The sequence below is a fragment of the Actinophytocola xinjiangensis genome (genome assembly GCF_001921215.1).
Classification (GTDB): domain Bacteria; phylum Actinomycetota; class Actinomycetes; order Mycobacteriales; family Pseudonocardiaceae; genus Actinophytocola; species Actinophytocola xinjiangensis.
Genome location: NZ_MSIF01000031.1, coordinates 1 through 89,854, shown reverse-complemented (window position 1 = coordinate 89,854; position 89,854 = coordinate 1). Strand labels below are relative to the sequence as shown.

The window sequence follows — 89,854 nt, the reverse complement described above, 5'->3', positions numbered from 1 at the left end:
CCGCCGCTCGCCGCTGGCCCGCGCCCGCCGGCGCAGACCCCGGGCGGCGAGCACCGCCAGCCGGACGGTGAACGCGGCCAGCGCCGCCAGGCCGAGCAGCCCGGCGACCTCCTCGACGCCGGGCGGGGAGCCGTGCCGCAGCGCCGACCAGCAGCGGTGCAGGGCGGTCAGCAGGCTCGCGCCCGGCTCGTGACCGGGGTTGAGCAGCAGCGCGACGCTGGTCGCCGCCGCCAGCAGGACCCCGACCGAGGACATCAGCCAGGTGGCGATCACCGGCAGCGGGTCGCGCCGGCGCAGGTCAAGGCGCTCCATGCGGCGGGGGACCAGCCAGCTCGCGGCGGCCGCGCCGAGCAGCAGCGCGACGGCGAAGGTCATCGGCGCCGGATCCGCTTGCGGCGCAGCGCCGCGCGCATCAGGTCGGTCTCCTCGTCGGAGACGTTCTCGACGAAGTGCAGCAGCACGGCCCGCGGGTCGCCGGAGGCGTCCAGCACCTCGCGCAGTGCCCGCGCCGCCGCCTCCTCGCGGCGCAGCGCCGGCCGGTACACGTAGGCCTTGCCCTGGAGCTCGCGGTCGACCCAGCGCTTGCGGTGCAGGTTGTCGAGCACGGTCATCACGGTGGTGTAGGCCAGTTTCCGGCCGGTGTCCAGCCGGTCGAGAACCTCCCGGACGCGCACCGGCTCCTCGGCGCGCCACAGGACGTCCATCACCGCGGCTTCGAGGTCTCCCAGACCGTGCACGGACCACACCTCCCGAACTCCCAGGGCGGATCGTAGGTGATGGGACCGGCGGTTACGCTGGCGCCGTGTCCGGCCGGGGAAGCACACGCACCGGGCGAGCGCGCCTCGTCGGGTTCCTGGCGCTGCTCGTCGGCATCCTCCTGCTGCAGACCACGCTGTGCGACGGTCCGGTCGCCGACGCGGCGCCGTGTGTCGAGTCCTGCGAGCGGGTCCTGGCCGCCGCGCCGCACACCGACGCCCCCGCACCGGTTCCGGCTGATCACCAGGGCCTCATCGAGCTGTGCCTGACCGTGCTGATCGCGGTCCTCGTGGGTGTGGTCGTGGCGCGCCGGCCGGGGGGTTCGGTCGGCGCGGCGCCGGTCGCCGTGCCCTGGTCGCCGTCCGTCGCGCCCAGGCGTGCCGGCCGCCCCCGCGTGCTCAGACTGTGACAGTTCAGGGTTCCCTCAACTGATCTTCCCTCCACAGCACACGCGCGGGTGTCGCGCGGGCCCATGTCGTGTCCACTGTGGACTGGGTGACCCCACCGCGCGTTTCTTCACGAGGTGAAATCGTTGTCTTCCAACACGAAGGTGTCGTTGGTGATCGTCGGCGTGGTGCTCGCCGTGGTCGGGGCGATCGTCCTGTTCAACCAGATCGGCCAGCCGGACGCCCCGGCCGAGGTCGCTGACGGCGCACCGGTCGCCGCTCCCGCCGAGATCCTGGTCCGCCCCGACAGCCACCTGCTGTCCCCGGCGGGGGGAAAGGTGACCGTCGTGGAGTTCCTCGACCTGGAATGCGAGGCCTGCGGCGCCGCCCACCCCGACGTCGAGCGACTGCGAGCCGAGTACGGCGACCGGGTGACGTTCGTCCTGCGCTACTTCCCGGTGCCCAGCCACCAGAACGCCGAACTCGCCGCCCGCGCCGTCGAGGCCGCCGGCCAGCAGGGACAACTGGAGGCCATGTACCGCACGATGTTCGACACCCAACCCCGGTGGGGCGACCAACAGGTGTCCCACCGTGAGACCTTCGTCGGCTTCGCCCGCGACCTCGGCCTCGACCTCCCGGCGTTCGAGGCCGCGCTCGACGACCCGGCCACCGCCGAACGGGTACTACGGGACCGTCAGGACGGCCTCGACCTCGGTGTCCTCGGCACACCGACCTTCTTCGTCAACGGCATCAAGTTCAACCAACCGGCCACCTATGACGGCCTGCGCTCGGCCATCGACAAGGAGCTGGCACAGTGAGGCCCCCGACCTCCGCACCACCCGAACGTACCGGTGGTGGTGTGGTGGGCCCCGCGCCCTTCTCGTCCGCGAAGTTCTCGGTCGTGGTGTCTCGGGATCTGTGGGCGGTGGGGGTTAGGCCCTTGGTCTTCGTGCCTCGGGAACCGTCGGCGGCGGAGGTGAGGCCCGCGCCCTTCGCGTCCTTGGAGCCCCCGATCTCCACGCGCCCGGAACTGTCGGTGGCGATCGGTAACCTGAAAAGAGGGGTCCCCCAGGGCCGGCGCGATGCGGGTCGGCGGTGGGATTCGCGTTCGCGAATCTCGGGGGGTTGGTGATGCGGGCCACCGCCTGGGTGTTGGCGGCCGGTGGGGTTGTCGGGCTGCTGGCCGCGTTCGTTCTGACGGTCGAGAAGATCGCTCTGCTGCGGGACACCGACTACGTTCCGACGTGCAGCCTCAATCCGGTACTGAGCTGCGGCTCGATCATGCGCACCCCGCAGGCCGAGGTGTTCGGCTTCCCCAACCCGCTGCTGGGCATCGCCGGGTTCGCCGTGGTCACCACGGTCGGCGTGGTGTTGCTGGCGGGCGTGTCGCTGCCGGGCTGGTTCTGGCTCGGCCTGCAGGCGGGGACGACGCTCGGGGTGCTGTTCACCCACTGGCTCATGGTGCAGAGCCTCTACGAGATCGGCGCGCTCTGCCCGTACTGCATGGTCGTGTGGGCGGTGATGATCCCCGTCTTCTGGTACACGACCCTGCACAACCTCCAGCAGCGCCGGCTGCCGCTGCCGGCCGGCGCGGTCGCGCTGCTCTCCCGCTACCACGGGGTGGTCGTGACGGTCTGGTATCTGGTGGTCGCGTTGCTGGTGCTGGAGGCGTTCTGGACCTACTGGATGACTCTGCTCTAGCCAGCGATCCGTCGGGCGCCCATCAGGTGGCCGTCGCCCTCGATGTCTCTGACGTCGACGACCTGGCCCTCGGTCGGCGCGTCGACCATGCGGCCGTCGCCGACGTACAGGGCGACGTGGTGGATGGTGGCCGGGTCGCCGGTGCCGTCGTCGTAGAACAGCAGGTCGCCGGGTTGGAGGGCGTCGAGGGAGACGGCGCGGACGGCGGTGAACTGCTGGCGGCTGGTGCGCGGGATGGTGATGCCGGCGCGGGCGTAGGCCCACGACGTCAGGCCGGAGCAGTCGAACTCGTCCGGGCCGGTGGCGCCCCACTGGTAGGGCGTGCCGCGTTTGGCCAGCGCCGCCTGCATGGCGTCGTTGGCCGCGCCGGGCGGGCCGAGATAGACCCCGTCGTCCCGCACGGTGCCCAGCGCGGTGCGGTCGTCGTCGCTGAGCGCGCCCAACGCGGCGCGGACCTCGGCGATCTGGTCGTCGAGGTCCGCGCGGCGCTCGCGCAGGGTGGCGACCGCGCGTTCGGCGGCGGTGGTGGCCCGGTGGGCGTCGCGGCGGGCGGTGCTGGCGGCGGCGAGTGCCCGGTCGGCGTCGGTGGTGACGGTGCTCAGCCGGTCGAGGGTGTCGGCCTGGCCGGCGGCGACCAGGTCGAGCGCGGACATCCGGTCGAGGAAGTCGCTGGCCGAGCCGCTGGTGAACACCGCCGACCACCTGACCACGCGGCCGTTGCGCAGCGACGCCGAGGCGAACTCGTCGATCTCGCCCTGGAAACGCCGCTGGGCCTGCTGGGCGCGGGAAAGCGCTTGCTGGGCGGTGAGGTGGGCGGCCGTCGCCCGTTCGCGCGCGGTGCGTCTGGCGGCGAGGTCGCGTTCGGCCTCGGAGAAGTCCTCCTCGGTCCGGGCGGCCCTGGCGCCGAGCCGCTCGTAGCGCTCCATCGGGTCGGTCGGGTCGTCGCCCGGCTGGGCGGACACCGTCGCCTGCGGCACGGCGACGAACAGGGTCACGGCGAGCAGCGCGCCGCTGGCGGTGGTTCGAGGACGGGACACGCCGGTCACCGTAGGGTAACGGCGACCGGCGTGTCTACTATTTGTCTTAGTAGGTCAGTTCCAGATCGACTTCGCCCACTCCGGGTGGTCGACGAAGGGGTTGCGGTTGTGCTGGATCTGGTCGTAGATAACCTGGTTGCGACGCTCCTCGAAGGCGTCCGGCGGGTCGGCGTCGTTCCACTGGAGCAGCACCGACATCCGGCCCATGTTCGGGGCGGAGCCGTTGTTGACCGAATCGTTGAGTTCCAGATCCGCGAAGCCGTCGCCGCCCTCGTAGCGGACGGCCATGTAGAAGATCATCCGGGCCACGTCGCCCTTGACCGCGTCGCGAGGCTCCCACGAGTCGCTGTCGGTGCGGCAGTCGGGAGCCTCGTCGACGGGCTCGCCGCCGTTGTCGAAGTCCTTGTTGCCCCGGGTGCTGTTGACCGTGGTGTCGGTCGGGCGCAGGTGGTGGACGTCGGTGCCCGGCCCGACCCGGGTGCCGAAGTCACCGTGGGACTTGGCCCAGACGTGCTCGCGGTTCCAGTCGTTGGCGTCCCCGCCGTGGGCGCTCTTGGCCTGTGACCGGCCGGAGTACAGCAGGATCACGTTGTTGGCGTTGGCCGGGTCCTCGTCGGTGAGCTGGAGGGCGTCCCAGACCTCGTCGTAGGACACCGTGTCGTTGGTGCTGATGATCTTGTGCAGCTCGTCCTTGAGCGCGGGACCGGTCAGGCCGATCGCGGTCTTGTAGTACGTGCTGTCGTAGTCGTCGTCCGGTTCGCCCGGCTCCTCCGGTTCTTCCGGTTCCTCCGGCGGGGTGCCGTCGGCCGGGGCGAACGCGGTCGGCGACTTGATCCCGGCGTGGCTGAAGTACGCCTGGAGCGAGCCGGTGACGTCGAGCCGGTCGCCCATCAGGCCCGGGTTCGACGCGAGACCGTAGTCCGCGCGGAACGCCGACGGCACCTGGACGTAGATCATGTCCGAGGTGCTGGTCGTGCTCGGCGAGTCCGCGAGGGCGATCGCGTAGTCGTTCGGAAACCCTGTTGTGACAACGGTGTTGGTGGCGACCGGCTGGCCGACGACGTAGCCCCGGACGGTCTGGGACGCGCCGCTCTGCTGGCTCACGGCCTGCGCGACGGTCAACGGCTCGGCCGCGGTCGCGGACGGTGACAACGCGCTGGCGACAACCAGTCCCACGCCCACCACGGACGCGAGCAACGGCCATCGCCTCATGCGGGATGTGCGCACGAGTGACTCCTTTTCCCCGAACTTTGAGGCTCAGAGTCGCATGAAATTTTCCACCAAGAAGCGCCCGAATGGAGCAGTCAACAACGCTTCGCAGACGGGAACCCGTTCGTCGTTTGACTACGTCAACGACCTGTCAACGACCTGGACACATGCCGTTCACCGGGCCGGACAGGCCGGTGTAGACGTAGGCGTCGCTGACCCAGGTGCCGTCGGCGAGCCGGTTCCACAGGCTCGTCGCGCCCCACCGGCCGGTGTGACTGGTGCCGCCGGCCGAACAGGCGACGTCGACGGTCCCGCCGTCACTCACCGTGCCGACCACCGGGTAGCCGGTCCCCGGACCGGACCGCCGGTTCACCGAGGCGTCGCCGAAGGCGTCCACGATGCCCTGGGTGCGGCCGAGCGCGCCGTAGTTGTACAGCTGGCCGCCGACCGGAACCGAACGGCTGCCGTGCAGCGCGGATCCGCCGTACTGCGCGGAACCGTTGCGGAACAGCCACTTGCCGATGATGTGGTGGGCGATGCCGACGAAGTTCCCGTCGTGCATCAGGGAGAAGTGCACGTGCCGGGCGCTGGCCGCGCCGCCGCAGCCGGTCTCGGTCCCGGTGTCGCCGAGGTGGGTGCCGGCCGACACCGGTTGCCCGTCGGCCCACAGGTGGTTCCACAGGTGGTAGTAGCGGCTGGCGTACCCGTCGGGGTGCAGCACGCGGACCATGCCGACGCACGGCGTGTAGGCCAGCCCGTCGCGCACGGCCAGCACCCGCTGGTCCCCACCGGCGAGGTCGACCGAACTCCACGGTCCGCTGCCGGCGTCGTAGGCGTGCGGCCCACCGAGCACCGACCACGACTGGCCGACCGCCCAGGGCAAGCGCATTCCCGTGCGGTAGTCACCGTCCACCGCCGCCCCAGCGCCGCCCCCGTGCGCCGCGAGGACCGTCCGCTCCGCCCCCGAGAGCACTCCCGACCGCCCCGCGGCCTCCGCGAAGCCCGGTTGCCCGTCGAGCCGCACCGACCAGCCCCCGCCCGGGGTGCGTTCGGCGACGAACAGCCAGTCCCGGGGCAGCGCGCCGGCCTCCCGGGGCGCGACCAGCACGACGGTCCCGTACGCCTGCCGGTCGGTCGAGTCCAGCACCCGCACCTCGGCGTCCGGCCAGCGGCTGGCGGGCTGTCCCGCCACCCGCTCCCGGGCGACCTGGGTCACCTGGTCGACCAGGGTCGTGGGTTCGGCGGTCGCCGCCGGTGTCGTCGAGCCGGCCACCACGATCGCGAACGCGGCCAGATATCGGGTCATCCTGCCCATGCCGTCACCTCCGTCCACCCGAAACTACGACGACTCCCGTCGACCGAAGCGAGTTGTTGCCCAAGAAATCCCGGCACGCAATTTCCCGAATTCGATTGACGCCGGCCACCCGCCTGGGTAATGATGAACGCACACACGCCAACCACGGAGGAAGTCATGACCACCAGGCGAGAGCGCGAAGGCCGGCGACTCCGGTCCTGCCTGGAAGAACTTCCCCGCTGGGCGCCCTGGTGACGTGAGCCGTCACCAGGAGCCGCCCGCCGAATTCGGTCCGGGCGGCTTTTTCTTGCGTCCAAAAACAATCGGGGCCGATGCGACTGCTGGCTAGGTCGTCGCCCTTTCAAGGCGAAGGACCGGGATCGATACCCGGATCGGCTGTTCCGCCCCCGTAGCTCATCAGGACAGAGCGCCGCGCTACGAACGCGGAGGTACCAGGTTCGATTCCTGGCGGGGGTGCGGAGGTCATTGTTTCAGCGCGTTGGTCCAGTGGAACGGATACCGGCCTCTCAAGTCGGTGACGCGGGTTCGATCCCCGTACGCGCTACGTGCACCACCGGTGATGGTGTGCGGGCCCTCGTAGCTCATCGGGACAGAGCGCCGCGCTTCGAACGCGGAGGTACCAGGTTCGAACCCTGGCGGGGGTGCGGTTCGGTCCTACGGCGTGCGCGGGTTCCACCCCCGCGCACGTCACGCGCGCCACCGCGGTGGCGCGCACGCCCTCGTAGCCCAACGGGAGAGGCAACGCGCTCAGAACGCGTTCAGTCCAGGTTCGAATCCTGGCGGGGGCACCACCTACACTCACCGTCCATGGCAGTCGATGTGGAACTGGTGGACGCCGCGATCTCCCTGGTGCGCAACAGGTTCGGCTCGGAGGACGGGGCGGGCGCGGCCGCGATGCGGTTGGCCGACGGGACGGTGCTGACCAGTGTCGGGCCCACCGCGCCGAACTCCGCTGTCGAGCTGTGCCACGAGGTCGGGGCGATCTGTGAGGCCTACAAGCTCGGTGTCCCCGTCGTGGCCTCGGTGTGTGTGATCAACGCCCCGGACGGGCACTGGGTCCTGGCCCCCTGCGGCGTGTGCCAGGAACGGCTGTTCGCCTACGGACCCGAGGTCGAGGTGGGTGTGCCGAACCTCGCCGATCCGCGCACCTGGCGGACCCTGCGCCTGCGTGACCTGCAACCGCACTGGTTCGGGCGGGTGTTCCCGGACGAGGACGCCTGGCCGGTCTGAGTCAGCTCGCCAGTCCGTGGCGGTAGGCGTGCACGACGGCCTGGACACGGTCGCGCAGACCCAGCTTGGTGAGGATGCGTGACACGTAGGTCTTCACCGTCTCGTGGCTCAGCACCAGGGTCTCGGCGATCTCGCTGTTGGACAGGCCGTCGGCGATCAGTCGCAGCACCTCCAGCTCGCGCGGCGCCAGGGGGATCTCGCCGGGCGGGCGGTCGCTGGGGCGGATGCGGGCGGCGTAGCGGCCGATGAGCTGACGGGTCACCTCCGGGGCCAGCAGCGCCGCCCCGGACGCCACGGTCCGGATGCCGGCCAGGAGTTGGGCCGGCGGGGTGTCCTTGAGCAGGAAACCGCTTGCCCCGGCACGGAGCGCCTCGTAGACGTACTCGTCCAGGTTGAACGTGGTCACCACCAGCACCCGTGTCGGGTGTTCGACGCCGGCACCGGCCAACCGCCGGGTCGCCTCGATGCCGTCGAGGACCGGCATGCGGACGTCCATCACCACCACGTCGGGCCGTAGCCGGGTGGCGTGGTCGACGCCCGCGCGCCCGTCGGCGCACTCGCCGACGACCGTCAGGTCCGGTTGGGCGTTGATGATCGTCACGAAGCCCGTGCGGATCAGCGCCTGGTCGTCGCAGACCAGCACCCGCAGCGGCGTGCTCACCGACGCCCTCCCGCCGGGATGCGGGCCCGGACGACGAAGCCGCCGCCGTCGCGGTGCTCGGAGCTGAACTCCCCACCCAGCACGTCGACCCGTTCGCGCAGGCCGGACAGGCCACGGCCGCTGCCGCCCGGCACCGAGGCGGCGGTCGGCGGGCCGTCGGTGCCGACCTCGACGGTGATGTCCCGCTCGCCGTGTCGCACGTGGACGGTGGTGCTGTTGCCGTGGGCGTACTTCAACGCGTTGGTCAGTGCCTCCTGCACGACCCGGTAGGCGGTGACCCCGGCCGCCTCGCCGGTGTCGGTCGGCGCGCCGACCTCGGTGAACCGCACCGGCTGCCCGGCGAGCCGGGTCCGGTCGACCAGGGTGGGCAGCGCGTCCAGCGCCGGCGCCGGCCCCGGGTCGAGCAGGTCCAGCAGCTGGCGCAGGTCGGTGATCGCCAGCCGGCCGGTCTCGGCGACCGAGGTCAGGGTCTGGTCCAGACGGTCGGCGTCCAGATAGCGCGCGGCCTCGGCCTGCAACACCATCGCCGTCACGTGGTGGGTCACCACGTCGTGCAGCTCGCGGGCGATGCGGGTGCGTTCGGCGGTCCTGGTCGTCTCGGCGAGCTGGCGGCGGCGGACCTGTTCGGCCGCCCGGGACAGCCGCAGCCACGACCCGATGCCCCACGCGAGGCACAGCCCGAGGTAGAAGGTGACGTATCCGGCGATGCCCTCGGTGCCGCCGCGCAGGTCAAGGCCGACCGCCAGCAGCAGGTAGCCGACGGTGCCCGCGACCAGGGTGGTGCGCCGCAGTCGTTCCAGGTGCGCGCCCGCGCTGAGCACCGCGATCGCCAGGGCGGTGCCGGCGAGCGTGTGGTACCCGCACAGCTGGTCGACGGCGAAACCGGCCGCCACCAGCGGCAGGCCCGCGGCAGGCCAGCGTCGTCGCACGGCCAGCGGCAGGCACTGGAGCAGGATCGCGACGACCGCGACGGCGTCCATCGGCCGGTGCGGCAGCCCGCCGACCTGGGTTCCGTAGGTGTCGAGGTCCGCCCCCAGCGACACGGCGGCGAACACCAGAGCGAACGGGGTGTCCCGGGCCGTGACGTCCAACCGCCGCCACACGTTCGTGACCCGTCGGAGATCGAACACGGACAGAGCGTAGCGGCGACTGGTGTCGTCGACGGAGTGTCCCCCGAGCGAGCTACACGAAGCTGTCCACTGAATGGTGACGACGTGGCCCCGATCGGGTCCCTAGCGTTCCCGGCGCCTGTTCGTTCGATGTTGGGGGAGAACCTCGTGCCGTACCGCACCACCGTCGTGAGCTGCGTCATCGCCGGCTTCCTGCTGACCGCCTGTGACGAGGCGCCGGAGGCCGCCGCACCGCCCGGCTCCACCGCCGCCCCGTCGAGTTCGGCCGCCGCCGCGTCGAGTTCGGCCGCCGCCGCGGCCCCGTCGACGGTCGAGGTGGACGGGCAGTCGGTGGCCGTGTCGTGTTCCGGTGAGCCGGTCGACGGGCGGCCGGTCGTGCTGCTGCTGTCCGGGCTCGGCGACGACCTGACGATGCTGGCCGACCTCCAGGGCACGCTCGGCGAGTCCGGGCGGGCGTGCTCCTACGACCGTCTCGGGCAGGGGGCGAGCGACCAGCCGTCGGACAAGCAGACCATGGAGGACGCCGGCACCGTGCTGACCTCGGTGATCGACGAGGTCGCCGGCGACGGTCCGGTGGTGCTGGCCGGTCACTCGCTCGGCGGGCTGATCGCCGCCCGGTACGCGCCCGACCACCAGGACCGGGTGGCCGGTCTGGTGCTGTTGGACGCCACCACACCCACGACCGTCGCGGACGCGACGAGCACCATCCCCGAGTCGGCGACCGGGGTCGGGGCGCAGATCCGCGCGGAGACGATCGGCGTGTACGGCGGTGAGAACCCCGAGCGGCTGGTGATCGCCGACGGCCCGGTGCGGCCGGCGGGGGACATTCCGGTGGAGGTCATCCAGCACGGGCAGCAGTACCTGGCGGAGGTTCCCGAGTACGGGCCGGAACTGGAGCGGGCGTGGGCGGCGGGGCAGCGGGCGTGGGTGGCGGTGTCGACGCGCGGGAACCTGAGTATCGCTACGGACAGTGCTCACCACATCTACAAGGACCAGCCCGAGCTGGTGGTGCGGGCGGTGCAGCGGGTGGTGACGGAGGCCGTTGACTAGGCCTTACTCCCACTTGTTATAGTTGTTCCATAACAAGTGGGGAGGTTGCGATGCGTAGAGCTTTGCTGGTCGGTGGTGCGCAGGTGCTGGCGGTGGTGCCGGCCTCGGTGTTGATGGTGGCGGCGTGGGACCGGCTGCCCGAGGAACTGGCGACCCGGTTCGCGTTCGACGGGTCGGTCAGCGACCGGATGAGCCGCCCGGTGATGCTGGTCGCCATGCTCGGACTGGGGCTCGTGCTCGCCCTCGCCCTGGGGATACTCAACAGCCCACTGTGGGGAGTTCGAGTGTCCACATGGGACATGCCACGTGTTCATGTGGCGTTCTCCCTCGCCCTGGCGGGTTTCCTGGGAGTCATCCTGTTCGGAGTGGTCGCCAGCAACCTCGACGGGCAGGCGACGTCGATCTCCCTGACCTACCTGCTGTCCGCCGTGGGGGCCGCCGTCGTGCTCGGCGGCCTGGCGGCACTGCTTGTCCGCGCGAGCGCGACGGCGCCACCGGCCGAACAGGGACCGGTGATGCCGATCGCGGCCGGCGAGCAGGTGAGCTGGTCACGGCCGGTCAGTGCGCCGTGGATGACCGGGCTGGGGCTGGTGTTGCTGGTCGCCGGGCCGCTGGTCGGCTGGGGGTTCGGCTGGGTCGCCGGTGGGTCGGTGATCCTCGCCGGGGTCGCGGTGGCGTTGCTGTCCAGGGCGTCGGTGATCGTCGACCGGCGAGGCGTGACGGTGACGTTCACCGCGTTGCGGTGGCCCCGGAAGGTCATCGGACTCGCGGAGATCGAGACGGCCTCGGCCGAAACGGTGGCGCCGAGCGAGTTCGGCGGCTGGGGCTACCGGATCGTTCCCGGAGCCAGCGGACTCGTGCTGCGACGCGGGGCGGCGCTGGTACTGACCCGGCCATCAGGGCGACGGTTCGTGGTGACCGTGGACGACGCCCAGACCGCCGCTTCGGTGGTCAACGGACTTCGAGCGCGGTGAACCGTGCTGTTCCGGGTGGATCCGTCGAAGGACGTTCCGTTGAGTGGGCAGATCGCGGCGTGCGTGCGGCGCGCCGTGGCGGAGTCGGAGGTCGGGGCGGGTGATCGGTTGCCGCCGGCGCGGGAGCTGGCGGGGTCGTTGGGGGTGAGTATCCATACGGTGTTGGCCGGGTACCAGCAGTTGCGGGACGAGGGGTTGATCGATCTGCGGCGGAGTCGGGGGGCGGTGGTGCGGGGGGACGTGTCGGCCGATCGGGCGGGGTTGGCGGTGTTGATCCGGGAGCTGGTGGAGCGTGCTGACCGGATGTCGGTGAGCGACGAGGAGCTCGTGGGGATGATTCGGGCCGCTCGGGTTCGTTGAGGTTGTCGCGTCAGAGGGTGGGAGCTGCCTCGATCAGGGACGAGCGTGGGCCGGGGGTGATGTGGGTGAGGGTGAAGCCCGACGTCGTCAGCAGGGACGTCCAGTCTGATGTGGAGCGTTCGCGGCCGCCCAGCAGAATCAGCATGTTCAGGTCCAGGAGTCTGCCCGGGTGGGGCTGGGTGGTGGTGTCGGGCAGTACCTGGTCGAGGATCAGGAGGCGGGCGTTGGGGCGCATGGCTTCTCGGATGTTGGACAGGATTCGCCCCGCGGCCTCGTCCGGCCAGTCGTGGAGGATCTGGGAGATCAGGTAGCGGTCCTGGGCCGGGGGGAGGGGCGAGGTGAAGAAGTCGCCGGGTACCGCTGTGCAGCGGGGGGCCGTGTCGGGAGGGAACGCGGCTTGCGCCACTACCTGGGGTTGGTCGAACAGGGTGCCCTGGAGGTGGGGGTTGGCCCTGAGCAGGGCGGTGATCAGGGTGCCGTTGCCACCGCCGATGTCCACCACCGTGTTGACGTCGGACCAGTCGCGGGACAGCAGAGCGTGGGCGCGTTGCGTGACCAGGGCGGCCTGGGTGGTGTTGAACGCTTCGGACTCGGCCGGGCGGTTGGCCAGCCAGCCGAACCACGAGTCGCCGAAGACCTCGTCGAAGGCGGGTTTTCCTGTTCTCAGGGAGTGGCTGGCGGCCGACCAGGCCCGGTAGACCTCGTCCGAGAGGTTGGTCGCCAGGTGGTGCAGGGAGCCGTCGGAGGCCAGGAGGGTGCCCAGGTCGGTCAGGGCGAACACTCCGTCCCGGTCCTCGGTGAGCAGCCCTTCGGTGGCCAGTAGGCGCAGGAAGCGGGCCAGGGCGTCGGCGTCGGTGCCGGTGCGGGCGGCCAGGGAATGGGCGGTGGCCGGGGCGGCGCGCAGCGCTTCCACCACACCCAGTTTCGTGACGGCGAAGATGGCCTGGGAGACGATGAAGCCCATGATCTTGGGGCGGAGCACGGCGTCCAGCTCGGGCGGGGAACACAGGGCGGGGTGATGGGTTCGTAGCGCCGAGGTCACGGCTGTGCCCGCGCCGTGGGACCTGAGGCGGACGGGGGCCCAGCCGCGTTCCCGGATCAGGAGCGCCAGGTCGTGCGCCACCGTGTCCGCGGGCAGCGGCGGGATGGCGAACGACAGGGTGCGGCCCTGGGGGAGTTCCAGGACCAACGGGCCGTCGGAGGTCTCGTCGTAGGTGTAGACGGTGCCGTTGAGGCGGATGCGGGACACCGACAGGTCCGCCTCGAAGGCCAGGGCCAGCGCCAGGGAGTCCTCGTAGATCTGGTAGCGGTGGATCAGTCCGTTGTGGACTGTGAAGCGCATGGTGAAGTCGCTTTCCACCTGGCGACCGGTCGTCAGGATCGTGTAGGCGAACCAGCCGTGGATCAGTGCCTCGGGGCCGTGCTCCACGGGAGGCTCCGAGCGGAAGCCCTGGGAGCGGAAAGCGGAGGGGAAACAGTTGATCCACTCCCGGATCCGGTCGGGACCGCACAGCAGACCGGTGCTCGGCACCGCCGCCGCGCCGTCCACCTGCCACACCGCGTCCTCGGCCACCAGCGCCACGGCGCCGTCCACGTCCCGCCTCGCGAAGGCGGCCAGGAACGCGGTCGCCACCGCCGCCGGTGAGCTCGCCATCTCAGATCCTGTCCGGGGCGAAGGACAGGCCGGCCAGACGGTGGCCGGCCACCTGCGCGGCCAGGCCGTCGAGGGCGGTCTGTTCGGGCGCGGTGAGGGTGAGCGACGCCGCCGCCACGTTCTCGGCCAGGCGGGACCGGCGGCGGGTACCGGGGATCGGGACCACCGGTAGGCCGTGCGCGGCCGCGCGGCCGTGAACCCAGGCCAGGGCCACCTGACCTGGCGTGATCCCGCGCGTGGCGGCGATCTGGTGCAGTGGTTGGAGCAGGTGCGCGTTGTGCGTGGCGTTGCTCCCCGTGAAGCGGGGCATGTGGCGACGGAAGTCATCGGCCGACAGCTCGTCGGCGGTGGTGAACGCGCCGGTCAGGAAACCGCGCCCCAGCGGGCAGAACGGCATCAGCGCCACCCCCAGCTCGGCGGCGACCCCCACCACGTCGGCCTCCACCTCGCGGGAGAACAGGGACCACTCCGACTGCACGGCCGCGATCGGGTGCACCGCGTGTGCCGCCCGCAGCTGCTCACCGGACACCTCGCACAGTCCCAGGTGGCGGACCTTCCCCTCGGTCACCAGCCCGGCCATCGCGCCGACGGTGTCCTCGATGGGCACCCCGGGGTCGATCCGGTGCGCGAAGTGGACGTCGACCGCCTCGGTTCCCAGGCGGCGCAGGCTGCCCTCGACCGACGCGCGCAGGTGCGCCACCGAGTTGTCGATCCCCCGGTAGTGCGGGTCGTCCTCCCGTCGCACCAGGCCGAACTTCGTGGACACCAGCACCCGGTCCCGGTTGGCCCGCGCGAACGGGCCCAGCAGCCGCTCGTTGTGGCCGTGGCCGTAGTTGTCCGCCGTGTCGAACAGGGTCACCCCCAGCTCCGCCGCCCGGTCCAGGGTGGCCCGGCAGTCGGCCTCGTCGCTCGGGCCGTAGAACTCGCTCATCCCCATGCAGCCCAGGCCCTGCGTGCCGACCAGCGGGCCGGTCGCGCCGAGTGTGGTCACCGGTAATGCCGTCTCGGTGTTCGTCACGTCGCAGTCCAATCCTTTTACCGAGGGTCATTTCGCCTGCTGAGACCCTGCTGCAGGAATTCGGTCCGTTCAATAAGGAATGCGGGAGACCGCACGCAGAAAGAACCGTCCAGGGTGGAGCCCCGACCTGGGGAGGCAGCACGTTGAGAGAACGGTCCCTCCGACACTGCGTGCCAGACTGTCCCGAACCAACGCAGCCGCAGGAGATTCCGGGGGCTCAGCAATGCCGAACACCGACTCCGACCCGCTCTTAACCGACGGTTGGTCAATTGCCGACCCGTCGGTTTCTGGTCACAAGTTCGCGCGCCAGGCGGCGCTCGCCTCAGCCGGTTTTCCGATTCCCCGGCTGGTCTGCGTCCCGGTGTCACTGTTCGACCAGGTAGTGGCCCCGCTGGTATCCGATGACACCACCGAGAACGGCCCGGCGCCGCAGCGCGCGCAGCTGCTGCGGGACCGGATCCGCGAAGCCGGCGTGCCCGACTCGCTGCGCCGAACCCTCGCCGAACGGTTCGACGAGATCGCCGGCCCGTCGGGGCTGGTCGCCGTCCGCGCCTGTGTGGTGCCCAACGGTTCCGGCGAGTCCGGAGAGGACTCCGCGCAGGACCCGTTCGCCGGCCTGAGCGACAGTTTCCTCTACGTCCGCCGCGAGGAGGTCGCCGACCGGGTCGCCGACTGCTGGGCGTCGGGCTTCAACGCCGAGGCCGTGCTCTACCGCGAACACCGGGGCCTGGACCCGTTCGCCGCGCGGGTGGCCGTCGGCGTGCAGCGGATGGTGCCCGCCACCAGGTCCTTCGTGGCGTTCACCCGGGACCCGCGCGACGGGTCGGACCGCTGCGTGATCGCCGCCGCCTACGGCATCGGCGAGGGCATCGTGGCCGAGAAGGCCGACATCGACCACTTCTTCGTCGACCACGCCACCGGCGCGATCGAGGCCCGCGTCGAGGTCAAGACCCGTGCGCTGGGTCGTGATCCGGACCGCCCGGCGGCCGGACCGGTCCGTGTCCCGGTCGACCCGGCGCTCGCCGACCGGCCGGCGCTGTCCGACCGGGAGGTCCGCGAGATCGCCGCGCTCACCGCCCGCGTCGAGGACCACTTCGGCGGCCCGCAGGACATCGAGGGCGCCATCGACCCCGACGGCACCGTCCACCTGGTACAGGCGCGGCCGATCGTCGCCGCCCCGCCCGAGGCGCCGGTTCACCTGTGGGACAACAACAACATCACCGAGAGCTTCCCCGGGGTGAGCTGTGCGCTGACCTACTCGCTCGGTCGGGAGCTGTTCGAGGTCGGCTTCACCGACCTCTACCGCCGGATGGGTGTACCGGCCAGCCAGATCCGGCGCAACCGCGAACGTTTGCGCCGCATGGTCGGCTACCTCGACGGCCACATCTACTACGCCATCGACAACTGGTACCACCTGCACGGCCTGATGCGCTGCTTCCGTCCACTGTGGTCGACGTGGGAGGAGGCGCTGGGCGTCGCCGGCCGTGAACGCAAGCCCGTCGGCCGGCTCGCCCGGGTCGTGCACCTCACCGAGATCGCCGGCCGGGCGCTGGCCCACCCCCGCCGCGTGCGTGACTTCCTGCGCTGGTGGGACGAGTTCCACGCCACCACCGACGTCAGCGCCGCCGGCCCGGCCGAGGTGGTCGCCACCTACCGTGCACTGTGGACTGAAGTCGGCCGCCGCTGGGGGCTCACCCTCGCCAACGGCGTGTTCCTGTTCACCGCGACCTGGGCGGTCGGCGCGCTGCTGCGCCGCTGGGCGCCCGGCGCCGACCGCAGCGTGCTCAACGGGATGCTCAGCGGCGGACGCCCCAACCGTTCGGCGCTGGCCCTGCACTCGGCGGTCGACCTCGCCACGCTCGCCGGCCGGTCCCCGGCGCTGCGCGCGGCCATCCTGTCCGACACCGACCCGCGTCTGCTGTGGGCCGAGCTGACCGCCGGCCGGCACGGCACCGCGTTCGCCGACGCGCTGCGCGAACACCTGCGCCGCTACGGCGACCGGGGCCTGGCCGACCTCAAGCTGGAGGCGCTCACCCCGCGCGAGGAACCGTGGACGGTCCTGCACGCCGTGCGCGCCTACCTGCGCCAGGGCCAGACCGTCGCCGACATCACCGCCACCGGCGACCGGGTCAACCGCGACGCCCGGCGCGAACTGCGCCGCCACGTGCGCCAGCCGCCGCGCCGCGCGGTGCTGCGGGTGCTGTTCACCGCGATGCGCACCCTGCTGCGGGTGCGGGAGGACACCCGCTTCTGCCGCAGCCAGCTGTTCGGCGACCTGCGGGCCATGCTGCTGCGCCTGGGCGAGCACCTGGTCGCCGCCGGGCGGCTGGACCACCCGAGGGACGTGCTCGACCTGACCGTCGAGGAGGTCCTCGGCGCGTTCGACGGCACCGTCGCCGGCGCGGACCTGCGGTCGCTGGCGGCCGTGCGGGGCGCGGAGCGGGCCGGCTGGATCGAGGCCGACCGCACGTTCCCGCCGCGCATCGCCACCGGCGGCGACCAGCCGCTGACCGTGGCACTGGAGACCGCGGTCCCCGAGCCGGCCACGGCCGGCGGCGGGCAGGGGCCGGCCGAACTGGTCGGGTTGGCCTCGTGCGCGGGGACCGTGCGCGGGCGGGCGATGGTCGTGCTCGAACCGACGGTCACCGCCGACGAGACCAGGGACAGGATCCTGGTCGCCCGCGCCACCGACCCGGGCTGGCTGTTCCTGATGATGTCGGCCAAGGCGCTCGTGGTCGAGCGGGGAACGTTGCTCTCCCACACCGCGATCACCGGCCGGCTGCTCGGCATCCCGACGGTCGTCGCGCTGCCGGAGGCGACCACCCGCATCCCCGACGGGGCCGTGGTCGAGGTCGACGGTGCCGCCGGCACCGTCCGCATCCTGGATGGTGACTCATGATCCGCAGATGGGCCGGCTACGTGCGCCTCGCCTACCGGCCGGCGATCCAGCTGCCGTACACGATCTCCTGGGCGTTGGGCCTGACCGCGCTGTTCGCCAGCGTCACCGGCACGGTGACCGCGTGGCGCCCGGACACCGAACTGGTGATCACGGTCGTCACCGTGGTGCTGGCGATGCTGCTGATGCGCGGCCTCGACGACATCCGCGACCTGGACTACGACCGCGAGCACAACCCGGGCCGCCCGCTGCCGGCCGGCCTGGTCAGCGAACGTGACCTGCTGACCATGGTCGTCCTGGGCAGCGTGGCGCTGCTGGCGCTCAACTCCTGGCGCGGGACCGCGCTGGTGATGCTGGCCGTGCAGATGGCCTACACCGGCGCGGTGATCGCCATCGACCGGTTCGCCGGCTGGCCGCACCCCGACCGCCTCGGACTTCAGGTGGCGGTGAACCTGCCGATCCAGACCCTGCTGAGCCTCTACGTGTATTCGGGTTTCCTGCGCGCGGAGGGCCTCGGGCCCAGCGCCCCCGGCATCGTCGCGGTGCTGGCGGTGACCGTCGGCGCGATGTGCCTGGAGTTCGGCCGCAAGGCGACCCGCCGCCCGAAGCCGGGGGAGCGGACCTACGTCACCGTGCTCGGACCGTCCGGCACGTCGCTGGCCGCGCTGGCCGCCGCGGTCGCCGCCACGACCGTCGTGCTGGTGGTGATCGAGCCGTGGCGGCCGGGCCTGGGCTGGGGCTGGCTGGTGCTGGTGCCGCTGGTGCTGCCGGCGGTGTCGGTCGCCCGGTTCGCCCGGGGCGCGATCCGCTGGCCGCTGATGCCGACGCTGGCCTACATCCCCGCCATGTACACGAGTTTCCTCGCCGTCGGCCTGCTCACGAAGGGAGCGTTCGGATGACCCCGTTCTGGACGTTGCTCGGGCCGGACTTCGCCGGCAAGTCCTCGGCGCTGGCCGGGTTGCGCGCCGCCGGGGTGACGGTGGTGTCCCACGACGACGAGTTCCTCGGCGAACGCGCGCTGGTGTCGAAGGTGCGCGGCCTGTGGATTCCCGACGCGCTGCCCTTCGCCGGCACCCGCTACACCCACGAGCTGGTGCTCTCGGTGATGCACCCGGTGATCCTGCACCAGCGTGACGCGCTGGCCAGGCAGGCCGGCCCAGGGCCGGTCGTCATCGACTCCTACTACTACAAGCCGATGGCCGCGTGTGCGCTGCGGGGCGTGACCCACGAGCCGACCTTCGACCACTGGCGCTCGTTCCCCCGCCCGGAGGGCGTGGTGTACCTGGACGTGCCGCCGGCGGTGACCTGGGCGCGGGCCGGCGACGGCGCGCTGGCCAGCGTGTTCGAGCACTACGGCGCCGAGGCCACCGAGGAGTCGTTCACCCGCTTCCAGCACGATCTCCGGGAACGGATGTTCGCCGAGATCGGTGACCTCCCGGTGACCGTCGTGGACGGCACCGAGCCGCCGGAGGCGGTGCTGGCGAAGGTCGTCGCCGCGGTGGGAGCGGTGTCGTGACCAGGGCGCTGCTGACCGGGCTGCTGGCCGAGCGCGCCGAGTGGGTGACCGGCCGCCCGGACGCCGAACCCGACCGTGACGCGGTGGAGAGCACGGTGCTGGTGCTGCTGCGCTCGCCCGACGTCGCCGGGCTGGTGCGCGGGGCGTGCGCGTTCGCCGCCTCCCTGGACGAGCAGGAGGCCGGGGCCTGGCGGCGGTCGTGGACCAGGACCCGGTTCCTGTTCGGCGATCCGGCCAACCTGCCGGAACGCAACCGGCCCCGGTTCGTCGCGCCAGGGGGGAGCACCGCGTGGCTGGGGCCCTATCCGTCCGGGCGGCTGCCGGGGTTGAGCCGGCTGCTCAAGCCGGTCACCGGCGACCTGCCGGCCGAGCGGGACGTGCCGGGCACCGGCGCCCCGTACCTGCTGCGGGTCGCGGTCGCGGGGCTGACGCTGGCCGACTACCTGGTGCACGTGCACCACACGCTGGCCGAGGCCGTGCTGCTGGGCCGGCTGCCGCCCTACGCCAGGGTGCGGGTGCGCCACGAGCCGACCATCGCCTCGGTGCGCCAGCCCGTGCACGCCAGGGTCCTGCCCGGCCCCGGCCCCGGCGCCGATGCCGACCCCTACCCCTACACCTGGCTGACCGCCGCCTGATCGAGGAAGGACCAGCACGTGGACCCGACGAGCTTCTCCGGCGCCGACCTGGCCCGACTGTCCATGTCGGAGCGTCTGCGCGACCTGTCCGAGGCGTTGCGGGTGGCGGTCGCCGCCGAGGACGAGGGGTTGGCGCGGCGCCTGTGGGCGCTGCTGAACACCGAGATCCCGGCGGTGCGGGAGTCGATCGTCGCGCACGTGCGGGAACGCGGCGGTTCGTGGGACGAGGTCGGCGCGGTCACCGGTCTGGGAGCCGACGACGCCCGCGAGCGGTTCGGCGCGGTGGAGCCGGCGCGCACGCCCGACCCGGTGGCCTCGGCCGCCGCGCTCGACGAGTGGTACACCCGCCACGCCGGCCTGGAGCCGCTGACCGCGTTCCGGGACCCGTTCAGCCGCCTGCTGGAGGCGTTCACGCCCAGCGAGCCGCACTGCCACATCTGCGTCAAGTACGAGGGCACGACGCTGCCCGCACACGCCGGCTACCCCACCCCGCCCGGCGGGCACCTGCTCGACGACGGCGTGTGGCGGGTGGGCCACGGGCCGACGCCGTTCTGGCCGGCGGGGACGCTGCTCATCGAGTCGCACCGGCACTTCCTGGACTGGTCCGACCTCGACGACGAGGAGTCGCGCTCGATCGGCCGGCTGATCCGCCGGTTCGTCGGGCCGGTGCGCGAGGCGACCGGCGCGCCGAGGGTGCACGTGTTCTCCTGCATGGAGGGCGCGCCGCACTTCCACGTCTGGCTGGTGCCCAGGATCGGTGAGGTCCCGAGTGGACGGACGTTCATCGGGAATCCGGGCTATTGCAGTGTTTCCGAGGCGGAGTCGGTCGTCGCGAAGATCCGGGCGGCGCTGGAGCTGGCGGAGGAGGGGCGGTGAGCCGGCCGAGGGTGCTGCTGGCCCCGGTGACCGTCAGCCCGACCAAACCACTGACCCCCTCGCACCTGAAGGTGCTGCTGCCGATGGACATGCTGCACCGGGCGACCGCGACCTTCGCCGAGGTCACCCACGTGTACACGCCGCTGGCGCACGCCGGCAGCCGCCAGGTCGCCGGGTTCTGGGAGTACCTCGACCGGGTCCACCCCGGCCTGGACGCCCCGGCGTGCTCGGAGGAGCGGATCGGCGAGCTGTACACCGAGTTCCAGCGGGGCGAGCCGGTGTCCAACGCGGCGCTGGCCCCGGTGGTGGCGCGGGCGGCGGAGGGCTGGGCGCACCCGGTCAGCGTCCGGCTGCTGGACCTGTGGGCCCGCCACTACCGCACGCTGGGGATGCGTGACCCGTCCTTCGGTCGCACCGGTCCGGCGCCGATGGCGGTCGACGACCTGGTCGACGAGCTGGCGGTGCGGCACCTGGCGATCGACGGCCGGTCCTTCGGCGCGCCGGTGTACCTGGACGCCACCTCGGCCGGCCTGCCGCTGCGGATGGTCGTGGGCGCCGACGGGCACGCCAACTACCTGGTGACCACGCTGTGCGAGCTGGTGCCGCTGCTGGCCGGCCACGACCACGTGGTGCTGGCGCACGACCCGGAGCTGCGGGCCGACTACCGCACGGTGGCGCACGTGCTCGGCGCGTTCGGCGTGGGGGTGTCGCGGCTGGAGTTCGCGCGGGTGCCGCTCAATGGCAGCGTCCGCTCGGCGCGCCACGGCGACTGGCGCGGCTACACGGTCGGCGCGCTCGCGCACGGATTCGCCGACGAGTACGGCGAGGCGGCGTTCGCGCTGGGCTACCGGCTCTACCTGCTGGCCGGACTGGGGCGGACGGCCGGCGCGTCGTTCACCCATGACCGGTTCCGGCGGTGGGTGCGCCGCGCGGCCGGGCTCCTCGACCAGGCCCGTCCCGGCGAGCGGGTGTCGCTGGCCCCGCTGGCCGGCCGATCGTCCTATGTGGACCCGTTCCGGCTGGCGGCCACCGTGCTCGGCCGGGACACCGACCCCGACCTGCTGGCCACCCTGCTCGACGTGCTGGCCGGCCCGACCGGACGCGTGTCGCTCGACACCGCCGCGTGAGGTGATCGCATGTCCACGATGGCCCACGGCCTGCCGGAGCTGACCTACACCGCGACCGTCGACCACGCCCTGATCCACCGGCGGCACACCAGCGAGGCGTTCCTGACCGACGCCGTGCGCACCGGCCCGGCCACCTTCGTCGCCGCCGCGCTGCTGCCGGCCTGGCACCAGCACTACGGCGCGCACACCGGGCCCAGCCGCCACCGCGACCCGCTGCTGCTGCTGGAGTGCGTCCGCCAGGCCGAGACGTTCGCCGCACACACCATGTTCGGCGCCGAGTCGGACGCGCACTTCGTGCTGCGGCACTGGAACGCGGAGTTCGGCCGGTTCCCGCACGGCTACGGCGAGGCCGAGCTGCTGCTGACCGCGACCACCGCCAACCGCCGGGCCGTGCGCGACCGGCTGCGCGGCCTGGACCTGGACGTGGAGCTGTGGTCCGATGGCCAGCGCGTGGGCCACGTGGCGATGTCGGTGGGCTACCTCAGCGCCGCCGCGTTCCGGGTGGTGCGCGCCCGCGCCAACGACGGCCCCCCGGTGTCCACGCAGGACCTGCCGCCCACCGCCGGGACACCGGTCCGGCCGGGCGCCGTCGGCCGGCGCCGGGCCACCGACGTGCTGCTGCTCGACGTCGCCGCTGCCCGCGACGAGGTCACCGCGCGGCTGCGGGTGGCCACCGAGAACCGCAGCCTGTTCGACCACCCGCAGGACCACGTGCCGGCCATGGTGCTGCTCGAAGGCGCCCGCCAGCTCGCGGCGCTGGCCACCGCCGAGTGGTCCGGGCGGGCCCCCGAGCACACCGAACTGGTCGCCCAGGAGTCCACGTTCGACACCTACGCCGAGCTGACCGCGCCGGTCGAGCTGGTCGCCACCCCTGCCGGTACCGCCGTCGACGTCGCGTTCCGCCAGCAGGGCCGGGAACTCGCGCACGCCACCCTGGTCATGGGCCGGAGAGGGGACTCCCGGTGACCGCGGCGGTCCTGGCCGGGATCGGCGCCTGCCTGCCGGCGACCGCCGTGCCCAACGAGGAACTGGTGTCCTGGTGGGCCGACCGGCCGGGGACCACCTCGGTGGACGCCGGGTGGATCAGCAGCCGCACCGGCATCCGCTCCCGGCACGTCGTCGCGCCGGGCGAGGCCACCAGCGACCTGGCGGTGACCGCCGGGCGGCGCGCGCTGGACTCGGCCGGGGTGCGGGCCGCCGGCACCGTCGTGCTGGCCACCAACACGCCCGACCGGCTCAGCCCGGCGACCGCCCCGGACGTCGCCGCCCGGCTGGACCTCGGCCCGGTCGGCGCGTTCGACGTCGGCGCGGTGTGCACCGGGTTCGTCTACGCGCTGGCCACGGCCGCCGGGCTGATCGCCGCGCGGATCACCGACAGCGTCCTGGTCATCGGCGCCGACGCGTTCACCACCGTGCTCGACCCGGACGACCTGACCACCCGCGCCGTGTTCGGCGACGGCGCCGGCGCGGTCCTGCTGCGCGCCGGGACGGCCGGCGAACCGGGTGCGCTGGGCGGGTTCCTGCTCGGCAGCGACGGCGCCGACCGCGAACTGATCGAGATCCCCGGTGGCGGGTCCCGCCAGCGTTCCACCGGCCTGCCGGTCAAGGAGGAGGACACCTACTTCCGGATGCGCGGCCGGCCGGTGTTCGCCCGCGCGGTCACCCGGATGTCGGGGGCGGTGCGGCACACCGCCGAGGACCTCGGCTGGGGCGTCGCCGGGGTCGACCGGTTCGTGCTCCACCAGGCCAACGCGCGCATCCTCGCGGCCGTCGCCCGGGGACTGCGGGTGCCGGCCGACCGGTTCGTCAGCAACATCGCCGAGGTCGGCAACACGGTCGCCGCGTCGGTGCCGCTGGCGATGGCCGCCGGGGCGGCCACCGGGCGGCTGCGCCCCGGCGACCGGGTGGTCCTCGCCGGGTTCGGCGGTGGGCTCACCTGGGGGTCGGCCGCGCTGGTCTGGCCGGACCTCCCGTTACCCAGCTACGACACGCCTGACCAAGGAGGACGGACATGACCGCTGTCGAGGACCGGATCACCAAGATCCTGGTGGAGGACTTCAAGGTCCGGGCGGAGGACCTCGGTGCCGGCGCGACGCTGCGCGACCTCGGTTTCGACTCCCTGGTGATCGTCGAGCTGTCGCTGTCGCTGGACAACGAGTTCGGCGTGGAGCTCGGCGACGGGGAGCTGACCGACGCCATGTCGGTCGCCGAGGCCGCCGAGTTACTGCTGGCCAAGGGCGTGTCGCCCTGATGTACCGGGTCGCGATCACCGGGCTCGGCCTGGTGACTCCGGCCGGCATCGGCCTGGACGCCAACCGTGACCGGGTCTGGTCCGGCGAGTCCTGTGCGACGCCCGACGAGTCGCTGCGCGGCTGCCCGGTCGAGTTCAGCTGCCGGGTCCCCGGCTTCGACGCCGACGTCCTGATCGGCGGGTTCGCCGCCCGGGGCCTCGACCGGTTCACCCAGCTGGCGGTGGTCGCCGCCCGACAGGCGGTGGCTGACGCCGGCCTGGACCCCGCCCACTGGGACGGCCCGAGGGTCGGGGTGGTGCTGGGCAACTCGCTGGGCGGCGTCGCGTCCATCGAGGCCAGCCACAGCGCGCTGCTCGACGGCGGGCCGCGCAAGGTGTCCCCGCTGCTGGTGCCCCGGTACATGGCCAACATGGTCGCCGCCCAGGTCGCGCTGGACCTCGGCGCCAAGGGGCCCAGCCAGGTCACCGCCACCGCGTGCGCCTCCGGCGCCACCGCCATCGGCGTGGCCCGTGACCTGTTGCGCCACGACGTGTGTGACGTCGTCATCGCCGGCGGCGCGGAGGCCGCGCTGACCCCGCTGGCGATCAGCGGGCTGGCCAGGATGGGCGCGCTGTCCCGGGCCGGTGACCCGGCCGGCGCCTCCCGCCCGTTCGACGTCGACCGCGACGGGTTCGTGCCGGGCGAGGGCGCCGGGGTGCTGGTGCTCGAACGCCCGGCCGACGCGCTGGCCAGGGGCGCGCGGGCGCACGCCATGGTCGACGGGTACGGCGCGGCCACCGACGCCCACCACCCCACCGCCCCCGCGCCCGGCGGCGAGGGCCTCGAACAGGCCCTGCGCGCGGCGCTGGCCGACGCCGGTCTCGACGGCGCGGCGGTCGACCACGTCAACGCGCACGGCACCTCCACCCCGATCGGTGACGTCATCGAGGGCCGGGTGCTGCGCCGGGTCCTCGGCGACCGCGCGCTGGTGACCTCCACCAAGGGCGTCACCGGGCACCCGCTGGCCGCCGCCGGTGCGGTCGAGGCCGCCTACACCGCCCTGGCCATCGAACACGGCTCGGTCCCGCCGACCGCCAACCTGACCCGCCTGGAACCCGGGATCGACCTCGACGTCGTGCACGGCACCGCCCGCCCGGCGGCGTTGCGCGTGGCGGTGTCGACGTCGATGGGCTTCGGCGGGCACAACGCCGCCCTGGTACTGACAGCAGCCTGAAACCCTAGGGAGACAAGAAGATGAGCACACTGAACAAGATCCGCCTGGTCGCCCTGGACAGTGACGGGGTGCTGCTCAACGACACCTACAGCCCGGTGATCGAACGGTTCGTCACGAAGCACGGCGGCGAGTACACCGCGGCCGTGGAACGCGGCGTGTGGGGCTCCCCGCAGCTGGCCGCCGGGCAGAACATGGCGCTGGCCTGCAAGCTGCCGTGGTCGGCGAAGGAGACCATCGCCGCGTTCTTCCGCGAGCGCGACGCCTACCTGGCCGACCACCCGGTCGAGGTCATGCCCGGCGCCGAGCAGCTGCTGGCCACGATCGCCGAGTTCGGCCCGAGGGTCACCTGCTACGGCGGGCGCAACCGCTCCTACACGTTCGACACCCACCTGGGGCACCTCGCCGGCTACTTCGACGACGACATCCCCTACGTCGACGTCAACGACTTCCGCCCCGGCACCAAGGAGATCGTGCGCGACATCTTCGGCTACGAGTACGACGAGGTGCTGTTCGTCGACGACATCAACCGGGTCGCCGAGGTCACCAAGGCGTTGGGCGCGGGGTTCGTCGGCGTGCCGGCGAGCCTGCCGCACAACTTCCAGCGCGCCGAGATGGCCGAGACCGGGGTGCGCTACGCGGTCGACGACATCCGCGAGATCGACGCGACGCTGCTGGAGAAGGTGGACGAGGAGTTGGCCGCCGGCACGCTGTGGCGGGGCCGGGACTGAGCCAACGACTCCCGGAGAGGAACCAGGCCATGGCCGAACAACGACGTTTCCCGTACTTCCACGAGACGCCGGCCCCGCCCGGTGCGCAGGGCTGGGAGTCGATGTACCCGTACTACCTGGTCTCCGACGAGGAGACCCGCGACGAGGAGGGCGCACGGCTCTGGTTCGCCGACACCATGCACTGGTCGCGCGGCTGCCACCCGCTGGACAGCGTCATCGCCGAGGCCGCCTACCTGGGCGCCGGGCAGAACAGCACCCGGATCTTCGCGCTGCCGGCCTCGCTCGGCCAGGACATCCGCGTCCACCAGGGCTACGTGTACATCGCGCCGGTCCCGGTCACCGACCCGGCCGAGATCGCCCGCCGCGCCGAGCACTTCCAGGCCCGCGCCGGCTACTACTACGACAACTGGGACGAGCTGTACGGGCGGTGGAAGACCAAGGTCGCCGCCGTGGTGGCCGACATGCGCGCGGTGACCTTCCCGCCGCTGCGTGAGCTGGAGCCGATCGAGGTGGTCACCGAGGCGCGCGGCCGGTCCACCGCGTGGGAGGCGATCGCCGGGTTCCGCCGGCTGGTCGACGACCTGTTCGTGGTGTGGCAGCACCACTTCGAGTTCCTCAACCTCGGCTACGGCGGCTACATCGTGTTCTTCGAGTTCTGCCGTGAGGCGTTCCCGGAGATCGCCGAACAGACCATCGCCCGGATGGTCGCCGGCATCGACGTGATCGCCTTCCGCCCCGACGACGAGCTGCGCTCGCTGGCCGCGCTGGCCTGCGAGCTGGACGTCGACCACCTCATCGCCGGTGACGACCCGGACGCGACGTTCGGGGCGCTGCTGGGCAGCGAGGCCGGGCGGCGCTGGCTGATGGCCTACGAACGGGCCAAGGACCCGTGGTTCAACTACTTCGCCGAGTACGGGTTCACCCACGACCAGGACACCTGGCTGGGCAACCCGGCCATCCCGCTGACCGGCATCGCCCGCTACGCGGTCCGGCTGCGCGCGGGGGAGGAGATCGCCCGGCCGGTGGCACGGCTGCGCGCCGAACGCGACGAGATCGTCGCCGAGTACCGCTCGCTGCTCACCGACGCGGAGACCGCGCAGTTCGACGAGCTGCTGGCGCTCGCGCGGCGGGTGTTCCCCTACATCGAGGAGCACAACATCTACGTCGAGCACTGGGCACACGCGGTGTTCTGGCAGAAGATGTGGCAGCTGGGCGACTTCCTGGTCGACGCCGGGTTCGCCCGTGCGCGCGACGACGTGTTCCACCTCAACCGGTTCGAGCTGGAGGAGGTGCTGGCTGACGTCGTCCAGTCGTGGGCGATCGGTGTGCCCCAGCGCGGCGTGCGGCGCTGGGCGGCCGAGATCGAGCGGCGCCGGGGGATCGTGGCGGCGCTGCGCGCGGCCACCCCGCGCCCGGCCTACGGCACCCCGCCGGAGCGGATCACCGACCCGTTCGCCGTGATGAACTTCGGGGTGACCACCGAGCGGGTCGAACAGTGGCTGGGCCAGGAGTCCGGCGGCGGCGACCGCCTGGCCGGGGTCGGCGGGTCGCCGGGGATCGTCGAGGGCACCGTGCGGGTGCTGCGCTCCGAGCACGAGCTGGGGTCGCTGCTGCCCGGCGAGGTGCTGGTGTGCCCGATCTCGGCGCCCTCGTGGGGCCCGGCGTTCTCGGTGGTGGCCGGGGTGATCACCGACATCGGCGGCATGATGTGCCACGCGGCGATCGTGTGCCGCGAGTACGGGCTGCCGGCGGTGGTCGGGACCGGGTTCGCCACGGTGCGGCTGCGCACCGGGGACCGGGTGCGCCTGGACGGCACGACCGGCGAGGTCGTGCTGCTCTCGGACGTGGGGACGGGGGTGGCGGCATGAGCTTCACCGCCCGGCTCGACGACCCGGTCTGTCTGGACGTGCGGCGCTTCGGTGGCAAGGCCGCGGGGCTCGCGCGGCTGGCGGCCGAGGGAATGCCGGTGGCCAACGGGTTCGCCGTCGACGCCCGCGCGCGGCGGCGGATCGGTGTCGACGACGCCGTCCGCGAGGCCTACCACCGGCTCAGCCCGCACAGCGACGTCCCGGTCGCCGTGCGCTCCAGCGCCACCGCCGAGGACTCCGCGGCCACCAGCTTCGCCGGCGGCTTCGACACCGTGGTCGGCGTCCGGGGCGCCGACCAGGTCGTCGAGGCCGTGCGCCGGTGCTGGGCCGGCGTGTCCGGTGAGCGGGCGGTGGACTACGCGCGGGTCAACGGCATCAACCCGGCCACGCTGTCGATGGGCGTGGTCGTGCAGCGCATGGTGCGGGCCACCACGGCCGGCGTGATGTTCACCATCAGCCCGGTCACCGGCGACCGCTCGCGGATCGTGGTCGAGGCCAGCTGGGGTCTTGGCCTGACGGTCGTCGGCGGCGAGGTGACCCCCGAACGCTGGGTGGTGGACAAGATCGCCCTGTCGGTCCTGGACCACGACCCCGGCGACAAACGCCTGGAGTACCGCGAGGACGGCACGCCGGCGGTCGTCGACCCCGCCCGCCGCGTCGCGCCCTGCCTGACCGACGACCAGGTCCTCGACCTGGCGCGGCTGGGCAAGCGTCTGGAACGCCGTCTCGGCGGCCCCCAGGACGTCGAGTTCGCGGTGGAGGACGGGGTTCCGGTCCTGCTGCAGTGCCGCCCGGAGACGGTGTGGTCGGGGAAGACGCAGCGGTCCCGGTTCACCCCGGGGCAGGGCGCGGCCCGGTGGATCACGAGCGTGGTGTCACCGGGCGTGTCCTGACCGTCCGGCCGCGAGCCCCGGGCGTGTCCTCCAGAAACTGGAGGACACGCCCGGGGCTTTCTCAGGCGGCGCGGTTCTGGTCGTCGGTCACCAGGCTGGTCAGGTGGTCACGCAGGGAGGCCACGTTGGGCCGGTCCCACAGCAGGCCGCTGGGCAGCGGCGTGCCGACCCCGCGCACCAGCCGCTGGCGGATCGACTCGCCCAGCAGGGAGTCCACACCCAGCTCGGTGAGCGGACGGTAGGGGTTGAGCGCGTCCGGGTCGGTGCGCAGCTCGACGGCGATGGCCTGGCGGACCAGGGTTTCCACGTGCGCGGCCAGTTCGGACGGTGGCAGCGCGCGCCACGACAGGTCCGCTGTGGACGGTTCGGTCGTGGCGGGGGTCCTGGCGTGGTGGACCACGGCGAACCGCACACCGGTGAGGCTGGCCAGGACCTCCCCGTCCGGGCCGGCGATCGTCACGTCGACCTCGGCGTCCCCGGCGGCGGTGACCGCGCGCAGGTCGATGCCGGCCAGCGCCTCGGCCGGCGGGGCGCCGTACACCCGGACCTCGCGCAGCGCGCCCGGCATGCGCAGCCGCGGCTCGCCGGGGAACAGGACCGGCGCGGCCGACAGGGCGGCGTCGAACAGCGAACCCCAGGTGGTGACCGGCATCGCGTCGTCGGGGTCGGCGGCGATCCTGGCGCGCAGGTGCTCGGCGGCGCGGTGGACCTCGGTGACGCGCCAGGGGAAACCGATGCCGACGACCCCGATGTCGGTAAGCCGCTCCAGGACACAGCCGGGGTCGAGGACCTCGGCCAGCAGCGGCGTGAGCGGCGCGGGACGGGCGCCGGGCGGCGCCACCCTGGCCGAGGAGTTGACCAGCCACGAGTGGTCGCTCGGCTGGTCGGCCAGCCGTGAGCTCAGGCGCAGTTCGCCGTCCTGGAGCACGACCTGGACCTCGCGCGGCAGGGTCACCGCGACGGGGGAGCGCAGCACCACGTCGGTGAGCGCGTCGCCGCCGGCGGCCAGGAACGTCGTGAGCACCACCGCCGCCGGCAGCACCTCGCTGCCCAGTACCTGGTGCCCGCCGGGGTAGGGGCGGCTGGCGGTGTCCACCCTGGTCTGCCACAGCGACACCGGCGAGGCGCCCTGCACGGCCACGTGCCGGCCCAGCACCGTGTGTCCCTCGACGTCGTGGCCGCCGCCGGCGGACGTGGGGCGGGAGCTGACCCAGTAGCGCCGGTGCTGCCAGGCCGTGGCGGGCAGTTCGGCCCGCTCGTGTGCCCGGTGCCCCAGATCCACCGGCACACCAAGGCAGTGCAGCGTCCCCAGACGATCGAGCAGTGTCTCCCGGTCGCCCTGGCCGCGCCGCAGCGTCGGCACGACGACACCGTCCACGCCCACCTCCGCCAGGGTCTCCATCACCGAGTGGGCCACCACCGGGTGCGCCGACACCTCGACGAACAGCCGGTGCCCGTCCGCCACGGCGGCGGCGACGGCGTCGGCGAAGCGCACTGGCGCGCGCAGGTTCGTCGCCCAGTAGGCGGCGTCGCGGGGCGCGGCCGAGCGGGGGTCGGCCAGGGCGGTCGAGTACACCGGGACCCGCGCCGGGCGTGCGGTGAGGCCGTCGAGCGCGGTGCGCAGGTCCCCGACCAGTTCGTCCATGTGGGGGCTGTGGAAGGCGACGTCCGAGTCGACGCGGCGCACCGTCAGACCCTCGGCCCGCCACCGCCGCGCGAGGTCCTCGACCACCGCCACGTCCCCGCTGACCACTGTGGACCGTGGGGCGGCGGCGATCGCGGCGCCGGCCGCGCCGCGCACCCGCCGGTCGACCTCGGCGAAGGGCAGGTTCACCAGCACCATGCCACCGCGCCCGGCAACCCGTCGCAGCAGCGCCGAGCGCCGGCAGATCAGCCGGGCCGCGTCGGGCAGGTCCAGCATGCCGGCGGCCACCGCGGCGGCGACCTCACCGACCGAGTGCCCGATGATCGCCGCCGGGGTCACCCCGTGCGCCCGCCACACCCGGGACAGCCCGACCTGGAGCGCGAAGATCAGCGCCTGGATCTGTCCCACGTCCCCGAGTTCGCCGTCCGCCAGGGCCTGGCGGGGCGTGAAACCCAGCTCCTTGGCGAAGATCTCCGCCAGCTCGTCGAGGGTCTCGCCGAGCACCGGCTCGGTCGCCAGCAGGTCGGCGCCCATCCCGGCCCACTGCGCGCCGTGCCCGGAGAACACCCACACCGGGTGGGGCGACACCGCGCCGCGCAGCACCTGGCCGGTGACGATCCCCGCGCCACCCCGGCCCCGCGCCACCGACCCGAGCCGTTCGGCCAACTCGTCCCGGTCGGCGGCCACCACGCACGCCCGCACGTCCAGCCCGGCCCGCCCGAACGCCAGTGTCGCGCCGACCGCGTCCAGTGGGGCGGCCGCGTCGGACAGCCACGCGGCGAGCCGGGAGGCGTTGGCGCGCAACGCCTCGGTGGTCGTCCCGGACAGCGGGAACAGTCGGGGACCGGTGCCGTCGGGGGTGCGGTCACCGGCGGGGGCCGGCGCCTCCTCCACCACGACGTGGGCCAGGGTGCCGCCGTAGCCGTAGTTCCCCACGCCCGCGCGCCGGGGCCGGTCGGCGCGCCGGGGCCACGCGGTGTTCTCGGTGACCACCGCGAGCCCCGACTCCGCCCACGGGATGGCGGGGTTGAGGCCGTCGCGGGCCAGCGTCGCCGGCAGCTGTTCGTGCCCCAGCGCCAGCACCACCTTGATGATCCCGGCCACGCCGGACGCGGCCTCCAGGTGCCCGATGTTGGTCTTGACCGAGCCGATCAGGCACGGCTGCCCGTCCAGGCGGTCCTGCCCGACGGTCGCCGCCAGCGCGGACACCTCGATCGGGTCACCCACCCCGGTGCCGGTGCCGTGCGCCTCGACGTAGTCCACCGAACCCGGTGCCACGCCGGCGTTCGCGCACGCCAGCCCGACCAGCCTGGCCTGCGCGGCCCCGCTGGGCGCCATGATCCCGTTCGTGCGGCCGTCCTGGCACACGGCGCTGCCGCGCAGCACGGCGTGCACCCGGTCGCCGTCGCGCAGCGCGTCGTCGAGCCGTTTGAGGGTCAGCACCGCGCAGCCCTCGCTGCGCACGTAGCCGTTGGCGGCCGCGTCGAACGCCTTGGACGTGCCGTCGGGGGACAGCGCGCCGGCCGCGTCCAGCGCCAGCGCGTAGGCGGGGCTGGCGACCAGCATCACGCCGCCGGCCAACGCCACCGACGTCTCCCCGGCCCGCAGGCTCTGGCACGCCTGGTGCACGGCGACCAGCGACGCCGAGCAGGCGGTGTCCACCACGACACTGGGGCCGCGCAGGTCCAACGCGTGCGAGACCCGGTTGGCCACCGCGCACATCGACGCGCCGATGCCGCTCCACGCCTCCAGCCGCGGCAGGTCCTCCAGCACGCGGCGGCCGTAGTCGTCGGTGCACACGCCCATGAACACGGCGGTGTCGCTGCCGGCCAGCGCGCTCGGCGCGATTCCCGCGTGCTCCAGCGACTCCCACGCCACCTCCAGCGTGACCCGCTGCTGCGGGTCCATCAGCTCGGCCTCGCGCGGGGAGATGCCGAACACGTCCGCGTCGAACCCGGCGATGTCCTCCAGGTAGCCGCCGGCGCCGATCGCCCGGCGGACCGCGCCGGCGAAGTCGGGGCCGCGCGCGGCGTAGTCGGCCCAGCGCTGCGGTGGCACCGAGCCGATCACGTCCTGGTTGTCCACCAACACGTTCCACAGCGCCGACGGGGACTGGACCCCTCCTGGGAACCGGCAACCCATGCCGACGATCGCGATGGGTACCGGCGGGACTAAGTTGCCATCTGGCGCCATGCGTGCTCTCCCGTGGACTCGGCGGCATCGATTCGTCACAGGTTTCGCGATCCGCACCCCGGCCGCATCTCCGCGAATGCGCGGTGTCTCCCAGGTTGCGCAGTGCCGAAGTGGGCGGGCCGGCGCCGGTGCCGCCAGGATGCCGGGTATGACCGGCCTGATCGACGTACACGCCCACTTCCTCACCGACGACTACGTCGCCGCCGCCGTCGCGGCCGGACACGTCCGTCCGGACGGGATGCCCGGCTGGGCGGTGTGGAGCCTGGCGGACCATCTGTCCCTGATGGACACCGCGGGCATCGCCACCTCCGTGTTGTCGGTGTCCTCGCCCGGCGTCCACTTCGGCGACGACGGTGCCGCCCGCGCGCTCGCGCGCGCGGTGAACGAGTACGGGGCCGGGGTGGCCGCCGCGCGCCCCGAACGGTTCGCGCACTTCGCGTCGCTGCCCTTCCCGGACGTCGCCGGGTCGCTGGCCGAGCTGACCCACGCGCTGGACGTGCTGGGCAGCGCCGGCGTCGCGATCCTGACCAACGCGCACGGCGTGTACCCGGGCGACGGGCGCTACGCCGAGGTGTACGCGGAGCTGGATCGCCGTGCTGCCACCGTGTTCGTCCACCCCACGGCGCCGCCGAACGCGGCGGCGGTGGCCAGCGGGCGGCCGTGCCCGATGGTGGAGTTCGTCTTCGAGTCCACCCGTGCGGCCGCCGACCTCGTGCTGGGCGGCGTGCTGGCCCGCTACCCGCGCATCGAGTGGATCTTCACCCACAGCGGCGGCGCGCTCCCGGTGCTGGCCGACCGGGTCCAGCTGTTCGCCGACGTGTTCCTGGGGACACCGCCGGCCACGCCGGTCGCCGAGCAGCTCGCCGGGCTCTGGTACGACCTGGCCGGGACACCGTTCCCGACCGCGGCGCCCGCGCTGACCGGCGCGTTCGGCGACTCCCGGATCCTCTACGGCAGCGACTACTGCTGGACGCCGGTACCGGCGGCGCTGGCCCACGCGGGCGCCCTGGACACCGCCGCCCAGCCGGCCGGCACCACCTGGCGGGCGCTCACCACCGCCAACGCGCACCGGCTGCTGCCCGCTACGCTGCGGGTATGACGGCTGCGCGCCGGTGTGGGGCCGTGTGATGGGCCGTCCCCCGGAACACTCCGTCGACGAGTTCGTCGACGCGGCGGTGCGGTGCTTCGCCGCCGGTGGCGCCCGCGCGGTCACGGTGACCGCCGTGGCCGAGGCGGTCGGGGCGCGGACCGGGTCGGTCTACCACCGCTTCGCCGGCCGCCCGGGGCTGCTCGCCGAGGTCTGGCTGGGCACCGAGCGGCGGTTCCACCGGGAGCTGGTGGCGGTGCTCGACGCGCACCCCGGCGCGGACGGCGTGGTGCACGCGAGCGGGTGGACGGTCGACTGGTGCCGGGACAACGCGGAGCGGGCGGCCGTGCTGCACGCCGGGGTGCGGGCGTTCTCGCCGCACACCTGGCCGGAGGCGGCCAGGGCCAGCCTGGCGGACAACGCCGCCGCGCGGGAGCGGGAGCTGGCGCGCGTGGTGCGCGCGTTGCGCGCGGAGACCGGCCGGGGCGCCGAGGAGATCCTGCTGGCGCTGATCGACCTGCCGATCTCGGTGGTCGGCCGCTACCTGGGCCGCGGGGAGCCGCCCGCGCCTTCGGCGACCGGGTTGACCCGGCGGATCGCCGCGCTGATCATGGCTGGCTGACGCCGGTGGCGACGATCGTGCCCTGGGCCACCGCGCACAGTGTCGGCTCGCCGCCGTCGGGCGGGATGACCCGGATCTGCGCCGTGCAGACCGCCTGACGCGCGTTGGCGTGCACCACGACACCCTCGGCGCGCAGCACCCCGTCGCGGGCGGCGCGCAGGTAGTTGATGGTGAACCCGGCGGTGATCACGCTGGGGCCCAGCACGCTGCCGCCGGCGAAGGTGAGCACGTTGTCGGCCGCGTAGGCCAGCACGCCGCCGTGCACCACGCCGTACTGCTGGCGGTGCTGGTCGCGGATGTCGATCTCCAGCGTGGCGGCGCCCCGGTCGAACACCGTGCAGCGGGCGCCGACCTGCCCGGTGAACGGTTGCGCCGCCAACACGGAGTTGGCCAGCTCCAGGGTGGGGTGGAACTCGGTCATGGATGATCTCCCGGCACAGTTTTTGAGGATACTCTCAAAAACTGTGCCGGGAGCGCCAGACCCCGGTGGAGGCGGGGTCGGATCTAGAGGGCGGCCGTCGGCGTGCCCGTCCGGAACAACCGGCCACCGAGCCGGCCCAACGGCCGCTCGACCACGTAGAAGCTCACCGTGGCCATCACGATCGAGCTGGCGAGCACCTGGGCCAGCAGCCACCCGTTGGCCATCCCCGGCATCGCCATCGCGGCCGTGCCGAACACGCTGCCCGCACCCAGCCAGAGGTAGACCATCGGGAAGTGCCACAGGTAGATGCCGTAGGAGATCCGGCCGAGGAACACGCTGACCCGGTTGCCCAGCACCGCGTCCATCAACCGCGACCGGGCCACCGGCGAGACCAGCGGCACCAGCACCAGCACACCCCAGATCACCGTCGACACGTGGTCGAGCAGCGCCTGGCTCATCGGCGGGTAGTCACCGCTGCCCGCCTTGTCGAAGGGCCGCACACAGTTGAGGATGTAGAGCCCGAAGGCCGCGACCCACCACGACAGCGGCGAGCGCCCCGCCGCCCGGTACAGCCAGGGCACCTCACCGGTCACGTCCTGGTAGGCGTTGAGCGCGCCGAGCATCATGCCGATCGCCATCACGCCGAGGAACATCGGCGGCCAGAAGATCTCGATCGGGTAGAGGCCCATCGACGGCAGGTGGGTGTAGATCTCCCACGCCGGGCCCAGCAGCACGAACGGCGCCATCGACCACAGCATCCGGCGCAGCTGGCGCTTCGGGTCGCCGGCGACCTTGCGCGCGTACCGGTTGATCAGCGCCGCCGCGATCGGCAGCAGCAGGTAGAACATCAGCTCGGTGACCACGCTCCAGGTGATCTCCAGGCCGGGGATCAGTCCGGTGTAGTCGGTGTTCTTGAAGTAGTGCAGGCCCAGCAGCGGCGAGATCACGTACCAGAGACCGTCGATGGCCGACAGGTTCAGCAGCAGCAGACAGGCCACGATCATGACCCAGTACATGGGCACGATCCGCAGCAGCCGGCGCACCAGGAACGTTTTCACGTTCGGCGCCGAGCCGCCGGTGAACGTCGCCTTCGCGAACCCCTTGTACAGGAGCATGCCGGAAAGCAGGAAGAACGGCGTCAGGATGATGGTGAGGCCGACCGTGAGCCAGTTGAGGACCGGAACACCCTTGAGTGGTCCGACGTCCATGACTCCGGCGAAATAGGCGGTGTGCGCGAAAGCGACACCGACCGCGATCCAACCTCGGATCCCGTCCAGCACGGGAACCCTGGGGCGGCGGGGCTTTTCCGCCACCTTGGGCGGCTCGGCCAGCCCACCCGGAGGTGGGCCTACTAATTCGGCGACCATCGGCGCTCTCCTTCACGGACCATGGATTTGTCAGAATCCAAGACCAGGGTCGGCCGGCGGACATCTTCTGTATTGCGCGATCGGGATTGCGCAGTCCGGAGTAAGATCGGCGGATGGAAATCTGGGTGAACCCCGCGTGTTCGAAGTGTCGCTCTGCGGTGTCCATGCTGGACGACGCCGGTGTCGAGTACACCGTGCGCCGCTACCTCGACGACCCGCCCACCGCCGAGGAACTCGTCGCCGTGCTCGACCGGCTCGGCCTCGAACCGTGGGACATCACCCGCCGCGAGGAGCCCGTCGCCAAGGAACTCGGCGTGCGTGACTGGCCGCGTACCCCCGCCGAGCGCCAGCGCTGGATCGACGCCCTGGCCGCCAACCCCAAGCTGATCCAACGCCCGATCATCACCGCCGACGACGGCACCACGGTCATCGGCCGCTCGCAGGACGCGGTGCGCTCGATCCTGTAGAACGGGACGGGTGCTGATCCGAACCGGGGGCGTGGCCGACGTGCCGGTCGTCATGGGCTTGTTCGACGAGGCGGTGGCCTGGCTGGTGGCCAGGGGCAACACCGAGCAGTGGGGCGCCGTGCCGTGGTCGACCGAGCCACGACGGGTGGCGATGATCACCGAGGAGGTCCGCCAGGGAGAACTGCGCCTGGCGGAGATCGACGGCGACACCGCCGGTGCGCTGATCACCGGCGGCGAGCCGCCCGAGGGCGTCGACCCGGTCGACGAGCCGGAGCTGTACGTGATGCTGCTGCTGACCTCGCGCCGCCACGCCGGGCGGGGGATCGGCGCGGACCTGTTGTCCCACGCCCGATCCCTGGCCGCCGAACGCGGCATCGGGCTGGTCCGGCTCGACTGCTTCGCCGGCGGCGACGGGTCGCTGATCGGCTACTACGAACGCCAGGGGTTCACCCGGGCCCAGGAGTTCACGGTGCGCGGCTGGCCCGGTCAGGTCCTGGAGTGGCGGGCCGCCTCGTAGCGCAGCACCACCACGCCCCTGCCGAACTCGTGCCGCTCCACCAGCGTCAGGTCGACGTGGTGGGCCAGACCCGCGAACAGCGTCGGCCCGTGGCCGACGATGCGCGGGTGCACCACGAACTCGTACTCGTCGATCAGGCCCAGTTCCGCCAGGGCCAGCGGCAGGCGCACACCGCCGACGAACACCCCCCGCCCGGACTCCGCCTTGAGCGCGCGCACGGCCTCGCCCAGGTCACCCCGGACGAGTTCGGCGTTCCAGTCGACCGTGTCCAGGGTGCTTGACACGACGTACTTGCGGGCCGCGTCGATGGTGCGCGCGAACGGGTCGGCCGACTCCGGCGGCGACCCGGGCGGCAGGCGCCAGGCCGACTCCATCATCTCGTAGGTCACCCGGCCGAACAGCAGCGCGTCGGCCCGCTCGAGGTTGGCGGCGTGGTGGCGGTGCAGTGCCTCGTCCGCCTCGACAGCGCGGTGGTCGACGCACCCGTCCAGGGTGATGTTGATGGAGTACCGAAGGGGTGCCATGCGGGAAGACTACGGCCTTGTCCCCAGCCTTCTCCGAACGTGCGCAGGTGCTGGCAGGGTGGTGTCGCGGTCGAGGAGAATGGCTCCATGGAGCTGCCTGAGGTCGTGACGCGGGACGAGTGGCGGGAGGCCCGGCTGGCACTGCTGGCCGAGGAGAAGAAGCTGACCCACGCCAAGACGGCGGTCGACGCGCAACGCCGCGCACTGCCGATGGTGTTGGTGGACAAGGACTACACGCTGGCGGGGCCGGACGGACCGGTCGGGTTGGCCGACCTGTTCGAAGGCCGGCGCCAGCTGGTGATCTACCACTTCATGTTCGACCCGGCGTGGGACGAGGGCTGTGTCAGCTGCTCGGCGGTGACCGACTCGATGGGCCGCCTGGAGCACCTGCACGACCAGGAGACCACGCTGGCGCTGGTGTCCCGCGCGCCGCTGGCCACGCTCACCGCGTTCCGCGAGCGGATGGGCTGGAGCGTGCCGTGGTACTCCTCCCACGGCAGCGACTTCAACTACGACTTCCACGTCTCCAACGACGCCGCGCTCGCCCCGGTCGAGTACAACTACATGGACGAGGCGACGCTGCGCGAACTGGGCCAGGAGCACTTCGTCAGCAACGAGGGCCACGGCGCCAGCGTCTTCCTCCGCGAGGGTGACCAGGTGTTCCACACCTACTCCAGCTACGGCCGGGGCCTGGAGCCGCTGCTGATCACCTACCACTACCTGGACCTCACGCCGCTGGGCCGCCAGCGTCACGTCAGCCAGTTCCGCCACCACGACCGCTACGACGGGGCGTCCGGCCACTCCTGTCACTGAGCGGTCACCGGGTGGTGGCGGCCTCGTCGACGCACGGCTGCTCGGGGTCGACCGCCAGCACGACCTGCACCAGTTCGCGCAACGCGTGCGCGAGGTGCTGGTCGGCCAGGGCGTAACGGACCTGCCGGCCCTCGTAGGTGGCGACGACCAGGCCGCAGCCGCGTAGGCAGGCCAGGTGGTTGGACACGTTGGACCGGGTCAGGTCGAGGTGGCTGGCCAGCTGGGCGGGGTAGTGGACCCCGTCGAGCAGGGCGACCAGGATTCGGCACCGGGTGGGGTCGGCCAGGGCGCGCCCGAGGCGGGCCAGCGCCGATTCCCGGGTCTCGCAGGTCAGCATGACTGGAACAGTACAGCAGAAGCTGATATACAGCGGTGGCTGAACTGTTCTCTCCATGCTGACAGGAGCTCGCATGCCCACCGTGGCGTTGGTCCTCTACCTGGTCTTTCTCGCGCTGGCCTTCGGTCTGCGCACCCTGACGCAGTACCGGCGCACCGGCTCGTCGGGCTTCCACGGCGTCGGCGGCCGGGTGGGGTCGGTGCGGTGGTGGGGTGGCGCGCTGTTCGTCCTGGCCGTCCTGCTGGGGGTGGCCGCACCGTTGCTCCAGGTCACCGGGGTGGTCGACGCCGTCGGGTTCCTCGACGCCACGCCGGTGGCGGTGGTCGGGCTGGTGCTCGCGCTGGCCGGGATCGGTGGCACGCTGGCCGCCCAGCAGGGCATGGGCGCGTCGTGGCGCATCGGCGTCGACCAGCGGGAGACCACCGATCTGGTCACCAGTGGCACGTTCACCGTCGTGCGCAATCCGATCTTCACCACGATGACCACCGCCGGGCTGGGGCTCGCGCTGCTGGCCCCCAACGTCGTCGCACTGGTGGGGGTGGCCGGTCTGGTCGCGGCGATCGAGATCCAGGTCAGGGTGGTCGAGGAGCCCTACCTGTTGCGCACGCACGGCCAGCGCTACCGCGACTACGCCACCCGGGTCGGCCGGTTCGTCCCCGGCCTCGGTCGTCTGTCCACATAGGATTGTGAAATGTCCTGCTTGCCCGGTCCGTTGGGTTTTCGGGATGCTGGAGGCATGACGACTCGTGATGAGGTGACGGGGAAAGGGCTGTCCCGGCGCGCACTGCTGCGTGCCGGCGGACTCGGGGCCGGGGTGACCGCCGCCGGACTGGGCCTACCCGGCCTGGCCGGCGCCACCGAGATCCCGGTACGTCGGGGCTACGCGCCGGTCAACGGGCTCCACATGTACTACGAGATCCACGGCCGGGACACGTCGGCGGCGCCGTTGTTGTTGGTGCACGGGTCGTTCATGTCGACCGAGCAGTGGGGTCCGCTGCTCGCGACGCTCGCCAGGACGCGCCAGGTGATCGTGTTCGACCAGCAGGCCCACGGGCGGACGGCCGATGTGGACCGTCCACTGGTGTTCGAGACCATGGCCGACGACGCCGCGGCGCTGCTGGGTCACCTGGGGATCGCCCAGGCCGACGTGGTGGGGCACAGCCTGGGTGGCGGGGTGGTGTTCCAGGTGGCCATCCGGCATCCGGACCGGGTGCGGACGCTGGTGTCGATGTCGGCGCCGTGCCGGCGTTCGGCGTTCCAGCCGGAGTTCCTCGAAGGCGGGCCGGTGTCCCCCGAGGACTTCGTCGGGACCCAGATCCTGGAGGTCTACGAGCGGGTCGCCCCCCGGCCCGAGGACTTCCCCGTCCTGGTCGACAAGATCAACGGAATCGACGCCCGGGACTTCGACTGGACCGACGGGGTCAGCGCGCTGGCCATGCCCACGATGATCGTGGTCAGCGACGCGGACATCGTGCCCATCGAGCACGCCGCCGAGATGCTGCGCCTCATCGGCGGTGGCGGCTGGGGCGACATCGTGGGCATCCCCGGGGGCCGGCTCGCCGTTCCGCCGGGGACCAGCCACCACATGCCGGTGGGCGTGGGAATGCTGGACCGCCACGAGTGGCTCTCGTCGATGATTCTGGAGTTCCACACGCGGCCGGGGGTCGTTCCGCCGCCGTACTGAGTCTCGCCCCGACGGGCAGGGTCGAGACCCTGCCCGTCAGGAGCGCCGTTCCAGCCTCGCCCCGAGAACGTCCCGGACGTAGATCTCCACGTACTCGGGCAGCCAGGGATCGGCGTCGATCGCGGCGAACACCCGAACCAGCCGCTCGTCGACCCCACCGGTGAGATGGGCGATCCGCCACCGGTTGGTGGGCGCGTTCTCGGTGCCGCCCACCGAATGCTCGACGTGGAAGAGGGCCTGCCCGGTGCCCCGCAGGATCTCCCCGTCGGGCCCCGGGATCTCGCCGGTGCCGATGAACGTGACGGCCTGACGCTCGTGGTCCAGGTGGGTCCGCTCCAGGACCAGCCCGTACCGCTCGGGCTCCAACCACAACCGCTGGCGGGACGCCCGGACGAACACGTCGTCGCCACCCCAGACCCGCGCGCTGCCGGCGGCCACCACCCACGGGATGAACAGGTCCGGCCGCCGGGCCTTGCGGACCTCCAGGTCCCACAGCATCGTCCGGGTGAAGGTCACCGCCGGGTCCACGGTGTAGCGGGCCGCCAGCACCTCGTTCACGGCCAGCGGGGCCAGTGCGCAACGCGTGACTTCCTGGCTGTCCCAGGCGGCGCGGAACACCGCGACGTGATCGAGACTCATCGCATCCTGCCGGGCCATGGGCGATCCCCCTCGTCGTACAATTTGGTTAAGCGCATAATGTTATGCGCTTAACTATGTTGTCAAGGAGCGGTCATGGACTTCGCGCGGGCCGACGCCCTCAACCAGGCCATTCGACTGTTGAGCCTGCGGCACCGCGCCAGGGCCGCCGCCCTGCTCACACCACTGGGACTGCACCCCGGCCAGGAGGTCCTCCTGCTGGAACTGGCCAGAAGCGGCCCGATGATCCAGGCCCAGCTCAGCGGCGCGCTGGGCTGCGAACCGCCGAGCGTCACGCTCATGGCCAGCAAGCTCGAAGCCTCCGGGCACATCCGGCGCTCGCCGGCGCCCACCGACCGGCGGGCCACGCTGGTCGAGCTGACCGACAGCGGGCGGGAGCTGGCCGACCAGGTCAGGCGGGCGTGGCGCACGCTGGCCGAGGAGACCGTCGTGGGGCTGGGAGAGGAGACCGTGGCGTCACTGCCCGAGATCCTGGGAACCCTCGCCGAGAACGCGGGCGCCGGCCGGCGGGCCACCGGCGCGAACGCGACCACCAGGCGACCACGCCGCACCGGCCGGGGCTGACCGCGTGGCGCTCAGCGAGCGTCCCCGGCGGTGAGCTTGCCCAGCTGGACCCGGTTGGTGGCCCCGGTCTTGGCCATCAGGCTGGACACGTGCTTCTCCACCGTCCGCCGCGACAGGTGCAGCCGCACGGCGATCTCGTTGTTGGCCAGGCGCGCCCCGAGCAGCAGCAACACCTCGTACTCCCGGCCGGTGACGCCCACCGCGCGCAGGTCGTCCGGCACGTCCTTGGTGCCCGACCGGCGCTGGGTGACCCGCACCCCCATCCGGCGCAGCAACGCCCGGCACGCCCCGGGCACCGCACGGATCCCCGCGTCGTGGAAGTACTGCTCGGCAGTGCGCAGCCACCGGTCCGGCTCGCCCCACCCGTCCTGGGCGGCGGCCTCGCCCACCAGCCGCAGACCCAGATGGCGGGCCACCGGGTACAGCTCCCCCGCCTCCTGACCGCGTTCCAGCCACGCCAGCGCCTGCTCCGGGTCGCCGCGCCGGCCGGTGAGCACCGCCGCCGCCAGCAGCGCGAAGTGCCGGTCCCAGCGCATTCCCGCCGCCGGGCTGGCGCTCACCTCGACGTACTCCGCCCAGTCGAGGGTGCCGTCGAGCGCGCGCAACAACAACGCCAGGCCGTGCCGGCCGGACAGGTGGAACGTCGTCGGGTTGGCCTCCTCGGTGGCCAGCGCGGTCGCCAGGTCGGCGTTGGCCTGCTCGCGGTCCTCCTGGAGCAGCGAGCAGAACGCGGCCCCCAGGCCGTGCAGCCGGGGCACGTACTGGGTCTGGTCGCCGCCCTGCCCGGCCAGTTCCCGCTGGGCCGACTCCAGCTCGGCCCGGTCGCACTGGTGGCCGGCCAGCACCGCCCGCGCGACCAGCATGAACTGGCGGATCTCCAGCAGCCCCAGGCGCGCCGCCGCCGCCGAGACGTTGTCGATCAGGTTCCTGGCGGCGGTGAACTCGCCCCGCAGGATCAGCTGCAACGAGATGTTGACCTCGGACTGGTAGCGGGCGATCACCGCGCCGATCCGCGACGCCAGCTCGCGGGCCTGCTCCAGCCGGTCGATGTCGCCCGCGCGCAGCGCGTCGTCCAGGCCCAGGCGCACCAGGGCGTGGATCTCCCAGATCGGCAGGTCGTGGGCGATCGCGAAGACCCGGCTCTTCTCCAGGTACGCGGTCGCCCGCGCCGGGTCGTGCCGGCGGGCCAGCGCCCCCAGCAACTGCCACGCCTGGCACGCGATGATCGGCAGCGGGATCCGCTCGGCGACGGTCGCCGCGCGCAACGCCATCGCCTCGGCCACCTCCAGCCGCCCTGGCGTCGCCCGGTCCAGCTCCAGGTGCGCGGCCACCACGTCGATCGGCGCGACGTGCTCGTCGTCGGGGTCCGGGCCGAGCAGCGCGCGGGCGATCCGCACCTGGTCCAGGCCGCCCTCGGTGCGCCCGGCCAGGTTCGCCGCCCACGCCAGCTGGGTGTGCAGACGCACCCGGTGGATCCGGTCCAGGCCAGAGCCGAACTCGTCGAACCGCGCGCCGACCGCCAGCGCGCGGTCCACCTGACCGGCCTCGGTCAACGCCAGCAGCTGGCTCTCCAGCGCCGAGGCCCGGTTGGCCGGGTCGTGCACCAGCAGGTCCAGCGACCGGTCCAGCAGGGTCACCGCCGACTGGGCGGCGCCCTGCGCCAGCGCCCGCCGCCCCGCCCTGGCGTAGAGCTGGCCGGCCTCGGTGAACTGGCCGGCGGCCTCCCGCAGCCGCGCGCACAGGTGACACCAGTCGCCCGGCACGTCGCTGTTGAGCTTCTCCACCGCGTCGGCCGCCCGCCGCGCCAGGTCGACCCTGGTCTCCTCGGCGAGCAGCGCCAGCACCGCGTCCACGACCAGCGCGTGGGTGAACAGGTACCAGTCCGGGGTGTGGTCGTCCGGCGCGACCATGTTCGCCACCACGTCGCCGTGCAGGTGGCGCAGCAGCGTGCGGTACTCGAACCCGGTGACCTCCTGGACGATCACCAGCGGGAACCGCTGGCCCAGCACCGCGGCCACCGACACGAACTCCCGCGCCTGCGCCGAGAGCCGCCCCAGCCGCGCGTCGATGCCCTCCACGAACGCCGAGGGCGGATCCGGGAACGAGTCGACCATCCGCCAGCCGTCCTCGTCGCGCACCAGCCGGCCCTCGGTGACGATCTCGTCGAGCAGTTCCTCCACCAGGAACGGCAGACCCATGCTGCCCGTCCACAGCAGATCGGTCGCCGCCGAGGGCAGCGACTGGCCCGCGCCGCCCAGGCACACCGCGCCCAGCGCGCTGACGTCACCGGGGGTCAGCCGCCGCAGCGGGACCACGGTGGCCGCAGACCGCCGGCCCGCCGTGCGGGCGAACTCGACGGTGTCCGCGTCGTCGTCGCGGATCGTGCACAGCAGCAACGTCGGCTGGTGCTCGATGTTGTCGATGACGTACTCCAGCACCGCGAGCGTGTCCGGGTCGACGTACTGCAGGTCGTCGAGCACCACCGCGCAGCCGGCGTGCCGGCCGACCAGCTCGGTCAGCCGGAGCACGCCCTCCGCGAGCACCATCAGCGAACCGCTGGCGGCGACCTCGGACGGCGTGCCCCAGTCGGGGTTGAGCCTGGCCAGCTCGGGGCGGTAGGCGCCCAACTGCTCGACGTCCACGTGCGTGCCGAGGCGTTGCAGCGACAGCAGCGCCTCGCTCAGCGCGCGGAACGGGACCGTGCGGCCCACGGCGCTGCCCCGGCCGCGCATGATGCTCAGCTCGGCGCCGTAGGCCAGATCGGTGGCGTGCGCGGCCAGCCTGGACTTGCCGATCCCGGCCTCGCCGGTCAGCAGCACGACCTGGCCCCGGCCCTTGGCGACCTCGCCGAGGGCCCGCTCGATGATCCCGATCTCGTGGTCACGTCCGACGACGACCGGTGCGCGCACTCCCACGCCCGCTGGACCCTACGTCAGGACGGGTTCCCCTCCGGGCAGCAGGTTGAGCCCATCGGCCAGCCCCCGGTCACCACCGTGTCGACCCGCTGGTCGGGCGCCTCGGTGCGCAGCACGTCCTGCCCCCCGACGGCGATCGCCCCCGCCGAGAGCGCGACCCCGGCCAGCGCCGCGATGCGCAGGCTCGCCGCCCGGGTGCCGCGACGGGCGGTGCCCTGGTTGTCCTCCATGGTTGTCCTTTCGTCGTTACCTGTGGAAATCAGTGGCCGGCCGGCGTCGGCTCCAGCATCAGCACCGACGGGACCTGGTGCGGGAAACCCAGCCGCAGCAGGCCGTAGCCGATGCCGGCGAGCCCGGTCAGCAGCCCCGGGGTCGGCACGCCGTCGGGGGTGGCGCAGCGCGGGCCGTCGCGGCGCACCCGGGCCAGGACGGCGCCGGCGTCGCGGTGCGGGAACGGCGTGACCCGGCCGTCGAGGCGGCCGAGCTCGCCGTGGCACAGCGACAGGTCGGGCGTCGCCGGCGGGTCCGGGCACCACCACGACGGCCCGCCGGGGCGGGTCGTGGCCGTCCCGGTGACCACGGCGATCGCGTGCGCCTGGGCGTCGTCGCCGCCGGTGAGCCGGGCGGCGCAGCGGCGGGCGAGGTCACCGGCCCGCTGGCAGTCGATCTCGGTGTCGACGGCGTGCAGGGCGGCCGCGCACCCGGCGAGGCCGTAGGCCCAGCCAGGGTCGGGGTCCAGGGTCGCGGCCTCCCCGGCGAGCGGGACCGCCAACCTGGCCCAGCCGGCGACCTCGGGGTCGCCGGTGAGCGTGGCGAGCCGAGCCAGCGCGTAGGCGATGCCGCCGAACCCGTGGAGGCCGGCACCGACGGCCGCGATCTGCTCGTGCTGGCCACGCAGCGCGCCCAGCACCGCCGGGACGGGCGTGAGGGCGCGCCGGGCGACGTCGGCGTAGCGCCGCACCCCGCTGGTGCGGGCCAGCTGGGCGAGGAACAGCGCGACCCCCGAGTACCCGTGGGCCAGGCCGACTCCCAGGGGCAGCACCAGGAACCGGTCGTCGGTCACCGGTTCCAGGCCCAGCCAGTTGACCCGGTCGGTGCCCAGCGCGGTGGAGGTCACCAGGTCGCCGATGGTGCACGCGGCGGAGAGCAGCTCGTCGGTGCCGGCGACCGTGCCGGGGGCCGGCGCGGCGACCGGCTCCGGCCCGGCCACGGCTGTGCGGCGGCTGGCCAGCGACGCGGCGACCACCCACTGCTGGTCGCGCCGGTCGAGGTCGTCCACCTCGGCCAGCGCGGCCAGCACGTCGTCGAGCCCCGACCGTTCCACCACGTCCGGCACGCGCACGCCGGTGCTGGTCAGCACGTCGCGCCCGCCCGGGGTGGTGGTGAACAGTGGGATGTCGCCGGCGAGCAGGTCGTCGACCTCGTGGCCGGCCAGCGGCCCGTCGGTGCCCGCGCGCAGCACGCGTTCCACGTCGGCCATGGCGTGTTCCGGGCGGGTGGCGTCGGCCAGCAGCGCCGCGTAGTGCCGGGTCGGGCGGGGCACCACGCGCACCGGGACGTCCGCCCCGGCGTGCAGCAGCGCGGTGAACTCGGTGCGGTGGCGGCGAATCGCGTCGTGCACGGCGCCGAAGCCGGCGAGCACCGCGTCGGCGTGGTCGGCGGCCTCGACCGGCCGGCCGGCCCACTCCGGCCGGTTCGCGCCACCCAGGACCCGGCCCTCGCGCGCCACCGGGCGCATCCGGTCGGTGCCGGCGTCGGCCCACTCGGTGACCGCCGCCGACGTCGGCTGGCCGGGGTCGCCGCCGACCCCGGAGACGTCGGTGAGGCCGTGCCGGCCGGCGAGCGCGGGCAGCAGACCCGTGCGGGCCACCGAGTTCCCCAGCGCGACGACCGCCGGGTCGGGGTGCGCGGGCCCGAACCTGGGGTGGCACAAGGTTTCCACGTCCACCAGCAGCGGCTGGTCGCCCCGGGCGATCAGGTTCTGGTAGTGCAGGTCGGTGGCGCGCAGCAGGTGGGTCAGCGCGACCAGGCCACCGAGGCGGCGGTGGTAGACGGTGGCCCGCGCCGCCCCCGACAGCGGCGCGGGTTCCACGAACGCCGTCCAGCCGTGCTCGCCGCCGGACACGGCCTCGACGGTGGCCAGGTCGAGACCGGGCACGATCTCGTTGACGAACCCGACGAGCCGGGTGAACCACAGGTGCGCGGCGACCCCGCGCGGCTGGTACACGACCCGCGACCCGTCGGCCAGCTCGACCAGGCTGGTCGACCGGCCGCCCCGGTGCCGGTCCCCGAGCCCGGGCCGCACCGCGACCACGCCGGGCCGTTGGCCGCCGAGCAGCGCGCCGGCCAGCCGGTCCCGGTCGGCGGCGAAGTGGGTGAGCAGTTCGGCGGTGGTGTCGGTGGCGGCGGTGGCGCGCCGGGCCAGCCGCCGGGCGAGCACCGGGTAGGCGGCCATCAGGTCCAGCGCGGCCGCCGGCCGCGCCAGCCGGTCGACGAAGTCGAGGAACCGGGCGCGCGGGTCCGGCCCGTCGAGTTCGGCCTGTCCCAGCTCACGGACGAGGGCGGGTGTGGCGGCGGTGACCAGCCGGCGCGACAGGTCGGCGGAGAACGCGGCCAGCAGCCCGGCACGGTCGGCGACCGCGCCGGCCACGCCGCGCAGCGCGTCGTCGAGCCGGCCGGTGGCGTGCGCGGTCAGCGGCGCCAGGATCCGGGCGAGGTCGTCGGTCCACGCGCCGGGCGGGGCCGGGCCGAACGCGGCGCCGGTGAACGCGTCGGTCACCGTCAGCGCCCACGCGGGCGCCCGCGCCAGGCCGCGTTCGGCGTCGGTGAGCGCGGGCGCCCACCAGTGCGCCGGGGACGCGGGGACCTGGCCGGCGCGCGGGACGACGTCGGGGACCGGCATGCGAGGAATGCTCACACACGGCCGGCGGGCTGGCATGGGTAACGATCACCACCATTTACGCCGTTCGCCCCTGTGCCGGCGGTGGCGCCACCCGCGCCGCCACAGCCCGGAACCGCCCGTTCACCCCCGGTTCCGCGTCGGCCCGCGACCGTTCTATGGGGGTGAATCACCCATGCCACCCCCTGCCCGGCCCGCGCCGGTTCGCCGCCCCGGCGCAAAGTCGGGTACCCGCACCTGATGCCGCAGGTCAGCGCGCCGGGGTTGACTGCGGGGCGTTCTGGGGCGGGGAAGGTGAAATCTCGTGGAGTTGCGGGTACTGGGGCCGGTCGAGGTGTGCGGTGCTGGCCAGCGATTACGGTTGGACGGCCCCAAGCAGCGGACCCTGCTGGCCGCGCTGGTGCTGTCCAGAGGACATCCGGTGACCGACGACCGGCTGTGCGCGTTGCTGTGGGGCGACAACCCGCCGGCGACTGTCGGCGCGCAGCTGTGCAACTACGTGTCGCGGCTGCGCAAACTTCTGGCCGGCGGCGCGGTGATCGAGCGGCGGGCCGGCGGCTACGCGCTGCGCGCCGGCACCGCCCTGGTCGACTGCGAGGAGTTCGAGCGGCTGGCCCAGGTCGGCCGGCACGCCCTGCGCGCCGGCCGCGACGAGGAGGCCGCCGAGACGCTGCGCTCGGCGCTGGCCCTGTGGCACGGCCAGGCCCTCGGCGGCGTGCTGGACAGCCTGGCCGACGCCGAGGCCGACCGCCTGCACACCGTGCGCCTGGCGGTGCTGGAGGACAGGATCGCCGCCGACCTGCGGTTGGGCCGTCACGCGTCCCTGGTCGGCGAGCTGGTGCCGCTGGTGGCCGACAACCCGCTGCACGAGGGCCTGCGGGCCAGGCTGATGCACGCCCTGGTCGCCTGCGACCGCCGGGCCGACGCGCTGGAGGTCTACCACCAGGGCCGCCGGCTGCTCGCCGACGAACTGGGCATCGACCCTGGCCCGGCGCTGCGGGCGGTGTTCCACCAGGTCCTCGACGAGCGCCCGACCCCGGTCACCGGCGGCTGGAGCGGTGTCCAGCCGGCGATGCTCCCGCCCGAGGTGACCGCGTTCCACGGCCGCGCCGACGAACTACGCCGCATCAGCGAGGTCCTCGGCTCCGGCGACGGCCCCCGACTGGTGTCGCTGACCGGCATGGCCGGCGCCGGCAAGACCGCGCTGGGTCTGCGCGCCGCCCACGCCGCCCGCCCCGCCTTCCCCGACGGCCAGCTCTACGTCGACCTCGGCGGGACCAGCGACCGGCCGGTCGACCCCGGCGACGTGCTCGGCTGGTTCCTCAGAGGACTGGGCAACCCCGAGCCCACGATCCCGCGCGGCACCGTCGAGCGGATGCACCTGTACCGCAGCCAACTCGCCGGCCGCCGCATGCTGGTGATGCTCGACAACGTCGCCGACGACAACCAGGTCCGCCCCCTGCTCCCCGGCGAGGCCGGCTGCCGCGTCATCGTCACGTCCCGACGCCCGGTGGCGGTGGAGATGGCCAGAACCGTCGGCCTGGGCCAACTCGGCGAACACGAGGCGCTGGCCCTGTTCGCCGAAGTCGTCGGCCCCGACCGGGTAGCGGCCGAATCGGTGGCCGCCGGCCAGATCATCCGCCTCTGCGGCCGGCTGGCCCTGGGCCTGCGGGTCGCCGGCGCCCGCCTCGCCGCCAGACCCCACTGGTCCCTCAGCCGCTTCGCCGCCCGCCTCCGCGCCGAGAACTGCTGCCTTGACGAACTACGCATCGGCGGGCTCGACGTGCGCCGCAGCATCGACCACAGCTACCGCGACCTCACCGAACGCGGCCAGACAGCCCTGCGCAGACTGTCCCTGCTCGAACCAGCCGGCTTCCCCGGCTGGGCCCCCGCCGCCCTGCTCGGCCTCTCCCGAACCACCGGCGAAGAGATCACCGAGCAGCTGGTGGACGCCCGGGTCGTCCAGGTGGCGCCGGACCGGTACCAGCTCCACAGCCTCGTGCGGGTCTTCGCCCGCGAACTCACCGACCCCAGCGACCGCGCCGCAGCCGCCCTCGCCAACACCCCCGCCTGACCACACCGAATCCATCGAGGATCCCGCTCTTCTTGTGATGCCTGGCCGAACTCCATGCCTCAGGTGGAGGCGGCGCCGTCGACGACGAGGACCTGGCCGTTGATGTTGGTGTTGTGGAGTAGGAGCATGCGGACGACGGGAAGCACGTCCTCGGGGTGATGAGGTGGCCGGTGGGGGTGGTCAGGATTCCTAAAGCTGATCTGGAAAATTACTTCGGCGAGCACGTACAAAACTATGACGGTGTCGGTAATGCTGAATTGGCGGCCCCGAAATCGGTGTTCACGTTTGACCATGTACCCGCGAAGTTTGGAAGACAACTGATGGACGGTCAGCTGACTGGGTATGAGCAAAGCCTCATTGGCAAGACGGTCGAAGGGCGGGTTGAGGCCGTGTTTCGTTGGGGTGTAATCGTGGATTTGGGACTGTCCCGCGTTGGCCTGATCGACGCCTTGTATATCGATGATGGGGACAAGTACGAGGTAGGAGAGCGTGTTAACTGTCGATTGGCGCTCTTTGATGAAGCTAAGAACAAATTCATCCTTTGGTCGCCGGGAAAGATTCCTATTGCGGTGCGGTTGGCTCTGAAAATCGACCTATAGGTCATAGCAACTATGCCAACCGCTCACCGCGTCGACCGATGTCCACAGCAACGCGCTTGCGTACTGGTACGACTCGCTGGGTCGCCAGGCCGCGCTGCACCATGACTCGCCGGCCGGTGATCGTTTGGCGGTTCGCCAGTTTGGATTGCCTTGATGAGGTTTGCTGCTCATCGACACGTAGGCACCGGACACCGGGGCAGGCGCACGGCGGTCAGACGGCCGTCTTCCTCGGCGCGGCGGCGTTGCCGAGTGACGGTGGCCTCGGGGATCGTGGTGAGGCGGCGGAACAGTGGATCGACGTCGGCCAGCTCGGAGACCTCCGCCGCGCAGGTGTACGGCGCGTGGGCGGCACCCTGGCCGGGGAAGGGCTCAGGCGCAGTCAGATCTCGACCCGTCGGTTCACGTTGTAGTACAGCGTGATGTCTTCGGGAGCGTGCAGGCGATAGTCCTCGCCGTCGACGCTGACCACGCAGACCCAGTGGGGCGGAGCTGAGTCGGGCGCGGCGAGAATGAAGGGACCCTGTCCGTTGATACCCCACACGGTGGCGCCCAGGCCCACGGCGTGACCATCCTTGGTGCGGTAGGTAGCCATACGCCAAGTCGTACCACGGACAGGGTGACACCGGAGGAGTTGGCACATAGGGGCCACGCGGTCACGTTGGGCCGGCAGCGGTACGGGAACACTCCGGCTGTGGACGATCAATGTTCGATGAAGGAGAAGGAGAAAATCGGGAGAGTTCACTATGCTGTTGATGACGTGAACTGCGTTCAACCGGTCTGAACTGTCCTGCTTTGCGCAGTGGTCCTGCGTTCTTGCTGGTCAGCTATTGTGGTAACGGCGCTGGGGTCAAGGGGTCGCAGGTTCAGATCCTGTCAGCCCGACGGTTGTGAAGGGTCCGCTGGTTCTGCCCGATGTTTGTCCAGGTCAGTGAGTCTTTTGCTGCCTGGGTGTTGATCTCGTTGGACTGTCTGTTGTGGTCTGAATGACGATCGACAGGGGTCAGGAAGGGGAAATCAGGAGGCGATCATGGTTGGTCTTGACAGATGGCAGCCCTCACCTGTCACAGGAAGCTCCGCAAACTCACCACATGAGACACGCTCCAAGAATGGTCACAGTAAGCCGCCACGCGAAAACCGCAAAAATGGGGTCAAGGAGGTCGGTAATGAACAAGTTGTCTGCGACTCAGTACCTTGAGAGGTCGGGATGGTTTCCGGGTAGACGCGTCGAGATAGATCGTGATTTGAAGGCATTCCGAGATGAAGAATGTGAGACTTTTGATCAAGTCACGGAATTCCTCCGAGAGTTTTCAGGGTTAACTATCGGCTTTATGCGGTATGGAAGTCCGGATGAACTGTGGTTCGCGGCCGATCGAGCTTGTGAATCAGTTTCACTGGCATGGGCAGAAGATTACTCGCAACGAGTGGGGGTGGCCATGTTGCCGGTCGGTGCCGCATATCGAGAATATCTCACGATATTGATCGATGAGAACGGAGCATTTTATGGTGGATTTGACGATGAGTTTGGATCATTGGGTGTGGGTGTGCTGGAGATGGTGGACAACATAGTTCAGAACCGAGGATTCATTGACCGTTTCTGACCTGCCAAGATCAACCATCGGGAGGGCGGTCGAGCAGGTGAGGGTGGATACTCCTTCCAGGGGCGGACGGTCAGCTGGTGAGGAGGGAGGTGGCCAGTGCTTCTCGGTCTATTTTTCCGTTGGTGGTCAAGGGAAGAGAGGGGATGGAGCGGCAGGTCGGGGGGATCTTGTAGGGCTCGATCTCCTCGGCCATGCGGGTCAGGACCGTTTCCGGGGGCAGGTCGGTGACGACGAACAGGACGGGGTGGCGGCGGTCGGGGCCTGGTGGGACGACGGCGGCCGCGGTGACGCCGTCGATGCGGCGGGCGGCGGCCTCGACCTCGGTGGCGCTCACGCGGTAGCCGGCCGACTTGTACAGGTCGTCGCGGCGGCCGTCGAAGTAGAGGTAGCCGTCGGGGTCGAGCCAGCCGTAGTCGCCGGTGTGTAGTTGGGGGAACAGGTTGTCCGCGAGGCGGAAGCGGTGGGCGGTCAGGTCGGGGCGGCGCCAGTAGCCGGCCATCACATGCGGGCCGCGGACGACGATCTCGCCGATCTCGCCTGGGGGGAGAGGAGCGCCGTGGTCGTCGAGGATGAGGATCTCGGTGCCGGGGAGGGCGACGCCGCACGCACCGGGGCGGCGGAGGTCCTCGTCGGCCGGCATGATCGTGGCTCGTTTGCATTCGGTGAGGCCGAACATGAGGCGCACCCGCAGCGATGGCAGCTGGGCGCGGAGCCGGGCGAGAGTGTCCTGGTGCATCGCCGCGCCGGTGTTGGTGACCAGCCGCAGCGGGAGGTCGGCTCCGTACCGTTCGAGCATCGTCGCCAGGTTGTCGGCCAGGGACGGGACCGCCGGCAGCACCGTCGCGCGGGAGCGGCGGAGGTTCGCCAGCAGGATCGGGCCCAGGTCGCCGGGCGAACCGACGGACACGTGCGCGCCGGCCACCGCCGCCAGGAACAACTGGTACAGGCCGTAGTCGAACGACAGGGGCAGCTGCAGCCACACGACGTCGTCGGCGCGATAACCCAGGACCTCGGCGATCGCGTGGGTGGCGAACAGCAGCTGCGCGTGGGTCGACACCACCGCCTTGGGCAGGCCGGTGCTGCCCGACGTGTAGATCAGACACACCGGGTCCACGGCGATCGCCCGGTCCGGCGGCGCGGCGGGGAACGGGCACGCCAGGTCCTCGGGGGAACGCACCGGGACACCGAGCGTCGCGGCGAGGTCGGCGGCGTCCTCGTCGGCGGTCACCAGCAGGGCCGGCTCGGCGTCGGTGAGGACGTGGCGCAGCGCCGCGCCCCGCACCTGCTCGTGCAGCACGACGAACGCGGCGCCGGCGCGGGAACACCCGTACACCAGCGCCACCAACGGCAGCGACGACGGCAGCAGCGCGACCACCCGATCACCCCGACGCACCCCCGACGCCACCAACGCCGACGCGGCCGACCGGCTCGCGTCAGCCAGCTCGGTGTAGCTCAGGGTGTGCCCGGCGGCGGTGACCGCCGGCGCGTGCGGGGTCCGACGCTCGGCGTCGTCCAGCAGATGGTGCAGCAGACGGGGGTTCATTTGATCGCCTCGAAAATCGACAGGCACAGGTAGCCCAACTCGGGGTCGTACTCGACGGCCACCACCGGGCCGGGCGGCGGATCGGCCAACACACCGGCCAGCCGCGACCACACCGCCGTACACCACTGGCCACCCGGCGGAGAGTTCCGTGTGGGCTCGGCGAGAGCCGGCCCGACGGCCCGCCCAGCGCCCACGACGGCTGTCGCGCCGGTGAAGGGTGCGGGGGAGGTCAGGGCCTGTTCGACACCGGGGCCGAGGATGACGGTGGCGTCAGGGGTGTGGGCCAGTTCGGTGGTGAGGGTCTGGGTGAGCCGTTCGCGGCCGACGCCGGTCAGTTGGCGTACCAGTGGCGGAGGTGTGCGGCCGTCGCGGGTGAACAGGAGACCGACGGCGTGGTCGGTGGTGGAGTCCACGGTGGACAGCGCCGGGTCGGGGTAGGGGATGGTGCCCTGGTCGACGACCAGGACCGCGATCCGCTCGTACTGGGCGGCGAGAGTGGCCGCCACCCGCAGGGCGGCGAACGGGGTGGTGCGGCCCTGCTCGCTCACCGCGAAGATCAACGGCTCGCCGGGCAGCCGCTGCTCCAGGTACCCGGAGATCGACACGGTCATGTCGTAGTCGGGCAGGGCGTGCGCGATCACCACCGCGTCCGGGTCCTGGCCGGCGCACAGGTCGGTGAGCAGCCGCAGGCACATCGACGCGTAGCCGTTGTGGTTGCCGGGCACGGGGCCGTCCACCACGGCCACCCCGTGCGGGGCGCAGCGTTCGACGAACAGGTCCAGGAAGCCGGCGAACGGTTCGGTCGCCGACGACGGGCCGAACGTGCGGTGGCGGATCGTGTCCAGGCGGAGCACGTACTTCTCCTGTCGGTCAGTGCTGGAGGACCATGGCCGAGAACGTCGCGCCCAGCCCGACGCTGACCATCAGGTAGTGGTCGCCGGGGCGCAGGCGGCCGGCCGCGGTCGCGTCGGTGTGGTTGACGAACGTGTCGGCGCAGAAGCAGTGGCCGGTCCTCGGGATGTTGTCCAGCCACACCCGGTCGAACGGCAGACCCAGCTGGTTGCACAGCCTCGTCCAGGACACCCGGTTCACGTTGTGCGGCAGGATCAGGGCCAGGTCGTCGAGGGTGAGTCCGGCCGCGTCGACCGCCTCGGTGATGATGGCCGCCAGGCCCGCCGGGTACTGCTCGCCGAACGCGGTGGCCACCTCGCCGCTGACGGCTGTCAGCTCGTGGAACCGGCCGTCGGTGCGCGAGGCGTAGGCGACCAGGCGGTCACGCGGGCCGTCCAGACCGACCAGGCACGCCGCCGACGACTCGCCCATGATCGTCGCGGCCAGCATGAACCTGGCGACGTGCCGGTAGGTCTTCTCGCCGGTCAGGACCAGCGCCAGCGCGGACGGGTCGCCCTGCGCGGCCAGCAGCCGCGCGGCGAGGTCCACCGCCAGCAGCCCCGACGCGCACGCGTGCTGGCTGACGCCGAACGCCGTGGCGTGCCCGAGCCCGAGCTTGCCGACCGCCTGGTGCAACGGGTTGACCGAGTACGGCCCGGTCGGCTCGATCGTCCTCGCGTGCAGCACGAACCGGACACGATGTTCGTTGCCGCGCAAGGATTCCAGCGCTCCGGCGGCCGCGCACAGCAGATCCACCTGGTGGGCGGCCGGGTCCCAGCGCACCCGGTCCAACCCCAGGAACCGGCGGTAGCGGCGCTGCTCCTGGGGACTCAACCCCAGCGGCACCGCCGCCTCCTCGACGGTGACACTGGTGTCCGGCACGTACGCCGCGACCTCCACCAGACTGGCCACCGGCTCACCCGGCCCAGGTCGAGTCCTCACCGACATACCCACGCTCCCTCGGACGATCTCCCGCGCGACGCGCCGCCGCCGGACCTGGCTGGTGTCCTCCTAGGTGGCATGCCAGACGCTTCCTCGGACGATGCCCTGGGCGGCGTGAAGTCGTTGGATCTGGCTGGTGCCTTCCATGAACTCGAAGGCACGCACGTCGCGGCACCACTTCTCCAGCAACGGGTGGGTGACCAGCGCGGCCGGCCCGAGCAGTCGGGGCAGGGTGCGGGCGACGTCCAGCGCGACCCCGGTCGCGGTGAGTTTCGCGAGGGACGCGGCCGGGGCGGCTGACTCGCGGTCGTGATCGGCTTCGGCGGCGGCGCGCAGGACGAGGGCTTCGGCGGCGCGGATGTTGGCGTGGGCGTCGTCGAGGGTCGGGCTACTGGGGTGGTGGTCGGCGACGAGGTCGTGGATGGCGAACGCGGTGCCCACGGCCAGCGCCGCCACCTGCACCCGCACGGCGGTGAACACCTGCGCGATGCTCCACATCCCCCGGCGCAGCGGGCTCAGGTGCGCGCCGAGCAGGTCCCGCTCCTCGACGGGCACGCCGTCGAACTCCAGCTCGCTGATCTGCGCGCCGCGCAGGCCCAGCATGTCCAGCGGGCGGGTGCGCGCGCGGGCGGTGTCGAGCAGGACCGCGCGCAGCGCCAGCGGGCTCGGGCCGGTCCTGGCCAGCACCACGCCGACGGTGCCCCGGTGGCCGTTGCCGATGTAGCGCTTGGTGCCGTACAGGCGGTACCGGCCGTCGGTGTCGCGGCGCAGCTCGGTGCGCAGCCGGGTGGCGTCCGAACCGACGTCCGGTTCGGTGATCGCCAGGTACGCCCAGGTGCGTCCGCCGGCGACGGCCGCGCGCAGGCGTTCGCGCTGCTCGTCGTCGCCGAGCTGGGCCAGCACCCGCCCGGCCAGCGCCGGGCCGGGCGCGGCCAGCACCATGCCGGCGTCGCCGCGGGCCAGCTCGATCAACGCGGCGGCGGAATCCTTGCCGGACAACATGATGGGGTCCAGCTCGGCGACCGCGCGCAGGGCCTCGTCGGCGGCGATCGCCTCGGTGTCGTGGGGGGCGGCGTCCAGCGCCAGCGCGCCGGCCCGCAGCGCCCGGCCGATCTCACGCCAGTCCGACATGGTCACTCCAGGTGTCGTGCACCAGCTCGGCGAGGTAGAGGCAGCGCACCGGGTGGTCGCGCAGGTAGCCGGACGCGCCGAACAGCACGCTGGTCGCCCAGCCGGCGCGGTCCAGCGTCGCGTGCAGGGCGGCGGTGGACGTGCCGGTGCCCAGTCCCTGCCAGCACAGGGCGAGCGTGGCGGTGAGGTCGGCCAGCTCGCCGCGCAGCACCGGGTGGTCCACCAGCGGGCGGCCGTCGGCGACGCGGCCGGTCAGGTGCTCGACGGCGGCGCGCAGCATCCGTTCGGTCAGCCCGATCCGCACGGCCGCCAGCAGCCGCACGGCCTCGGGGCAGCTGACACGCTCCGCCCTGACCAGCGCCAGACCCTCCCAGCCGGCCAGCGGGTGGGCCAGCGGCTGGCCGGGATGCCCGGCCGGGACCAGGGTGTGCCCGGCCGGCGCGGGCGCGGGCAGCCCGGAGTCCAGGATCGTGCCGAGCCCGCCGGCCAGGGTGGTGGCCGAGCGGGCCCGGTCGACCAGCGACACGCCTCAGCCCGCGACGTCGGCGGCGGCGGTCATCTCGCCGACGTAGTCGGCGAGGCTGCCCGCGGTCCGGAACACGGCCGGGTCGAGGGTGTCGACGTCGACGCGGAAGCCGAACGTGTCCTCCAGCTCGATCAGCGTCTCCATGATCCCGGTGGAGTCCAGGGCCAGGTCCTCCAGCAGCCGGGTGTCGGCGTCCAACGCCGGCACCTCGTGGCCGGTGACCTTCCCGACGACGATCCGTAACTGGTCGAGTGCCTCGGTGCGGTCCATCAGATCCTCTCCTGAAGGTGGGTGGGAAGTCGTTGCTTGCCAAGGAGTTCCTCGGGCGCGTCGCGTTCGCGTACCAGGTGCGCGACGCCGTCGCGGACGAGCACCTCGGCGGGGAAGCCGTGGCTGAGGAACAGGCCGGGGGAGGCCGTCGGGCCGTAGGCGCCGGAGCGGCCGATCGCCAGCAGGTCGCCCCTGGCCAGCTCCGGCAGCTCGGCGTCCTTGGCGACGGTGTCGTTGGGGGTACACAGTGGACCGGTGAGCTGCCACGGCCCGGTCGGCCCGGTGGCGTCCCGGCCGACCAGTTGGGTGGGGAACGAGCGCTTGACGAACGAGCCGATGCCGACCGCCGCCATGTGGTGGTGGGTGCCGCCGTCGGTGACCGCGAACCGTTGCCCCATCGACGTTTTCACGTACCGCACGCCCACCAGGTACAGGCCGGCGCGGGCGGTGAGGTAGCGGCCGGACTCCAGCAGCAGCCGGGTCGCCGGGTGGTCGCGGCGGAACTCCGCGATCGCGTCGGCCAGGCCGGCGCGCAGCACGTCGAGGTCCGGGTCGTGCTCGCCGGGGAAGTACGCCACGCCCAGCCCGCCGCCGACGTCGACCGCGTCCAGGGCGATCCCGGTGGCGGCGGCGACCCGGCGCGCCAGGTCCAGGACCTGGCGGGTGTTGGCGACCACGTCGGCGGCGTCCAGGATCCGGGTGCCCAGGTAGGCGTGCACGCCGGCCAGGTCCAGCGCCGGGTGGCGGGCCGGCAGGTCGCCGGCGGCCAGCACCTCGTGCTCGTCGATGCCGAACTGGCGGGGCTTGCCGCCCATGGTGAGCCGGGAGCCGCGCGCGGCCGTCGCCGGGTTGATCCGCAGCAGCACCCGCTGGCGGCGGCCCCGGTGGGCGGCCATCCGGTTCAGGTCGGCCAGTTCGGCGAACGACTCGACGACCACCGCGTAGATGCCGGCGTCCAGACAGGCCGCCAGTTCCTCGGCCGACTTGCCGGGGCCCAGGAAGATCACGTCCGCCGGGGACACCCCGGCCAGCAGCGCGGTCCGCAGCTCCACCAGCGAGGACACCTCGGCCCGCGCCCCGGCCCCGGCCAGTGTCGCCACCACCCCGAGGTTCGGGTTGGCCTTGAGGGAGTAGAAGACCTCCAGGGCGGGCGGCAGCGCGGTGCGCAGCTCGGTCAGTGCGCCGGTCAGGCTGGTCGCGTCGTAGGCGAACAGCGGCGTGCCGAACTCGGCGGCGAGGTCGGCACACAGTCGCGAGGTGATCTCGGCGCAGTCATCGAGCGGGCGCACACACGACTCCAGGCATCGGGGGACAACAGCGGGACTCGGCGCGAATCGTGCGCGGCGCGGCTACAGGTTTTCTACAGTCACCGGTCCAGCGGCGGTATAGGAAACCCATAGGTGACCGGCAGAAACTCCGCGGCATGAACCACGACGTGGAACCGGACGCGGTGCTGACGCGGGTCGGTGCGCTGATCCGGGAGCTCGTCCCCGACCTGGGCCAGGACGCGGAGATCGCGCCGGCCGTCACCTTCGAGGCGCTGGGCCTGACGTCCCTGTTGGTGGTGGACCTGGTCGGCTCGGTGGAGGCGGACTTCGACGTGACGATCACCGACCAGCAGCTGGTCGAGCTGCGGCAGGTCGGCGACCTGACCGGCCTGCTGGCCGACCTGCGCGTGGCCTGACATGCCCGACCTGTCCCTCGGCCAGCAGACGCTGTGGTGGCTCTACCGGTTCGCCCCGGACAGCGCCGCCTACAACGACGCCGACGCCGTCCTCGTCGCACCGGGACTGGACCCCGCCGCGCTGCGCGACGCGGTGTCCGCGCTCGTCGCCCGGCACGGCCAACTCGGCTCGACGTTCGTCGACCGCGACGGCCGCCCGTGGCGGGTCCCCGGCCCGCCGGCCCGCCCGCCGCTGGTGGTCCGCGAGGTGCCGGGCACCGGCGACGACGCCCTGCACGAGCTGGTGCGGCGGGCGGCGGTCGAGCCGCTGGCGCTGGAGACCGAGGGCCCCTGCCGGTTCACGCTGTTCCGCCGCGAGAACGACGGCGTGCTGCTGCTGGTCAACCACCACCTGGCCTCCGACGCCATCTCCCAGGGCATCGTGTGGCGCGACCTGATGGCCGCCTACACCGCCGCACTCACCGGCACCGAGCCCGACTGGCCGCCGCTGAGCGCCACCTACGACGACTACCTCGCCCGGGAGACCGCGCTGGTCACCGGCCCCGGCGCCGACGCGCACGCCGCGTACTGGCGGGGGATCGCCGACGGGGCGGCCACACTCGCGCTGCCCACCGACCGCCCGCGCCCCGCCAGCCAGGGACTGCGTGGCGCCGCCCGTCACCGGACCGTCCCCGGCGAGCCGGTGCGCGTCGCCGCGGCAGCGGCCGGCGTCACCCCGTTCGCCGTGCTGACCGGCACCTTCCAGGCGCTGCTGCACCGCTACACCGGCGAGCCGGACTTCCTCATCGGCTGCCCGGTGAGCGTGCGGCGCACCCGCGCGCTGCGCGAGGTGGTCGGCTTCCTGGTCAACACGACCCTGCTGCGCGCCCGGTTCACCCAGGACACGACCTTCGCCGACGCGATGCGCGCCGCGCAGCGCTCACTGACCGCGTCCCTGCCGCACGCCGCCTACCCGTTCGCGCTGTACAACGACCGCCGGCCCGGTGGCGAGCCGCTGTACCGGGTGGCGATCACCATGGTCGGCGCCGCGCCGAGGACCGAGCAGACCTTTCTGCACCACCGGGTCCGGCCGGTCCCGGTGCCGCACCTGGCCGGGCAGTGCGACCTCAACGCACAGGTCATGCCGGCGCCCGGCGGCGCGCTGGAGCTGACCCTGCGCTACGACGTCGACCTGTTCGACGCCGCCACCGTCGACCGGCTGGCCGAGCACTTCCTGCTGCTGCTCGACACCGCCTGCACCAGCCCCGACACCCCGGTCGCGCGGGCCGCGCTGACCACGTCCGCCGAGCTGGACGCCCTGCTGGCCTACGGGATGTGACGGCCGTGCGCACGCTGGCTCCGACACCGCTGGGCATCCTGTCGACCGTCGGCAACACGCCGCTGGTCCGGCTGCACCGGCTCTACCCCGACCATCCCGTGTACGCGAAGGTCGAGCGGTTCAACCCCGGCGGCAGCGTCAAGGACCGCTCGGCCGTGGGCATGCTGGTCGAGCTGATCGAGTCGGGCCGGATCGTGCCGGGCCGCTCGGTCGTGGTGGAGTCCAGCTCCGGGAACCTGGCGGTGGGCATCGCGCAGGTGTGCGCCTATTTCGGCGTGCGGTTCGTGTGCGTGGTGGACGCCAAGACCACCCAGCAGAACCGGGCGGTGCTGCGGGCGCTGGGCGCGGAGATCGAGGTGGTGACCGCCCGCGACCCGGCCACCGGCGAGTACCTGCCGATGCGGCTGCGCCGCGTCCGGGAACTTGTCGAGTCCGACCCGGACGCGGTCAACCCCGACCAGTACCGCAACCCGCGCAACCCGGCGTCGATGGCGCGGGTGCTCGCCGAGATCACCGACGAGCTCGGCCCGGTCGACCACGTCTTCTGCGCCACCAGTACCTGCGGCACGCTGCGTGGCTGCGCCGAGTACGCCGCCGACCAGGGCCTGCCGACCCGGTTCGTCGCGGTGGACGCCCGGGGCAGCGCCATCTTCGGCGACGCCCCGGCCCGCCGGCTGATCCCGGGGCACGGCGCGTCGATCGTGCCGCCGCTGCACGGCGACGGGCTGGCCGACGAGGTCGTGCACGTGTCCGATCTGGACTGTGTGGTCGGCTGCCGGCGGCTGGTGGCCCGGGAGGCGATCCTCGCCGGCGGGTCCTCCGGCGCGGTGGTGACCGCGCTGGACCGCACCCTCGACCGGCTGCCGGCCGACGCCGTGCGGGTGGCGGTTCTCCCCGACGGCGGGGACCGCTACCTGGACACCATCTACTCCGACCGCTGGGTGACCCGGCACTTCGGCGAGGTCGCCCATCTGTGGAAGGACCTCGCAACCCACAACCCGAGGAGCGACAAGTGAGCACCGAACAGACCACCTACCGCGTGGTGCACAACGACGAGGAGCAGTACTCGATCTGGTGGGCCGACCGGGACCTGCCGGCCGGCTGGCACGCCGAGGGCACCGAGGGCAGCCGCGAGCAGTGCCTCGCGCACATCGCCGAGGTGTGGACCGACCTGCGTCCGCGTTCGCTGCGCGAGCGCATGGCCGCCACCGAGGCCTGAGCGGGAGACCACCATGAACGCGTCCGTCCCACTGCCCGCGTCGATCGCCCGGCAGGCAGCCGCCACCCCGCACGCGCCGGCCCTGCTGGTCGGCAACGAGCGGCTCCGCTACGCCGACCTCGAGGACCGGGCCAACCGGCTCGCCCACCACCTGCGCACGCTCGGCGCGGGGCCGGAGTCGCTGGTCGGGGTGTGCCTGGCCAGGGGCTTCGACCTGGTGGTCGCGCTGTTGGCGGTGTGGCGGACGGGCGCGGCCTACGTGCCGCTCGACCCCGCCCACCCGTCGCGGCGCCGCGCCTGGATCCTCGGCGACACCCGCGCCCGGCTGGTGGTCACCGCCGAACGGCTCGCCACCGACCTGCCGCCGGAGGTGACGCCGGTGTGCGTGGACTCCGACCTGCCGGCGATCATGGCCTGCCCGGCGACCGCGCCGGAGGTCGACCTCGACCCCGACTCGGCGGCCTACGTCATCCACACGTCCGGTTCGACCGGGCAGCCCAAGGGCGTGGTGATCACCCACCGGGGCATCGGCAACCGGGTCGACTGGACGGTGCGCACGCACGGTCTCGGCCCGGCCGACCGGGTGTTGCAGAAGACCACCATCGGCTTCGACGCCGCCGGCTGGGAGATCTTCGCGCCGCTGGTGTCCGGGGGCGCGGTGGTGCTCGCCCCGCCGGGTGCCGAACACGACCCGGCGCTGGTCGTGGCGTCGGTCATCGAGCACGGCGTGACCGTGTTGCAGGGCGTGCCCTCGGTGCTGGGTCTGGTCGCCGAGGAGGCCGACTGGCCGTCGTGCTCGACGCTGCGGCTGGTGTTCTCGGCCGGCGAGCCGCTGCACGGCGCGCTGTGCCGGAAGCTGGCCGCGGCCGGGTCGGTGACCGTGTGGAACACCTACGGCCCGACCGAGTGCTCGATCGACGTCACCGCGCACGAGGTCACCGACCTGGCGGTGGACGCGGTGCCGATCGGCCGGCCGCTGTCCGGGCTGCGGGTCCTGGTGCTGGACGCGCGGGGCCTGCCGGTCCCGCCGGGGGTGCTGGGGGAGCTGTACGTGGGCGGCGAGGGTGTCGGGCGCGGCTACCTGGGGCGCCCGGACCTGACCGCCGAGCGGTTCGTGCCCGACCCGTACGGGCCGCCGGGCGGGCGGCTCTACCGCACCGGCGACCTGGTGCGCTGGCGCGCGGACCGGACCCTGGAGTTCGCCGGGCGGGCCGACGACCAGCTCAAGATCAACGGGGTGCGGATCGAGCCGGCGGAGATCGAGGCCGTGCTGGTCACCCACCCGCAGGTGCGCGGCGCGGCCGTGGTGCCGGTGGCCGACGCGGCCGGTGGGCGGCAGCTGGCCGGCTACGTCACCTCCGGCGCGGCGCCGACGCCGGAGTCGCTGCGGGCCTTCCTGGCCCAGCGGCTGCCGCAGCCGCTGGTGCCGGCCGCGTTCGTCGTGCTCGACGAGTTCCCGTTGACCTCCAACGGAAAGATCGACCGTGGCGCGCTGCCGCCGGTCGAGACCACGGTGTCGCGGCGGATCGCCCCGGCCACGCCGGCGCAGCGCGCGGTCGCCGAGATCTGGCGGGACCTGCTCGGGGTCGCCGAGGTCGGCACGGCCGACGACTTCTTCCAGCTCGGCGGCTCGTCGCTGGGCCTGGCGCGGCTGGCCAACCGGCTCGGCACGCTGCGCGGGGCCCCGGTCCCGCTGCGCACCCTGCTGGACGCCACGACCCTGGCCGCGCAGGCCGCGCTGGTCGAACCGGCCGGTGCCACCGGCGGGATCCCGGTCGCGCCCCGGCCGGGGCCGCTGCCGCTGTCGTTCGCCCAGCGGCGCCACTGGTTCCTCGACCGGCTGCGTCCGGCCAGCGCCGAGTGGGTGACACCGGTGTTCGTCCGGCTGCCCTCGGTCGGGGTGGAGGTGCTGGCGGACGCGCTGCGCGCGGTGGAGTCGCGCCACGAGCCGCTGCGCACCCGCTACGGCGTCGACGCGCGGACCGGCGAGCCGCACCAGACGGTGTTCCCGCCGGCCGAGGTCGACCTGCGGGTGGTGGCCGCCGAGGACCCGACCGGGCCGTTCGCCGAGCAGTTGGCGCGCGGGTTCGACCTGGCCGGCGGGCCGCTGTGGCGGGCGCTGGCGGTGACCGGCGGGCCGGACCTGCTGGTGCTGATCACCGTGCACCACATCGCCTCCGACGCGCGGACCGCCGAGCTGCTGGAGTCGGACCTGCGCGAGTTCTGCGCGGCGTTCGCCGCCGGCCGCCCGCCGGCCCTGGCCGAGCTGACCGTGCAGTACGCCGACTTCGCGGCCTGGCAGCGGGCGCGGGCCACCGAGGAGGCCGACCTCGCCCACTGGAGGTCCACACTGGATGGTCTGGTTCCGTTGGCGCTGCCGACCGACCGGCCGCGCCCGGCCGTGCGCGACCCGCACGGCAGCGGCGTGCCGCTCACCCTGCCCGCCGAGGCCACCTCGGCCGTGCTGGCCAGGGGTCGCGAGCAGGGCGCCACCCCGTTCGTGACGCTGCTGACCGCCTACGCCGTGCTGCTGGCCCGCTACACCGGCGGCTGGGACGTGCCGGTAGGCGCCCCGGCGATGGGCCGCACCCTGCCCGGGACCGAGAACATGGTCGGGGCGTTCCTCAACCCGGTCGTGCTGCGCTGCGTGCTCGACCCGGACGTCACGTTCGACGAGGCGCTGCGCCGGGTGCGCGAGGTCGTGCTGGCCGCGCTGGCCCACCAGGACCTGCCCTTCGACCGGGTCGTCGAGGAACTGGTGGCCGAACGCGACCAGTCCCGGACCCCGTTGTTCCAGGCGGAGTTCAACCTCCAGGAGTCCACTCCGGACGCCGTGGCGCTGGCCGCGTTCCAGCGGGCGAGCGCGATCACCAAGACCGACCTGACGTTGTTCGCCTGGGCCGGTGAGGACGGCCGGGTGACCGGCGCCCTCGAGTACGCCACCACGCTGTTCGAGCACGCGTCGGTCGAGCGGATGGCCGCCTGCTTCGGGCGGCTGCTGGCCGCGATCGCCGCCACCCCGGACGCCCCGCTGGCCGAGCTGGACCTGCTCGGCGACGAGCCGGCCGACGACCGGTGGAATGACCCGGTCGCGCCGCCGGCCACCGCGACCGTGCTGGACGCGTTCGAGACCCAACGCGCCGCCACGCCCGACGCGCTGGCCGTGCGCCGGGGTGACGACCGGCGCAGCTACGCCGAACTCGACGACTACGCCGCCAGGATCGCCGGCCAGCTGGCGTCGGCCGGGGTCCGTCCCGGCGACACCGTCGCCGTGCTGCTGGACCGGTCGGTCGAGCTGGTCGCGGCGCTGCTGGGGGTGTGGAAGGCCGGCGCGGCGTACGTGCCGCTCGACCCGGCGCACCCGGCGGGGCGGCTGCGTGACATGTGCGCCACGGCCGGTGTGCGCACGGTCGTCACCGGCGCGCGCTACGCCGACTGGTTCGACACCGAGACCCTGCTGCTGGTCGACACCCACCGGCTGCTGGTCGCCGGCGGCACGCTGGCCACCCGGCCCCGCCCGGCCGACCCCGGCGAGCTGGCGTACGTGATCTTCACGTCGGGTTCGACCGGGCGCCCCAAGGGTGTTCAGGTGACCCATGCCGGGTTGGCCAATCATGTGGCGTGGGCGGCGGAGGCGTTGGCGGGCAGCGGCTCCGGTGGTTCGGCGCTGTTCTCGTCGGTGGCCTTCGACCTGGTGGTGCCCAACCTGTGGGCGCCGCTGGTCACCGGCCAGCCGGTGACGATCGTCGACGGCGACCCGGCCGGTCTTGGCGCGGCCGTCGCCGAGGGCGGGCCCTACAGCTTCCTCAAGCTCACTCCCGGACACCTGGAACTGCTGGGCCACCAGCTCGACGACGAGACGGCCGCGTCGCTGGCCGAGGTGGTCGTGGTCGCCGGGGAGGCGCTGCCCGGCGAGCTGGCCGACCACTGGCTGCGGCTGCTCGGACCCGGTCGGCTGATCAACGAGTACGGCCCGACCGAGGCCTCGGTCGGCACCTGCGTGTACCCGGTGGACATCGAGCACGGCCGGTCGACCGTCCCGATCGGCTGGCCGCTGCCGAACCTGACGATGCACGTCCTGGACGAGCGGATGCGCCCGGTGCCCATCGGTGTGGTCGGCGAGCTGTACGTCGGCGGCACCGGCGTCGCGCGCGGGTACGCCGGGCGCCCCGACCTGACCGCCGAACGGTTCGTGCCGGGACCCGACGGCTCCCGCCGCTACCGCACCGGCGACCTGGTGCGCCGCCGCGCCGACGGGGCCGTGGAGTTCGTCGGGCGGGCCGACGACCAGGTCAAGATCCGTGGCTACCGGATCGAGCCGGGCGAGGTCCGGGCCGTGCTCGACGAGCACCCCGCCGTGGCGGCCTGCGCGGTGGTCAGCGACGGGCAGCGGCTGGTGGCGGCCGTCGTCGGTGAGGTCTCGGAACTGGCCGCGCACTGCGCCGCCCGGCTGCCCGACTACCTGCTGCCGGTGATCGTCGCGGTGCCGGAGATCCCGTTGACCCTCAACGGAAAGCTCGACCGGGCGCGGATCGCCGCGCTGGCCGCCGACGCCCCGGCCCGGGAGGTGCTGGCGCCGCGTGACCCGGTCGAGGAGCGGATCAGCGCGCTGTGGACCGACCTGCTCGGCGTGACCGTCGGCGTCCGGGAGGACTTCTTCGCCGCCGGTGGCCACTCCATCCTCGCCGTGCGCCTGCTCGGCCGCCTCCAGCAGGAGTTCGACCTCGACCTGCCGATCCGGCTGATCTTCGACCGGCCGACGGTCGAGGGCCTGGCCGGTGAGCTGCGCCGGCTGATCGCCGACGAGGTCGCCGGCCTGAGCCCGGCCGAACTGTCCGACCTCATCTCCGGGGAGCTGCCAGCATGACCGCGACTCAGGACCAGGCGCTGCGCGCGGAACTGCTGCGCCGCCGGCTCTCCGGCGCGGCCGGGGGACGCCGCCGGGGGCTGCCGGCCGCCGACCGCGACCAGCCGCTGCCGCTGTCCCACGGCCAGCGGCAGATGTGGTTCCTCAACCGGCTCGACCCGGCCAGCGGCGAGTACCTGGTGCCGGTGCCGCTGCGGCTGCGCGGTCGGCTCGATGCCGAGGCGCTGGGCGCGGCCTGGGACGCGCTGGTGGCCCGCCACGAGATCCTGCGCACCCGCTACACCCTCGACGGCGTCACGCCCGTGCAGGTCATCGACCCGCCGGGCCCGGCCGGCGTGCCACTGACCGACCTGTCCGCGCTCACCGGGGACGCGCGGGCGGCGGCGGTCGCGGCGGCCGTCACCGAGGAGTCGATGACCGGGATCGACCTGGCCACCGCACCGCCGTGGCGGACCCGGCTGCTGCGCCTGGCGCCCGAGGACCACCTGTTGGTGGTCGTGGTGCACCACGTGGCGTTCGACGCCTGGTCGGCCGGGGTGCTGGTGTCGGAGCTGGGGGCGCTGTACGCGGGCGCGACGCTGCCGGCGCCGGTGCAGTACGCCGACTACGCGGCCTGGCAGCGCGGCCGCGACGACGAGCTGGCGGGGGCGCTGGCCTACTGGCGGGAGCGGCTGGCCGGGATCGAGCCGCTGGAGCCGCCGACCGACCGGCCGCGCGCGGGCGCCAGGGACTGGCGCGGCGCGTCGGTCCCGTTCGACCTGGGCGCCGAGTACTCCGCCGGGGTGCGCCGACTGGCCACCGCCGCCCGCACCACCGGGTTCGTCACGATGCTGGCGGTGTTCCAGGCGGTGCTGGCGCGGTTCACCGGCACCGTGGACGTCCCCGTCGGCACGGTGGTCTCCGCCCGCACCCGCCCGGAGCTGCGGGACATGATCGGCTACGGGATCAACAACCTGGTGCTGCGCGGTGATCTCGACGGCGACCCGAGGTTCAGCGCCCTGCTGGCCGCCACCCGTACCGCCACGCTCGACGCGTTCGAGCACCAGGACGTGCCCTTCGCCCGGCTGGTCGACGAGCTGGCGCCCGAACGCGACCCGTCGCGCACCCCGCTGTACCAGGTGTGCCTGCTCTGGCACGAGGACCGCCCGCCGGTGACCTGGCCCGGTGACCTGACCGTCGAGCCGGTCGTCGGCGACACCGTGGTGTCCAAAGTGGACCTGACGTTGCATGTGGTGGAGTCGCCCGACGGGGTGCTGCGCGGCCGGCTGGAGTACGCCACCGCGCTGTTCGACGAGGCCACCGCCGCCCGCCTGGCCGGCTACCTGGTCCGCGCGGTCGCCGCCGCCACCACCGACCCCGACGCCCGGATCCACGACTGGCCGCTGTTCGACGCCGCCGAACTGGCCCGACTGGTCGCCCCGGCCGCCGCCACCGAACCGGTGACCCGGTGCCTGCACGAGGAGTTCGCCCGCGTCGCCGCCGCCACGCCGGACGCGGTCGCGGTCGTCTCCGGTGACCACACCCTGACCTACGCCGAGCTGGACGCGCGGTCCTCGGCCATCGCCGGCCACCTCGTCGCGCTCGGCGCCGGACCGGACACGCTGGTCGGCGTGTGCCTGGACCGGGGCCCCGACCTGGTGCCGGCCCTGCTCGGCGTGCTCAGATCGGGCGCCGGCTACCTGCCGCTGGACCCGTCGGCGCCGGCCGGGCGGATCGCGTTCATGATCGCCGACGCCGGTGCCGGGATCGTGCTCACCGCCCCCGGACAACGGCCGCTGCTCGACGGTGTTTCCGCCGAGATCCGCGACGTCCGCGACCTCACCACCGGGCCCGCCGTGGCCCCGGTGCCGCTCTCGCCGGAGAACCTGGCCTACGTCATCTACACCTCGGGGTCCACCGGCACCCCCAAGGGCGTGTGCGTGACCCACGCCAACGTGGCCCGGCTGCTGGCCGTCGCCCAGCGGCACTACGGGTTCGGCCCGGCCGACGTGTGGCCGCTGTTCCACTCGTTCGCCTTCGACGTGTCGGTGTGGGAACTGTGGGGCGCGCTGTGCCACGGCGGCCGGCTGGTCGTCGTGCCGGCCGAGACCGCGCGCTCACCGGAGGACTTCCTGGACCTGCTGGTCGAGCAGCGGGTGACCGTGCTCAACCAGACCCCCACGGCGTTCCGTGGCCTGGTGCGCCTGGCCGCCGACGGCGACCCCCGCATCACCGACCTCGCGGTGCGGGTGGTGGTCTTCGCCGGCGAGCGCCTGGAGTTCGGTGAACTGGCACCGTGGCTCGCGCGCAGCGACGCCCGGCTGGGCAACATGTACGGGATCACCGAGACCACCGTGCACACCACCTTCCACGAGGTGTCCGCCGGGGACGTGGCGAACCCGGCCGGCAACCCCATCGGCCGGCCGCTGGCCGACCTGCGGGTGTATCTGCTCGACCGCCACGGCCGCCCGGCGCCCACCGGGACCCCCGGCGAGATCCACGTCGGCGGCCCCGGCGTCACCCGGGGCTACCTCGGCCGGCCGGAGCTGACCGCGCAACGGTTCGTGCCCGACCCGTTCGGCCCGCCCGGCTCCCGGCTCTACCGCAGCGGTGACCTGGCCCGCCGGCTGCCCGACGGCACCCTGGAGTTCGTCGGCCGCGCCGACCAGCAGGTCAAGATCCGGGGCTACCGCGTGGAACCCGGCGAGATCGAGGCCGCGTTGAGCGCCCTGCCCGGCATCCGCGAGGCCGTCGTCGTCGTCCGCGAGGAGCGGCTGGTGGCCTACGCGGTGTCCGACGGGCCACAGCGGCCAGGCGAGCTGCGGACCGCGCTGGCCAGGACGCTGCCGGCGTACATGATCCCCTCGGCGTTCGTCCCGCTGACGAGGATCCCGTTGACCACCAACGGAAAGCTCGACCGGCGGGCGCTGCCCTCCCCGGAGCGGGGCGCGCTGGCCGCGACCCGCGAGCACGTCGCGCCGCGCACGGTCACCGAGGAGCGGGTGGCCGCGCTGTGGGCCAGCACCCTTGGCCTGGCGCGGGTGGGCGTCGAGGACGGGTTCTTCGACCTGGGCGGCGACTCGATCCTGGCCGTGGGGCTGGCCGGGGCGTTGCGCGCCAACGGGTTCGACGTCGCGGTCCGCGACCTGTTCGAGTACCGCACGGTCGCCGCGCTCGCCGGCCGGCTCGACGGCCGTCCGGCCCCGGCCGCCGGGTACACCCCGGTCGAGCCGTTCGCGCTGATCACCGCCGCCGACCGGGCGGCGCTGCCCGACGGGGTCGTGGACGCCTACCCGGTGTCCGGGTTGCAGCGGGGCATGGTCGCCGAGATGCTGGCCGACGAGACCCGTAACCACTACCACAACAGCACCTCGTTCCGGATCGCCGGCGGCGCGCCACTGGACCCGGCCGCGCTTCGCCGGGCGGCGCAGCTGGTGACCCGGCACGACGTGCTGCGCACCTCGTTCGCGCTGACCGAGTACTCGCGCCCGCTGCAGTTGGTGCACGCCTCGGCGAGCCTGCCGGTGGACGTGCGTGACCTGTCCGGCAGGGACGGTGCGGCGGTGCGGACGGCGCTGCGGGCGTTCATGGACACCGAACGCGCCCGCCCGTTCGACCTCACCGCGCCGCCGCTGCTGCGCCTGACCGCGCACACCACCGACGACGGCTGGTGGCTGACGGTCACCGAGTGCCACGCCATCCTCGACGGCTGGAGCCACCACTCGCTGCTGATGGAACTGCTCGGCCACTACCGCACGCTTCTCGACGGGGACGAGCCCGTCGCCGACCTGCCGCCGGTGCGCTTCGCCGACTTCGTGGCCGCCGAGCTGTCCTCCGTGGACGACGGCGACGACCGCGAGTTCTGGCGCGGGGTGCTCGACACTCACTCCCGGTTCGGCCTGCCGCCGGCCTGGGCCGACCCGTCGGCCGCGCCGGAACCCGTGGTGCACTGGCTGTCGCTGCACGACCTGGAGCCCCGGCTGCGGGAGGTCGCGACCCGGCTGGCCGTGCCGCTGAAGTCGGTGCTGCTGGCCGCGCACCTCAAGGTCCTCAGCCAGCTCACCGACCAGGACCGGTTCACCACCGGGCTGGTGGCCAACGGCCGGGTCGAGGCGCCCGGCGCCGACCGCGTGTACGGCATGCACCTCAACACCGTGCCGATCGGCCACGACGCCACCGCCGCCACCTGGCGCGCGCTGATCACCGGCACGTTCGACCGGGAGATCGCGCTGTGGCCGCACCGGCGGTTCCCGCTGCCGGTCATCCAGCGCGAGCTGGGCGACGGGTCGCGGCTGCTGGACGTGCGGTTCAGCTACCACAACTTCCACCAGGTCGACACCGACGTCATCGACTACGACGAGACCATCGACGACAGCCCCACCGAGTTCCCGCTCGGCGTCTCGGCCAGGCTCGGTTTCCTCACCCTGACCGCCAACCCCCGCCACCTCGCCCCGGACCACCTCGCCCGGCTGGCCGCCGCCTACCGGGACGTCCTGGAGGCCATCGCGTCCGATGTGGACGGTGACGCGCGGGCCGTGCGGCTGGGCGCCGGGCACACCGCGCTGGTCCTGACCCGCTCCGAGCCGCCCGCCGCCGCGCTGTCGGGCACCGTGCTGGACGCCGTCGAGCGCCGCGCCGCCGCGCACCCGGACGCCGAGGCCGTCACCGGCACCACCTACGGCCGGCTCGACGCCCACGCCAACCAGGTCGCGCACGCGCTGCGCGAGCGGGGGGTCGGCGCCGGCTCGGTCGTGGGCGTGCTGCTCGACCGGGGCCCCGACCTGTTCGCCGCGCTGCTGGGCGTGTGGAAGGCCGGTGCCGCCTACCTGCCGATCGACCCGGCGACCCCCGGCGCGCGGATCGAGACCGTCCTGGCCGACGCGGGCGCCACGATCCTGCTCACCGAGAAGGACCTCGCCACCCGAGCCGCCGCGACCGTCGTCCTGGTCGCCGACGTCGACGGCCCCCGGACCGCGCCGCCGCGCACCACCACCCCCGACGAGCTGGCGTACGTGATCTTCACGTCGGGTTCGACCGGGCGCCCCAAGGGTGTTCAGGTGACCCACGCCGGCCTGGCCAATCATGTGGCGTGGGCGGCGGAGGCGTTGGCGGGCAGCGGGTCCGGTGGGTCGGCGTTGTTCTCGTCGGTGGCCTTCGACCTGGTGGTGCCCACCCTGTGGGCGCCGCTGGTCACCGGCCAGCGGGTGTTCCTCGCCCCGGCCGGCCTCGACCTCGCCGACCTGGGCGCCACGCTCGCCGCCGCCGGCCCGTTCAGCTTCCTCAAGCTCACCCCCGCCCACCTGGAGCTGCTGGGCCACCAGCTCGACGACCGGACCGCCGCGTCCCTGGCCGGGGTGGTCGTGGTCGCCGGCGAGGCCCTGACCGGTGAGCTGGCGCAGCGCTGGCTGCGCCTGCTCGGGCCCGGCCGGCTGATCAACGAGTACGGCCCCACCGAGGCCTCCGTCGGCACCACCGTCCTGCCGGTCGACGAACCGCCGGGGACCGCGGTGGTGCCGATCGGCCGGCCGCTGCCCGGCCTGACCGTGCGGGTCTTGGACGCGGCCGCGCGGCCGGTGCCGGTCGGCGTGGTCGGCGAGCTGTACGTCGGCGGGATCGGGGTGGCGCGCGGGTACGCCAGGCGCCCCGACCTGACCGCCGAACGGTTCGTGCCCGACCCGTACGGCCCGCCCGGCACCCGGCTGTACCGCACCGGGGACCAGGTCCGGCTGCGGGCCGACGGCGTCGTGGAGTTCGTCGGGCGGGCCGACGACCAGGTCAAGATCCGCGGCTACCGGGTCGAGCTGGGGGAGGTGGCGGCCGTGGTGGCCGCCGCGCCCGGGGTCGGCGAGGCCGTGGTGCTGGCCGCCGACGGCCAGCTCGTCGCCTACCACACCGGCACCGCGCCCGACCTCGCCGAGCACTGCGCCCGGCACCTGCCCGACTACATGCTCCCGGCCGGCTACGTCGAGCTGGCCGAGATCCCGTTGAACGCCAACGGAAAGGTCGACCGGCAGGCACTCGCCGGGCACCAGCCCCAGCGCAACGAGCAGGTGGCGCCGCGCACCGCCACCGAGGAGGCCATCGCCCAGGTGTGGCGGGTGACCCTGGAGCGGGACACGATCGGCGTGACCGACCGGTTCTTCGACGTCGGCGGCGACTCGCTGCGCGCCGTGGTGCTCGTCGGCCGGCTGCGCGCCGCCGGGTTCACCGTCGCGGTCCGCGACGTGCTCACCCACCAGACCATCGCCGGCCTCGCCGCCCTCGTCGGCACCGAGGAGCCCCAGGACCTCACCCAGCTGGTCGCGCCGTTCGCGCTGGTGTCCGACGCGGACCGGGCGGCGCTGCCCGCCGGCCTGGACGACGCCTACCCGGCGACCGCCGCACAGCTCGGCATGGCCGTGCGGATCCAGCTGCGGCCCGACGACGCGCCGTACCACATCGTGCGCTCGTTCCGGATCACCGCCGGGCCGCTGGACCTGCCCGCGCTGCGCGCCGCCGTCGCGGCCGTCACCGCCCGGCACGACACCCTGCGCACCTCGTTCGACCTGTCGCGCTACTCGGTGCCGTTGCAACTGGTGCACACCACCGCCGAGGTGACGGTGACCGAGCACCCGCCGGGCACGCACACCCGCGCGGTGGTCGCCGCCGAACGCGCCCGGCCCTTCGCCGTCGAGGCGACCGTGCCGCTGCTGCGGGTGGCCGTCCACCGCGAGGACACCGAGGTGTGGTGGCTGACGCTGACCATGAGCCACCTGGTCACCGGCGGCTGGGACCTCAACACCCTGCTCGCCGAGATCCTCGACCGCTACGCCGGGCGGGAACCCGCTGAGCGGGTGACGGCCCGCTACGCCGACCACGTCGCCGCCGAACTGGCCGCGCTGGACTCGGAGCAGGATCGGGAGTACTGGCGGCGCACCGTCGCGACCCACCAGCCGTTCACCCTGCCCGAGGCGTGGGGCGACCCGGCCGCCGAACCGTCACGCGCCGCCGTGCCCGTCCACGACCTGGACACCGATCTGCGTGCGCTGGCCACCGCCTGCCAGGCCTCACCCAAGGCCGTGCTGCACGCCGCGTTCCTCGCCGTGCTGAGCCGGCTGACGCCCGCCGACCGGTTCTACACCGGCCTGGTCTGCGACGCCCGCCCCGAGCTGCCTGACGCGCATCTGGTGCACGGCATGCACATCAACACCCTGCCCTTCGCCCACGCGCGGGGCGCGCGGACCTGGCGCGACCTCGTCCGTGCGGTGTTCGACGCCGAGGTGGAGCTGTGGCCCCACCGGCGCTACCCGCTGGCCGCCGTCGCGCGCCTGGGCGGGCTGGGCGAGAACCCGCTGTCGGTGGTGTTCGACTACACCGACTTCCGCCAGGTCGACCGGGACCGGGTGGACGTGGCGTCCACCGCCAGCCAGGGCGCCACCGAGTTCGGCCTCACGGCCGTGGCACGCGGCGGGTTCGTCCGGCTCACCGGCTCCGCGCCGGTGATCACCCAGGCCAACCTGGACGTGCTGGCGCGGATGTACCGCTCGGCGCTGACCGCGATGGCCGCCGACCCGGACGGCCCGGTCGCCATCCCGCTGCCCGACCGTGACCCGGCCGCCGCCCGCGCCACGGAACCGTTGGCGCACACCGCGTTCGAGCGGCACGCGGCCGCCACCCCGGACGCCGTCGCGCTCGACGGCGAGGTCCGGCTGACCTACGGCGAGCTGGACGCCGCCGCCAACGACCTCGCCCACCACCTCGCCGGGCGCGGTGCCCGGCCGGGCGAGCGGGTGGCGGTGTGCCTGGAGCGGTCGGCCGCGCAGGTCGTGGCGATGCTCGCGGTCCTCAAGTCCGGCGCCGCCCACGTGCCGCTGGACCCCGGCTACCCGCCGGGCCGGCTGGAGCGCCAACTGGCCGACGCCGACCCGGTCCTGGTGATCGCCGGCGACCCGGCCGGCGGGAAGACCGTGCTGGTCGACGCCGTGTGGCCCGGCCGGTCACCCGCCGGCCCGGCCCCGGCCCTCACCGGTGCGGACATCGCCTACGTCACCTACACCTCCGGGTCGACCGGCTCCCCCAAGGGCGTGCTGGTGCCCCACCGCGCGGTGGCCAACCGCACCGCGCACGTCGCCCCCACCCACTACCGCCTCGCCGGCCAGGACACCGCGCTGCTGCACCGCGCGGAGGTCGGGTTCGACGTCGCCGTCGGCGAGGTGCTGGCCGCGCTGTCGGCCGGCGCCCGCCTGGTGATCGCCCGCCCCGGCGGGCACCGCGACCCCGAGTACCTGCGGTCGCTGATCGCCGGCCACGCGGTCACGGCGGTGAACCTGGTGCCCACGATGCTGGCCGCGATGCTGGACACCGACCTGCCGCCGACCCTGCGCGCGGTCGTCGCCGGCGGCGAGGAACTGCCGATCGACCTGGCCCGGCGGTTCCGTGACCGGCTGCCCGGCGCGACGCTGGCCAACCTGTACGGGCCGACCGAGACCGCCATCGATGTCAGCGGCTGGGTGTGTACCGGCCTCGACGAGCTGACCCGGGTGCCGATCGGCGCCGCGTTCCCGAACGTGACCCTGCGGGTGCTCGACGCGGACTTGGCCGAGGTTCCCGCCGGGGTCCCCGGTGAGCTGTTCGTCGGCGGGATCGCCCTGGCCACCGGCTACCACGCCAACCCGGCACTGACCGCCGACCGGTTCGTGCCCGACCCGACCGGCGAGGGCACCCGCCTCTACCGCACCGGCGACCTCGCCGCCTGGCGCGCCGACGGCACCCTGGACTACCTCGGCCGGCGCGACGCCCAGATCAAGCTGCACGGCGTGCGGATCGAGCCCGGCGAGATCGAGGCAGCGCTGCGTGCCTGCGACGGCGTGACCGACGCGGTCGTGCGGGTGCGCGACGCCCGCCTGGTCGGCTACGTCGTCGCCGGAGGCCCGGTGGACCCGGTGGCGCTGCGCGACCGGCTCGCCGCCACCCTGCCCGAACGGCTCGTGCCATCGGCCTACGTGCCGATCCCGGCCGTGCCGCTGGACCCGCACGGCAAGGTCGACCGCGCCGCGCTGCCCGAGCCGACCTCCGCCGACCTCGCCACCGGCGGCTACGTCGAACCCGACGGCCCGCTGGAGACCGAGGTCGCGGCGATCTGGCGCACGGTGCTCGGCGTGGACCGGGTCGGCGCCACCGACAGCTTCTTCGACCTGGGCGGCGACTCCATGCGGGCCATCGCGCTGGTCGGCGCGCTGCGCTCGGCCGGGCACCGCACCTCCGTGCGTGACGTGTTCGCGCTGCGGACCGTGCGGGCACTGGCGCCCGCGCTGGAACCCGACACCGACGCGGTGAGCACCGTCGCGCCGTTCGCGCTGCTCGGCGCGGCCGACCGCGCGGCGCTGCCGCCCGGCCTGGACGACGCCTACCCGGCCGCCCGCACCCAGCTGGGCATGCTGGTCGAGCAGTTCGCCGACGACGACCGGGCCGCCTACCACAGCGTGCTGGCCCGGCAGGTCCTCGACGACCAGCCGCCGGCCGCCCACGCGCTGCGCGAGGCGGTGGCGATCCTGGTGGACCGGAACGACGTGCTGCGCACCTCGTTCCGGCTCACCGGGTTCTCCGAGCCGCTGCAACTGGTGCACGGCGGCGTCGAGCCCGACGTGCGCACCGGCACCGAACCGGTCGAGGACGTGGTGGCCGCCGAACGCGCGCTGCCGCTGGACAGCGGCAGCGCGCCGTTGCTGCGGGTGCGGGCCACCGCCACCGAGCCAGGCTCGTGGTGGCTGGTGGTGACCATCTCGCACGCGGTCACCGAGGGCTGGAGCACGAACCTGCTGCTGGGCGAGCTGCTCGCGCTCTACCGTGCGCTGGCCGCCGGCACGCCCGTGCCGGACGCCGAGCGGGTCCCGGTCCGCTACGCCGACTTCGTCGCCGGCGAGCGGGAATCCCTGGCCTCCCCGGCGGACCGCGCCTACTGGACCGAGCTGGTCGACACCCACCAGCGGTTCGAGCTGCCGCGCTGGGGCGACCCGTCGGCGCCGCCCAGCCCGCGCCGGGCGGTCGTCGAGTACACCGGCCTGGACGAGAAGCTGCGGGCCCTGGCCACCTCGGCCGGCGCGTCGGTCAAGTCGGTGCTGCTGGCCGCGCACCTCAAGGTCCTCAGCCAGCTGACCAACGAGACCCGGTTCCACACGGGGCTGGTCGTCGACGCCCGGCCGGAGCTGCCCGGTGCCGACCGCGCGCACGGCATGTTCCTCAACACGCTGCCCTTCGGGCACAACCGGGACGCGCGGACCTGGCGCGAGCTGGTGGCGTCGGTGTTCGACGCCGAGGTCGCGCTCTGGCCGCACCGCCGGTACCCGCTGGCCGCCGTGCAGGAACACGCCGGGCGCAACCTGATCGAGGTCGTGTTCAACTACCGCGACTTCACCGGCGCCGGCGACCGGAGCGCCGAGCGGTTCGCCGGTGGGCACGGTGAGGGCGCCACCGAGTTCGGTCTGCTGGTGCTGGCCGAGTCCGGCCGGCTGACGCTGTCCACCGACACCGGCCGGCTCGCCCCCGCCAACCTGGAGCGCCTGGCCGGGCTGTACCGGGCGGTGCTCGACGCGATGGCCGCCGACCCCGACGGCGACGCGCGGGCCGCCTGCCTGCCGCCGGCCGAGCTCGAACCGGCCGGTGCCGCCGAGCCGGACGCCCCGGTCACCGCCACGATCCCCGAGCTGGTCGGCCGGTGGGCGCGCGAGACCCCGGACGCGCTCGCCGTCGTCGCCGGGGACACCGAGCACACCTATGCCGAGCTGGACGCCGAGGCCAACCGGCTCGCCCGCCGGCTGCGTTCCCTCGGCGCCCGCCCGGAGACCGTGGTCGGGGTGTGCCTGGACCGGGGGCCCGAGCTGATGCCCGCGCTGCTGGGGGTGCTGCGCTCCGGCGCGGCCTACCTGCCGCTGGACCCGTCGCAGCCGGCCGAGCGGATCGGCTACATGCTCGGCGACGCCGCCGCGTCGGTCGTGGTCACCACGGCCGACCGGCTGCCGCTGCTCGACTCCTACACCGGCCCGGTCGTCGTCCTCGACCAGGACGATCTGTCCACAGAGGACAGTGCATCGCCGGAACTCGTTGGTACGCCGGACAACCTGGTGTACGTCATCTACACCTCCGGGTCGACCGGCCGGCCCAAGGGCGTGTGCCTGACCCACGCCAACGTCGTGCGGCTGTTCGACAGCGCGCGCGAGCACTACGCCTTCGACCAGACCGACGTGTGGGCGCTGTTCCACTCCTACGCCTTCGACGTGTCGGTCTGGGAGATGTGGGGCGCGCTGCTGCACGGCTCGACCCTGGTGGTGGTCCCGCCGCAGGTCGCGCGCGCCCCGCACGAGCTGCTGGACCTGTTGGTGGAGCGCGAGGTCACCCTGCTCAGCCACACCCCGTCGGCCTTCCGGGGCCTGGTCCGGCTGGCCGAGCAGGGCGACCCGCGAGTGCGCCGGCTGGCGCTGCGCGCGGTCGTGCTGGCCGGCGAACGGCTCGAACCCGCCGAGGTCGCGCCCTGGGTGACGCGCCTGGGCCTGGCCCGCACGGCGCTGGTCAACATGTACGGGATCACCGAGACCACCGTGTACTCGACCTACCACCGGCTCACCCGCGCCGACCTGGAACCCGGCGCCGGGTCCACCATCGGCCGCCCGCTGCCCGGGCTGGCGCTGGCGATCCTCGACGAGCACGGCAACCCCGTCCCGGCCGGGGTCATCGGCGAGATCCACCTCGCCGGGCACGGCGTCGGCCGGGGCTACCTCGGCCGCCCCGACCTCACCGCGCAACGGTTCGTGCCCGACCCGGCCGGCCCGCCCGGCGCGCGCCGCTACCGCACCGGCGACCTGGGCCGGCGCAACGCCGACGGCAGCGTCGAGTTCCTCGGCCGGATCGACGACCAGGTCAAGATCCGGGGTTACCGCGTGGAACTCGGCGAGATCGAGGCCGTACTCGGTGCCCAGCCCGGCGTGACGGCCAGCGCGGCGGCCGTACGCGGCGACGTCCTCGTCGGCTACGTCGTCGGCGACCACGGCGTCACCATCGACCCCGACGTGGTCCGGGCCGCGCTGCGGACCACGCTGCCGGAGTACATGGTGCCGCAGGTCGTGGTCAGGCTCGACGCGTTGCCGCTGTCCAACAGCGGCAAGCTCGACCGCCGCGCACTGCCGGCCCCCCAGGCCACCGCCCGGACCGTCGTCGCGCCGCGCACCCCGCTGGAACAGCGGATCGCACGGGTGTGGGCGCGGGTGCTGAACCTGCCGGAGGTCGGGGTCGACGACGGCTTCTTCGACATCGGCGGCCACTCCATCCGCGCGCTGACCCTCGTCGGCGCGCTGCGCGAGGAAGGCCTGGACGCCACCGTCCGCGACGTGTTCGACCTCGGCACCGTCGCCGGAATGGCCGGCGCGCTGGCCGGCCGGGGCGCCCCGGAACCCGAGGCCCCGGCCGTCGAACCGTTCGCGCTGATCTCCCCGGCCGACCGCGCCCTGGTACCCGGCGGGATCGTCGACGCCTACCCGCTCACCCAGGTCCAGCTGGGCATGCTGGTGGAGCTGCTGGCCGACGACCAGCGACGCAACTACCACAACGTGTCCGCGCTGCGGATCCGCGACGACGACCGGTTCGACCCGGCGGCACTGCGCGGCGCGGTCGCCGCCGTCACCGCCCGGCACGACCTGGCCCGCACCTCGGTCGACCTGCGCACGTTCTCCGTGCCGATGCAGCTGGTGCACGAGCGGGTCACCGTCCCGGTCACCATGGCCGACCTGCGCCACCTCGACGACACCGCCCGGCGCGCCGCGCTGGCCGACCACGTGGCCGCCGAGCACGCCGACGTGATCGACCCGACGGACGCGCCGATGCTGCGGGTCTCCGTGCACCTGGAGTCGGACACCACCTGGTGGCTGGGCCTGACCTTCTGCCACGTCGCGGTGGAGGGCTGGAGCCTGCACGCGGTCGTGATGGAGATCCTCGCCGCCTACCGCGAGCTGCGTTTCGGCGGCGCGCTCGGCGCCTACGAGCCGCCGCCGATCCGCTTCGCCGACCTCGTCGCCGGGGAACTGGCGGCACTGCGCGACGAGGACCAGCGCGCCTACTGGACGCGCACGGTCACCGAGCACGCGCCGCTGCGCCTGCCGGCCGCCTGGCGCGGTGCGGGGGAGCGGGAGACCTTCACCACCAGGGTGTTCCTGCCCGACCTCGAACCGGCCCTGCGCGCACTGGCCTCGGCCACCGCCACGTCCTACAAGGCCGTGCTGCACGCCGTGCACCTGACGGCGATGAGCCGGCTCACCGGCGAGCGCGCGTTCTTCGGTGGTCTGGTCAGCAACATCCGGCCCGACCGGCCGGGCGCGGAACGGGTGTGGAGCATGTCGCTCAACACCCTGCCCTTCGCCCACGACCGCACCGCCGGCACCTGGCGGGACCTGGTGCGCCAGGTGCACGCGCGGGAATCGCAGCTGTGGCCCCACCGCCGCTACCCGGCCCCGGCCATCACCCCGCCGGTGCGCGGCACCCGGCTGATCGACGTGTGCTTCAGCCACCTCGACTTCGACCAGGTCGTCGGCGAGTCCGTCGAGCTGGAGTCGGTGGTCGGCGCGAGCACCACCGAGTTCCCGCTGTCGGTGGCCACCGGTCCCGGCGTGATCCGGCTGCGCACCTCGACCGACGTGATGAGCCGCGCCGACGCCGAGCGCCTGGGCCGGCTCTACCGGTGCGTCGCCGAGGCGATGGCCGCCGACCCCGACAGCGACCCGCGCGCCGTGCCGCTGCCCGACGGCGACGGCGCCCCGCTGCTCGGCGCGCCCGCCCCGGTCGTGGCCCTGGTCCCCGACCGGATCGCCGGCTCCCCGGCGATGGCCGTCGGCGAGCTGACCCACGCCGCGCTGGGCGACCGCGCCGACCGGCTCGCCGGGCACCTCGCCGGGCTGGGCGTCGGGCCGGAGCGGACCGTCGGCGTGCTGCTCGACCGTGGACCCGATCTGGTGGTGACGCTGCTGGCGATCTGGCGGGCCGGCGGCGCGTACGTGCCGATCGACCCGGACTGCCCGGCCGCGCGCGTCGCCTCGATGCTGGCCGACGCCGGCGCCGAGGTCGCCGTCACCACCTCGGCGTACAGCGACCGGTTCGGCGAGGGTGTGCACCAGGTCCTGCTCGACCGCGACCTCCTCGGCGGCGACCCGCTGCCGCGCCGGACGATCGACCCGGACGCCCTGGCCTACGTCATCTTCACCTCCGGGTCGACCGGGCGGCCCAACGGCGTACAGGTCACCCACCGCGCCCTGGCCAACTACGTCGACTGGGCGGCCGGCGAACTGGTCACCGGCGACGGCGGCGCGCCGCTGTTCAGCTCGGTGGCCTTCGACCTGGTGGTCACCACGATCTGGGTGCCGCTGGTGCTCGGCCAGCGGCTGTGGCTGCTGCCCGGGCACGACACCCTGGCCGACCTCGGCGAGCGGCTGGCCGCCGCCGGTCCGTTCGGGTTCGTCAAGCTCACCCCCGGCCACCTCGACCTGCTGGCCGACCAGCTCACCGCCGAGCAGGCCGCCGGCCTCACCGCCACCCTGGTCGTCGGCGGCGAGGCGCTGACCCGGCGCACCGTCGAACGCTGGCGGGCGCTGGCCCCGAACACCGTGCTGGTCAACGAGTACGGCCCGACCGAGGCGACCGTCGCGGTCATCCGCCACCCCGTCACCGGCACCCCGGACGCCGACACCGCACCCATCGGCACCCCGATCACCGGCGTCCGCGCCCAGGTCCTCGACCCCGACCTGCGCCCGGTGCCCACCGGGGTGGTCGGCGAGCTGTACGTCGGCGGCGTCGCCCTGGCCCGCGGCTACGCCGGGAGACCGGCGCTCACCGCCGACCGGTTCCTGCCCGACCCGCACGGCCCCGCCGGCGCGCGGCTCTACCGCACCGGCGACCTCGCCCGGGTGCTCGCCGACGGGACCGTCGACCTGCTCGGCCGGGTCGACGACCAGGTCAAGATCCGCGGCCACCGCATCGAACTGGGCGAGATCCAGGCCGTGGTCGCCGAACACCCGGCGGTGACCGAGGCGCTCGTGCTCGTGCGGGGCGACCGGATCGTGGCCTACCACGTCGGCGCCGCGCCCGACCTCGCCGCGCACTGCGCCGCCCGGCTGCCCAGCTACCTGATGCCGGCGGCGTTCCTGGAGATCGACCGGATCCCGTTGAACGCCAACGGAAAGGTCGACCGGGGAGCGCTGCCCGACACCGGCCGCCAGGTCCGCCGCGCCGACCCGCCGCGGCCCGGCACCGAGCAGACCATCGCCGAGATCTGGGCGCGGCTGCTCGACCTGGAGCACGTCGACCGGCACGACCGGTTCATCGACCTGGGCGGGCACTCGCTGCTGGTGCCCAGAGTGGTCACCGAGGCCCGGCAGGCCGGGCTGGACCTCACCGTCGCCTCGGTGATGCGCGACCGCACCCTCGCCGACCTCGCCGCCACCCTGCGCCCGGCCACCTTCGGCACGGCGATCCCGTCGCCGGAGCGGACCATGGCCGACCACCGGGTGCCCGGCGTCGTCGCGGCCGTCCTCGACGGCGGCGAGATCGTCGACGAACGCGCCTACGGCGTGCTCACCCCCGGCGGCGACCCGGTCACCCCGGACACGCTGTTCCAGGTCGGGTCGGTCAGCAAGCACCTGACCGCGATCGGCGTGCTGGCCCTGGCCCAGGTCGGCGACCTCGACCTGGACGACGACGTCAACCGCTACCTGCGGACCTGGAAGGCGCCCGGCGTGATCACCGTGCGCCACCTGCTCGGGCACGTCTCCGGGCTCAGCGACATCGGCCGCCACGGCTACGACCGCGACGCCCCGCTGCCCACCCTGTCCGACACGCTCCACGGGCGACCGCCCTCGACCGACCCGGCGATCGTGGCCACCGACGAACCCGGCACCGTCGTGCACCAGTCCAACACCAACTACGCCGTGCTCCAGCAGCTGGTCACCGACCTGACCGGCAGCACGTTCCCGGACGTGCTGCGGGAACTCGTGCTCGCCCCGCTGGACATGACCCGCAGCGGGTTCGAGCTGAACTTCCCGGCGCTGGCCGGCGGCCCGGTCGCCCTGGGCCACGACACCGACGGTGTGCCGGTGCCCGGCGGCTGGCGGGTGCGGCCCGACCTGGCCGCCTCCGGGCTGTGGACCACCGCCGGCGACCTCGCCCTGGCGCTGCGCGAACTCCACCGCGGCTACCTCGGCCGGCCGTCGTCGGTGCTCGACCAGCGGCACGTGCGGCTGATGCTCACCCCGCACCCCGGCCACGTCGTCGCGCTCGGGGCCAACGCGGAACGGGTCGACGGGGACGTCGAGTTCGAGCACCGGGGCACCACCCCCGGCTACCGGGGCCTGACCTCGGGCGCGGCGGTCTCCGGGCGCGGGCTCGTCGTGCTGACCAACGGCCACGCCGGCAAGGCCGTCTTCGACTTCCTGTCCACCAACCTGCGCTGACCTGCGCTGATCCAGGAGAGCACTCGTGGTACGACATCTCATCTCGATCGACGACCTCACCGACGAGGAGCTGTTCTCCGTGGTCTGCCGGGGAGCGCTGTTCGCCGACGGGGGCCACGGCCGGCCGCTGGCCGGCCGGGTCGCCGGCATCTACTTCACCAAGACCTCCACCCGCACCCGCACCGCGTTCTCCGTCGGCGCCCAGCGCCTCGGCGCGTCGGTCGTCAGCTACGGCGCCGAGGACCTGCAGACCAACACCGGTGAGTCCGTCGCCGACACCGGCCGGGTGCTGTCGTCCATGTTGGACCTGCTGGTCGCGCGGGCACCGGGCGAACCGGAGCTGCTGCGCGGCTGGGCCGGCCAGTCGGCGATGGCCGTGGTGAACGCCATGAGCACCGAGGAACACCCGACCCAGGCGCTGGCCGACCTGACCACCCTGCTGCGCCACTTCGGCCGGATCGAGTCGCTGCGCGTGCTCTACGTCGGTGAGGGCAACAACACCGCGACCGCGCTGGCGTTGGCCCTGAGCCGGTTCACCGGGGTGGAGCTGTTCCTGCGCACCCCGCCCGGCTACGGCCTGCCGGCCGAGATCGCCGAGCGGACCATGGCCCGGGCCAAGAAGTACGGCGCGGTCGTCGAGGAACGCCATGACATGGTCGATCTGCCCACCGGCGTCGACGTGGTCTACACGACCCGCTGGCAGACCACCGGCACGGTCAAGCCCGACCAGGACTGGCGCGCGGTGTTCACCCCGTTCCGGGTGGACCTGTCGCTGTGGGCGGGCAGCCCGAACGCGGTGTTCATGCACGACCTGCCGGCCCACCGGGGCGAGGAGGTCGCCGCCGAGGTGCTCGACGGGCCGGCCAGCATCGCGTTCTTCCAGGCGGAGAACAAGCTCTACAGCGCGATGGCGGTGCTCGACTGGGCCAACGGCGGCCCGAGGTGACCGCCGCCGACCAGACCGCGACCGACCAGACCGCGACCGACCAGACCGCGACCGACCAGACCGCGACCGACCGGACCGCCGCCGACCAACCCCCGGCCCCGGTCGAGACGCCGCTGCGGCGCAACCGGGACTTCCTGTTGCTGTGGCTGGGATCCGGCCTGTCCGCGCTCGGCTCCCGCGCCTCGGGCATCGGCTACACACTGCTGGTGTACTGGTCGACCGGCTCGGCCACCGCCGCCGGCCTGGTCGGGTTCGCCGCGCTGCTGCCCGCGCTGGTCGTGCAGCTGCCGGCCGGCGCATGGGTCGACCGGTGGGACCGGCGCCGCACCATGGTCTGGGCCAACCTCGGCCGGGTGGTCAGCATCGGCAGCGTCGCGGTCACCGCCGCCCTGGGCGTGGTGTCCATCCCGCACCTGATGGTCGTCGCGTTCGTCGACACCAGCCTCGGCGCGATCTACGTGCTGGCCGAGCGGGTGGCGGTGTTCCGCGTGGTGCCGCGCTCCCAACTGGGGACCGCGATCGCCGCCAACGAGTCCCGGGGCCGCGCGGCGAGCCTGGCCGGCCAGCCGCTGGGCACCGTACTGTTCGGGTTCCTGCGCTGGTCGCCGTTCGGGTTCGCGGCGCTCGCCCACCTGGTCGCCCTGCTCAGCTCGCTGTTCGTGCGCGGTGACCTGACCGCCGGGGAACGCAAACCCGGGCGGGAGACGCTGCGCTCGCGCATCGGCGAGGGCTTCCGGTTCGTCTGGGGACAGAAGTACCTGCGGCGCGCGCTGTCGCTGCTGACCGCCAGCAACGTGCTGTTCCAGGTGCTGATCCTGGGCCTGATCGTCATCGTCAAGGACAACGGCGGCTCGCCCGAGCTGGTGGGGCTGCTGCTGGGTGCGAACGCGGTCGCCGGGCTGCTCGGCTCGCTGTGCGGCAACGTCGCGCTGCGCTGGCTGGGCATCCGCCGGGTGATCATGACGGTGAACGTCAGCTGGGCGCTGCTGATGCCGCTGATCGCCCTGACCACCAACGCCTGGTTGCTGGGGCTGGTCTACGCGCTGATCATCTTCCTGGCCGGTGTCGGCAACGTCGCCGGCATGGTCTACCAGGTCAGGACCACCCCGGAGAACATGCAGGCCCGGGCGGCGTCCATCGCCACCGTGATCACCTCCGGCGCCAACTCGCTGGGCGCGCTGGCCGCCGGCCTGCTGCTGGACGCGTTGAGCACCACCGCCGCCATGGCCGTCGTCGGCGCCGCGATGGCCGTCATCGCCCTGCTGGCCGTCGTCGGCTTCGCCGGCCGCGCGGCCGCCGAGGCCGAACGCACCGAACGCGCGGCCTTCGACCTGGAGAGAAAGGACCCGTCGTGAACGACACCTGGAAGCCGCTGGAGGTCAGCCCGGACAGCACCGGCCACGCGCCGACCGTCGCCGGACTCGTCGCCCACCTCGACTCGGTGCCCGACCTCGGCGCGCTGCTCGCCCGGGAGAAGGCGTTGCTGCTGCGCGGTTTCGCCGTCACCCCCGACGAGCTGGACACGGTGATGGACCTGCTGCTGCCCAACCGGCTGTCCTACGTGCACGGCAACTCGCCCCGGACCAAGGTCGGCGACAACGTCTACACCTCCACCGAGTACCCGTCGCGCTACACGATCTCCATGCACGGCGAGCTGTCCTACGCCGCGTCCTGGCCATCGCGGCTGATGTTCTACTGCCAGGTCGCGGCCGAGACCGGCGGCGCCACCCCGGTCCTGGACGCCCAGCGATGGCTGGAGGTCCTCGACCCCGAGGTGCGCGACGCGTTCGCCGGCGGCGTGCGGTACCTGCAACTGCTGCACGACGGCACCGGGCTGGGCAAGAGCTGGCGGGAGACGTTCGAGACCGACGACCGCGCGCAGGTCGAGCGGTTCCTCGCCGACAGCGACGCCACTGTCGAGTGGACGGCCGACGGGCTGCGGGTCAGCCACACCCGCCCGGCGACCACCCGCCACCCGGTCACCGGCACCGAGGTGTGGTTCAACCAGGTCGACCAGTGGCATCCGGCCGGGCTGGAGGACGAGGTGGCGCGGGTGATGTCGGAGGTGATGAAGCCCGAGGAGCTGCCCCAGTACGTGACCTTCGCCGACGGCTCACCGATCCCGCCGGAGTACATCACCCAGATCCGCGACCGGGGCCTGTCCACCGCCGTGGACGTCGCCTGGCGTCCCGGGGACGTACTGGTCATCGACAACGTGCTGGTCGCCCACGGGCGCCGGCCCTACACCGGTGACCGCCGCGTGCTGGTCGCCATGTCCGGCTGAGGAGCGACGACGTGTTTCCCTATCTGGTCGACGGAGAAGGCGACCCGCTGGCCCGGATCGCGGCCGAGCGCGACGAGCTGCGCAAGGTCCTGGGCACCCGGGGCGCGCTGCTGCTGCGCGGGTTCGACATCGGTGGCGTTGACGGGTTCGAGGGCGTCGTGCGGGCGCTGTCCGGGCCGCCGCTGACCTACGCGGAGAAGTCCTCGCCGCGCAGTGTCATCAAGGGGCAGGTGTACACCTCGACGGACTACCCGCCCGACGAGGAGATCTTCCTGCACAACGAGAACTCCTACCAGGCCAGCTGGCCCAGGACGCTGTACTTCCACTGCGTGCGCCCCCCGGAGACCGCCGGCGCCACCCCGCTGGCCGACGTGCGCGAGGTGTACCGGCTGGTCGACCCGGACGTGCGCGCCGAGTTCGAGCGCCGGGGGTGGATGGTGGTCCGCAACTTCCACGACGACTTCGGCCAGAGCTGGCAGCACGTGTTCGGCACCGAGGACCGCGCCGAGGTGGAGAAGTACTGCCAGGGCAAGGACATCACCGTCGAGTGGCTGCCCGGCGGGCTGCGCACCCGGGCGGTGCGCCCGGCCGTGCACACCCACCCGGACTCCGGGGAGCGGGTGTGGTTCAACCACGTCACGTTCTTCCACGTGACCACGCTGGCCGCCGAGCTGCGCGACGGCCTGCTCGGCCTGTTCTCGGCGGACTCGTTGCCCACCAACACCTTCTACGGCGACGGCGGCGAGATCGACGCCGAGGTCATGGCGCACCTGCGGTCCTGCTACCGCGGCGCCACCACCCGGTTCGACTACGAGACCGACGACGTCCTGGTGATCGACAACATGCTGACCGCGCACGGCCGGGAGCCGTTCACCGGTCCGCGCCGGATCGCCGTGGCGATGGCGCAGGCTCACCGGCCGGGCGAGACCAGCCCGGTCTCGTAGGCGACCATCACGGCCTGCGCCCGGTCGCGGATGCCGAGCTTGAGGAAGATCCGCCCGACGTGCGTCTTGACGGTCTGCTCGGCCAGCACGAGCCGGGCGGCGATCTCGGTGTTCGACTCACCCCGCGCCACCCAGCCGAGCACCTCGCGTTCACGCGGGGTGAGCGCGTCGAGCGTCGGCGGGGTGGCGGCCAGGGCGGGCTGGCGGGTGAAGTGTTCGATCAGCCGGCGGGTGACCGTCGGCGCCAGCAGCGACTGGCCGGCCGCGACCACCCGGACCGCGCTGACCAGTTCGTCCGGGGTGGCGTCCTTGAGCAGGAACCCGGACGCGCCGGCCCGCAGCGCGGTGTACACGTATTCGTCGATGTCGAAGGTGGTCAACATGAGGACCCGGCTGGGTCCGCCGGCCAGCCGTCTGGTCGCCTCGACACCGTCGAGGACCGGCATCCGCACGTCCATCAGCACCACGTCCGGCGCGGTCCGCGCGCACACCTCCAGCGCGGCCTGCCCGTCGGCGGCCTGACCGACGACGGTCAGGTCGTCCTGCGCGTCCAGCAGCGCGGCGAACCCGGCCCGCACCATGTCCTGGTCGTCGACCACGACCACGCTGATCGGCTCGTCCACCGGAGTCACCGTAACGGGAGGGTCGCCCGGACCCGCCAGCCGCCGTCGGGCTGGTCGGTGGCGAAGGTGCCGCCCAACAGGATGGCGCGTTCCCGCAGGCCGACCAGGCCGTGCCCGGTGCCCTCGGCGCCGGCGGCGGGCCGGGGCGGGCGGTCGTTGGTCACCTCGACCTCCAGCGCGTCAGCCGTGCGGGTGACCACCGCCCGGGTGTTCGCGCCGCCGGCGTGCCGCACGACGTTGCTCAACGCCTCCTGCACGATCCGGTAGGCGGCCAGGCCGACGACCTGGGGCAGGCCGCTGACGTCGGGCGGCACGCTCAGGGCGACCGGGGTGCCGGCGGCGGTGACCCGGTCGGCGAGCGCCGGTAGGTCGGCCAGGGTCGGCTGGGGCGCGCGGTGGGGGTCGGCGCCGTCGTCGCGCAGGGCGGAGAGCAGCCCGCGCAGCTCGGCCAGCGAGGAGCGGGCGAGGTCGGCGATCCCGCTGAACTCGGTGGCGAGGGTGTCGGGGACCCCGCTGTGCCGGTAGCGGACGGTCTCGGCCTGCACGGTGATCATGGACAGGTGGTGGGCGACCACGTCGTGCAGCTCCCTGGCGATCCGCCCCCGCTCCTCGACGACCGAACGCAGCTCCCGCTCCTGGGCGCTGACCTTGCGTTCCCGCACCAGCTCCACCGCGATGGCGCCCCGGCCGTGCACGTAGTTGCCGACGAACACCGCCACCCCGACGACGACCGCCGCGGAGGTCATCGAGGTCCACGCGCCGTGTCCCGCCCACACGGTCAGCAGCAGTCCCACCGTGACGTAGGCGGTGGCCATCATGAGCGAGAGCCGCTGGCCGCCCCGGGAGGCGATCAGCCCGGCCAGGATGGCCACCGCGCAGGTGTTGGTCATGATCCACGGCCACGGGATGTACACGGAGCCCGGGAACTCGAACACCGGGCTCGGGGCGGTGACCACCGCGGTGACCAGGACCGCCGACAGCTCACCCAGGGCCGCCAGGAGCGGCACCCGCCGGTAGCCCAGCAGCGGCACCACCCTGGCGAGGCTCAACGCCATCGCGGTCGCCGGGACGGTGTGGTGGTCCTGCACGAGGTCGACGACCCCGAGCACCAGCAGGGCGACCAGGGTCGCCCCGTACCCCAGGCCGCGCGCGGTCACGCCGTTGTCCCGCATGGTTTCCAGCACGGGTCAACGGTAGGCCCGTGGCGGGCCGCGCACGTCCCGCCACGGAGCCAGTCCCGGCGTGCTACCCCGGTATGACCTCGGCCGGCCGCTCCCGCTCGGCGGCGGCGATCCGCGCCTCACGCCGGGCGAAGTACAACGCCGCGAGTCCCGCCGGCACGAACATCAGCGTCCCGTACACCGCCGACGGGATGACCATGTCCAGGCTGTCGAACACCGAGGCGGCGACCGCCATGGCCAGCACGGCGTTGTGCACCCCGATCTCCATGGCCGAGGCGATCGCCTGCTGCCGGTTCACCCCGGCGAGCTTGGGCACCCAGTACCCGATGGTGAAGCTCAGTATCGTGAGCGCCAGCGCCACCCCACCGATGGTGTCGATGTTGGAGAAGATCGTCTCCCGGTTCTGCACCACCGTGCCGATCAACATGAACACCAGCACGATGACGGAGGTCTTCTTCACCGGCCCCCGCATCCGCTCGGCGAACCGCGGATAGGCGCGGTTGAGCCACATCCCGATGGCCACCGGCACGAGGACGTAGCCGAACACCTGAACCAGCTTGTCGGGTTGCAGTCCGATGTTCGCGTCGTCGGCGAGGAAGTGACTCATCGACAACCCGACGATCAACGGCAACGTCACCACGGCGACCACGGAGTTGATGGCCGTCAACGTGACGTTCAGGGCGACGTCGCCCTTGGCGAGGTGACTGAACAGGTTGGCGGTGGTCCCGCCGGGGGAGGCGACCAGGATCATCATCCCCACCGCGAACACCGGCGACAGACCGACGAGCTTGACCATCCCGAAGCACAGCAGGGGAAGGACGACGAGTTGGCAGGCCAGTGACAGCAGCACGGCCTTGGGTGCGGTGAGCACGCGGGTGAAGTCGGCGGTCGTCAACGCGAGCCCAAGGCCCAACATGACGACCGCCAGCGTAACGGGCAGCGCGACGGTGAGGATCGGTCCCATGGCGAGTGGCCCTTCGTCACTGGTGAGGCCAACAGTGTCCGCCGTGGGTGGGCTCGTCCGCTTCCTCCACGTTGCCAGGTTCGTGGGGTCTGCTTCGTGGGGTCTGCTTTGTGGGGTCTAGGGCGTTCCGAACAGCCGGGCGCCCGGCGCGTCCGGATCGTCGCCCGCCCAGAACTCGTCGGCGCGGCCACAGCTGGCGAACCGGGGCCGTTGGTCGCGACGGCAACGAGCCTCGGCGCGGCTGTGGCTTGGCGAGCCAAGACCGCTGATCACGACAGCACCAACCTCGGCGCGGCCACAGCGTGGCGAACCGCAACCGTTGATCCCGACGGCAACATCCTCGGTGTGGCCGTGGCCTGGCGTGCTGGGAGCGTTGAGGGCTTTGGGGTTGTCGGTGGCCATGGTGGGGCAGGGCGCCAGCCCTGCCCCTGAGCCCTGCGTCAGGGCGGCGGAGGCTCACGGGTCAAGAGGCCCACAGGTGAACACGAACCCAGCCCCCACCCCAGCCCATGTCAGGGCCTCTTGAGGCGTGAGCTTGAGTTTTAACCTCCGGGCTGCCTGGTGTCGTTGCTCCGACTGGTCCTGTGGCGGGTCCGCGCTGTCTTGACCCT

At 73.1% G+C, this 89,854-nt stretch carries 69 protein-coding genes, 4 tRNA genes and 1 pseudogene; 45 read left to right on the top strand and 29 right to left on the bottom strand.

Annotated features, from left to right (window positions below; translation table 11 throughout):
- Positions 1 to 375: pseudogene (locus BLA60_RS37200) on the bottom strand (M56 family metallopeptidase); the annotation flags it as partial.
- Positions 372 to 737, bottom strand: a complete 366-nt coding sequence (locus BLA60_RS37195) for a BlaI/MecI/CopY family transcriptional regulator (RefSeq protein WP_075137772.1) — start codon at positions 735 to 737, stop codon at positions 372 to 374. The gene BLA60_RS37195 and the pseudogene BLA60_RS37200, both read right to left, overlap by 4 nt.
- Before the next feature lie 65 nt (positions 738 to 802).
- Between BLA60_RS37195 and BLA60_RS37190 the strand changes: the two genes are divergently transcribed.
- The 3 genes from BLA60_RS37190 to BLA60_RS37180 all read left to right on the top strand — a co-directional run bounded on the left by BLA60_RS37190 (position 803) and on the right by BLA60_RS37180 (position 2,843).
- Positions 803 to 1,165, top strand: coding sequence for a hypothetical protein (locus BLA60_RS37190; RefSeq protein WP_075137771.1), 363 nt, complete (start codon positions 803 to 805; stop codon positions 1,163 to 1,165).
- A 114-nt stretch (positions 1,166 to 1,279) separates the two neighbouring features.
- Positions 1,280 to 1,960, top strand: coding sequence for a DsbA family protein (locus BLA60_RS37185; protein ID WP_342744815.1), 681 nt, complete (start codon positions 1,280 to 1,282; stop codon positions 1,958 to 1,960).
- A gap of 313 nt (positions 1,961 to 2,273) precedes the next feature.
- Positions 2,274 to 2,843, top strand: a complete 570-nt coding sequence (locus BLA60_RS37180; protein ID WP_075137769.1) for a vitamin K epoxide reductase family protein — start codon at positions 2,274 to 2,276, stop codon at positions 2,841 to 2,843.
- Here BLA60_RS37180 and BLA60_RS37175 read toward each other — a convergent pair.
- From BLA60_RS37175 to BLA60_RS37165, 3 genes are all read right to left on the bottom strand, one after another.
- Complete coding sequence (locus tag BLA60_RS37175) at positions 2,840 to 3,880, bottom strand: C40 family peptidase (RefSeq protein WP_245812427.1); 1,041 nt, start codon at positions 3,878 to 3,880, stop codon at positions 2,840 to 2,842. The genes BLA60_RS37180 and BLA60_RS37175 overlap by 4 nt on opposite strands.
- Before the next feature lie 54 nt (positions 3,881 to 3,934).
- Positions 3,935 to 5,092, bottom strand: a complete 1,158-nt coding sequence (locus BLA60_RS37170) for an endonuclease (protein WP_075137767.1) — start codon at positions 5,090 to 5,092, stop codon at positions 3,935 to 3,937.
- Positions 5,093 to 5,240: 148 nt separating this feature from the next.
- Positions 5,241 to 6,404, bottom strand: coding sequence for a M23 family metallopeptidase (locus tag BLA60_RS37165; protein WP_084735908.1), 1,164 nt, complete (start codon positions 6,402 to 6,404; stop codon positions 5,241 to 5,243).
- 382 nt (positions 6,405 to 6,786) lie between these two features.
- On the opposite strand from BLA60_RS37165, the gene BLA60_RS37160 reads away from it, so the two are divergent.
- From BLA60_RS37160 to BLA60_RS37140, 5 genes are all read left to right on the top strand, one after another.
- Positions 6,787 to 6,860: transfer RNA gene (locus tag BLA60_RS37160), tRNA-Arg, on the top strand.
- A 16-nt stretch (positions 6,861 to 6,876) separates the two neighbouring features.
- A tRNA-Glu gene (locus BLA60_RS37155) sits at positions 6,877 to 6,948 on the top strand.
- Positions 6,949 to 6,974: 26 nt separating this feature from the next.
- Positions 6,975 to 7,048: transfer RNA gene (locus tag BLA60_RS37150), tRNA-Arg, on the top strand.
- A gap of 71 nt (positions 7,049 to 7,119) precedes the next feature.
- A tRNA-Leu gene (locus BLA60_RS37145) sits at positions 7,120 to 7,195 on the top strand.
- A 16-nt stretch (positions 7,196 to 7,211) separates the two neighbouring features.
- On the top strand, positions 7,212 to 7,634 hold the full coding sequence (locus tag BLA60_RS37140) for a cytidine deaminase (protein WP_075137766.1): 423 nt from the start codon (positions 7,212 to 7,214) through the stop codon (positions 7,632 to 7,634).
- 1 nt (position 7,635) lies between these two features.
- Here BLA60_RS37140 and BLA60_RS37135 read toward each other — a convergent pair whose 3' ends face one another.
- Both BLA60_RS37135 and BLA60_RS37130 read right to left on the bottom strand, forming a co-directional pair.
- On the bottom strand, positions 7,636 to 8,295 hold the full coding sequence (locus tag BLA60_RS37135) for a response regulator (protein ID WP_075137765.1): 660 nt from the start codon (positions 8,293 to 8,295) through the stop codon (positions 7,636 to 7,638).
- Positions 8,292 to 9,425 carry a sensor histidine kinase gene (locus BLA60_RS37130; RefSeq protein ID WP_075137764.1) on the bottom strand — a complete coding sequence of 378 codons (1,134 nt, stop codon included), beginning with the start codon at positions 9,423 to 9,425 and terminating at the stop codon, positions 8,292 to 8,294. Before BLA60_RS37130 ends, BLA60_RS37135 begins: the two co-directional genes overlap by 4 nt.
- Positions 9,426 to 9,572: 147 nt before the next feature.
- Here BLA60_RS37130 and BLA60_RS37125 point away from each other — a divergent pair, with 147 nt between their 5' ends.
- Genes BLA60_RS37125 through BLA60_RS37115 form a run of 3 tightly spaced genes read left to right on the top strand, consistent with a single transcriptional unit; the run spans position 9,573 to position 11,809 of the window.
- Complete coding sequence (locus tag BLA60_RS37125) at positions 9,573 to 10,475, top strand: alpha/beta fold hydrolase (protein ID WP_245812425.1); 903 nt, start codon at positions 9,573 to 9,575, stop codon at positions 10,473 to 10,475.
- A gap of 50 nt (positions 10,476 to 10,525) precedes the next feature.
- The gene (locus tag BLA60_RS37120) at positions 10,526 to 11,449 is read left to right on the top strand and encodes a hypothetical protein (protein ID WP_154814858.1); all 924 of its coding nucleotides are present in this window, start codon (positions 10,526 to 10,528) and stop codon (positions 11,447 to 11,449) included.
- 39 nt (positions 11,450 to 11,488) lie between these two features.
- Positions 11,489 to 11,809, top strand: a complete 321-nt coding sequence (locus BLA60_RS37115) for a GntR family transcriptional regulator (protein ID WP_425427128.1) — start codon at positions 11,489 to 11,491, stop codon at positions 11,807 to 11,809.
- A gap of 10 nt (positions 11,810 to 11,819) precedes the next feature.
- Here the strand turns inward: BLA60_RS37115 and BLA60_RS42735 are convergent, their stop codons facing one another.
- Complete coding sequence (locus BLA60_RS42735; protein ID WP_084735907.1) at positions 11,820 to 13,463, bottom strand: methyltransferase; 1,644 nt, start codon at positions 13,461 to 13,463, stop codon at positions 11,820 to 11,822.
- A 1-nt stretch (position 13,464) separates the two neighbouring features.
- Positions 13,465 to 14,481 (bottom strand): aldo/keto reductase, encoded by a 1,017-nt coding sequence (locus BLA60_RS37100; protein ID WP_075137760.1) that lies wholly within the window; start codon positions 14,479 to 14,481, stop codon positions 13,465 to 13,467.
- Between the two features lie 382 nt (positions 14,482 to 14,863).
- Between BLA60_RS37100 and BLA60_RS37095 the strand changes: the two genes are divergently transcribed.
- The 13 genes from BLA60_RS37095 to BLA60_RS37035 are packed head-to-tail and all read left to right on the top strand — an operon-like array spanning position 14,864 to position 28,485.
- Complete coding sequence (locus tag BLA60_RS37095) at positions 14,864 to 17,380, top strand: PEP/pyruvate-binding domain-containing protein (protein ID WP_342744814.1); 2,517 nt, start codon at positions 14,864 to 14,866, stop codon at positions 17,378 to 17,380.
- A complete protein-coding gene (locus BLA60_RS37090) occupies positions 17,377 to 18,276 on the top strand; it encodes a UbiA prenyltransferase family protein (protein ID WP_075137759.1) in 900 nt (299 codons plus the stop codon). Before BLA60_RS37095 ends, BLA60_RS37090 begins: the two co-directional genes overlap by 4 nt.
- Positions 18,273 to 18,893: a hypothetical protein gene (locus BLA60_RS37085; protein WP_075137758.1), complete on the top strand. Its 621-nt coding sequence runs from the start codon at positions 18,273 to 18,275 to the stop codon at positions 18,891 to 18,893. Before BLA60_RS37090 ends, BLA60_RS37085 begins: the two co-directional genes overlap by 4 nt.
- A complete protein-coding gene (locus tag BLA60_RS37080; protein WP_075137757.1) occupies positions 18,890 to 19,528 on the top strand; it encodes a DUF6182 family protein in 639 nt (212 codons plus the stop codon). Before BLA60_RS37085 ends, BLA60_RS37080 begins: the two co-directional genes overlap by 4 nt.
- 18 nt (positions 19,529 to 19,546) lie before the next feature.
- Positions 19,547 to 20,404 (top strand): HIT family protein, encoded by an 858-nt coding sequence (locus BLA60_RS37075; protein WP_075137756.1) that lies wholly within the window; start codon positions 19,547 to 19,549, stop codon positions 20,402 to 20,404.
- The gene (locus BLA60_RS37070; protein ID WP_075137755.1) at positions 20,401 to 21,531 is read left to right on the top strand and encodes a hypothetical protein; all 1,131 of its coding nucleotides are present in this window, start codon (positions 20,401 to 20,403) and stop codon (positions 21,529 to 21,531) included. The genes BLA60_RS37075 and BLA60_RS37070 overlap by 4 nt, the downstream gene beginning before the upstream one ends.
- 9 nt (positions 21,532 to 21,540) lie before the next feature.
- Positions 21,541 to 22,497: an AfsA-related hotdog domain-containing protein gene (locus tag BLA60_RS37065; RefSeq protein WP_075137754.1), complete on the top strand. Its 957-nt coding sequence runs from the start codon at positions 21,541 to 21,543 to the stop codon at positions 22,495 to 22,497.
- Positions 22,494 to 23,546 carry a beta-ketoacyl-ACP synthase 3 gene (locus BLA60_RS37060; RefSeq protein ID WP_075137753.1) on the top strand — a complete coding sequence of 351 codons (1,053 nt, stop codon included), beginning with the start codon at positions 22,494 to 22,496 and terminating at the stop codon, positions 23,544 to 23,546. The genes BLA60_RS37065 and BLA60_RS37060 overlap by 4 nt, the downstream gene beginning before the upstream one ends.
- The gene (locus BLA60_RS37055) at positions 23,543 to 23,782 is read left to right on the top strand and encodes an acyl carrier protein (RefSeq protein ID WP_075137752.1); all 240 of its coding nucleotides are present in this window, start codon (positions 23,543 to 23,545) and stop codon (positions 23,780 to 23,782) included. Before BLA60_RS37060 ends, BLA60_RS37055 begins: the two co-directional genes overlap by 4 nt.
- Positions 23,782 to 24,996 carry a beta-ketoacyl-[acyl-carrier-protein] synthase family protein gene (locus BLA60_RS37050; protein ID WP_211288983.1) on the top strand — a complete coding sequence of 405 codons (1,215 nt, stop codon included), beginning with the start codon at positions 23,782 to 23,784 and terminating at the stop codon, positions 24,994 to 24,996. Before BLA60_RS37055 ends, BLA60_RS37050 begins: the two co-directional genes overlap by 1 nt.
- A 20-nt stretch (positions 24,997 to 25,016) precedes the next feature.
- Entirely contained in the window at positions 25,017 to 25,724 is a 708-nt protein-coding gene (locus tag BLA60_RS37045; protein ID WP_075137751.1) for an HAD family hydrolase, read from the top strand.
- Positions 25,725 to 25,753: 29 nt separating this feature from the next.
- On the top strand, positions 25,754 to 27,592 hold the full coding sequence (locus BLA60_RS37040; protein WP_075137750.1) for a PEP-utilizing enzyme: 1,839 nt from the start codon (positions 25,754 to 25,756) through the stop codon (positions 27,590 to 27,592).
- Positions 27,589 to 28,485: a PEP/pyruvate-binding domain-containing protein gene (locus BLA60_RS37035; RefSeq protein ID WP_075137749.1), complete on the top strand. Its 897-nt coding sequence runs from the start codon at positions 27,589 to 27,591 to the stop codon at positions 28,483 to 28,485. The genes BLA60_RS37040 and BLA60_RS37035 overlap by 4 nt, the downstream gene beginning before the upstream one ends.
- Positions 28,486 to 28,546: 61 nt before the next feature.
- Here the strand turns inward: BLA60_RS37035 and BLA60_RS37030 are convergent, their stop codons facing one another.
- Positions 28,547 to 32,323: a type I polyketide synthase gene (locus tag BLA60_RS37030; protein WP_075137748.1), complete on the bottom strand. Its 3,777-nt coding sequence runs from the start codon at positions 32,321 to 32,323 to the stop codon at positions 28,547 to 28,549.
- A 148-nt stretch (positions 32,324 to 32,471) separates the two neighbouring features.
- On the opposite strand from BLA60_RS37030, the gene BLA60_RS37025 reads away from it, so the two are divergent.
- Positions 32,472 to 33,422, top strand: a complete 951-nt coding sequence (locus BLA60_RS37025; protein WP_075137747.1) for an amidohydrolase family protein — start codon at positions 32,472 to 32,474, stop codon at positions 33,420 to 33,422.
- 28 nt (positions 33,423 to 33,450) lie between these two features.
- Entirely contained in the window at positions 33,451 to 34,032 is a 582-nt protein-coding gene (locus BLA60_RS37020) for a TetR/AcrR family transcriptional regulator (protein ID WP_075137746.1), read from the top strand.
- Here BLA60_RS37020 and BLA60_RS37015 read toward each other — a convergent pair.
- Positions 34,019 to 34,453, bottom strand: a complete 435-nt coding sequence (locus tag BLA60_RS37015) for a PaaI family thioesterase (RefSeq protein WP_075137745.1) — start codon at positions 34,451 to 34,453, stop codon at positions 34,019 to 34,021. The two genes, BLA60_RS37020 and BLA60_RS37015, sit on opposite strands and share 14 nt — an antisense overlap.
- 83 nt (positions 34,454 to 34,536) lie before the next feature.
- Positions 34,537 to 35,820, bottom strand: coding sequence for an acyltransferase family protein (locus BLA60_RS37010; RefSeq protein WP_084735896.1), 1,284 nt, complete (start codon positions 35,818 to 35,820; stop codon positions 34,537 to 34,539).
- Positions 35,821 to 35,933: 113 nt separating this feature from the next.
- Here BLA60_RS37010 and BLA60_RS37005 point away from each other — a divergent pair, with 113 nt between their 5' ends.
- Both BLA60_RS37005 and BLA60_RS37000 read left to right on the top strand, forming a co-directional pair.
- Positions 35,934 to 36,287 carry an arsenate reductase family protein gene (locus tag BLA60_RS37005; RefSeq protein ID WP_075137743.1) on the top strand — a complete coding sequence of 118 codons (354 nt, stop codon included), beginning with the start codon at positions 35,934 to 35,936 and terminating at the stop codon, positions 36,285 to 36,287.
- A gap of 10 nt (positions 36,288 to 36,297) precedes the next feature.
- A complete protein-coding gene (locus BLA60_RS37000) occupies positions 36,298 to 36,804 on the top strand; it encodes a GNAT family N-acetyltransferase (RefSeq protein WP_425427127.1) in 507 nt (168 codons plus the stop codon).
- Here BLA60_RS37000 and BLA60_RS36995 read toward each other — a convergent pair.
- Positions 36,774 to 37,328 (bottom strand): dihydrofolate reductase family protein, encoded by a 555-nt coding sequence (locus tag BLA60_RS36995; RefSeq protein WP_075137742.1) that lies wholly within the window; start codon positions 37,326 to 37,328, stop codon positions 36,774 to 36,776. The genes BLA60_RS37000 and BLA60_RS36995 overlap by 31 nt on opposite strands.
- Positions 37,329 to 37,415: 87 nt before the next feature.
- On the opposite strand from BLA60_RS36995, the gene BLA60_RS36990 reads away from it, so the two are divergent.
- Complete coding sequence (locus BLA60_RS36990) at positions 37,416 to 38,141, top strand: DUF899 domain-containing protein (protein WP_075137741.1); 726 nt, start codon at positions 37,416 to 37,418, stop codon at positions 38,139 to 38,141.
- A gap of 4 nt (positions 38,142 to 38,145) precedes the next feature.
- Here BLA60_RS36990 and cmtR read toward each other — a convergent pair whose 3' ends face one another.
- The gene (gene cmtR / locus BLA60_RS36985; RefSeq protein ID WP_075137740.1) at positions 38,146 to 38,478 is read right to left on the bottom strand and encodes a Cd(II)/Pb(II)-sensing metalloregulatory transcriptional regulator CmtR; all 333 of its coding nucleotides are present in this window, start codon (positions 38,476 to 38,478) and stop codon (positions 38,146 to 38,148) included.
- 73 nt (positions 38,479 to 38,551) lie between these two features.
- Between cmtR and BLA60_RS36980 the strand changes: the two genes are divergently transcribed.
- Together BLA60_RS36980 and BLA60_RS36975 are read left to right on the top strand one after the other, a co-directional pair.
- Positions 38,552 to 39,160 (top strand): methyltransferase family protein, encoded by a 609-nt coding sequence (locus BLA60_RS36980; protein ID WP_075137739.1) that lies wholly within the window; start codon positions 38,552 to 38,554, stop codon positions 39,158 to 39,160.
- 54 nt (positions 39,161 to 39,214) lie between these two features.
- Positions 39,215 to 40,162 carry an alpha/beta fold hydrolase gene (locus BLA60_RS36975; protein ID WP_211288982.1) on the top strand — a complete coding sequence of 316 codons (948 nt, stop codon included), beginning with the start codon at positions 39,215 to 39,217 and terminating at the stop codon, positions 40,160 to 40,162.
- A gap of 36 nt (positions 40,163 to 40,198) precedes the next feature.
- Here BLA60_RS36975 and BLA60_RS36970 read toward each other — a convergent pair whose 3' ends face one another.
- Positions 40,199 to 40,801, bottom strand: a complete 603-nt coding sequence (locus BLA60_RS36970) for a hypothetical protein (RefSeq protein WP_075137738.1) — start codon at positions 40,799 to 40,801, stop codon at positions 40,199 to 40,201.
- A 93-nt stretch (positions 40,802 to 40,894) separates the two neighbouring features.
- Here BLA60_RS36970 and BLA60_RS36965 point away from each other — a divergent pair, with 93 nt between their 5' ends.
- A complete protein-coding gene (locus BLA60_RS36965; protein WP_075137737.1) occupies positions 40,895 to 41,383 on the top strand; it encodes a MarR family winged helix-turn-helix transcriptional regulator in 489 nt (162 codons plus the stop codon).
- A gap of 11 nt (positions 41,384 to 41,394) precedes the next feature.
- On the opposite strand, the gene BLA60_RS36960 is transcribed toward BLA60_RS36965, so the two are convergent.
- The 3 genes from BLA60_RS36960 to BLA60_RS36950 are packed head-to-tail and all read right to left on the bottom strand — an operon-like array spanning position 41,395 to position 47,200.
- On the bottom strand, positions 41,395 to 44,298 hold the full coding sequence (locus BLA60_RS36960; RefSeq protein WP_075137736.1) for a helix-turn-helix transcriptional regulator: 2,904 nt from the start codon (positions 44,296 to 44,298) through the stop codon (positions 41,395 to 41,397).
- Between the two features lie 17 nt (positions 44,299 to 44,315).
- A complete protein-coding gene (locus BLA60_RS36955) occupies positions 44,316 to 44,528 on the bottom strand; it encodes a hypothetical protein (protein WP_075137735.1) in 213 nt (70 codons plus the stop codon).
- A gap of 29 nt (positions 44,529 to 44,557) precedes the next feature.
- Positions 44,558 to 47,200: a type 2 lanthipeptide synthetase LanM family protein gene (locus BLA60_RS36950; protein ID WP_075137734.1), complete on the bottom strand. Its 2,643-nt coding sequence runs from the start codon at positions 47,198 to 47,200 to the stop codon at positions 44,558 to 44,560.
- Positions 47,201 to 47,501: 301 nt separating this feature from the next.
- On the opposite strand from BLA60_RS36950, the gene BLA60_RS36945 reads away from it, so the two are divergent.
- Both BLA60_RS36945 and BLA60_RS43965 read left to right on the top strand, forming a co-directional pair.
- Positions 47,502 to 49,271, top strand: a complete 1,770-nt coding sequence (locus BLA60_RS36945) for an AfsR/SARP family transcriptional regulator (protein WP_075137733.1) — start codon at positions 47,502 to 47,504, stop codon at positions 49,269 to 49,271.
- A gap of 170 nt (positions 49,272 to 49,441) precedes the next feature.
- Positions 49,442 to 49,870, top strand: coding sequence for a S1 domain-containing protein (locus BLA60_RS43965; RefSeq protein WP_154814857.1), 429 nt, complete (start codon positions 49,442 to 49,444; stop codon positions 49,868 to 49,870).
- A 379-nt stretch (positions 49,871 to 50,249) separates the two neighbouring features.
- Here the strand turns inward: BLA60_RS43965 and BLA60_RS36940 are convergent, their stop codons facing one another.
- Positions 50,250 to 50,462, bottom strand: a complete 213-nt coding sequence (locus tag BLA60_RS36940; RefSeq protein ID WP_075137732.1) for a hypothetical protein — start codon at positions 50,460 to 50,462, stop codon at positions 50,250 to 50,252.
- A 571-nt stretch (positions 50,463 to 51,033) separates the two neighbouring features.
- Here BLA60_RS36940 and BLA60_RS36935 point away from each other — a divergent pair.
- Complete coding sequence (locus BLA60_RS36935) at positions 51,034 to 51,468, top strand: SUKH-3 domain-containing protein (RefSeq protein WP_075137731.1); 435 nt, start codon at positions 51,034 to 51,036, stop codon at positions 51,466 to 51,468.
- Between the two features lie 70 nt (positions 51,469 to 51,538).
- Here the strand turns inward: BLA60_RS36935 and BLA60_RS36930 are convergent, their stop codons facing one another.
- The 7 genes from BLA60_RS36930 to BLA60_RS36900 all read right to left on the bottom strand — a co-directional run bounded on the left by BLA60_RS36930 (position 51,539) and on the right by BLA60_RS36900 (position 58,060).
- On the bottom strand, positions 51,539 to 53,011 hold the full coding sequence (locus BLA60_RS36930; RefSeq protein WP_075137730.1) for a class I adenylate-forming enzyme family protein: 1,473 nt from the start codon (positions 53,009 to 53,011) through the stop codon (positions 51,539 to 51,541).
- Positions 53,008 to 53,865, bottom strand: a complete 858-nt coding sequence (locus BLA60_RS36925) for a hypothetical protein (RefSeq protein WP_075137729.1) — start codon at positions 53,863 to 53,865, stop codon at positions 53,008 to 53,010. The genes BLA60_RS36930 and BLA60_RS36925 overlap by 4 nt, the downstream gene beginning before the upstream one ends.
- A 16-nt stretch (positions 53,866 to 53,881) precedes the next feature.
- Positions 53,882 to 54,814, bottom strand: coding sequence for a 3-oxoacyl-[acyl-carrier-protein] synthase III C-terminal domain-containing protein (locus tag BLA60_RS36920; RefSeq protein WP_211288981.1), 933 nt, complete (start codon positions 54,812 to 54,814; stop codon positions 53,882 to 53,884).
- A gap of 99 nt (positions 54,815 to 54,913) precedes the next feature.
- Positions 54,914 to 55,975 (bottom strand): acyl-CoA dehydrogenase family protein, encoded by a 1,062-nt coding sequence (locus BLA60_RS36915; protein ID WP_075137727.1) that lies wholly within the window; start codon positions 55,973 to 55,975, stop codon positions 54,914 to 54,916.
- On the bottom strand, positions 55,959 to 56,501 hold the full coding sequence (locus BLA60_RS43960; RefSeq protein ID WP_075137726.1) for an acyl-CoA dehydrogenase family protein: 543 nt from the start codon (positions 56,499 to 56,501) through the stop codon (positions 55,959 to 55,961). The genes BLA60_RS36915 and BLA60_RS43960 overlap by 17 nt, the downstream gene beginning before the upstream one ends.
- Before the next feature lie 3 nt (positions 56,502 to 56,504).
- On the bottom strand, positions 56,505 to 56,771 hold the full coding sequence (locus BLA60_RS36905) for an acyl carrier protein (protein ID WP_075137725.1): 267 nt from the start codon (positions 56,769 to 56,771) through the stop codon (positions 56,505 to 56,507).
- Positions 56,771 to 58,060 (bottom strand): type III PLP-dependent enzyme, encoded by a 1,290-nt coding sequence (locus tag BLA60_RS36900; RefSeq protein WP_245812423.1) that lies wholly within the window; start codon positions 58,058 to 58,060, stop codon positions 56,771 to 56,773. The genes BLA60_RS36905 and BLA60_RS36900 overlap by 1 nt, the downstream gene beginning before the upstream one ends.
- A gap of 134 nt (positions 58,061 to 58,194) precedes the next feature.
- Here BLA60_RS36900 and BLA60_RS36895 point away from each other — a divergent pair, with 134 nt between their 5' ends.
- The 10 genes from BLA60_RS36895 to BLA60_RS36850 are packed head-to-tail and all read left to right on the top strand — an operon-like array spanning position 58,195 to position 86,475.
- Positions 58,195 to 58,455, top strand: coding sequence for an acyl carrier protein (locus BLA60_RS36895; protein ID WP_075137724.1), 261 nt, complete (start codon positions 58,195 to 58,197; stop codon positions 58,453 to 58,455).
- A 1-nt stretch (position 58,456) separates the two neighbouring features.
- Positions 58,457 to 59,773, top strand: a complete 1,317-nt coding sequence (locus BLA60_RS36890; RefSeq protein ID WP_075137723.1) for a condensation domain-containing protein — start codon at positions 58,457 to 58,459, stop codon at positions 59,771 to 59,773.
- A 5-nt stretch (positions 59,774 to 59,778) separates the two neighbouring features.
- Positions 59,779 to 60,789 carry a 2,3-diaminopropionate biosynthesis protein SbnA gene (sbnA, locus tag BLA60_RS36885; protein ID WP_245812421.1) on the top strand — a complete coding sequence of 337 codons (1,011 nt, stop codon included), beginning with the start codon at positions 59,779 to 59,781 and terminating at the stop codon, positions 60,787 to 60,789.
- On the top strand, positions 60,786 to 60,992 hold the full coding sequence (locus BLA60_RS36880; protein ID WP_154814856.1) for an MbtH family protein: 207 nt from the start codon (positions 60,786 to 60,788) through the stop codon (positions 60,990 to 60,992). The genes sbnA and BLA60_RS36880 overlap by 4 nt, the downstream gene beginning before the upstream one ends.
- Before the next feature lie 13 nt (positions 60,993 to 61,005).
- Positions 61,006 to 65,859: a non-ribosomal peptide synthetase gene (locus tag BLA60_RS36875; RefSeq protein WP_075137721.1), complete on the top strand. Its 4,854-nt coding sequence runs from the start codon at positions 61,006 to 61,008 to the stop codon at positions 65,857 to 65,859.
- On the top strand, positions 65,856 to 82,301 hold the full coding sequence (locus tag BLA60_RS36870; protein ID WP_075137720.1) for a non-ribosomal peptide synthetase: 16,446 nt from the start codon (positions 65,856 to 65,858) through the stop codon (positions 82,299 to 82,301). Before BLA60_RS36875 ends, BLA60_RS36870 begins: the two co-directional genes overlap by 4 nt.
- A gap of 25 nt (positions 82,302 to 82,326) precedes the next feature.
- Positions 82,327 to 83,247 (top strand): ornithine carbamoyltransferase, encoded by a 921-nt coding sequence (locus BLA60_RS36865; protein WP_075137719.1) that lies wholly within the window; start codon positions 82,327 to 82,329, stop codon positions 83,245 to 83,247.
- Positions 83,244 to 84,602 carry an MFS transporter gene (locus BLA60_RS36860; RefSeq protein WP_084735888.1) on the top strand — a complete coding sequence of 453 codons (1,359 nt, stop codon included), beginning with the start codon at positions 83,244 to 83,246 and terminating at the stop codon, positions 84,600 to 84,602. Before BLA60_RS36865 ends, BLA60_RS36860 begins: the two co-directional genes overlap by 4 nt.
- Positions 84,599 to 85,531, top strand: coding sequence for a TauD/TfdA family dioxygenase (locus BLA60_RS36855; RefSeq protein WP_075137718.1), 933 nt, complete (start codon positions 84,599 to 84,601; stop codon positions 85,529 to 85,531). Before BLA60_RS36860 ends, BLA60_RS36855 begins: the two co-directional genes overlap by 4 nt.
- Positions 85,532 to 85,542: 11 nt before the next feature.
- Complete coding sequence (locus BLA60_RS36850; RefSeq protein ID WP_075137717.1) at positions 85,543 to 86,475, top strand: TauD/TfdA family dioxygenase; 933 nt, start codon at positions 85,543 to 85,545, stop codon at positions 86,473 to 86,475.
- On the opposite strand, the gene BLA60_RS36845 is transcribed toward BLA60_RS36850, so the two are convergent.
- From BLA60_RS36845 to BLA60_RS36835, 3 genes are all read right to left on the bottom strand, one after another.
- Positions 86,442 to 87,098: a response regulator gene (locus tag BLA60_RS36845; protein ID WP_281257513.1), complete on the bottom strand. Its 657-nt coding sequence runs from the start codon at positions 87,096 to 87,098 to the stop codon at positions 86,442 to 86,444. The genes BLA60_RS36850 and BLA60_RS36845 overlap by 34 nt on opposite strands.
- 5 nt (positions 87,099 to 87,103) lie before the next feature.
- Complete coding sequence (locus BLA60_RS36840) at positions 87,104 to 88,282, bottom strand: sensor histidine kinase (RefSeq protein ID WP_075137715.1); 1,179 nt, start codon at positions 88,280 to 88,282, stop codon at positions 87,104 to 87,106.
- Between the two features lie 61 nt (positions 88,283 to 88,343).
- Positions 88,344 to 89,243 (bottom strand): bile acid:sodium symporter family protein, encoded by a 900-nt coding sequence (locus BLA60_RS36835; protein ID WP_075137714.1) that lies wholly within the window; start codon positions 89,241 to 89,243, stop codon positions 88,344 to 88,346.
- Positions 89,244 to 89,854 lie beyond the last annotated feature (611 nt).

What these genes read in the sequence shown, in the direction of transcription:
- BLA60_RS36870 (WP_075137720.1), top strand. Translation starts at nt 65,856, where the DNA reads ATGACCGCGACTCAGGACCAGGCGCTGCGCGCGGAACTGCTGCGCCGC.
- BLA60_RS37170 (WP_075137767.1), bottom strand. Translation starts at nt 5,092, where the DNA reads ATGAGGCGATGGCCGTTGCTCGCGTCCGTGGTGGGCGTGGGACTGGTT.
- BLA60_RS37050 (WP_211288983.1), top strand. Translation starts at nt 23,782, where the DNA reads ATGTACCGGGTCGCGATCACCGGGCTCGGCCTGGTGACTCCGGCCGGC.
- BLA60_RS37165 (WP_084735908.1), bottom strand. Translation starts at nt 6,404, where the DNA reads ATGGGCAGGATGACCCGATATCTGGCCGCGTTCGCGATCGTGGTGGCC.
- BLA60_RS37035 (WP_075137749.1), top strand. Translation starts at nt 27,589, where the DNA reads ATGAGCTTCACCGCCCGGCTCGACGACCCGGTCTGTCTGGACGTGCGG.
- BLA60_RS37045 (WP_075137751.1), top strand. Translation starts at nt 25,017, where the DNA reads ATGAGCACACTGAACAAGATCCGCCTGGTCGCCCTGGACAGTGACGGG.
- BLA60_RS37085 (WP_075137758.1), top strand. Translation starts at nt 18,273, where the DNA reads ATGACCCCGTTCTGGACGTTGCTCGGGCCGGACTTCGCCGGCAAGTCC.
- BLA60_RS37065 (WP_075137754.1), top strand. Translation starts at nt 21,541, where the DNA reads ATGTCCACGATGGCCCACGGCCTGCCGGAGCTGACCTACACCGCGACC.
- BLA60_RS37040 (WP_075137750.1), top strand. Translation starts at nt 25,754, where the DNA reads ATGGCCGAACAACGACGTTTCCCGTACTTCCACGAGACGCCGGCCCCG.
- cmtR (WP_075137740.1), bottom strand. Translation starts at nt 38,478, where the DNA reads ATGCTGACCTGCGAGACCCGGGAATCGGCGCTGGCCCGCCTCGGGCGC.
- BLA60_RS37005 (WP_075137743.1), top strand. Translation starts at nt 35,934, where the DNA reads ATGGAAATCTGGGTGAACCCCGCGTGTTCGAAGTGTCGCTCTGCGGTG.
- BLA60_RS37120 (WP_154814858.1), top strand. Translation starts at nt 10,526, where the DNA reads ATGCGTAGAGCTTTGCTGGTCGGTGGTGCGCAGGTGCTGGCGGTGGTG.
- BLA60_RS36915 (WP_075137727.1), bottom strand. Translation starts at nt 55,975, where the DNA reads ATGTCGGACTGGCGTGAGATCGGCCGGGCGCTGCGGGCCGGCGCGCTG.
- BLA60_RS37030 (WP_075137748.1), bottom strand. Translation starts at nt 32,323, where the DNA reads ATGGCGCCAGATGGCAACTTAGTCCCGCCGGTACCCATCGCGATCGTC.
- BLA60_RS42735 (WP_084735907.1), bottom strand. Translation starts at nt 13,463, where the DNA reads ATGGCGAGCTCACCGGCGGCGGTGGCGACCGCGTTCCTGGCCGCCTTC.
- BLA60_RS37140 (WP_075137766.1), top strand. Translation starts at nt 7,212, where the DNA reads ATGGCAGTCGATGTGGAACTGGTGGACGCCGCGATCTCCCTGGTGCGC.
- BLA60_RS37015 (WP_075137745.1), bottom strand. Translation starts at nt 34,453, where the DNA reads ATGACCGAGTTCCACCCCACCCTGGAGCTGGCCAACTCCGTGTTGGCG.
- BLA60_RS36980 (WP_075137739.1), top strand. Translation starts at nt 38,552, where the DNA reads ATGCCCACCGTGGCGTTGGTCCTCTACCTGGTCTTTCTCGCGCTGGCC.
- BLA60_RS36940 (WP_075137732.1), bottom strand. Translation starts at nt 50,462, where the DNA reads ATGGCTACCTACCGCACCAAGGATGGTCACGCCGTGGGCCTGGGCGCC.
- BLA60_RS37090 (WP_075137759.1), top strand. Translation starts at nt 17,377, where the DNA reads ATGATCCGCAGATGGGCCGGCTACGTGCGCCTCGCCTACCGGCCGGCG.
- BLA60_RS37055 (WP_075137752.1), top strand. Translation starts at nt 23,543, where the DNA reads ATGACCGCTGTCGAGGACCGGATCACCAAGATCCTGGTGGAGGACTTC.
- BLA60_RS36890 (WP_075137723.1), top strand. Translation starts at nt 58,457, where the DNA reads ATGCCCGACCTGTCCCTCGGCCAGCAGACGCTGTGGTGGCTCTACCGG.
- BLA60_RS37180 (WP_075137769.1), top strand. Translation starts at nt 2,274, where the DNA reads ATGCGGGCCACCGCCTGGGTGTTGGCGGCCGGTGGGGTTGTCGGGCTG.
- BLA60_RS36875 (WP_075137721.1), top strand. Translation starts at nt 61,006, where the DNA reads ATGAACGCGTCCGTCCCACTGCCCGCGTCGATCGCCCGGCAGGCAGCC.
- BLA60_RS36895 (WP_075137724.1), top strand. Translation starts at nt 58,195, where the DNA reads ATGAACCACGACGTGGAACCGGACGCGGTGCTGACGCGGGTCGGTGCG.
- BLA60_RS36965 (WP_075137737.1), top strand. Translation starts at nt 40,895, where the DNA reads ATGGACTTCGCGCGGGCCGACGCCCTCAACCAGGCCATTCGACTGTTG.
- BLA60_RS37010 (WP_084735896.1), bottom strand. Translation starts at nt 35,820, where the DNA reads ATGGTCGCCGAATTAGTAGGCCCACCTCCGGGTGGGCTGGCCGAGCCG.
- BLA60_RS36835 (WP_075137714.1), bottom strand. Translation starts at nt 89,243, where the DNA reads ATGGGACCGATCCTCACCGTCGCGCTGCCCGTTACGCTGGCGGTCGTC.
- BLA60_RS37025 (WP_075137747.1), top strand. Translation starts at nt 32,472, where the DNA reads ATGACCGGCCTGATCGACGTACACGCCCACTTCCTCACCGACGACTAC.
- BLA60_RS36975 (WP_211288982.1), top strand. Translation starts at nt 39,215, where the DNA reads ATGACGACTCGTGATGAGGTGACGGGGAAAGGGCTGTCCCGGCGCGCA.
- BLA60_RS36955 (WP_075137735.1), bottom strand. Translation starts at nt 44,528, where the DNA reads ATGGAGGACAACCAGGGCACCGCCCGTCGCGGCACCCGGGCGGCGAGC.
- BLA60_RS36990 (WP_075137741.1), top strand. Translation starts at nt 37,416, where the DNA reads ATGGAGCTGCCTGAGGTCGTGACGCGGGACGAGTGGCGGGAGGCCCGG.
- BLA60_RS36950 (WP_075137734.1), bottom strand. Translation starts at nt 47,200, where the DNA reads ATGCCGGTCCCCGACGTCGTCCCGCGCGCCGGCCAGGTCCCCGCGTCC.
- BLA60_RS36970 (WP_075137738.1), bottom strand. Translation starts at nt 40,801, where the DNA reads ATGAGTCTCGATCACGTCGCGGTGTTCCGCGCCGCCTGGGACAGCCAG.
- BLA60_RS36930 (WP_075137730.1), bottom strand. Translation starts at nt 53,011, where the DNA reads ATGAACCCCCGTCTGCTGCACCATCTGCTGGACGACGCCGAGCGTCGG.
- BLA60_RS36995 (WP_075137742.1), bottom strand. Translation starts at nt 37,328, where the DNA reads ATGGCACCCCTTCGGTACTCCATCAACATCACCCTGGACGGGTGCGTC.
- BLA60_RS36935 (WP_075137731.1), top strand. Translation starts at nt 51,034, where the DNA reads ATGAACAAGTTGTCTGCGACTCAGTACCTTGAGAGGTCGGGATGGTTT.
- BLA60_RS37020 (WP_075137746.1), top strand. Translation starts at nt 33,451, where the DNA reads ATGGGCCGTCCCCCGGAACACTCCGTCGACGAGTTCGTCGACGCGGCG.
- BLA60_RS36905 (WP_075137725.1), bottom strand. Translation starts at nt 56,771, where the DNA reads ATGGACCGCACCGAGGCACTCGACCAGTTACGGATCGTCGTCGGGAAG.